The organism is Geodermatophilus sp. FMUSA9-8, assembly GCF_037034165.1.
Lineage (GTDB): Bacteria > Actinomycetota > Actinomycetes > Mycobacteriales > Geodermatophilaceae > Geodermatophilus > Geodermatophilus nigrescens.
Map to the genome: position 1 here is coordinate 1 of NZ_JBAGKE010000008.1, position 113,474 is coordinate 113,474.

A 113,474-nucleotide genomic window follows, 5' to 3' on the forward strand; every position below is an offset into this window, starting at 1 on the left:
GCCGGGCTTGACCACCAGCACGTCCCCGGGGATGAGCTCGGCGGGGTCGATCTCCTGTTCGCGGCCCCCGCGCAGCACCGTGGCGCGGGCGGGCACCAGGTCCAGCAGTGCCCGCAGTCCGCGGCGGGTGCGGGTGACCGCGTAGTCCTCCAGTGCCTCGGCCAGGGAGAAGAGGAACGCCAGCATCGCGGCCTCACCGACGGCGCCCAGCGCGATGGCGCCGAGCATCGCGACGGTCATCAGCGTGCCGACGCCGAGCCTGCCGCGCCGCAGGGCCCGCAGGGTGCCGGGCACGAAGGTGAGACCGCCGGCCAGCACCGCCCCGCCGGCGAGCACCGCGGAGGCGAGGCCGTCCCCGCTCAGCCATCCGACGAGTACCGAGGCCAGCCACAGCGCCCCGGCCAGCCCGGCCAGCTGTGCCGACCGGGACCGCCACAGCGCGGTGGGTTCGTCGCTGCCGTGGTCTGCGGGTGCGGGTGCCGAGCAGGTCGGGTCCCCGCACCCGTCCCCGCCTGGGGCGGCGGACCACGGCGATCCCACCGGAGGTGTTGCGGGAGGTGCGCAGCAGGCGCAGCCGTCGCCGCAGCCATCGCCGGTCGGCTCCGGGCCGCCGAGGGGGCGCGGGCTCAGGGGAAGGACCGGCAGGTCGGCTGTGCGGCTGTGCGCCGGCCGGGCCCGGGGGCGGTCGTCGTCGGCGCCGCAGCAGAGATCGGACATGTCAGGCCTCCTGCAGGGCGGCGGTGTCGCTCGGCGCGTCGAGGGGGGAGGTGTCCCCTGGCCCGGCGCCGGAGTCGGCGGGACCGGAGGTGCTCGGCGTGCTGAGGTCAGCCGGGCGGGCGGGCGCCAGCATGGAGAGGCCGGTGTCGGTGAGCCGGTACATGACGAGCTTGCCCTCCCGCCGGGAGGCGGCCAGCCCGGCCGTGCGCAGCACACGCACGTGGTGGGACACCAGGTTCTGGCTGGCTTCGCAGATCCAGGCCAGGTCGCAGACGCACAGCTCCCCACCGGTCAGCAGGGCGGTCGCGATCCGCAGCCGGACGGGATCGCCCAGGGCCTTGAACCGGGCGGCGGCGGCCTGCGCCGCGTCGAGCGGCGGCAACGCCGCCCGGACCTCCTCGGCGTGGGGGAGGTCGAGGCACAACAGGTCGCAGCGATCAGGGCCCACGGGTGCTCCTCCGGCGACGACGGGTGCGAGAACTACCGCCTTGACGCTACAACATCCCAACAGTCGTTGGTGCGTCGTGCTGGGAGATCCGGTCGTCCCGGACCGGCCGTCGCGGAAGCAACCCGGGATCCGCCGGCACGCCATCCGCGCGTGGTCGCGGCGGCCGACGGAGGGGATGCTCCGGTGGGCGTGGACCCGACCGGGTCGATGCGTCAGCGGAAGCCGCAGAACCCTCGGCATCGGCGGCGGGAGGGGTCCAGCGGCACGGTCCGCGCCGGCACCCGGGAGCGGGCGGTGCCGATCTCGAGGGGAACCCGCCGGTGAGGAGACGCGCAGTCGTCGAACCCGGCGCGACCGCGCGTCACCCGAGGCCCGATAGCTCACCGGACGGCGGCGCCCCGTCGCCGGTCGTTCCGGCGCGACACCGTCAGCTGCGTCCGCAGTGCCCGGGGACCGTCTCGCTGTGCTCCCCACGGCGGGTCACGGCACGCCGGCGTCGGCCGCCAGCCGGGACGCGAGCTCCTCGAGCCGTTCCGCCGACACCTCTCCGACCTGGCGGTCCACCACGCGACCGTCGGCGGCGACGGCGAGGGTGACCGGCAGCCCGGGAACGGCCAGCGCGGTCATCAGCGCCTTGTCCTCGTCGACCACCTGCGCGTAGGTCACGCCCAGGTCGGTCAGCAGCGAGACCGCGGCCGGGCGGGTGTCCTCGGTGTTGACCCCCAGGAAGCCGACCCGGTCGCCGTAGCGGTCGTGGGCCGCCTGCAGCAGCGGCAGCTCCTCCCGGCAGGGCCCGCACCAGCTCGCCCACAGGTTGACCAGGGCCGGCCGGCCGCCGAGATCGGCCAGCGCCACGTCCCCGCCGCCGGTCAGGCACGGCAGACGCAGGGCCGGCAGGCCGTCCGCGCCGCCGGTCGTGACGCCGTCGGCGGCGAAGGCCTCGCAGCCGGCCACGGCGTCGGGCACCGCGACCACAGGAGCGCCGGCATCCCGGGCCGGGGCCGGCGGCTCGCTTCCGCAGGCGCTCAGCGCGACGGCGACCAGGAGCGCCGCGACCGCCCGGCGGATCCGGGGCCGGCGGGCGGTCACCGGAGCCGGCCGTGCGACCCGGGCCGGACCGGTGCGTGGGGACAGGTGGAAGGGCACGGCTCAGGCGTCGCCGGCGCGTCCGGGCCGGCTGTTGCCGAGCAGGCCGGTGAACAGTGCGCCGAACCGTTCGTGGTGCCCGCCGCTGCCGCCCCGGGCGAGGCCCGCCAGCGACACCGTCGCCGACCGGCCGTCGCCGGGGTCGGCCGCCGGCGCCTGGGTGATGCGGGCGAAGACGCGTTCCCGGCGCACCAGCAGGGTGACCATGAGCCCGAGCAGCATGGTGATGGCGCTGATGAGGACCCCGACCTGGCCGGGGTCGTGCGAGACCTGCAGGGCCGCGAACTCCCGGTACCCGTCGAAGCGCACGACCGTGCCGTCGTCGAACGTCGCGCTCTGCCCGACGCCCAGGTTGGCCTCGCCGACCCGGTTGAGTGCTCCGACGTCGATCTGGCGCTGGTCGAGCGTGAACACCGACTGGGGATTGCCGCTGTCCAGTCCTAGGTAGCCGCGGTAGCCGATGACGGCGACCTGCGGGTTGAGCGGGCGGGCGTCCAGTGACGTGAGGACGCCGTTCCGGACCAGGCCGGTCGGGGCGAAGAAGCCCTCGAGGGCGAAGCCGTCCCCGGACCCGTCGCCGAGGTCGGGCACCTTCACCGCGCCCTCACTGGCGAAGGTGGTGCTGTCCCGGGGCAGGAACGGCGCCGACAGCTGCTCGAAGACCTGACCGTCGGGAAGGGTCACGGTGAACAGCGGCGTGAAGCCGTGGCCGGTGACGTACAGGCGGTCGCCGTCGGAGCGGAAGGGGTCGTTGACCCCGATCGTCGTCGACCTGGCGGGCGCCCCGGGCGCGTCCTGGACGCCGATGTCGGCGGTGAACGACGCCGGCGTGCCGTTGGGCTCGTACGTGGCGCGGAAGTCCTGCAGGTCGAAGCACAGGGGCGTGAGGGTGTCCTGGTCGACCAGCGGTCCTGCGACGTAGCGGTCGTACTGCTGGAAGGAGTTGCAGAACCCGTCGCCCTCGGTGACCAGGATGCTGCCCTCGTAGCCCCACAGCTTCCCGCCGGCGAGTGCGGCCAGCAGCGCCAGCAGCGAGAGGTGGAAGACGAGGTTGCCGGTCTCCTTCACCCGGCCCCGCTCGGCCGAGAGCTCCACGCCGGCGGCGGTGTCGCGGCGGGACACCCGGAACCGCGCCGACCGCAGGTCGGCCTCGATCCGGGCGGCCAGGGGGTCCGCGGCCAGCGGCGCCTCGGCGGTGGTGTGGACCGGGAGCCGGTGCAGATGGCGCGGAACGGGAGGCGGATCGGAGCGCAGGGCCCGGAGGTGCTCGACGCAGCGGGGTACCAGGCAGCCGATCAGGGAGAGGAACAGCAAGAGGTAGACGGCCGAGAACCACGGGCTGGCGAAGACGTCGAACATCCCCAGCCGGTCGAGGACGGGGGCGAGCTCCGGGTTCTCCTGGAAGTACCGCGTCACCGCGCTGGGGGTCAGCGACCGCTGCGGGAACAGCGATCCGGGCACGGCCGCCACGGCCAGCAGGAAGAGCAGCACCACCGCCGTCCGCATGCTCGTCAGCCACCGCCAGCGGCGCAGCAGCCACCGTCCTGCCCGGTGCGGCAGCGGATCCTGCGACGGTCTGACCGGCGGCGCGGTCGGGCGCTCCTGCACGTCGGTCACGACGCGCCCCGCACGTCCTCGGTCCGGGCAGGTGCCGCCGGGCGCGACCGGACCGTCGAGGTCGTGTTCACGGCGACTCCTTCGCGCTGACCTGCTGCGCCGGTGGCCACCTGAGGAGAGTACGAGGCGCTGTAGTAGAGGCCTGCCCCGGGGTGTCGTCCGGCGGGTCGTGCAGGCCCCGGCGTCGCCGTCGGCGCACTGCCGGCCGGCGTGGGGGCCGGATGGGCGCACGGCGCTCCGCGGGTGCCCTGGTGTCCAGGGCGCCACCGTCCAGCGCCGGAGGGATCCATGCCCGGTCGGTGCCGACCGCGGCCGCTCGGCGCCTCGGCCCCTGTTCTGGCAGCCCCCTCCCCAGTGGCCGGCTCGGTGCGGCCACCCGCCAGGGTTCGGCGGGGATGGCACTATGGCCCTTAGTAGGGCGGTTCTCCCCGCCCGAGCGACATCCGCCCGCACCGCCGAGGAGATCCGTGACCGACGACCCCCGGACCGACGACGCCCGCGGAGCCCGTCGGCGGTCGAGCCAGGCTTCCGCGACCAAGGGGGGACCGCGGCCGGCCGCGACCCGGGGTGGCGTGGGAGGTCGGCGCACCCGGCCGCCGACGCAGGTCGTCACCAGGCAGCGGCCGTGGGGGCTCATCGCGGCCGCCGTCGCGGTGGTCGTCTTCGCGACCGCCGCCATCGGATACGCCGTCGTCCAGGTCAACAAGGCGGATGCGGACCGGGTCACCGCGGTGGAACAGATCGCGGGAGCCCGGGTCTACGACTATGCGAACGGTCAGGGGCACGTCGCCACCCCGGTCACCTACCAGGAGTCGCCGCCGGTGGGTGGCGAGCACGACGCCGAGTGGGCCGACTGCACCGGCACGGTCTACTCCGTCGACATCCGCAACGAGAACGCCGTCCACTCGCTCGAGCACGGCGGGGTGTGGATCACCTACGACCCGGACCGGGTGTCCGAGGAGGACGTCGCCACGCTGAGCGAACTGGTCGACGGCCGGGCCGGGCTGATGCTCTCTCCCCGACCGGGGCTGGGGGCTCCCATCAGCCTGCAGTCCTGGAACACCCAGCTGACGCTGGACTCGGCCACCGACCCCCGGCTCGGGCAGGCGGCCGACTTTCTCACCTTCAACCCGGAGAACACCCCCGAACCCGGTGCGACGTGCGAGAACCCGACATTCATCACCTCGCCCCTCGTGGTCGGCGATGCCGGCCGCGCCGGCGGGTGACGGCTGTTCTCCGGCGTCTACCGCGCCGGCCTGCGACTGCATCTCACGGCTTCTGTCCAGGCCGACAGGGCCCCGTCGGCTTCGCGCCCCGGACGGGTCGGCCGTCGTGGCGACGGCGCGCGACGTGTGCAGCGGGTGTGACCCGTTCGACCGTCGACCGCCGCAGATCATCGACCGAGGGGCTACTAGGCTTGCTAGTACGCGGGTGGTGACCCGGGACCGGCGAGTGCGAGGAACAGGATGACGACCGCCTCGGGTGAACGACGCATCCCCTTCCCTCGATACCAGGTCTGGCGGGCCCTGACGGCACCGCTGGCCTACTGCCCGGTGTGCGACGTCTCCTACGTCTTCTCCGGGACCGTGGAGGAGGACGGAGCCGAGCGCATCGGTCAGGGCACGCAGTTCGTGTGCGTCGGCGGCCGGCTCGAGGGCGCGCCGCCGCCGCCCGGCGCGGTGCGCGGCGAGGTCGTGGAGTACCGGGCCCGGCGTCGTATCGGCACGCGGCTCCAACGGCCCCAGGAGACCTGGCACACCGTCTTCGAGCTGGCCGACGGGGGGCCGGGCGCCACCGATGTCGCGGTGACCGTGACCCACGAGGCCACGGGCGGCGGCAGGATCATGCGGGCCCTGCTGCGGCGGTCGCTGGAGAAGATGATGGGGCGGACCGTCGACGCCGAGCTGGCCAAGCTGCCCGACCACGTCCGTCAGGTCAACGAGGACCCCCTGCTGTCCAGCGCGATCGACGACGAGCCGGATGGCCCGGTCCTGCATCTGCGCAGCGAGGTCACCGCCGCGGTGGTGCGACGGCTGCAGCGGGCCGGCGACCTGGCGCAGCTGGGCGTCGTCGCCGTCGATGTGACTCGGCTGACCTTCATCGACGCGACCGCCTTCCCGATGCTCAAGCGCTGGGCCCGGGCGCTCACGCGGAGCGGCCGGCCCGCGGTCGTGCGGGGAGACAACCCCTACTTCGACGAGATGCTGGGCGTGATGGCGCTGAGGGAGGAGTTCCGCCGGGAGGAGTGAGCCGCTGCCCCTCGCCGTCGGTGACGCCGCGCCGCCACCCCAGCGCCCGGGCCGGTCCGGCAATCCGGCCGGGTCGCGGGGTGCAGAGGTCCTCGAGCACGGCGACCCGCTCGAGACCACCTCCCCGCCCGACCCTGCAGCCTGCGGGTCCCGGCGAGGACGGTGGCCAGGAGGGACGCTGCGTCGTCGTCCGTGCGTCGCGTCCGGTCAACCAGTGGCGACCGGCGCGACCGCCGGAGGAGTCGGGACCTCCTCCAGCTGGGGGCGGAAACGGCGCACCGCTCCGGCCGCCCCGGCCATCAGCCCGAGCCCGCCGAGGATGAGCAGCGCGACCGAGACCCGTGCCAGCACCGTGGGCCCGCCGGTGATCACGTTGGCGCTCCACAGGACGTCCATGTCCGGGAGGCCCTGGACCAGGTGCATGAAGCCGATCAGCGCCGCCAGGATCCCGGCCAGCAGGCCGTTGCCGCGCCAGGCCGACCGCACCGCGAGCACCGTGACCGCGCCGATCACCAGCGTCGGGAGGGATGCCTGCCCGAAGGCCAGGGCGCGGTCGAGCGTCGTCAGGCCGGACTGCGGTGTCGCCACCAGGTGCCACACCGCGGCCGTCGTCGACAGCGCGAGCAGGACGGCCAGCGGCCGCGGAGTCCGGGCGCGGAAGCCGGCGAGCGCCCCGGCGAGCACGATCAGCGCGTACAGCGGCCACCACACGGTGCCCCGGGGCGGAGGGGACCACGTCAGCTCGCCGGTGACCACCACGGGGGCGCCGTCGAGGGCCAGCGGCACCGCCCACGCGAAGATCGTGTGCTCCTGCTCGGGTGCCGCCACCACCCGGGGGGGCGGGGTCGGCGACATCCAGTGCGTGCGGTGGTCGTGCCAGGAGTACTCGGGCCGGGTCGAGACCTGCTCCCAGGCGGGGACCGCGTTGGAATCGGCCCGTGCGGGGAGGTCGACGGCGCCGTCGCGGCGGATGTTGATGTAGGTGGCCGGGCTGTTGGCGTTGCGCCAGACGCCGTCGGGGCCGATGCGCAGGTACTCCTCGTCGGAGTAGCCGTAGACGGTGACCGTGGACGAGGAGCCGTTGAGCAGCTCGAGGCTGTCGCCGAACTCGGTCACGCGGACGCTCACCCCGGGCAGGGGTGCCGACGTGCCGAGCACCCGGCCGTCGTAGTCGCTGCCCGCGACGCCCCGGTCGGTGTGGGCGGACGCCGGGGTGGCGCTCATCAGCACGGCGGCGACGGCGGCCAGGAGGACCGCCGACAGGCGGCGGGCGGCCAGGAGTACCGCCGGCAGGCGGCGGGTGGCGCCGCGCCCGCTGCGTGGCGTGGGCATCCGTCCACGGTAGGTCACCCGCCGTGGCTGAGCGGGAGCCTCACCGCAGTACCCGAGCGGTGTCCCGGCACGGTCCTCGCCCGCGGGCGGGCCCCGAGTGGGGCAGGCCGGGCGCAGCATCGACCGCCCATCTTCTAGTCTGGGTAGTAGTGAGGGTGGCGAACGTCTCGGGTCGCCGCCGTGGGGACCGGCGGATGCGATGCTCGTCGTCGCGGGACCGCGTATCGGCCGGCGAGAAGGGTGGGTCCATGCGACCGTTCGGGGAGCTCGAGGCGGCCATCATGCGCGAGCTGTGGAGTCGCGGTGAGCCGGCGACGGTGCGGGACGTCCTCGCGTCGCTGAGTACGTCGAGGAAGCTGGCCTACACCACCGTGATGACGGTGATGGACAACCTCCACCGCAAGGGCCAGCTGGACCGGGAGATGAGCGGGCGCGCCTGGCTCTACCGGCCCGTGCGGAGCAGGGCCGAACACACGGCCGCGCTGCTGCAGGACGTCCTCGCCGAGGCCGGCGACCGTCAGGAGGTGCTCATGCACTTCGTCGCCGACCTGGACTCCACCAGCGTGGCCCAGTTGAGGTCCGCGGTGGAGGCGGCGCGGCGCCGGAGCGACTCCCCGTCGGGCGATGCCGGATGATCGCCAGCCTCGCCCTGCTGGCCATCGGGGTGGTCCTGCTCGTGCTCGGTCCGCGGCTGGCCGCCGCCCGGTGGACGCGCCAGGCGCCGCGCCTGGCCATCCTCACCTGGCAGGCCCTCACCGTGGCCGCGGTGGCCGCGGTGGTGCTGGCGGGCGTCACCTCCCTCATCCCCATCACGGCACTCGCCGATGATCTCGGCGCGATCGTGCACGCCTGCGCGGTCAGCATCGCGACGGCCTACGCCACGCCGGAGTTCCTGCCCGGCCGGCTGCTGGGCACAGTCCTGGCCGGGGTCATCCCGGTGTGGCTTCTGGTCTGCGCCGCGCGCGTGCTGGTCGGTGGCTGGCGCAGCCGGCGCGACCTCCACCGCTCCCTGGACCTCGTCGCCGACGCGGGTGCGTCCCCGGGCGGGCTGGTGGTCCTCGAGGCCGCGGCGCCGGCTGCCTTCTGCGTGCCCGGCCGCACCAGCCACATCGTGATCTCCCGGGGGGCCCTGGACTGCCTGTCGCGACGGGAGCTCGACGGGGTCCTGGCCCATGAGGCGGCGCATCTGCACGGGCGGCACAACCTCGCCGTGGCGCTGTCGGAGATCCTCTCGCAGGCGTTTCCGCGGGTCCCGCTGTTCGCGGTGGCCGCGGTGCAGACCCGCGAGCTGATCGAGCTGCTCGCCGACGACGCCGCCCTCGAGGCGGTCGACCGGGTCAGCCTCGCCTCGGCGATCGTCAGCCTGGCCGAGATGCGGGCACCGGCTGCCGCGCTCGCCATGGCGCAGAGCGCAGCGGCGCTGCGGGTCACCCGCCTGCTGGCGCCGGAACCGCCGATGACCGCCTGGCGTCACCGGCTCGGCGCGGGCGCGGCACTGGCGATCGTGGCGGCGCCGCTGTTGCTCGCCGGCTATCCGGCGCTGAGCGCCGCGCTCAGCGACCTGTGCAGCATCTGAGGCGGGCGGGCGTGCCCACCGCTCGTCCCGTCGGGGTTCCCGGCGAGGGTGCCGGCGTCTCGCGGCGCGCCGTGCTGCTCGGCGGCCTGGCCGGCCTCGGGGCGGTGGCGCTGTCGGCGTGCGGCGGAGACTCCGACACCCAGGCGGGCTCGTCCGCGGCGGACTCGGCCGGCACGGTCACCACGGGCGCGGACGGCGTCCAGGAGGTCACGCTGCTGGTGCGGGACGACTACGTCTTCATCCCGGACGCGTTCGAGGTCGGGGCGGGACGGGTCCGGCTGACCCTGACCAGCGAGGCCGAGTCCCTGACCCACAACATCCGGTTCACCCCGGGGGCCGGCCCCGCGCCGATCGAGGAGGAGATCCCGATCCTCGGCCCCGCGGCCAGTGAGACCATCGAGTTCGCCGTCGACCGGCCCGGTGACTACCAGTACGAGTGCTCCTTCCACGTCGCGCTCGGTCAGATCGGCACGATGACCGTTCGGCAGTCCTGACCCGACCCGCGGCCGGTGCCGTGCACCGGGGCGGAGGCGGACCGGGAACGCGGCCGGCGCCTGCGCAGCCGCCGTTGCGGCCGGCCGGGAGTGCGACTGCGGCCCCGGACGTCGGCGGTGCTAGTCGTGCGCGGTCACTTCGTGGGAGGTGTGCGCGGGACTCTCCAGCTGGAAGGTCGAGTGCTCCACGCTCACGGTGAAGTGCTCGGCCAGGCACGCCTGCAGCTGGTCGAGGACCTGGGGCGCGTGCCCGTCGAAGAAGCACGAGTCCTCGACGACCACGTGCGCCGACAGCACGGGCAGCTCGCTGGTGATCTGCGAGGCGTGCAGGTCGTGCACCTCCTGGACGTGCGGCAGGGCGAGCAGGTGCCGGCGGACGTCGTCGAGGTCGAGTCCCGGAGGAGTGCTCTCGAGGAGGACCGAGACCGTCTCACGCAGCAGCTTCAGGGTGCGCGGCACGATGAGGACCGCGATGAACAGCGACGCCAGCGCGTCGGCCTGCTGCCAGCCGGTGAGGGCGATGACCGCGGCCGCGACGAGGACGGCGACGGAGCCGAGGGTGTCGTTGAGCACCTCGAGGAAGGCCGCGCGCATGTTGACGTTGCTGCTCCGCCCGCCCCGCACCAGGATCAGGATCCCGATGACGTTCGCGATCAGGCCCACGACGCCGAAGACGAGGACGGCCGTCGACGCGATCTCCGGCGGTTCGAACAGCCGGCGGATGCCCTCGACGAGGATGTAGATCCCGACGGCCAGCAGTGCGGCCGCCTGCAGGGTCGCGCCGAGGACCTCCGCTCGCCGGTAACCCCAGGTGCGCCGGTCGGTCGCCGGCCGCATCGCCAGTGTCGCCGCGACGAGGGCGATCGCCAGCCCGGCGGAGTCGGTGAGCATGTGCCCCGCGTCGGCCAGCAGCGCCAGGCTGCCGGTGACGAGGGCCCCGATCACCTCGATGACCAGGACGGTCGAGGTGAGGGCCAGCACGATGGCGAGCCGGCGTCGGCGCTGTGCCGGATCCGCCGCGGACGGCCCGTGTCCGTGGGTGTGGTCCCCGCTCACGGCGCCGTCACCGAGCCCGCGTTGCGCGACCGGCCGACGCCGGGGAGGAACCGTCCGGTCGATGAGGCGTAGTCGGCGTAGGCCGGGCCGTGTGTCTGCAGCAAGTAGGGCTCCTCAATGAGGCGGACCTGTAGCTCCACGGCGGCGATGAGGCACAGCAGCGCCGTCACCGACAGCCAGGTGGGGACCACCAGCGTCATCCCGGCCTGGGCGGTGACCATGGCCGTGAAGATGGGGTTGCGGACGAGGGCGAAGACGCCGCCCGTCACCAGCGCGGTGCGCTCGGACTCGTCGACGCCGATCCGCCACGAGCTGCCCATCGCGGCCTGCGCCGCCAGGACACCGGCGAAACCGAGGACGGCGACCGCCGCTCCAGCCACGGCGAGGATGGAGGCGCCGCCGCCTGCGGGAGGCGGCACGGCGCCGACGGCGGCCAGCACCAGGGCGGCCGCGCCGAGGACCAGTGCGAGGACGAACAGGACGCCGGCCGTCCACCGCAGCGATCCCGGCCGCCCGGAGATGCCGTGGAAGCCCGAGCTGCCCGTCCGCCGGATCTGCAGCCAGGTGCGCAGGCCGAAGATGACGGCGAGGCCGACCAGGTAGAGGGTCGCAGCGACGACGGTCATGACGCGGCGCTCCCGGTCGCGCGGCGCGTGCGGCCCGCGGGGGGCGACCCCGCGGCGGTCGTGGGCGAGCAGGCGCCGGGGTCCACGGCCAGCACGACGCCCAGCAGGTCCTCCAAGGCGTGCGCCAGCCGCGGGTCGGCCAGCTCGTAGCGCGACCGGCGTCCCTCGGGCACCGCGACGACCAGGCCGCAGCCACGCAGGCAGGACAGGTGGTTGGAGAGGTTCTGCCGGGTGACGCCCAGCAGTTCGGCGAGCTCGCCGGGATAGCCGGGACCCCGGAGGAGGGCCAGCAGCAGCCGGGTGCGGGTGGGATCGGACAGGGCGTGGCCGAAGCGGGCCAGGACCTCGGCGTGGACGACGGGCATCACGCCCTCTTTGTACAGCCGAAGCTGAATTCAGCGCAAGCTGTACAAGCGTCGTGGCGCCGGGCTCCCACTGAGTGGGTCGCCGCCGGACGGCCGCTGCGCTCACCGGCGGTCCGGCGCCTGGGCCCGGGTGGCCAGCTGCTCGAGGCGGGCGTTGTAGGCGTCGCGTTCGGCGTCCGCGCGGGCGTCGGCGGCATCGGTCTGCCGCCGGTTGGCGCCGACCCACTGGGCGAAGATGACCACGGCGGCGGCGATGGTCGGCACCTCCCCGAAGCCCCACACGATGTTGCCGGCCGCCAGCTGGTCGGTCATGACGTCGACGCCCCAGCTCTGCGGCGGGTGCGTGAACGTCTGCACCAGGGGTCGGTTGGCCATCATCACCGCGACGGCGAAGAAGGCGTGCAGCGGCCCGGGGACCATCAGTTCGATCAGCCGGACGGGGGGAGAGGCCCGGTGGGGCCATGGGCCGATGGCGAACGCCCCGCCGAAGGCCAGCAGGCCGGTGCCCAGGAAGAGCGTCAGCATCGCCACGTTGCCGGTGGCGCTGCGCATGAGCACGTCGAACAGAGGGGTGAAGTAGATGCCGTAGAGGCTGCCGATGAAGACCGCCGTCGTCACGGCCGGATGGGCCAGCACCCGGGTGGCGCGGCTGCGCAGCAGGCCCAGCAGCAGCCGCCGGCATCCGGCGCCGATCCCGCGGCGCGGCAGGGTCCGGATGGCCAGGCTGACCGGGGCGCCCAGCATGATCAGCATCGCGGACAGGACGCTGAGGACCAGCTTCTGCAGCATGTGCACCGAGAAGAGGGTCATCCCGTACCCCATCACCTGGGTGCCGGTCACCAGGAGCACGGTCCCGATGCCGGCCGTGAAGCTCGCCGTCCGGTACCAGGGCCACCCTCGGCGCCGGACGTGCAGGGCCCGGACGCCGGCCAGGTAGGCCACCAGGCCCAATAGCGCGACGGCGGGGAAGACCGACGTCGCGTCCAGCTGAGGAGTCAGCAGGCGGAGCAGGGTCGGTGGCTGTTCCGGCATCCACATCATGTCGTCGCCTCGGTGCTCGATCGCGGGGCGGGTCCGGGTGCCGGTCAGGACCGGGCGACCACCTGCAGGTCCTCGGCGATCTCCTGTGCGGTGTCCCCGGCCGAGAACATCACCCGTGCGGTGTCGTCGGCCCCGTAGAGCAGCAGGCTGGTGGCGTGCATGGTCCCCTCGCCCTCGGCGAGCGGGACCTCCGCCGCGGCCTGCGCCGCCTCCACGTCGGCCTGGCTGCCGGTGAGCCCGACGAAACGGGTGGGCAGGTCCCCGTCGAAGCGCGCCAGGTACTCACCGAGGAACTCGGGGGTGTCGCGCGCCGGGTCGGTGGTGACGAAGACGACGCGGGTGCGGGCGGCGACGTCCTCGGGCACCGACCGCAGCGCGATGGCCACGTCGGCCATCGTCGTCGGGCAGACGTCGGGACAGTTGGCGTAGCCGAAGAAGAGCAGCGTCGGCTGCCCGCCGGTCTCCGCGGCGAAGTCGAACGCGGCTCCGTCCTGGGAGGTCAGGGCGAACTCCGGCCGCGGCCGGGGCTCGGGCAGTTCCCGGCCGGCGAACGGTCCCCCGTCGGCGGAGGGAGAGACCTCGGCGGCGGCGGAGCCGGAGGAGCCTGTCGCGTGGCCCTCGTGCCCGCTGCCGTCCGCGCCGGCGCAGCCCGCCAGTGACGTGGCGATCACCAGGACTGCGAGCGCGGAGAGCCGCCGCCCGAACATGTTTCGACTAAGCACGTTAGTAGTCTAGGCCGCGTGCGCCGGCCACCGGAGGGCGGTCCGCATCCGTGCACGGTCGAGGAGAGGGCGACGGAATGAGTGCGAACGCCGATCAGGCGCCAGGCCCGGCGGAGGCGCCGGCGGCGCTGTGGTCCCGGCTCCTGCGACCGGGCTACCTGCTCATGCACCTGGTCGTCGTCCTGCTGTTCCTCATCACGCTCCGACTGGGGTGGTGGCAGTGGGAGCGGGCGCGGCTGAACGACTGGTCGCCGCTGAACCTGTCCTACGCGCTCCAGTGGCCCGTCTTCGGCCTCATGGGCGTCTGGTACTACGTCCGGATGATGCAGGTCGAGGTCACGCGGGATCCGGACGCCGACGAGCCGGGTACTGCGGTGCTGCTCTACCAGCGGCCGCGGATCGACACCTCCGGGGATCCCGAGCTCGCCGCGTACAACGCCCACCTGGCCGAGCTCAACGAGAGGGTGCTGCGACAGCGGGACTCCTGACGGCCGTGTCCGACGGTCGTGCCGGGGCGGTGTCGTTCAGATGTCCACGCCGCGCTCCCGCAGCCAGCCGGCGGGATCCACCCGGCGGCCGTCGAGGCCGCCCCGGAAGACCTCGAAGTGCAGGTGCGGGCCGGTCGACTGACCCCGGTTGCCGAGCAGTGCGATGGTGTCCCCGGCGCGGACCTGCTGACCGGCCTCGACGGTGATCTCCTCCATGTGGCCGTACACGGTCACGTCGCCGTTGTCGTGCAGGATGTAGACCGCCAGTCCGAAGCCGCTCGCGGCGCCGGCGCGCAGCACCACACCGTCGGCTGCGGCGTACTCGGGGGTGAGCATCGGCGCGGCGATGTCCAGGCCGTAGTGCGTGGTGCCCCACCGGGCGCCGTACCCGCTGGTGACGCGCCCGTCCACCGGCATCACCGCGTCCGGCCGCGCCGCCTCCTCCCGGGCCGCCCGGGAGGCGGCGAGCTCGCCGAGGCGGGCCGCGATCTCGGCATCCGCGATCTGGGGGCGTGCATCCGGCTCGGCCAGGACGTCCTGCGTACCGTAGCCGGTGTACACCGCCTGGGAGGCCGGCTCGTGGGCGTGGGCGATCGGTGACCCCATGCCCAGGCTGCCCTCCCACAGGCTGCTGGCCACCGCGCCCACCACCACGGCGCTGAGGAGCAGCCGCGGCCGCTGGCGGAGCAGGGGAGGCCTGCTGATCCGGAGCCTCGCCGGGCGGTCCTGCCGTGGGGTCACTGCCGTCCTCACCGTCACGCCGGATGTGCCCCCTCATGACAGCACACCGTGACCACCCCGATACCTAAGGTGCTTAGTAGTTGGCGTGTCGACCGAGTCACACGACCGAGGAGCCGAGCCCCGTGCTGGCCAACCAGGCGCGCAGCCAGAGCATCACCATCTCCCACCAGCCGGTCACCAGCAGCACCCCGAGGACGATCAGGAGGACGCCGCCGGCCCGCATCACCGTGCGGGCGTGCCGCCGGGCGAGGGCGGAGAAGGTCAGCGCCCGCCGTGCACCCAGCGCCACCAAGAGGAACGGGACGCCGAGCCCCAGGCAGTAGGCCAGCCCCAGCACGGCACCGCGAGCCGCCGACGCCTCGGAGTAGGCGAGGGTGTTCACCGCGGACAGCGTCGGTCCCAGGCAGGGCGTCCAGCCCAGGCCGAAGACCACACCCAGCAGCGGAGCGCCGGCCAGGCCGGCCGGCGGGCGCCGGGTGATCCGGCGCTCCCGCTGCAGCCAGTGCAGGCCGCCCAGGAAGGTCAGACCCATGAGGATCGTGACGATCCCCATCAGGCGGGTGAGCAGGGGTGCCCACTCGAGCATCAGGCGCCCCAGGCCGCCGAAGAGCGCCCCGAAGGACACGAAGACGGCGGTGAAGCCCAGCACGAACAGCAGCGCTCCGGCGACCACCCGGCGCCGCTGGGGAGCCGTGGCGACCGCTGTCGCGGTCCGGCCGCCCGGCCCGGTGCCCGCTGCGGCGCCGCCCTCGGGCGCCGTGCCCTCGGGCGCCGTGCCCTCGGGCGCCGGGCCGGTGGGCACCGTGGCCTGCGCTCCGGTCAGCCCGGCGACGTAGGCGAGATAGCCGGGGACCAGTGGCAGCACACAGGGCGAGGCGAAGCTGATCAAGCCCACCAGGGCGGCGACACCCCCGGCGAGCAGGAGCGAGCCGTCGCTCACGACGGCGGCGAAGGACTCCCCGAGGCCGCTCACCGGGGGGCGTCCTCGGGGGTCTCGGCCAGCAGCTGGTCCAGCGCGCGGCGCAGGTCGGCCTCGGGGACGACGGCGACGTAGACGGCGGCGACCCGGCCGGCGCGGTCGAGCAGGATCGTGCTGGGGACCACGTTGGCCGGGAATCCCCGGAAGGCCAGCGCCACCTCGCCGCGGGGATCGAACAGCGAGGGATACCCCACGCCGTTGGCGTCGACGAAGGCCTGGGCCAGCTGCCGCTGGTCCTTCACGTCGACGCCCAGGAAGCGGACCCCGAGGTCGGCCACGTCGGCGTGGACGGACTGGAACTCCGGGGTCTCGACGCGGCAGGGGGCGCACCACGAGCCCCAGAAGTTCAGCACGGTGATGTCCCCGGCCAGGGAGGCGGACTCGAACGCCGTGCCGTCGAGGAGCTCGCCGCCGAACGCGGGCGCGGTCTGGCGTCGCTCGACGGGCACGAGCTCTCCCAGTGGGGTGTTGCCGGCGAAGTCGAAGGTCGCGGCGTCCGACGTGCTGCCGCTGCCGCTGCGCTCACCGCCTGACGAGCAGCCCAGCAGGAGCAGCGCGACGGCGATCGCGCAGAGCATCGAGGTCGAACGGCGCGCGAGGTCAGGCAACGAGGGTGCTCCAGTACAGCCAGAACCGCTCGGCGATGGCGGCGGTGATGAGCAGGAACCAGGCGGTCAGCGCGATCCCGTGACCGGCGCGCACCGCGGCCGCGGTCCGGCGCAGCCCTGGCGGCAGCCGGTGCTGCACCGCCGCCAGGTTGCGCAGGGTCACGTACCAGAAGAGGGGGATCGTCACCGCCCAGACCACCATGCAGTACGGGCACAGGGCACCGATGCGGTAGAGGCTGCTGACGATCAGCCAGTGCACGAGCGCGACGGCCGCGGTGACGCCGACCTGCAGGCCCGCCCAGAACCAGCCCGGCAGTCGCGTCCCGGCCAGCAGCAGCGCGCCGGTCACGACGACGACCGGGAAGCTGGCGACGCCCAGCAGCGGATTGGGGAAGCCGAACAGCTCGGCCTGCGGGCTGCTCATCACCGAGCCGCAGCTGAGCACCGGGTTGAGGCTGCAGGTGGGCACGTAGGCCGGGTCGGCGAGCAGCGCGTACTTCTCGACAGCCAGCACGAAGGACGCCGCGAGCCCGAGCAGCCCGCCGGCCAGCAGCAGCCACCCCGTCGCGCGATCGGCCGGGACCGGCCGTTCGCGGACGTCCCGGCGTGCGGGGAGCGCCCGGTCCCTCCGCGGCCCGGGGGCGACCCCGGTGTCAGCCGGCGAGGGCGGCATCGATGCGCTCGATGAACTCGTCGGTCGAGCTGACGTCGAGCTTCTCGCCGTTGAGGAAGAACGTCGGGGTCCCCTCGACGCCCAGGGCCAGTCCGTCCTCCCGGTCGCGCAGCACGCGCTCGAGCGTGGCCGGGTCGGCGACCGCGGCGTCGTAGGCGGCCAGGTCCAGGCCGAGGTCCGCAGCGAACGTCCGGAACAGCGCGGCCTGCGAGTCCTGGCCCTCGCCCCACTCGGGCTGGGTCTCGTACATCCGGTGGTACATGTCCTCGAAGCGGCCCTGCTGGGCCGCTGCCTCGACGGCCACGGCGGCGTTCTCGGCGTTGGCGTGGCCGGGCATCGGGAAGTAGCGGGCGACGAAGGTGACCCGCCCGTCGTAGTCCTCCCGCAGCTGCTCGATGAAGGGATAGGCCGCCCGGCAGCTCTCGCACTCGAAGTCGAGGAACTCCACGAGGGTGACGCGCCCGTCCGTGGCGGTCGAGAGCCGGTGGCTGTCCTCGCGGACCACGGTGGCACCGGACGCGGTGCTGGACTCCGCCCCTCCGCCGCTGTTCACGCCGAGCAGCACGGCGATGCCCACGACGAACGTCGCCACGAGGGCGGCCGAGATCTTGAGGTTGGTGCTCACGCGCTTCTCCCTGGTGGGTCGGCCGGCCGGCGGCCGGCGGACGCCAAGGCGGCGGGTCACACCGCCCTCCGGCGCAGGGGCCACCGGTGGCTACGACACGGCTTAGGAGAAGGCTACAAGACGGTCGCGGGAACGCGTCCGACCGCGCGCAGGTGCGAGCCGTGCGACCGGAGTGTCGCGGCCCCGCGCCGGCACGGCTCGCTCGGTGGCCGGTCGGTTCCGGAGGGTGGATCCGCGGCCTCTACGATTGACCGTAGGAGTGGGTGGTCGGCGACGGCCGCGGGTGACGGGGAGCGTGGCCGTGGACATCAGCGGGGTCGGGGTCGCTGCTCGTCCGCGCCCCCTGGGCAGGGCGACCGCCGGCCCGGGCCGCCGTCCGCTGCACGCCTGATGGTCACCGCAGCGCACCGTCCCGCCACCGCGGGGCCGCCCCCCTCGTCCGCGCCGTACCGCGCAGACGGGTCCTCCACCGCGGCGGGAGGACCCTGGCCGGTCGCCGTCCTGGTGAGCGTCGCCGGCGGGCTGGGTCTGTGGCTGGCCTTCCCGCCCTACGGCGTGTGGGGCCTGGCCGTCGGCGGCCCCCTGGCACTCGGGATCGTCGTCCGTGGCCGCAGCGCAGGTCGGGGAGCGGTGCTGGGACTGCTCCTGGGCCTGGCGTTCATGGTCCCGCTGCTGAAGTGGACCGGCACCTTCGTCGGGGACTTCCCGTGGCTGGCGCTGTCGGTCCTGCAGGCGGGGTTCTTCGCGGCCCTCGGCGCGGCGACGGCCCTGACCAGCAGCCTGCGCTGGTGGCCACTGTGGTCCGCGGCGCTCTGGGTCGCGATGGAGGCTGCTCGCTCCCGGGTGCCCTTCGGCGGCTTCCCGTGGGGTCGCATCGCGTTCAGCCAGGCCGACGGCCCGTTCGCCTCGCTGGCCGCCTACGGCGGAGCCGCGTCGGTGTCGTTCGCCGTCGCCCTCACCGGCACGCTCCTCGCCGCCGGGCTCGCCCGGGCGGTGCTCGGGAAGGTCCGGAACCGGGGGGCAGGGCTGCGGGCCTGTGCCCCGCCCGTCGCAGCGGCGCTGCTCGTGCCCGCCGTCGGGGTCGCCCTCTGGCTGCCCCTGCCCGGGGACAGCCTGACGACAGGTGGGCGGCCGGCCACGTTCGCGGTCATCCAGGGGGACGTCCCCGCGGCAGGCCTCGGGTTCAACGAGCGGCGCCGGGCGGTGCTCGACAACCACGTGCAGCAGACGCTCGCGTTGGCCGCGCGGGTGGCCGCGGGCGCGAGTCCCCAGCCGGACCTGGTGATCTGGCCGGAGAACTCCTCCGACATCGACCCGTACCAGAACGCGGATGCCGCCGCGGCCATCGACACCGCCGCGCGGGCGATCGCCGCTCCCATCCTGGTCGGCGCCGTCCTCGACGGGCCGGGGGAGAACCTGACCAACGCGGGCATCGTGTGGGACCCGCAGAGCGGACCCGGCGCCCGGTACGCCAAGCGGCATCCGGTGCCGTTCGGGGAGTACATGCCGCTGCGGTCGTTCTTCCGGTTCTTCAGCGACCAGGTGGACCTGCTGCGCCGCGACTTCCTCGCCGGTGACCAGCCCGGTGTCCTCGACATCGGCGGTGTGCGGATCGGCGACGTCATCTGCTTCGAGGTCGCCTACGACGGGCTCGTCTCCGACGTCGTCGACGGCGGTGCGTCCGTGCTCGTGGTGCAGACCAACAACGCGACGTTCGGCTTCACGGCCGAGAGCGAGCAGCAGCTGGCCATGAGCCGGCTGCGCGCCGTCGAGCACGGCCGCACCGTCCTCGTCGCCGCGACCAGCGGGATCTCCGCCGTGGTGGCCCCCGACGGCACCGTGGTCGAGAGGTCCGAGCTGTTCACGCCGCGCGTCTTCGTCGAACCGATCGCCCAGCGCCGGGACCTCACCGTGGCCACCCGGCTCGGTGCCGTCCCGGAGTGGGTCCTGACCGGCGTCGGGATCGCGGCCGTCCTGGGGACTGTCGTCGACCGGCGCCGGGCCCTGTCCGCTGGCCCCGTCCGGCGGCCCCGTCGCCGCACCGACCCCCGTCCTCACGTGGAAGGCCGTTGATGACCCCCGACCAGCTGTCGGCGCTGTCCGACACCCTCTTCAGCGTCACGGTGGCGATCTACGCCGTCGCGGTGGTCGCGTTCGCCGCGGACCTCGCGTTCGGCCGGCGCCCGGCGCCGCGGCCCGTCGCAGTGGGGAGCGGCGCGGGCACCGCGCCGCTCCCCGGGGACGCCGTCACCGGGGACGCCGCCATCGTGGAAGGCGCTGCCGAGGCCGGGCCGCCACGCCGTCGCTGGGGACTGGTGGGCATGGTGCTGACCGCTGCCGGTGCACTCGCCCAGGCCGGTGTCCTCCTCGCCCGCAGCCTGGCGACCGGCCGGGTCCCCTGGGGGAACATGTACGAGTTCGGCACGGCCGCCGTGCTGGCCGGCGTGCTCGCCTTCCTCGTCTTCGCGGTGCGCGTGCCCGTGCTGCGGGGCCTCGGTCTGTTCGTGCTGGGCCCGGTGGTGCTGGGCCTGGTGCTCATCGGGCTCTACCTCTACGCCGAGTCCGGGCCGCTGATCGCCGCCCTGCGCTCGGACTGGCTGGCCGTGCACGTCTCGGCAGCCATCCTCTCGTTCGGCATCTTCATCGTCAGTGCCGTGGCCAGCGCGCTGTACCTCGTCGCCGTGCGGCGTGAGCGGCTCGCCGCGGGTGGGGCGGAGCGTTCCGGAGGAGCGTGGAGCCGGCTGCCGTCGGTCGAGGCGCTGGACCGGGTGGCGCACCGCACGGCCGTCTTCGGGTTCCCGATCTGGACCTTCGCCGTCATCGCCGGCGCGATCTGGGCGGAGAGCGCCTGGGGACGGTTCTGGGGATGGGATCCCAAGGAGACGTGGGCGTTCATCTCCTGGGCGCTCTACGCCGCCTACCTCCACGCCCGCACCACCGCGGGCTGGCGCGGCCGGCCGGCGGCCTGGATCAACCTGGTGGCGTTCGCGAGCCTGGTGTTCAACCTGCTGTTCGTGAACCTGGTCTCCACCGGTCTGCACTCCTACGGCGGGGTCTCCTGAGGGAGCCGTCTCCCCGGACGGGCGGACCGCGCCGCCACGCGCGCCGCCAGGACCGGCGGGGGCGCTGCGGCGTCCTGCCGAGGCCCCGCGTCACCGCGGCCGACCGCCCGATGCCGGGGGCGTCCCGGGTGTGACGAGGGGCGGCGCGGGCCGGTCTCGTCCGCGCCGGGGGCCGACCCCGGCTCGGTCGACGGGTCGACGCGACGCGCCCAGGTGGGGCGAGGCGTTATCCGACCGTGACAACTAAGCTGCTTCGTACTACAGTTCCCTGCGGTCCGGCCGAGCCGTGCTCCTCGATCCGAGGACCTCGGGCGGATCCCGCCGAACCGTCCGCGCCGACCGGCCGGATGGACCGGGAACCCACCGAACCCTCGGGGTGAGTCCTGCGTGCGCTGCTGCGTGCCAGGTAGGGCGACTTCCAGCCCGAACCCGTCAGCTAACCCGGTAGGCGGTCAGGAAGAACGGAGAGCCGCCGTCTTGGCGACCCTGTACGACCGCGCCCTTCGCACGTGCCCCGTCCCTCGATCCACCACCGGCTCGCGGCCGGTCCGGCCGCGGCGGCGCCCGGGTCGGCGGCTGCGCCGGTTCCTCGTCCCCGCCGGGCTCGTCGCGGCCCTCCTGGCCGGCGGAGCCGCCCCCGCGGCGGGTGCCGCGCCATCCCTGGCCGGGGAGGGGCAGCCGGTCTCCGGCGACCTCGCCGCCGAGGTCGAGCGCATCGACCGGGAGCTGGCCGCGGCCGAGGAGCAGCTGCAGCGGGCGACCGTCGAGGCCGAGGCCGCCGCGGACGCCTCCCGCGCCGCCGCGGCCGAGCTGACCGCCGCGCAGTCCGCGGCGGCGGCCGCGGCCGCCGAGCTGGAGGCCGCTCGTGCCGCCGTCGACGCGGCGCGCGACGACGTCGCCGCGCTCGGGCGGGAGGCCTTCATGGGCGCCGATCCCCTCGGCGGGGCGACCGTGCTCCTCGACGCGGCGGGTCCCGAGGAGGTGCTGCAGCGCGCAGCGACGATGGACCTCCTCGGTGAGGACCGCGCCGCACGGCTGGAGGCGTTCGAGGACGTCCGGCAGCGCCAGGAGCGGGCCGACCGCGCAGCCCGGGAGGCGGTCGCCGAGCGGGATGCCGCGGCGCGGGCGGCGGCCGCGGCCGACGCGGGTGCGCAGGCGCAGCTCGCGGCGTCCCAGCAGTCCTACGACGCGGCCGCGGCGCAGAAGGCCGTCCTCGAGCAGCGGCTGCGCGATGCGGAGACGCAGCTGCTGGCCGCCCGCGGCGCCGCCGATCCCGCGGCTGCCTGGGAGGAGCAGCAGCGCACCGACCTGGCGCTGACCCGCGCCGGTTCCGGCGCGCTGGTGGACGGCCAGGTGACCTCCTGCTACGGCAGTCGGTGGGGCACCAACCACAACGGCATCGACATCGCCGCGCCCATCGGCACGCCGATCCGCGCGCCCGAGGGGGGCGTGGTGCTGCAGGCCGGCCCGGCCAACGGGTTCGGCCTGGCCGTCTACCTCCAGCACCCCGACGGCACCATCACCGTGTACGGCCACATCAACCAGTACTTCGTGGCCGCCGGCCAGACGGTGACCGCGGGCCAGCAGATCGCCGAGGTGGGCAACAAGGGCCAGTCGACCGGCCCGCACCTGCACATCGAGACGCACACCGGCGGCCTCTACGCCAACCGCGTCGACCCGGCGCCCTGGCTGGCCGCTCGCGGTGTCGACCTCGGCTGCTGACCCACGACGCGCGGGTCCCGGCCCTGCGGAGCGGGGCCCGTGGTGACCGCAGGACGCCGGCGGCCGGCGCAGCTGCGGCCTGCCGGGTCCGCGGGCGGGCCGGTGGTCAGCAGCCGCTGATCTCGACGCCCCGGGCGCGCAGCCACGGCACCGGGTCAACGGCTCCGCTGTACATGGCACCGTTCGGGTGCACCTCGAAGTGCAGGTGCGGGCCGGTGGACTGGCCGCGGTTGCCGACCTCGGCGATCTGCTGACCGGCGACCACGCGCTCGCCGGCCTCGACGAAGTACCGGTTGATGTGGCCGTAGACGGTGATGGCGCCGTCGTCGCCGAGGATGTAGACGGCCAGCCCGAAGCCGGTCGCCGAGCCGGCGCGCCGGACCACGCCCGAGGTGGCCGCATAGATCGGTGTGCCGATGGGGGCGGCGATGTCCACGCCGTAGGTGAACGTCCCCCAGCGGGGACCGAAGCAGCTGGTGACCCGGCCCGACGTCGGCTTGACGTAGCCGGACGACCCCGCCGCGCCGCCACCGGAAGGCGGGCCTGAGCCTCCGCCGGAGGGCGATCCCGAGCTGCTGCCGCCGCGGCCGCTGGTGGCCGCGGCGCGGGCGGCCGCTGCGGCGGCGGCTGCCTCCTGTGCCGCGCGGGCGGCCGCCGCGGCGGCCGCCGCCTCCTCGGCGGCCTTCTGCTGCTGCCACTGGCGGAAGGCGTCGCGGGCGCCCTGCAGCTCCAGGAGCCGGATCTGCGCGGCCTGCAGTTGCTGCTGGTAGCCCGCCTTCTCCGCGGAGACCTGTGCGTAGGTGGTCTGCTGGGTGGCGAGCTGAGCGTCGGCGGCGGCCCGGGTGGCGGCCGCCTCGGCCTCGGCGGCGGCCATCGCGTCGCGGGCGGCGCGCGCCTCGGAGTCCGCGTTGGCCTGGCGCACGCGGGCGATCCGGAGCTCGGCGAGGACGTCGACCTGCAGGTCCCCGACGTAGTCCAGCGTCGCCGCTCGCTGGAGGAGCTCCCCGGGGCCGGCCGAGTCCAGCAGCGCGGAGGCCGTGGTGAGCGTGCTGCCGGTCATGTAGCTGCGGCGGGCGAACGTGCCCAGCCGGGAGGTCGCTGCGTCGATTGCCTCCGTCGCCGCCTGCAGCTGAGCGGCGGTCTGTGCAGCGATGTCCTGGGCCGCCTGGAGGGCCTCCTCGGCGGCGAGATAGGCGGCGCCCGCGGCCTCCGCCTGCACGGTGGCCCGCTCGAGCTCTCCCTCCGCGGTGGCCACCAGGGCGGCGATCCGGCCGACCTCGGCGGCGGCCGCGTCCTGGGCGGACCGGGCGGCTCCGATCTCGGCGTCGCTCGGGTTCGGCGGAGGCGGAGGGGCGGCCGTCGTCGGCGCCGGAGCGCCGAGCAGGAGAGCGCCGGCGAGGACACCGACCACCGTGCTCCGCCATCCCCGACGCCGTCGGCTCGCGGGCGCGGTGGGTGGGGCGGCGACCTCGCAATTACGGGGCGGCGAGGTCGCGCGGCGTGCGCCGGGACGGCTGGGCATGCGGACTCCCTGGGGAGAGGGCTGTCGTCGAGAGCGGAGGCAGCGTCGCACCGCGCCGATCAGCACCACCGGCAACACACGCCACAACTATTGCCATTCGTAGAGCCGTCTTTGTGGGGCGACTGCTCCGCTCCCTCGCGCCGAGGCCGGGTGGCCGTGCCGGGGCCGCGTCGCCGGAGGCGTGGTGTGGTCGAGGACGGTCGCGGCGGACCGGGCGCGGCCCCGTGGCCAGGTCCCGGGGATGCGCCCGCTCCAGGTGCGAGGCCCACCGGGCGCCCGGGTCAGAGCGGGAGTGGCGGGCCGCGACCGCCAGTCCCGATGGCCGTCGCCCGGCCGGCCCGTGCGATCCGCCACTGCGCACCGTAATCGATTCGTGACAACTATGCCGTTTCGTACTAGCCTCTGGTCTCGGCTCGGCCGGCCTGGTCCTCCAATCCAGGCCTCGCGCCGACCCTCCGGACCATCCCGAGTCTGCTGGTGGGAGAGGGCCGGGGACCCGTGAACGTCGAGGTGGGACATGCGCGCGTCCGCGCGTGCCCGGCCGGGTGCCTCCAGCTGGCCCGTCCGCTGCCTCGCTCGGCCCAGGAAGAACGGAGCCGCCGTCTTGGCGACCCTGCAGCACCCCCTCGGTGTCCTGCGCCGAGGCGGTCTCCGCGTCGGCGCCCCTGCGGTGACCGGCGGCACCCGCCCGGCTTGGCGCAGCGGGCGCGGACGCCCTCGCCGCGCCCTTCTCGTCCTCGCGCTGGCGGCCGCCGTCCTGGGCGCCGGCCTCCCGTCGGCGGCGGCGGCGCCCGGGGACGACGGCGGGACAGCGACAGCGCAGTCCACCTTCGACGCGCTGGCCGCCGAGGTCGAGCGCATCACCGGTCTCGTCGAGGCGGCCGAGCAAGAGCTGCAGCGGCTGACCGTGGAGGCCGAGGCCGCCGCCGATTCGGCTCGCGCCGCCCAGGACGGGCTCGCCGCGGCGCAGGCCGCGGCGGCCGCCGCGGCGGCCGACCTGGAGGTGGCCCGGTCGGCGGTCGCCCAGGCGCAGGGCGCGGTGACCGCTCTGGCCCGCGAGGCGTTCATGGGCTCGGCCGGTCTCGGGGACGCCGCGGCCCTGCTCGACTCGGCGGGCCCTGACCAATTCCTGCAGCGCGCAGCCACCATGGACCTGCTGGGCGACGACCGTGCCGCACGCCTCGCCGCGTTCGAGGCCCTGCGGGCCCAGCAGCAGGCCGCCGACCGCGCCGCCCGCGCCGCCGTGGCCACCCAGGAGCAGGCGGCGGCGGCCGCCGCGCAGGCCGATGCCGCCGCGCGGGCGCAGATGGCCGCCGCACAGCAGTCCTACGACACGGTGGCCGAGCAGCAGGCGACCCTGCGGGCCCAGTTGCGGGACGCCGAGATCCAGCTGCTCGCGGCCCAGGGGGTGCAGCAGGCCGCTGCGACCTACGACCAGCAGCAGCGCGCCGAGATCGCCCAGGAGCGCGCGGCCACCGCCGCGCTTGTGGCCGGCAGGGTGACGTCCTGCTACGGCAGCAGGAGCGGCACCCAGCACAACGGCATCGACATCGCCGCCACGCTGGGGACCCCCATCTACGTCCCGGCCGACGGCGTCGTCGTGCAGGCCGGCCCGGCCAACGGCTTCGGCCTCGCCGTCTACATCCAGCACGCCGACGGCACGATCACCCTGTACGGCCACATCAACCGGTTCTTCGTCAGCGCGGGACAGCGGGTGACCGCCGGCCAGCAGATCGCCGAGGTCGGCAACCGCGGCCAGTCCACCGGACCGCACCTGCACATCGAGACCCACACCGGCGGCCTCTACGTCAACCGCGTCGACCCGGCGCCCTGGCTCGCCGCCCGGGGCATCACGCTGGGCGGCGCCTGCGGCTGACGGGAGCTCCCGCCTGCGTGACGTCGATCGCTGCAGGAACCCTCCGGGGCTCCGTGACGACCAAGAGGGCGTGACCACCTCCTGCTCGCGCCGCATCCGCCGGAACACCTCGGTCGTGGCTCTGTCCCTAGGAGCGGTGGTGCTCGCCGCCGCGTCGGCCAGTGCGCACGTCGAGGCCAATGCGGAGGGCGCACGGGCAGGCGCCGGGCCGGTGACGGTGTCCTTCCTCGCCGAGGCGGAGTCGTCGACCGCGGGCATCGTCGGCGCTAAGGTCCAGCTGCCCGAGGGGCTGGCCCCGCAGTCGGCGACGCTGGCGGCCGCGCCGGCCGGGTGGGCACTGACGCCCACCGTCGACGGATACGAGGTTGCCGGCCCGGACATCGGCGCAGGAGTCGATCTCGAGTACAGCGTGGTGATCGCCCAGCTGCCCGCGGACGCGCCCGCCGAGCTTCCGTTCAAGACCTTGCTGCGGTACTCCGACGGCGTGGAGGACGCCTGGATCGAGGTCCCCTTCGAGGCTGACCCCGAGCCCGAGAACCCCGCTCCGATGATCACGCTCGCAGCGGCGGCGGCTCCGGTGACGCCCTCGGCTCCGGCGACCACCTCGGCTCCCGCGACGCCGTCCGCCACGCCGTCCACCACGGCCGAGTCGTCGACGGGTCAGGCGGCGGAGGCGGCCGCGGCAGAGGGCGGCGGGCCCACGCTGGGCACCGTCCTCCCCCTGGCGGCAGTCGCTGTGGCGGCCCTCGCCGCAGGCCTGTGGTTCGTCCGGCGGAGGTCCGCGCGCGCTGGTCGCTGACCCCAGGGGGCAGGGGGCTTGCTGCTCCCGAGGGGTGCGGCGGGGGTCTGCATCGTGCGGCGTCTGCATCCGAGCTGCTCGGCGCGCCCCTCATCAGCGCCATCGGCTACGGCGGGACGGCGATCCCCGGCCTCCCCTTTGATCCGGTGACCGGCGCGGTGCCCAACGAGGCGGGTCGGATCGACGGCGTCCCCGGGGCGTATGCCGTCGGCTGTGCAAGCGGGGCTCCGCCGGAGGCATCGGCCACAACCGCAGCGACGCCGCGGAACCGGTCCGTACTCTCGTTCGACGACGCGATCGCCGGACGGCTGCCGAGCCCGGCCGGCAGCGCCCGCGCCTTCCGCCGAGCCGTCCGCCGGTCCCATCCCGACGTCGTCGGAGCCGCCGGCCTGGTCCGCATCCTGCGCGCCGAACGAGCCCGCGGTCAGGCCTCCGGCCGGCCGGCGGTGAAGGTCGCCACCGTCTCCGACCTGGTCCGGGCCAGCCGCCGCCGCTGACGGTGAGCGCCAGCGTGGACGCGGGCTGACCGCCCGTCACCGTCCTATGGCGGGTAGTAGCCTGGTCCTGGTGCGGCAGGGAGTGCAGCGGACATCCCAGAACGAGGGCCACCGTGGCTGAGGACCGGCAGGTGGAGCACCCCTCCCGGGCAGGCGCCGAGCCGGGCCTGTCGCGGCGGCGGCTGCTGGGGTGGTCGGGGCTCGGCGTGGCCGGCGTCCTCGCGGCCGGAACGGTCGGGGGAGCAGTCGGCCGGGCGACAGCGGACGCGACCGCGCCGGCGACTGTGCCGGCCCCGACGTCGGCCCCGACGTCGGACCCCACGGCGGCCATCGAGTTCTCCGGCGTCCATCAGGCGGGCATCGTGACCCCGGCTCAGGACCGGTTGCACTTTGTCGCCTTCGACGTGGTCACGGACCGCCGGGATGAGCTCGTCGGGATGCTCAAGGCCTGGACGGCCGCCGCGCGCCGGCTGACCGCCGGAGAGTCGACGGGGCCGGATGACACCGGCGAGGCCGACGGCCTGCCCGCGTCCGGGCTCACCCTCACGGTCGGCTTCGGGCCGACGTTGTTCACGACGACCGACGGCCGGGACCGCTTCGGGCTGGCCGCACGCCGGCCAGGTCCCCTGGCCGACCTGCCGGCGTTCCCCGGCGATCGGATCGACCCCGCCATTAGCGGGGGCGACCTCGGCATCCAGGCGTGCGCCAACGACCCGCAGGTGCTGGTGCACGCCGTCCGCAACCTCGTCCGCCTCGGCTCCGGCGTCGTGCGGGTGCGGTGGACGCAGCAGGGCTTCGGGCGGACCTCGTCGACGAGTTCGGCGCAGGCGACGCCGCGCAACCTCCTCGGCTTCAAGGACGGCACCGCGAACCTCAAGGCGGAGAACGGGCAGGCCCTCGAGCGCTTCGTCTGGGTCGGCCAGAACGACGCCGACTGGCTGGTGGGCGGGTCCTATCTCGTCGTCCGCCGGATCCGGATGCTGCTCGAGGAGTGGGACGGCGTCCCGAGGGCGGAGCAGGAGGCCGTCATCGGACGGACCAAGGACACGGGAGCCCCGCTCGGTCAGCGCGCCGAGTTCGACCCCACGGACTTCACCGCGGTCCGGAACGGCCGGCCGGCCATCGCACGCGACTCGCACGTTTTCCTCTCACACCCGAGCAACACCGGCACGGCCATGCTGCGGCGCGGCTACAGCTTCGTGGACGGGGCGGACCGCGACGGTCGCCTGGCGGCCGGCCTGTTCTTCATCGCCTTCCAGCGGAATCCGGAGACCGGGTTCACCCAGGTGCAGCGCAACCTGGCGAGCGACGCGCTCAACCGGTTCACCGAGCACACCTCGTCGGCGGTCTTCGCCTGCCCGCCCGGGGTCGTGGACGACGAGGACTGGTGGGGACGCACGCTCTTCGATCCGGCGCCCTGAGTGCGACGGACCGCGACCTGGCAAGCGGCAGGGCGCGGACATCGGCACGGTGTTCCTGCGGCGCTCGGCTGCAGTCGATTCGCTTGGCGTGGCTGCGGGTCGGCGCCGCGCTCACCGCCACGGCGCTGGCAGGCGTCGCTGCCAGCGGTGCGCCGGTCGCGCCGTTGACCGGAACCGCCGCGGACCATGTCCCCCGGCTCGGGTTGGCGCCGGCCGGTGGCACTGCCCGGGCCGATGTCTGACCGAGCGCGGCGACCGCCGCGGTGGCAGTGTGCTCGCCCGTCCGCGGTGCGGGGAACGGTCCGCCGCATCCCGGGGCGAGCCTTCGAGGTCGCCGCGACGGGACCCGCGCCATTGCTTCCGTTCGTCGCGGCCGTTCTCGCCCAGCCGATCAGTGCGGTGGTGGACGGATGTGCTCCCCTTCCTCGGCCCGTCCGCCACACCGACGGGTCGGCTGCCGCCTTCCGTCCGGTCTGCCTGCGGACGACGACGCACGGACGAGGGGCCGTGAGGGTGCTCATGGCCCGGCACACCGGGACCACTACGACGTGCCGTAGTACTGTCTGGTCCGGTCCGACGAGCCGGATTCCTGGTCCCGAGCTCCCATCGGGTTGCGCCGGGTCGGTGCGCTGCGGCGCGTGCCGGTCCCGCGTAGCTGCAGCGCCCTCGAGTCCGCCAGGTGGCCCGGCCGATGGCAGGGAGAACGGAGCCCGTCGTTTGGCGATCCCGCACGAGAGTGCCATTCATCCATCAGGCTCGGCGGCGTCCGCGAATCGGCCGATGGCGGAAGCCAGGGGCGGCGCCTGCCTGTCACCCTTCTCGCCGGAGGCGGTCATGACGGCGGGCGTGCACCGAGCCGCGCGGTGCGGGAGTCGACGGTGACCGGGCGATCGCCTCGCGGAGGTCGGGGCGCCGGCCCGGTGGCGCGCTGTGTCGCGGTGCCGGGCGCGCTGCGGCGCAGCCGGACGTTGATCGGCGCCGTGGTGGTGGCATCGGGGATTGCCTCCTGTTCCGGTGCGCCGGGCGCGGGGTCCGCCGCCGCACCTCCCGTGGAGGCGGACCCCGGGATGCAGCACCTGCACGGACTGGAGGTGGATCCGGCCGACGGCGTCCTGTACGCGGCGACACACTCCGGCCTGTGGCGGATCCCGGAGTCCGGGGAGCCGTCGCGCGTCGCGGACGGGCATCAGGACCTCGTGGGGTTCGCGGTCACCGGGCCGGGCGCGTTCCTCGCCTCCGGACATCCAGATCTCCGGCACGATCCCGAGCTGCCCACGTGGCTGGGCCTGGTCCGCAGCACCGACGCCGGGGGCACCTGGCGGAGTGTCTCCCTGTCGGGTGAGGCCGATCTGCACGTCCTGCGCGCCGCTCACGGCCGGATCTACGGCTGGGACGCCGGCTCCGGCCGGCTGCTGGTCTCGGCCGATGAGGGGCTGTCGTGGGAGGAGCGCGGCACCGTGCCGCTGCGCGACCTCGTGGTGAGTCCGGCGGACCCCGCGGCGCTGCTGGCCACCAGCGAGCAGGAGCTGATGCGCAGCGCGGACGGCGGGCGGACGTGGGCCCCGATGCCGGGGTCCCCTTCTCTCACGGTGACCGCCTGGCCGACCACCGGCTCGTTGTACGGAGTGACCCCCGATGGCACCGTGCTGCACTCGGCTGATGCCGGGGCGACCTGGCAGCCCCGCGGCCAGGTCGCCGGCGAGGTGGAGGCGCTCAGCGTCCAGGCGGTGGACGGCACCGAGGTCGTCTACGTCGGGCTCGCAGGCGGAGGCATCCTGGTCAGCGGTGACGGGGCCTCCACCTTCGCCGTGCGGTACGCGGCGTGACCGGGATCCGAACGGCCGCCGTGGCTGCCGCGGTGGCCGCCCTTATCGGCCTGGGCGCGTGCGCGACCGGAGCGGAGCCCGGGCCGGCCGCCGACGTGGTCGGCGCCGGAGACGACGACGGGTTCGCCGGCACGCTGCTGGCCGATCCGCCGGTGCCCCGCCCGGCGCTCGTGCTGCCGGCGACCGACGGGCGCGCCTACGACCTCACCGCGGACAGCGACGGCGTCACGGCACTGTTCTTCGGCTACACCCGCTGCCCGGACATCTGCCCGACGACGATGGCGGACGTGGCCGCTGCCCGACGAGAGCTACCCCGGTCCGCGCAGGACCGGGTGACCGTCGTCTTCGTCACCGAGGACCCGGCCAACGACACGCCTCCTGTCCTGCGTGCGTGGCTGGATCGCTTCGACGAGGACTTCGTCGGACTGGTCGGCGGTGACGCACGGACCCGTGACGTCCTCACCGACCTCCACCTAACCGCGACCGAGGGGCACGTCGACCCGCCGACATCGGCGCCGCACGGGGACGGCGGATTCGAGCACAGCGGCGTGGTGTACATCTTCGGGCCGGACGACGAGCGGACCGTGGTGCACACCGGCGGCACCACTGTCGCCCAGTACGCCTCGGATCTCCGGGAACTCCTCGGCCCGGCGTGAGGGGGGGGCTCAGGGCGCTGCGCGGCCCACCCTGCTGCGCCACCACCGGGCCGCGACGGCCGCCGTTGCGACTCCGACGACGAGCGCGACGACGGTCGCCGAGGCGCGGGCCACGGCGACGCGTCGCCCTGGCCACGGGCCGCCTGGCACAGCGCTGCGGGCCCGCGCCAGGCGCGTTTCCCGGCGCGAGTCACCGCATGCTCCCTCCGGCCGACCGCATACCCCGTCCGACGTGTTGGGGCCTGCGTGGCTCCGCCCCGCGCGCGGCGCGTCATCGTCCGACTATGCGCCGTAGTAGCCACCTGGTGTCCTCAGGTGACCACGCAACCCATCACGGTGAGGAAGAGCCACCCGGTGGTGGCCGGCAGGGCGAGGGCGGCGATGGCGACCCCGAGGCACCCGGCCAGACGCACGATCCGACGGCGGCGCGGATCGCTGATCGTCAGGCGCCGCAACCGGTCCTCGGTCAGCCGGCCGGCCATGCCCAGCCCCCCTAGGGGACGGGGCTGTCCGGTGAGTCGGCTCAGGGCCTCACGCACGGCCGCCGGGCCGCAGCGGCGGGCGGCCTCCGCGTCGGCGGCCAGCTCCACCAGGTCCTTGACCGCGGCGGGGGCCGAGCGCAGCAGGGGGCAGACGGGCAGTGTCGTGGCGAGCACCTCGACGAGGGCCAGCAGCATGTGGTGACGCCCGCGCAGGTGCGCCCGCTCGTGCTCGATGGTCGCCGCGACGGCGGCCGGCGGCAGGACGTCCCGCAGGGTGTCGCTCACCAGGATGAGGCCGGGCCGGCCGCCGATGGAGACGGCCAGCGGCCGGTCGTCGCGGACCCAGAGCGGCTCGTCCCCCGCAGACTCGCCCGCCAGGAGGCGCAACTGCCGCAGATGGGGCGCCCGGATGCGACGGACGCGCCGGCGGTCGCGGAGCACCCAGCCGAGGCGCAGGGCGATCGCCGTCGTCGTCAGCAGGCTGACGGCGGCGACCGCCTCCCGCCATCCGGGCACCGATCCGGCCGAGAGCGCCGTCCAGCACCCACCGGCCAGCCGGAGCAGGCCCGTGGACGGGTGCTCATCGGCCGGCAGGGCCTGCAGGGCTGTCATGGTGACCGCCGAGACCACTAGCCCCACCACGGAGAGCACCCAGCCGGTCAGCAGGACCGTCGGGTCCACACGACGGTCGGCCAGCCACATCAGGGCGCGATGGCCGAGACAGCCGACGACGATGCTCCCCGCCAGCAGGGTGAGGACTCCGGTCACCGCTGCCCTTGGCGGCGTGACAACGCGTCGCGCAGGACTGAGGTCTCCTCGTCCGAGGCGGTCTCGGCGAAGTGCAGGAGGACCGCCCGCGGGTCGTCCGAGGCGTCGAGGACCTCCCGCAGGGAGGCGGCCGCCGCCTCCTGTCGGCTCGCCATCGGCCGGTAGCGGTAGGCGCGGCCGACGACCTCACGCTCGACCATGGCCTTGCCGTGCAGATGGCTCAGCACGGTCATGACGGTGGTGTAGGCCAGGTTGCGCTGGCCCGGCAGTCGCTCGAGCACCTCACGGACCGTGAGCGGCCCCTCGGTCGACCACAGCACGTCCATCACGGCCGACTCGAGTGTCCCCAGGCGTGGCATGGCGGCCCCCTCCGTGTCCGACAGTCCGCGAGTGTGCCGCACCTGCAGGCGGTGGCCGGCGGATCCGCCGGAACCGGCGCGCGGCAGTCTACGTCAACCCTGAAGGGCTGGACCGCGTCGCGCCGACGGTATGTGCCCGGTGGCGGCGGAGTCGGGAGCGAGCGGTGGCGTAGGCGAAGGGGTGCCCCCGGACTCCCTGGCGCACAGCCGATCGGACGAGGTGGCTGACGTAGCGTGACGGGGTGACCGAGGGAGCCGGACACGCTCATCCTGTCGATCCTCAACGCGTCCACCGCGCCCGCTCGCGCCTGCCCGGGCGGGAGGACGCGGCACGGCTGACGAGCGTGCTGAGTCTGCTCGCCGACCCGACGCGGGCGCGCGTCCTGTACGCCCTCGACGTCGTCGAGGAGCTGTGCGTCGGGGATCTGGCCTTGGCCTTGGAGGCCAGCGAGGACGCCGTGAGCTACGCCCTCCGACTGCTCCGGACGGCCGGCTTCGTCACTGCGCGCCGGGAAGGGCGGATCGTCTTCTACCGGCTGGCCGACGGCTTCCCCCAGCCCCTTCGTGAGCACTGCCTGCGCCAGTTGGTCGACCTCTCGCGCCGCAGCCCCGAGGGGAGTTGACCCGCGCCGGTGACAAGGCGGCGGATCCGGTCGTACTACGGATCGTAGTACGGTGGTGCCCGCGGAGGGAGGTGACCGTGCGGCGTCTGCTGTGGGTTTTGCTCGTGTTGGGCGGCGTCTTCCTCATGCACGGGGTCGCCTTCCTGATCGGGCAGCAGCATCCCCCGGGCGGCGCCCCGGCCGCGCATGCCGCCCCGGGTGAGGCGAGGCCCGTGACGGCGCTCGATCCGGTGACGATCCCGTCGATGGCGGGCGCACCGGGCACCGTCGTCGATGATGCGCTGCCCGGACCGGGGGAGGCCCCGGACCACGACGCCGCCGGTCACCTGTGGTCCCTCTGTCTCGCCGTCCTCGCCACCGTGCTCGTGTGCGTGGTCCTCGGTCGCGACCCGGCCCCGACCGCCTCCCGCGACGGGCCACAACGGCCGCGCGGGCGCCTGGGTGGGCCGGCCCTCCGGCGACCTCCTGACCTCTCCGTCCTCTGCCTGTTGCGGATCTAGGCCGAACGTCCGGCCGGCCCGAGCCGGCCCGCGTTCCCGCACGCCCGGACCCCCGTACAGACAGATCGACTGGAGACCTGCCATGACCCGCACCACCGCGCGCCTGACCCGCCTCGCCGGCGGGCTGATCGCCGGCGCCGTCGTCCTCACGGGCTGCTCGACCGGCAGCGACACACCCGACGCCGGCGCCAGCAGCTCGGCTGAGCAGTCGGCCGAGTTCAACGACGCCGACGTCACCTTCGCCCAGCAGATGATCGTCCACCACGAGGGCGCGATCGAGATGGCGCAGCTCGCCGACGGCCGCGCTCAGGACCCGCGGGTCCTGGACCTCGCGTCCCGCATCGAGGCCGCCCAGCAGCCGGAGATCGAGACCCTGACCGGCTGGCTGGAGGACTGGGGCCAGCCGACGGAGGCCGAGGACTCGATGGGCGGCATGGGCCACGGGTCCATGGACACGGGCGGCATGGAGATGTCCGAGGAGGACATGTCCGCCCTCGAGGCCGCGTCCGGCGCCGAGTTCGACCGCATGTGGCTGGAGATGATGACCGAGCACCACAACGGTGCGGTGGACATGGCGCAGACCGAGCTCTCCGACGGGCAGAACGCCGATGCCCAGGACCTCGCCCAGCAGATCATCGACTCGCAGAGCGCCGAGATCGACGAGATGGAGGAGATCCTCGCCGAGATCGGCGGCTGAGCCGACGGGTGGCGCCGCGGCCCGCCGCGGCGCCACCCGCCCCACGCCGCGCCGGCGCGGGGACCGCATCCGATCCCTTTCCTCGGCTCCCGGAGGCCCTCATGCACACCCCCGTCCGGCACCGGGCGTCCTCCTCCCGCCTCCACCGCGCCGCCGGGACCACGGTGGTGGTCCTGCTCACCGCCGGCATCGCCGGGTGTTCCGCCGGCGACGGCGACGCCGCCGACGACGATTTCCGGTTCGACGGCGCCACCGCGGCAGGTCAGGTGATCAGCACGCCGGCGCGGGAGTCCGCGCCGGCCTTCGGCGGGGAGCTGCTGGACGGCACCGCCTTCGACTCCGCGGAGCTGGCCGGCGATGTCGCCGTCCTCAACTTCTGGGGGTCGTGGTGCACGCCGTGCCGGGTGGAGACCCCCGACTTCCAGGCGGTGTACTCCGAGCTCCGGGGCGAGGGCGTGCAGTTCCTGGGCGTCGACGTCAAGGACCAGCGGCAGCTCGGCCAGGCCTTCGTCGACTCCGTCGGCGTCGAGTACCCCTCGCTGTTCGACCCCAGCGGTGAGGTCGCCCTGGCCTTCCGCGGCTTTCCGGCCAACGTCGTCCCGTCGACCATCGTGCTCGACCGGGAGGGCAGGGTCGCGGCGGTCTACACCGGAGCAGTCGCCCGCGAGGACCTGCTGGCCGCGGTGACCACCCTGCTGCAGGAGCCCGAGGCGTGAGCGGCCTGGGGGAGACCTTCGCCGGCATCGTCACCGACGGGTCGCTGCTGCTGGCGGTCGCCGTGGCCGCCCTCGTGGGACTGATCAGCTTCGCCTCGCCGTGCTGCCTGCCGCTGGTGCCCGGCTACCTGGGCTACATCGCCGGCCTGGCCGGCTCGGAGACCGATCGGGCCGCCGAGGGGCGACCGGGCGGCGGCGACGCCACGGCTCCGGCCTCCTCGCCGGGTGGGGCCCCGGCCGGTGGCCGCACGGCGGGGGTCGCGGTGCAGAGACCCCCGGTGGCGGCCGGCGCGGCGCGACGCCGCGTGCTGCTCGGCGCGCTGCTGTTCATCGCCGGGTTCAGTGCCGTGTTCGTGTCCTTCGGCGCCCTCTTCGGTGGCCTGGGACGGCTGCTGCTGGAGTGGGCGCCGGTGCTGACCCGCGTCGCCGGTGTGGTGACCATCGCCATGGGCCTGGCCTTCCTCGGCCTGCTGCCCTGGCTGCAGCGGACCCGCCGGCTGTCGCACCGGCCCACCGGCGGCCTGGCCGGGGCGCCGGTGCTCGGGATCGTCTTCGGTCTGGGCTGGACCCCTTGCCTGGGGCCCACGCTGGCCGCGGTCACCTCGCTGGCCTACACCGAGGCGTCGGCGCTGCGCGGTGCCGTCCTCGGGCTGGCCTACTGTCTGGGGCTGGGCATCCCGTTCCTGGCGGTGGCGCTCGGTGCCCGCCGGGCCCTGGCCATGTCGGGCTGGGCCCGCCGACGCGCTCGTGCGGTGACCGTCACCGGTGGCGTCCTGCTGGTCGTGCTGGGGCTGCTCCTGGTCACCGGGCTGTGGGACGGGCTGATGTTCTGGCTGCGGGCCTGGCTCGCCGCGAAGGGCTGGGGGAGTTCGGTCCTGTGATGACCCAGACAGCCGCCGGCCGGACGGCGGGGTGGCACGGCCGTCTCCGGCAGGTGAGCGTCGGCGCAGTCGCCGCGGTCCTCCTGGCCGCCTGTGGCACCTCCGGGGCGCAGACCGCCGCGGAGGCCACGGACGTGCCGGCGGGGACGCTGCCGCTGGCGCATGTGCACGGGGTCGACGTCGACCCGGCGGACGGCAGTCTCCTGCTCGCCACCCACGACGGGCTCTTCCGGGTCGGCGAGGACGGCACCAGCTCCCGCGTGGGTCCGGTGATCGACCTGATGGGGTTCACCGTCGCCGGGCCGGGCCGCTTCCTGGCCTCCGGACACCCGGGGCCCGGCGTGGATCTGCCGCAGCCGGTCGGGCTGATCGAGTCCACTGACGGCGGGCGCAGCTGGCAGCCGCTGTCCCGCCAGGGGGAGTCGGACTTCCACGCACTGACCTCCAGCGCGACCGGCGTGATCGGCTATGACGGTTCCCTGCTGCGCAGCCCGGACGGCCGCGCGTGGGAGGAGACCTACCTCCGCCTGCCGCCGGCGTCGCTGGCCACCTCGCCCGACGGTGGTGTCGTCCTCGCCACGACGGTGGAGGGGCTGATGCAGTCGGCCGACGGGGGCGCCTCCTGGTCGCTGGTCGAGGGTGCCCCGCTGCTGCAGGTGGTGGACTGGGGCAGCGACGCGACGACGGTCGCCGGCGTGGACCCCGCTGGCACGGTTTGGACCAGCACCGACGCGGGCCGTACCTGGACGGAGGGGCCCGAGCTGGGCGCGCCACCACAAGCCGTCAGTGCCAACGGTTCCGGTGCTGAGGCGCGCATCGCCGTGGCCACGACTGCCGCGCTCCTGCAGTCACGCAACGGCGGCCGAGACTTCGCCGTGGTGCTCGACAGCTGACACCTGCCGTGGCTGCGGAGGCGCTGCGCCGGGGGTGACTGGCCGGATCTCGGGGTCGTTCCGACCAGGCACCCGTCCTCGCGCGGTGGCCGCGGTCGACGGCGCTCTCACCGCGCACGTGGCGCGGTCAGTCGCGGCCGGTCAGCCAGGTGCGGAAGTCCACCACCTGCATCTCCTGCGTCATGGCACCCGAGGAGGCGGCCACGCGCAGCTCGGGGTGCACGGCACGCGACTGGGGCTCGAGGAACTCGAGGATGCCGGTCTGGTGATGCGGAATGATCATCGTGACGAACGCCTCGTCGAACTCGTCGCCCGCGGGGACCTGGCGCAGTTCGTCGAGCATCTGCTGCGTTTCCTCCTCCAGGACGGCCATCTCCTGGCGCGCCTCCTCGGGAGCCTGGGCCGTGGCCTCCTCGGGCGTCAGCCCGTACCACTCCTCCAGCCAGCGGGTGAATCGCTCGATCTGGTGCTGCTGGTTGGCGATGATGTTCTCCGCGTGGGTGCGGATGTCCGGGCTGGTGCCGCGTTCGAGCTCGAGTTCGGCCATCTCGATGGCGGCCCGGTGGTGCGGGATGATCTCGGCTAGGGAGGTGGTCTCCAGCTGCTCGCCGTGGAGCTTGGCGAGGGTCTCCCCGAAGAGGTATCCGGTGGGCGACGTGGGGCGCGGCTGCTGGTCCTCCGACGACGGCGCCGCCGCGGGTGCGTGGGCGCGGCGCGGAACCCGGTGCTGCGGCGGGGGGCCCGACGCCGACGAGGGTGACCGCAGCCGCTGCGGCGATCGCGGTGCGGGTGACGGTGTGACGCTTCAAGGCGACTCCAGGAGCGGGATCGGCGGAGGTGTCCCCCCATCGGGTGGCGGCCGTCGGCTACCTGCCAGCCGTACCGGTATGCGGCCTGCTTAGTACTAAGTCTGATAGGAACGACCGCCGGAGCCGGCGCAGGACTCGGCCGCCCCGAGCGTCCGAAGCACAGCCCGCTGATACCGCGGGACTGGGCTACCCCCGCGTTGAGTGTCGACCGTGTACGGAAGGACGTCGGTGCAGGGAGTCGCAGCCTGGATGGTCTCTGGCCTCGGGGTCATCGTCATCGCAGCCGTGCTCCGCGACCTCTTCCACACCTTGTTCCACCCCGGGGGGCAGGGCGCGCTGAGCCGGCGCGTCCTCGTCTTCATGTGGCGGTCGGCGCGCAGGGTGGGAGGGCCCAGGCGGCTGGGAGAACTCGCGGGGCCGCTCGGCTTGGTCGGTGTCATCGGCGTCTGGGGGCTGCTGGTGGTCGTCGGCGGCGCGCTGGTCTACTGGCCACACATCTCGGAGGACTTCTCCTACGGTGCCGGGCTCGATCCCGACGGGCGGTCGGACGTCCTCGACGCTGTCTACGTGTCTCTGGTCACCACGTCCACGCTGGGCTTCGGCGACGTCGTGCCGACCGCAGGCTGGCTGCGCGTCGTCACACCGCTGCAGGCCCTCATCGGGTTCGCGCTCCTGACGGTGGCGGTCTCCTGGGTGTTGCAGGTCTATCCGGCCCTCAGCCGTCGGCGGCTGCTGGCGAGCCGCCTGACGTCACTGCAGCGGGCGGCGATGCACGAGGCCATCCGGCAGGCCGATTCATCCCTGCCCGCGGCCGTCCTCGAGGACCTCGCGCGCCAGGTGGCCGGGGTGTCGGTCGATCTCAGCCAGTACGCGGAGACCCATTACTTCCGCGACCGGGAGACCAGATTCGCGTTAGCGGCCTGCCTGCCCTATGCCGAGGACCTGGCGGCGATCGGCCGGGTGTCGTCGCGGGCGGACCTGCGTCTGGCGGCCACCGACCTCGTGCACGCGCTCGCCGACCTCGCCGAGTCACTTCGCCCGCACGTCTCCACGACGGAGCGGACGCCGACTGCGGTGTTCCGGGCCTACGCCGAGGACCACGGCGAGACGGATGTCCTCCGGTCACCTTCCGCCGCGGCGCCCTCCGATGGCGACCTGCGGTAGCCGGCGCGGGGCCAGTACGGGGGAGGGGGCGACGCCGTCCCGGTAGCTGCGCGGCTGTTCCGTCGTCCCCCGCCGGCGATGAGCCGGACCGTCGCGCGGTCGCTGTCGCCGTCGACCCCGTGACGCAGGGTCCGGTAGGCAGGGTCCGTTACGCAGGGTCGTGTCGGGCGGAGGGGCGCGCGGACCGGCCCCGGCCCCGCAGGGTGGTGTTGCGTTGCCGGCGTGCGGGCACCATGCACGGCCGGGCGCTCGACGTGTGAGGCGACTCGACTGCCCATCAAGCGCCCGGCCCGATGTCTCACCCCAAGGAGGCGATCAGGTCGCGGCAGGCCGCCTCGCATCGCCGGCAGGACTCGGCGCACACGGCACAGTGCTGGTGCATCTCGGCGTGGGCGGCGCACTCGTCCCCACAGGCCTTGCAGGCAGCGGCGCAGGCCTCGAGCACTGCGCGGGTGAGGTTCGCGTCGTAGCCGGTGTGCCGGGAGAGCGCGCGCCCGGTCGTGTCGCAGACGTCGGCGCAGTCTAGGTTCGTCCGGATGCACGTGGTGAGCTCGGCGACCATGTCCTCGCTGAGGCAGGCGTCAGCGCAGGCCGTGCACGCCTGGGCGCACTCGAAGCAGGCCTCGATGCACTCCTGCAGCTTCTGGCGGTCCACTCCGCCGAGGTCCTTCGGGTAGGTCTCCAGCATCTGTCCGGCGACACTCATCGGTGCTCCTCTCGATACCGACGTGATGGCGGTGTGGCCACTCGGGGCCGTCGGTGGACCGGCCGTACCCGTGCACCCGTACGGATAGACGGCATCACCGCCTGGGAAGGAGCTGCGACAGTGCGTGCTCCTGTTGTGCATGCGGAGGGGCGTGCTGGCCGTCGCGGCCGGCGGACGCCGGTCCGGTGGTGCCTGCGACCGCCGCCGAAGCACCGCGTCGGCCACCGAGAACCCCGCCGCGGCGGGCGGCTCGCTTGGCAGGAGGTGACTCTTCCAGCGACTCGGCGGCCGACGGCTCGCCGACCTGCGCGGTGGTCGCTCCGCACGTCGGCCTGATCGTGCCGCGGCACTCGATGCTGCCCGCTTCATGGACTTCGTGTGCTGTCTTCTCGGGTTGGTCTCCAACGGCAACGGATGCTGGGTGGCCGTGCCGGAGGTACCCGCGTCCTGTATGCCCACGGACTCCGATCGTCGACGACTAGGTGTTCCGAGGTGCCGACCCGGGAAGAGGGGGAGCGGAGCGCAGGTCGACCATCGCCGGCGAGGGTGTCGGCTGGCGGGTGTCGGGCCGCGGCGGCCAGTTCCTTGACCGGGTGGCACGAGCAGGCGACACCCTCGCTGCTCACCCGTTCGACTTCCGCCCCGGCACGCGGGCCAGGCGTGTCGGTGCAAGTCCATGGGCGGTTGTCACGGCGCGTCGATCAGCGGGACGTCGCGGGTCCGGTGGGGTGCTGGGCCTGCCGCCCAGGACGGTTGACGGCGGGCGCGTCACTTGCCGGACTGCGTTCCCGCACCGGGTTGCTGCGGGATCCATCGCTGTTCGACCCGTCCGAAGCGCCACACCGCAGCCGCCGCCGCCCAGGTCGCGAGGAACAGGCCGACCAGTGCGAAACCGACGTGGTCGACATCCAGGTCCGCGATCCACAGCAGGGGGCCGCTCCGCACGTGCAGCCGCTCGACGAGGAGCCCGACGAGCAGAATGCTGCCGATGCCGAGCGCGACCGTGACGGACAAGACGGTGACGGTCAGGTTGTAGAACACCTTGCGGACGGGCTTGAGGAAGGCCCATCCGTAGGCGCGCGACATGAACACGCCGTCCGCGGTGTCGAACAAGGTCATCCCGGCGGCGAAGAGGACCGGCAGGACCAGGATCGCGTACCAGGGGAGCACGAAGGCGGCCGAGCCCGCCGCGAGCACCAGCAGAGCGACCTGTGTCGCGGTGTCGAAGCCCAGCCCCATGAGCAGTCCGACCGGGTACAGGTGCCACGGCCTGCTCACGCGCCTGGTCACCCGCCCGAGCACGCGGGCGAGGAGCCCCCGGTTGTTCAGCTGTCGCTCGAGCTCGGCCTCGTCGTAGGCGCCGGCCCGCAGTCGGCGGAAGACCCGGGCGATACCGACGACGGACACGAGGTTGAGCAACCCGATCAACAGCAGAAAGGTCCCCGCGACCAGCGTGCCCACCAGCCCCAGCAGCTCTCCCGTCGTGGACCCCTCGTCCTGGACGACGCCGGCCACGGAGCGGATCCCGACCGCCAGCAACGCGCTCGCGGCGAAGACCACCGACGAATGGCCCAGGGAGAACCAGAAGCCCGTGCTGACCGACGGACGTCCCTCGCCGACGAGCTTGCGGGTGGTGTTGTCGATCGAGGCAATGTGGTCCGCGTCGAAGGCGTGGCGGACGCCCAGCAGGTAGGCCGTCAAGCCGACCCCGACGCCCAGCACGCCGGTGTCGCCGAGCTGGTAGCCCTGCGGGGCGACGACGAGGACCAGCACGCCCCAGCCGACGACGTGCAGCAGGAGCACCACCGCGGTCATCGCGCCGACCGAGCGCCACTCCTCCGCCGTGAACGCCGACCGGAGGCGCCGGGTCCCGGACCGGGCCGGCGCGAGCGGGGTGTCGGACCGCATGGGACCTCGCAACAGTGATCGGGACGAACAGGGGCGTCGCCGCAGCTCCTCCGCAGGATGCCACGGCTTGTTGCAACCTATTCGCAGCAACCGCCCCGCAGGTCTCGGGGCCGCCCGCTGGCCGGAGGACCGGTCCTCGCCCGCGGTCGGACACGCGCAGGCCGGCCGCGGCCCGGTGGTCGCCTCGCCGTCCCCATCCCCGCCCCGACTGTGGCGGACGGCATCGGAGGCCGGCGACCCGTCCGTTGCAAAGTACCGTACCCGGGTATACCTTCCGTGGTGGGGCAGGCGGCGGCCGGGGACCGGACCAGGACGGGTCGCCACCAGGAGGAGGACTCGATGGACACCGCCGAACACGCCGGGCCGCACGGCTACATCCACCGCAAGGACGACTACCTCAAGCGGCTGCGCCGCATCGAGGGTCAGGCCCGGGGACTGCAGCGGATGGTCGAGGACGAGAAGTACTGCATCGACATCCTGACCCAGGTCTCGGCCATGACGAAGGCGCTGCAGTCGGTTGCGCTGGGGCTGCTCGAGGAGCACATGAGCCACTGCGTCGTGCAGGCCGCCGCCGCCGGCGGGCCCGAGGCCGACGAGAAGGTGCGCGAGGCCTCCGAGGCCATCGCCCGGCTCGTCCGCTCCTGAGCACCCGGGCCGCACCCGCGGCCCGGGCGGCCCGCCCCAGACCGGCACCACCGGACATCCACAACCAGATCCGAGAGGACCCACACCGACATGAGCACCGCCACCTACACCGTCGTCGGCATGACCTGCGGGCACTGCGTCGCCTCCGTCACCGAGGAGGTCGGCCAGGTCGCCGGCGTCGAGGACGTCCAGGTCGACCTGGCCAGCGGCAGCCTGACCGTGCGCAGCAGCGCCGACCAGGTCGACGCCGGCGCCGTCAAGACGGCCGTCGAGGAGGCCGGCTACGAGCTGGCCCAGCCCGTCACCCTCCCGATGGCGCAGGAGGGCACGTCCGGCGGCTGCGGCTGCGGCTGCAGCTGACCGACCGCCCGGGCACGGCCCGGCCACCCGGCCGACAGGAGGACCCGAGATGAACACCCCGACCAAGGTCGGCGCCTACCTGGCCGGCCTCGCCGTCGTGTTCGCCGCTGCGCTGGGCCTCGGCAACGCCGTCGGGCCGCTCGAGCCCGCGGGCGAGCAGGACCGGCCGGTGCAGACCGACACCGGCCACGGCGGCATGGACACCGACGAGCACACCGGCGGCTGACGCCACCGATCCCGGGGGTGCGCACCCCTGACCGCGGTGCGCACCCCCGGACCGCAACCCCCGCAGCACCGATGGCCCCTCGAGGAGGACCAGTGAGCTCCGCGACCAACCGGACGACGTCCCCGGCCCCGACCCCCGGCGACCAGGTCGAACTCACGATCGGCGGCATGACCTGCGCGTCCTGCGCCATGCGCATCGAGAAGCGCCTCAACAAGCTCGACGGTGTCACCGCCTCGGTCAACTACGCCACCGAGAAGGCCAAGGTGACCTACGCGCCGACCGTGAGCCCCGACGACCTGGTCGCGGCGGTGGAGAAGGCCGGCTACACCGCACGCCTGCCCGAGCCGCCGCGCCCCGAGCGGACCGACGAGGCGGGCGAGGACGAGCGCGACCCCGTGCGCCTGCTGCGGCAGCGTCTGCTCGTGTCGGCGGCGCTGACCGTGCCGGTCATCGCGATGGCTATGGTGCCCGCGCTGCAGTTCACCTACTGGCAGTGGCTGTCGCTGACCCTCGCCGCACCGGTGGTCGTCTGGGGAGCCGCGCCGTTCCACCGCGCCGCCTGGACCAACCTCCGCCACGGCACCTCCACCATGGACACCCTGGTGTCGATGGGCACGCTGGCGGCCTTCGGCTGGTCGCTGTACGCGCTGTTCCTCGGCACGGCCGGCGTGCCGGGGATGGTCCACCCCTTCGAGCTGACCATCGGCGCGACCGACGGCGCCGCGAACATCTACCTGGAGGTCGCGGCCGGCGTCACCACCGCGATCCTGGCCGGTCGCTACTTCGAGGCGCGCTCCAAGCGCCGCGCCGGCGCCGCCCTCCGGGCGCTGCTCGAGCTCGGCGCCAAGGAGGTCTCGGTCCTGCGTGACGGCCGGGAGGAGCGCATCAGCGTCGACCGGCTCACCGTCGGCGACCACTTCGTCGTCCGGCCGGGGGAGAAGATCGCCACCGACGGAGTGATCACCGAGGGCTCCTCGGCCGTGGACGCCTCGATGCTCACCGGGGAGTCCGTCCCCGTCGAGGTCGGTCCGGGGGACAGCGTCGTCGGCGCGACCGTCAACGCCGGAGGTCGCCTCGTCGTCCGGGCCACCCGGATCGGCGCGGACACCCAGCTGGCGCAGATGGCCCGCCTGGTCGAGGACGCCCAGAACGGCAAGGCCGAGGTGCAGCGCCTGGCCGACCGGGTGTCGGCGGTCTTCGTCCCGATCGTCATCGCCCTGGCCGTCGCGACCCTCGGCTTCTGGATCGGCACCGGCGGCGGCATCGCCGCCGCCGTCACCGCCACGGTCGCCGTGCTCATCATCGCCTGCCCGTGCGCCCTGGGGCTGGCCACGCCCACCGCCCTCATGGTCGGCACCGGGCGGGGCGCCCAGCTCGGCATCCTCATCAAGGGCCCCGAGGTGCTGGAGTCCACGCGCAAGGTCGACACCGTCGTCCTGGACAAGACCGGGACGGTCACCACGGGCCGCATGACGCTGCTCGAGGTCGTCCCGGCTCCGGGCGAGGACGCCGGGGAGGTGCTGCGGCTGGCCGGCGCGCTGGAGGACGCCTCGGAGCACCCGATCGCCCAGGCGATCGCCCGCGGAGCGGCCGAGCGCCTCGGGTCGCTCCCGCCGGTGGAGGGGTTCACCAACCTCGAGGGGCTCGGCGTGCAGGGCGTCGTCGACGGGCACGCGGTGCTCGTGGGACGCGCCCGGCTGCTCGCCGAGTGGTCCCAGACCCTGCCGGCCGCCCTCGAGCAGGCCAAGGCCGCGGCCGAGGCCGACGGGAGGACGGCGGTCGCCGTCGGCTGGGACGGCGCCGCCCGCGGCGTGCTCGTCGTGGCCGACGCGGTCAAGGACACCTCGGCCGAGGCCATCGGCCAGCTGCGCGACCTCGGACTCACCCCGGTGCTGCTGACCGGTGACAACGAGACGGTCGCCCGCTCGGTCGCGGCCCAGGTCGGCATCGACGAGGTGATCGCCGAGGTCCTGCCGCAGGAGAAGGTCGCGGTCGTGAAGCGGCTGCAGGACCAGGGCAAGGTCGTCGCCATGGTCGGTGACGGGGTCAACGACGCCGCGGCCCTGGCCCAGGCGGACCTCGGGCTGGCGATGGGGACCGGCACCGACGTCGCGATCGAGGCCAGCGACCTCACCCTCGTGTGGGGCGACCTGCGGGCCGCCGCCGACGCCATCCGGCTGTCCCGCAAGACGCTGGGCACCATCAAGGGCAACCTGTTCTGGGCCTTCGCCTACAACGTCGCCGCCCTGCCGCTGGCGGCGTCCGGCCTGCTCAATCCGCTGCTGGCAGGGGCGGCGATGGCCTTCTCGTCGGTGTTCGTCGTGTCCAACAGCCTGCGGCTGCGCCGCTTCAGGCCGCTGGCGTCGACACAGGCGGACGGGGGCTCCGGCGCCGCACGCCGCGCCGTCGTCGACGGCCCGAGCGCGGCCGCGCGGATCGGCTGACGGTCGCGCCGCCGGCAGGTCCGCCCGCCGGCGGCGCGGCGGGGTCTCCGTACCGGACCGGTGCGCGGGGAGGCGGGTGTCGATGGCAATCGGGCACCCGCGATCAGCAGGCACAACTCAGGGACCGGACCTAGAGTCGGCTCATCCGCACGATCATGCGGATGTCCTCGTGGGAGAGCGTGGCCAGCAGCGGGCCACGGGTCGTGACGTTCTCGCCGGAGGTGAGGTCGACCGTGAACGCCGTCCTGGCCCTGCTGGGCCTAGCCGCAGTCCTTGTCGTCGTGGCCTACAACGTCTCCGTTGTGTTCGCCCCCGTCCGGGAGCCTGCCGCGGTGCTGCCCTACGAGTCCGGGCTCCTTCCACAGCAGCACGCCTTCTCCCGCTACCACGTCCGCTGGTACGCCGTGACCATCCTCTTCCTCGCGTTCGACATGGAGATGATCTTCATGTACCCGTGGGCGGTCGTCGTCGCCGACATGGGCACGACCGCAGTGGTGGAGATGTTCGGCTTCCTCCTCGTCCTGCTCGTCGGCGCGACATACGTGTGGCGCGAAGGTGCACTGCGATGGAGCTGATCGGCCGGATCCGAGCCTGGGCGTATGCCCGGCCCCACGTGCTGCTCGTGGACTCCCCCGGAACGGACTCCCTGCGCTGGTCGATCGAGGGCGAACTGGACCGCCGGAGGTGGCCGCTCGTCCTCACTCCGGCAGACGCCGACGTCCTGCTCGTGCTGGGCGCCCCGGGTGCGCAGCTGGAGGCGGCCATCGGGGTGCTGTGGAGTCAGGTCCCGGCACCTCGCATCCGGCTCGGGATCCGGCAGGAGCACGAGATCGTGCCCACGCTCGACGCAGGAGCCGCATCGCTCGTCGGGTCGGCAGCCACCCGGTCCGACGACGGTCGTCCCTCGCCGGCCTCGCTGCTCGCCGGCGACAAGGCTCCTCACGCCGGTCACGAGGGCATGGACCACGGCGGTGGTCACGAGGGCATGGACCACGGCGGTGGTCACGAGGGCATGGACCACGGCGGTGGTCACGAGGGCATGGACCACGGCGGTGGTCACGAGGGCATCGACCACGGCGGTGGTCACGAGGGCATGGACCACGGCGGTGGTCACGAGGGCATGGACCACGGCGGTGGTCACGAGGGCATGGACCACGGCGGTCTCCACATGCACCACGGGGGTGAGGTCGCAGGACTGCCCGTGGCCAGTACCGCGCAGGACAGGGACGGTCTCGACCTCGACGTCCTGAGCGTCTCGCTCGGACCGGTCCTGCCGGGCTGGCCCACGGGTCTCGTGCTGCACGCAGACCTGCAGGGGGACGTCCTCGTGCGCGCCCGTCTGTCCTGGTTGGACACCGGTCCCATCGCCGGCACCCGACCGGATCCCGACGACCGGCGGAGTGCCCTGGACCATCTCGCACGCTTCCTGGACGTCGCGGGCTGGGCGACGGCCGCAGGGGATGCCCGTCGCGCGAGGGACGGGCTCGGTGCTGTCGACCCCGCGGTACGTCGTGCCGCCCAGCGGTTGGCGGAGCGGACCGCGCGGCTGATCCGCAGGTCGCGGGTCCTTGCATGGACGGTGGGAGACGTCGGGCGGACGTCCGCGGACGGCTCGTCCGGCGCCGCGGTCCTCGACCGTGTCCGGCGCTGGTGCGATGTCGTGTCGGGTCGCCAGGACCCCGTCGTCCCGGCCGCTTCCTTGGACGACGTTGCGGCGCTGCTGGTCGGAGCCGAGCTCGGGACCGCGCGCCTGATCGTGGCCAGCTTCGACCTGCGGCCGGTCGGCGCTGCTGCGCGATCGGAGGCGGTCGGTGTCTGACGCCCGGACCCTTCCCGAGGTCTGGGGGCTGGCCCCGTCGGTCCTGACCGTCGCGGCGGTGGGCCTGGCACTCGGCCTGCTGGTGGCGGCCGCGGACGCGGCAGCGCTCGCGCGGGGGCGAGGGGGAGCGCTCGTCGAGCCGCTCCGTGCAGGTGTCCGCCTGCTCGGTCAGCAGCGGCGCACGACCCTGGCGCCGGACCGGCTGCTGTGGCGCCTGGGCTGCGTCGCGATCCCGATCCTGGCGCTGCTGTCCCTGGCAGTGGTCCCCGTCGGGGGCCGCACCCTGTGGTCGACCAGCGGCGACCTCGTGTGGTTCAACGCGATGGAGGCGCTGCTGTGGGCCGCGGTGTGGCTCGTCGGCTGGGGGCCCAACGCCGTCCACGCGCTCACCGGTGGCTACCGGTTCCTGGCCCAGGGGCTGACCTACGAGCTGCCGCTGATGTTCGCGCTGGTCACCGTCGGTGTCGCGGCCGGCTCTCTGGGGGTCGGCGACATCCTCACCGCGCAGACCGGCCTGTGGTTCGTGGTGACGATGCCGGTGGCCTTCGTCGTCTTCGTCGCCAGCGCCGCGGCCTTCGCCTTCTGGGGTCCCTTCGCCGCCCCGGCCGCGGCCGACATCGCCGGCGGGGTCACCTCCGAGCTCTCGGGCGTGGACCGGCTGCTGGTGCAGGTCGGGCGGGCGGTCTTCCTGGGCGCCGCCGCCGCCATGGCCGCGGCGCTGTTCCTCGGCGGCGATGCCGGCCCGTGGCTGCCCGGCCCGGTGTGGCACCTGCTCAAGACCCTGGCCGTCGTCGCCGGCCTGGTGTGGGCGGGCCGCCGGCTGCCGGTGCTGCGGCCCGACCGCACCGTCGAGGTCGGGTGGATGGTGCTCGTCCCGCTGACCCTGCTGCAGGCGCTGGTCGTCGCCGTGCTCGTGCTCACCGGCTTCTACTCATGAGGAGGGACGCGTCATGGTGATCTCGGGATGGGCGGTGGCCGTCGTCACGGGCCTCGGCGTCGTGGCCGTGGCGGCGGGCATCGCGGTGTTCGTCGTGGACTCCATGGCCCGGGCGACGTTCGCGCTGCTCGCCTCGTTCCTCGCCGTCGCCGGGCTGCTCCTGGTCCTGGACCTGGTCTACCTGGCCGTGGTGACGGCGCTGATGATGACCATCGAGATGGCGATCATGGCCGTCTTCATGATCATGTTCATGATGAACCCGGCCGGTCTCATGCCGATGACCATGGTGCACAACGCGCGGGGCTCGGCCGTGCTCGGCGCCGGCGTCTTCGCCGTCCTGGTGGCCGGCATCTGGACGGTGGACTGGCCGACCCGGCAGGGGACGCCGCCGGCGGACAGCACCCGCCAGCTGGGCGAGGCGATCATGGGCAGCCACATGCTGGTCATGCTGGTGATCGGCGTCGCCCTGTTCGCCACCATCATCGCCGGCACCGTGCTGGCCACCGGCCGGGGCCGCTACGACCGCTTCGGCCCCGACCTGGCCGCCCGGCGCCCGGCCGATCCGGTGCGCGGAGGGCTGCCCCGGTGAGCGCGGAGCTGGTCCTGCAGATCCTGCTCACCGTCGCCGCGGGCCTCGTCGGGGTCGGCGTCTTCGGCGCGCTGTCCCAGCAGTCGATCGTGATGGTCATGATGGGCCTCGAGCTGGTCCTCAACGGGGTGCTCATCGGCGGGGGAGCGGCGTGGTTCTTCCTCGCCCCGCAGCTGCCGGACGCGCAGCTGGTCGTCGTGGTCGCGCTGGTGGTCATGGCCGTGGAGATGGCCATGGGGTTCGCGGTCACCATCGCCATCTACCGGGCGCGGCAGGTGGACATGGTCGACATGGCCGCGGACCTGCGCGGATGACCGGCGGGGCGGCCGCGGGCGGGGCCGGGTGGCTGGCCGGGCTGGTGCTGCTGCCGGCGCTGGTGGGCGCGGTGCTGCTGATCGGCGGGCGGCGTGCCGACCGCGCGGCCGGGCCGGTGGCGCTGGGCGTCACCGCGGCCGCGGTCGTCCTGGCCGGGATCACCGTCGCCGTCCGACCGCGGTGGTCGGTGCCCTTCCTCGGCGTCCTCGACGGCGGCGACCTGCGCTTCACCGTCGACGGGCTGTCCGCCGTCCTCGTGGCGCTGGTCGCCGGAATCGCCCTGCTGGTGACGGTCTTCGCCGTCGCCGACCTGCCCGGCGGTGCGCCGCGGGCCCGCTTCTTCGGCTACCTGCTGGTGTTCATCGCGGCCATGCTCGCCACCGTCACCGCGGCCACCCTCCCGGCGCTGCTGATGGCCTGGGAGGTCATGGGCGCGACGTCCTACGCGCTCGTCGGGTTCCGCTGGGACCGGCGGGGCAAGCTCGCCGCCGGTACCCGGGCCTTCGTCGCCACCCGCGCCGGCGACCTCGGTCTCTACGTCGCCGCCGGCGCGGCGCTGGCCGGCAGCGGGAGCCTCGTCCTCGCCGACGCCGCCGCAGCCACCGGCGGATGGGTCGACCTGGCCGCGGCCGGCGTGCTCCTCGCGGCCCTGGGCAAGTCCGCGCAGCTGCCGTTCTCGGCGTGGCTGTCGGCGGCGATGCAGGGCCCCAGCGCGGTCAGCGCGCTGCTGCACTCGGCGACCATGGTGGCCGCCGGCGGCTACCTGCTGCTGCGGATGCAGCCGCTGCTGGCGGCCGCGGGCTGGGCGGCGACGGCTGCCGCCTGGGCGGGCGCGTTGACCGCGCTGGTGCTCGGGGCGGTGGCCGTCGCGCAGACCGACCTCAAGCAGCTGCTCGCGGCGAGTACCGCCGCCCAGATCGGTTTCGTCGTGCTCGCCGCCGGCGTGGGCACGACGACCGGCGGCACGGCCCAGCTCGTCGCGCACGCCGCGGTCAAGGCCGGCCTGTTCATCGCGGCGGGGGCGTGGCTGAGCGCCCTGGGCACCAAGCAGCTGGCGGGCCTGCGCGGCGCCGCCCGCCGGTATCCCGGGATGGGGGCGGCGGCCACCGTCGCCGCCCTGGCCCTGGCCGGCGTGCCGCCGCTGTCGCTGTGGGCGACCAAGGACGAGGTGCTCGCCGGCGTCGGCGGAGCGGCCCTCGGTGCCGTCGGACTCGCCGCGGCCGTGGTCTCCGCGGTCTACGCCGGGCGGATCCTGGCCGTCGTGCTCGCCCGCCCGGCCGGTGACGAGCTGCTCGACGACGAGCTGCTCGATGACGAGGAGCCGGGCACCCGCCGCGTGCCGGTGGCCAGTACGACCACCGCCGGTGTGCTGGCCGCCGCCGCCGCGGGACTGGGCGTCCTCGCCCTGCCGCCGGTCGCCGAGGCGCTGCGGACCTCGCTCGGCGCTGAGGGCGACCCGGTGCCCGGGCTCGGTGACCTGCTGCTCTCCGGCGGGCTCGCGGTGGCCGCCCTGGGGCTCACCGTCGCCCTCGTCCGGACCCGGCCGTCCGTCATCCGGGCACTCGACCGGAGCCCGCTGGGCTCCTGGGCGGGGCTGCGCGGCCTGCTCTCGCCCCGGCCGGCGCTCGCGGTGGCGCGGGCGCTGGCGGCCGTCGACGACCGGGTGATCGACGGCGCGGTGCGCGGCGTGGCCACCGGTGCCCGGCGGATCGCCGCCGGCGCGGCCCGCGCGGACGCGAGCGTGGTGGACGGCGCCGTCCGGGCGACCGCCCGCACCTTCGCCCGGGCGGGCGAGGCCGCCCGCCGGCCCCAGACCGGGCTGCTGCACCAGTACTACGTGCAGGCCGTCGTCGGGCTCGGCGTCCTGCTGGCCCTCCTGCTGGTCGTGAGGTGACCGTGCTGCTGACCGTCGTGATCTTCCTGCCGCTGGTGGCGGCGGGCCTCCTGCTGTCCGTCCGCACCCTCGACGGCCGGGCGGCCATCGTCGTGTGGATCGCCACCTCGGTCGTGGAGTTGGCCCTGATCGGCTGGATGTGGTGGCGCTTCGACCCCGGCAGCGGTCCCCGGGGAGTCGTCGACGGCCTGGCCTACGAGGTCGACCTGCGCTGGATCCCGACCGTCGACGCCGGGTACCACGTCGGCGTCGACGGGCTGTCCCTGCCGCTGCTGGCGCTCACGGCGGTGGTGTTCCTCGCCTGCGCCGTCCACTCACTGCGCGAACCGCAGCGGCCCCGCAGCTTCGCCGCGCTGTTCCTGTTCCTGCAGACGGCGTCGCTGGGCACCTTCGCCGCCCTGGACCTGATCCTGTTCTTCGTCTTCTTCGACCTGACCATCGTCGGGATGTACTTCGTGATCGCCGGCTGGGGGCACGGCAACGCGCGCCGCAGCGCGCTGAAGTTCTTCCTCTACACCTTCCTCGGGTCCTTGGCGCTGCTCGTCGGGTTCATCGGGCTGTTCCTGGGCGGTGAGGAGCGCACCTTCGACATGGTCGCGCTGGCCGCCGACCCGCCCCTGGAGGACGCTCCCCTCGCGGCCGGTCTCGTGCTGCTGGCGATCGGGCTGGGGCTGGCGGTCAAGACGCCGCTGTTCCCGTTCCATACCTGGCTGCCCGACGCCCACACCGACGCCCCGCCGGCGGGGTCGGCGGTGCTCGCCGCGATCCTGCTCAAGCTCGGCACGTACGGCTTCGTCCGCATCGCCATGCCGATCCTCCCCGGCGCCTGGCAGCGCTGGGCCATGGTCATCGTCGTCGTCGGTGTCATCAGCGTGCTGTGGGGCGCGTTCGTGGCGCTGGCCCAGACCGACGTCAAGCGGATGATCGCCTACACCTCGGTCAACCACATGGGCTACGTGCTGCTCGGTCTCGGCGCGGCCGGTCTGCTCACGGCCGACGCCGACGCCCGCACCGTCGCGACCGTCGGCGCGATGTACCAGATGGTCAGCCACGGCCTGCTGACCGGCGCGTTGTTCCTGCTCACCGGCTGGCTGTGGTCGCGGGGCGGCACCTACGCCTTCGACCGCTGGGGTGGGCTGGCCGGGCCGGCGCCGCTGTTCGCGGCCGCCTTCGCCGTCGCCGCTTTCGGGTCGCTGGGCTTGCCGGGCCTGTCCGGCTTCGTCGCCGAGTTCCAGGTGTTCACCGGTGCGCTGGAGGCCGCGCCGGTCGCCACGGTGGTCGCCGTCCTCGGCATCCTGGTCACCGCCGGGCTGTTCCTGCTGGCCCTGCAGCGGCTGTTCGCCGGCGATCCGGTCGTCCCCAGTGCCCGGCCCGACGCCGATCCGCAGGGCCCGGCGCCGGTGGGAGCCGGGATCACCACGGCCGTGCGACCGCGCGCGGCCACCCGGGTGGGCGACCTGCGCGCGCACGAGACGGCGTCGATCGTTCCGCTGCTCGCGCTCGCCGTCGTCCTGGGCCTGCTCCCGCGCGTGCTGCTGGACGTCCTCGAGCCGGCGGCGGCCGCGGTGGTGGACCTGGTGAGCCGATGACCGGCATGTCGGGCGGGGGAGAGGCGTGGGGCGCGCTGCTCCCGGAGGCGCTGCTGCTGCTCGGTGCGATCGGGGGCCTGCTGCTCGGGCTGTGGACGCCGCAGCGCCGGCAGGCGCGGGTCCGGCTGCTGGCGACGACCGCCGCGCTGGGGAGCGCGGCCGCGGCGGTGGCCGCCCTGCCCGCGCCGGCGGAGCGGATCTTCGAGGGCACCTGGGTCGTGGACGCCACGACCGGCGTGGTGCGCATCGTGGTCGCGCTGGCCGTGGCCGTTCTGGTCTGGCTGGTGGGGCCGTCGTTGGCCGGGCATCCCCGTGAGACCGAGGCCTACGTCCTCATGCTGCTGGGAGCGGTGGGCACGGTGGCGCTGGCCGCCAGCGGCGACCTGCTGCTGCTCGTCGCGGCCTACCTGCTCGCCAGCATCCCGATGTACGCCCTCGCCGGGTTCACCAAGGACGCTGCCGGCACCGAGGCGACGATGAAGTACTACCTGATGGGCGCCTTCGCCGGTGTCCTGCTGATGCTGGGCGTCGCCGCGCTGGTCCTGGCCGGCGGGACGACCGGCTACGTGGAGCTCGCTGCCCTCCTGCCCGCCGCCCCGCCGGGTCTGCTGGCCCTCGGCGTCCTCGGCGTGGTCGCCGGCGTGGCCTTCAAGGCCGGTGCCGTGCCGGTGCACTTCTGGGTTCCCGACGTCACGGCGGGGACGACGCCGGCGCTGGCCGCCTACCTCACCACGGTCCCCAAGATCGGGGCCGTCGCCGCGGCGTTCCGCCTGCTGGCCGAGCCCTTCGCCGGCGTGCCGCTCGACGTCCCGCTGCTGGTGGCGGTGGTGGCGGCGGCCAGCATGACCCTGGGCAACCTGGCGGCGTTCAGCCAGACCGACGTCCTGCGGCTGCTGGCCTACTCGACGGTCAGCCAGGTGGGATATCTGCTCATGGTGGTCGCCGTGGCCGCCCGCACCGACCTCGCCGTCCCCGCGCTGGCGATCTACCTGGCCGGCTACGCGGTGACCAACATCGGCGTCTTCGCCGCCGTCGCCACCGCCCCCGCCGAGCGCAGCATCACCGGCTGGGCGGCCGCGGTGCGGCCGCACCGCTGGCTGGTCATCAGCCTGGTCGTCTGCCTGCTGGGCCTGGTGGGGACCCCGCCGACGGCGGTCTTCGTCGGCAAGCTCGCCGTCTTCGCCGCGACCTGGGACGGCGCGATGGTGTGGCTGGTGGTCCTCGCCGCGGTCAACACCGTCGCCAGCCTCTTCTACTACCTGCGGTTGATCGCGGCCGCGGCCGGCGTGCCGTGGGAGCGGTCCGGGCCGGTACGGGTCCAACCGCCGGGGGCCGAGGGGACGGCCACGTCGACGGCCACGGCTGCGGCCACCGCGACGGCCACCGCAACGCGGCTGGAGAGCCGGGCGTCGCTGCGGGTGTTGCACATCTGCGCCGCCGCCTCGCTGGCCCTGGGTGTGGCGGCCGCCGCGTGGCTGGCCGTCGCGCTGCCGGGCTGAGGCGCCGCCTCGGTGCGGCCTCGGCGCGAGGGGCGCGGTCCCGGCGGTGGAGGGCTGCCCGGTCGGCTCAGGCGGCGTCCGGGGTCAGCACGCGGCGGATGACCGTCGGCTGGCCGGCGGACTGGACCTTCACGACGTCGCCGGGTTGCGGTGCGGCGATCATCTGTCCGTCGCCCAGGTAGATGCCGACGTGGTCGATGCCCGGCCGGGACGGGGAGTAGTCGAAGAAGAGCAGGTCACCGGGCTGCGCCTCGGCCAACGACGCCACCGGAGTCCCGGCGGTCGCCTGCTGCGAGGAGACCCGGGGCAGGTCGATGCCCTGGCTGGCGTAGACGAGCTGGGTGAAGCCCGAGCAGTCCAGGCCGCGGCTGGGATCGGTGCCGCCCCACAGGTAAGGCACGCCGAGGTACTCACGGGCCTGCGCGATGACCGCGCTGCCGGACGCGGAGGCGGCCGCGGTTCCGGGCGTGCCCGTGACTCCCTGGACGGCCGTCGCGCCGGCCGGTGCCGCCACGGTGGGGCCGGCCGCCGATGTGAGACCCGCGGCCGCCGCAGCGGTGGCCCACGCCGTCGTGGTGGCCGTCGTGGTGGCCGTCGTGGTGGCTGCCGTCGCCGGTGGGCGCTGGAAGGCCAGGAGCCGGGTCTCGATCTCGGCGACGCGTGCGCGGACGCCGGCCAGTCCGTCCATCACCGGAGCCCGCCCGCCCGCGGACGGGTGCTGTGCGTCGTCGCTGTCATGGGGCTCCCCGCGTTCCGGGGCGGCTCGACCCGAGCCGCGCTGCGACTAGGCAAGCTAGTACTGCGCCGTCCGTACGGTGGGAGGGCGCGCGCGTGGCGGCACAGTCCGGACCTGCCACGCCGGGGCCCGCGCCTGCCGCTCGGAACGTCCGTCAGCGGGAGGCGCGCTGGGCCTGCTGACGGCGCCACCCGTAGCGGGTCACGCCCCGGGGCTTGTAGGTCGACAGCAGCAGGGCGATCAGCAGGACCACCAGGCCGCCGACCGAGTGGGGCAGCGTGCTCGGGAGGACTCGCGGGTCCGCGGCGGCGCGCGCGGCGACGGCCAGTCGGTCGATCGTCGACAGCTCCAGCAGGAGCACGCCGGTCGCGATCAGCGTGATCGCGAGCTTGGCGAGCACCCAGTAGTGGCGGACCAGGCCCCACGGCGTGCTCAGCGCCGTGACCGTGCCGATGAGCACCGAGGCCACCGCCAGCGGGGCGATGGCGTTGCGGGCCACGAGACGCATCGCCGCGTAGGAGCTCCGGACCAGGTCGGCGTCGGCGCTCACTGCAGTCGTGATGTCCAGCACGACGTAGGCGGCCACGGCACCCAGCCACCCGACGGATGTCGCGACGTGGGCGCTGACGAGCGCCTTCCGGACAGGCGGGGACGTCATCGGAAGCCCAGCGCCCCCGGAGGGGCGCCGCCGGTGCTGAGCGCAGGAAGTCCCGCACCGGAGAGGTGCCGGCCGGGGCCGTGGTCCCCCGCCAGGCCGGTGACCTGCAGGAGGACGAACAGCAGGATCAGGACGCCGACGACGATCGCCGACACCTTCACCCACCGCGGCATGCGGGGCGGATCGGTCTCGGTGCGGGGTTCGCGGTGGTCCTCGCGCATCGTCTCCTCCTTCGGTGGTGCCGGTCCGCTGCCGCGGTGGCGACCCATACTTTTGCATACACACTGTCGCACCGATTGCGATTTGTCGCCTGCCTGACAGGTCGTAGACTGCCGTCGTGCCCAAACTCTGGAGCGAGACCGTCGAAGGGCACCGCCGCACCGTGCAGGACGCGATCATCGGGGCCGCCTGGACCCTGGTCTCGGAGCGCGGGCTGCTCTCGGTGTCGATGTCCCAGGTGGCCGAGGCCGCGGGGATCGGGCGGGCCACGCTCTACAAGTACTTCCCGGACGTCGAGTCGATCCTCGTGGCCGGCCACCAGCGGCACGTCGGTGAACACCTCGAGCAGCTGTCCGGGATCGGCCGGGGGATCGGCCGACCCGGTGACCGCCTCGCGGCCGTGCTCGAGGCCTACGCGTTCATCGCCCACCACCGGCGGCACGGCGTCGGGGACGAGGTCGCGGCTCTCCTGCACCGGGGGGAGCCCGTCGGGCGTGCGGAGCAGCAGCTGGTGGAGCTCTTCCGCGATCTCCTGACCGACGTCCGGCAGGCCGGTGACCTCAGGGAGGACGTCGACGTGGAGGAGCTGGCGATCTACTGCCTGCACGCCCTCGGCGCCGCCGCGAGCCTGCCGTCGGCGGCAGCCGTCTGCCGCCTCGTGCAGGTCACGCTGGCGGCGTTGCGTTCCTCCTAGGGTGCCGGTCCCGCAGCTCGTGTGCGGTGCCGCCGCGACCCCGGTGGAGACGCCGTGGGGGCACCACCTCGGGGTCGTCCCGAGCCCTCGGCGGCGGTCGCCGCGCAGGAGTGGCCGGCCGTCCGGAGCTCGGTGTTCCCGCGGCGCGGCCTGGCGACGGCGCGACGCACGTCGGCGCCGGGCGCGTCCGACGGTTCCGGGCTGGTTGCCCCCGGGACCGCCGAGTCCAGCACGTCCGCGTACGGACGCGCCTGCCGGCCTGCGTGGGTTGGCAACAGCTGCCGACCGACTCGCTCGTCCGTGTGAGGCGGGCGGACGCGCAGCGGTTCGGTCGGTGGGACCCTGTAGACAGCAGGAGCGCACGGAGTCGCACGCACGGGCCTCCGGAGCACCGAGCTGGAGGGAGGGGAGCATGGCACCGGTCGTCATCGTCACCCGGGCGGACCTGGAGGCCCGGCGCACCGCTCTCCTGGAGGAGCTGGGCATGACCCTGCCGGAGTTCACGACCCTCGCCGCCACCAAGACCCTGAGCGGATCCGAGGTCGAGGCGCTCGAGGAGCTCGAGGAGATCGCCTTCCTGCTCGGTGAGTGAGTCCCGCGGGTGACGCGCTCGCTGCAGGAGCACTCGGTGGGCTTCGCCACCGAGGTCCAGGCCACCCTGGACGGCGTGCTCCCGGGGGAGCGGACGGTGGTCGCCACTCGACTCGAGGGGTCCGACCGGTACATCGTGGGAACCCAGGTCCGCTATGTCCCGCTGTTCGTCGGGGACGAGCACCTGGCCGACCTCTACCTGTCCTTCGGGCTCGATCTCGACCACTCGGGCACCTACCTCAAGACGGTCAGGACGGACTTCACGCTGAAGTCCGTGCTCGACCGGACCCCGCTCGCGCGGTTGGACTACCGAGCCGACATGAACGCCGCACCGGTCGCGCACTGGAACATCCACGCCGAACGCGGCGCCTTCTCCCACCTGCTGGCCCGCGCGCACGCGGTCGATCCGGAACGCGTCAAGGAGCCGCACGCGTTGTCGACACTCCACTTCCCCGTCGGCGGGGAGCGGTTCCGGCCGTGCCTGGAGGACTTCCTCCAGTTCCTCGTGGCGGAGTGCGGGATCGACCCCGTGCCCGGTTGGCGCGAGGTCATCGACCGTGGGCGACGGAGCTTCCGCCGTCGGCAGCTGCGAGCGACCGTGCGTGATGCCCAGGAGGAGGCGGCCGACGCCCTGCGGCGACTCGGGTGGTCCGTGCAGCGCAGCGACCGGGTGGACTCCGAGGAGTACCTCCCGGCGCTCGAGCGCTGGTGAGGGACGCGCTCGCTGTCCGCTGACTCCTTCGCCGACCGTGCCGTCCGCCGGATGTCCCCCTGCGTGTCACCGAGCGGGCACCGCGGTCGCGGCAGGCCGGCTCTTCAGGGCGCGGGCCCGTGAGCGGGAACGGGGGAGTGACGCGCGACCCGCGGGAGTAGGCGCAACCAGGCTCACGCACGGTACTACTACTCTCGCTAGTAGTCCCACGGAGACGGTCTCTGTGCGGAGCCAGGGGGCGAGATGACCACCGCGGCAGGATCGCGACGTGTTCCATTCACCCGGGGTGACGTGTGGCGGGCGTTGACCACGCCGGTTCCGTACTGCGCGGTGTGCGATGTCTCCTACGTGTTCACCGTCTTCCCGGGGGCAGCGCCCGCCGGGGTGCTCGGTCCGGGGAGCCGCTTCCGCTGCAGTGCGGTGACGGGCGAGGTCGTCGACTGGGCGCCGCGACGGCGCATCGGGACCCGGCTGGAGCTCGCCCAGGAGACCTGGCAGACGCTCTTCGAGCTCGCCGATGTGGGGACGGAGACGACCGATGTGACCGTGACGGTCACCTGCGAGCCCGTGGGCGGGAACCGGCTGCAGCACGCCCTCCGGTCTAAGTCGGTGGCGCGGCGGGTGACGCGCACCGTCGACTCCGAGTTGGCGAAGCTGCCCGACCACATCCGCCAGTTGTCCACCGAGCGCCCTCAGGACAGCGCCGTCGAGGACGAGCCGGACGGGCTGGTCCTGCACCTGCGAGGCCATGTCGGCCCCTCCGCCGTCGAGGTGCTCCGACACGACGATCAGCCGGAGGGTCGTGCCGTGGTGGCGGTCGACGTCAGCGAGGTCACCCACATCGACGCCGTCGCCTTCTCCCCGTTGCTGCGCTGGGCCCAGCGGGTCTCGCGGGCGGGGCGACCCGCGGTCGTCCGAGGTGACAATCCCTCCTTCGACGAGATGCTCGGCGTCATGGGCCTGGCCTCGACGTTCCGGCGGGCGCCCTGAGGTACAGGCCGCAAGGCCGCGCGGGCCGTCGCAGTCGGCTGCGCTCATCGGCTGGACTGCGGCGGTCCTGGCCGGTGAGGTCTGCTCCGTGCGGAGGCCCTGGTGAAGCCCGGGTACTACGGCGCAGGCGTCGTGCCGGCCGCCTGGTCACCGTCCGGCCAGACGGCGCCGCCGGCGTGCACCACCCGGATCGCGTCCAGCAGGGGGGCGCTGCGGCCGCGCTTGAGGAGGTAACCCGCCGCCCCGGCGGCGCGCGCGGCTGCGACGAGGTCGGGGGAGGTGTCCGCGCTGTGGACCAGGACCCGGGTCATGATCTCGTCGGCGACGAGTCGGCGCGTCGCCTCGATTCCGGAGAGGTCCGGCATGGCCACGTCCATGAGAACCACATCGGGCTGGGTGTCGATCGCCAAGCTGAACGCCTCGTGGCCGTCGGCGGCTGCGCCGACCGGGTGCATGTCCGTGGTGCCCTCGAGGATGTCGATCACGCCGGCGCGGATCAGTGCATGGTCGTCCACGACCAGGACGCGGATGGCCCGCTCTGCAGAGGTCGAACCCAGGGGCCAGTGTGGGAGCACGCGGGTGATACTACTAAGACTCCTAGTTGCCGCATCCCGCCGCTCAGCGCCCGTGCGGTTCACGAGGAACCCGGCCGGACTCGATGAAGGCTTCCAGAGCGGACCGCTGGGGACGGATATGTCGGCCGAGCTTGACGTAGTTGATGCGGCGCTCGGCGATGAGGCGTCGGGTGAAACGCTCGCCGGTTCGCAGGTAGTCACCGGCGTGGGCAGGCGTCAGCAGCTCGGCGGCTTCGTGGCGAGGGGCGCCGGGGACGCCCTCGGCCGCGTGTCGCAACGTCATGGGAGGACCATCCTCGAGCCCTCTGCCGACTTTCTCCTGCCCGTGGCGAGCAGCAGGCCGGTGACCGGTCGCCGCGCGCGAGCCGATGCGCCGGCTGAGGGTCAGACCGGTGTCGTTCCGGATGACTACTGCAGCCGAGCCAGTATGGCTCCGGCGCCGCCCCAGCCGGGGGACGGTCCTCCAGTGCCGGCTCGTCACCAGGCGGTCGTGCCGGTCCCCGACGGAGGTGCCGACGGGGCTGGAGGACGCCGCAGCGCGCAAGCGCCTTTCAGCGTCGGGAGTCAACCCCGATCGTCGCCTCGATGGCGGTCGCGAGCTGCTGGTCGGAGCTCCTCGAGCGCCACCGCGGCGCGGGTCGAGGCGACGTGGCGGCCGAGGTGGACGTCCTGGGTGAGGCTCGGGTTGGCGTGGCCGAGCTGGTCGGCGATGGCTCGGGCGGAAGGCCGGCGTGGTCGAGCCGAGGTCGGGCGCACTGGGCTAACGCACGACGCGACCAACTTACGACCAACAAACCCCCCTCTGTGTCCGACGTTGATCAACGTCGGCCGACCGCTCAAGTAGGCGGTGACCTGTGCGTTCGTCTCCCGGCAACTGCTGTCAACACCCTAGAAAGCAACTCGCAGGGTTACTGGTTCAAGTCCAGTCGGGGGAGCAGAACGAGGCCCTGACCAGCGGAGACGCCGGTCGGGGCCTTTCCTCTTCCGAGGCAAGGGCGGAGCTGGCACTCTTTAGGCACTCAATACCGAGCGCCGGAGGTGCCCCGATGGGCCGTCCACCGCTGCCGCTGGGCACCAGCGGCAAGGTCCTGTTCGCGACCATGCCCAACGGCATGGTCAAGGCCCGGGTCAAGTTCCGCGACCACGACGGCCAGATCCGGCTGGTGTCCAAGACCGCGGCGAGCCGGGCCGCAGCAGAGCGGGCGCTGAAGGTGGAGCTGACCGTCCGCCGTTCCCCGGGTGGGACGGGTGCGCTGACAGCAGGCTCTCGGATGGCGACGCTGGCCGACGCCTGGCTGGCTGCTGAGCACGGCTGGTCGACCGGCACCGAGCGCACCTACCGCTCGACGGTGCGCACCCAGGTGATCCCGGCGTTCGGGCAGCTGTGCCTGCGGGAGATCACCCCGGGCATCGTGAACCGGGCGCTGACCACGATCGCCCAACGCAGTGGCCCGGGAGCGGCGAAGACGGCTCGGGCGTGCCTGTCGGGGATGTTCGCGCTGGCGATCGCGGATGGCGCGGTGACGTCCAATCCAGTGCGTGACGCCGGCGCCCGGCTGAACACGACCGCCAAGAGGGCGCCGCGGGCGCTGTCGGTGGAGGACACCGGGCGGCTGGTCGAGCTGTTCCACTCCAGCCCGCGTGCAGCCGAGCTGGACGTCCCAGACCTGGTCGACTGGATGCTCGCCACCGGCGCCCGGATCGGCGAGGCGCTGGCGCTGCGGACGGGGAAGGCGGATGGCCGGCCGCTGCTCGACCTGGACGCCGGCACGTGGGAGGTCAACGCCACCGCGGTGCGGGTGCCGAAGCAGGGGATGGTCGTGCAGCCGCGGACGAAGACCGCCGCCGGCTGGCGGATCGTCGCGGTGCCGCAGTTCGCGGTGGCGATGGTGCGCCGGCGGCTCGCGTCACCCCCGCGGCCGGACACAGCGCTGGTGTTCCCGACGCCGGTGTCCGGCACGCTACGGGACCCGACGAACGTCTCCACCGATCTGCGCCAGCTGTTGGACGGCTTCCAGTGCGAAGCGTGCGCTGGGGCCGGCGTGCGCCCGGTGCCCGGCGGCCGACCGGTCCGGTGCGCGGACGGCCCGTGGTCGTGGGTCACTTCGCACACCTTCCGCAAGACTGTCGCCACCCGACTCGACGAAGCCGGTTTCACTCCGCGCCAGGTGGCCGACCAGCTCGGTCACGCCAACCCGTCGATGACCCTGGACGTCTACTTCGGCCGCCAGGTGGTCAGCGCCGAGGCCGCTCGGGTGCTCGGTCGATGATCCGCGTGGGCGCCGCCGCGAATCCTTGGCACGACGGCAGAGCGGCGATCACGTTCACTGCTCAGCCCGCTCGTTCTGCGCGCCCGGCTTCTGACCGCTCGAGTAGCCAGGCGGTCACGTCGGCGCGGCGATAGACGACCCGACGCCCCAGCCGGAAGCTGTGCGGGCCGGTGCCGAGGTGCCGCCAGTACCTCAAGGTGGACACCGGTGAGCGCATGATCTGGGCGACCTCGGCGGTGGTCAGCAGGTCATCGGGGCTGTCCATGGACGAACCTCTCTGGTCGTTCCTCACGCATGCCGGTCAGGCTTGGCACTGCAAGGTAGGACCAGATGTAGACATCCTGGCGGCTCAGCGAGGGGCGTCGTCCGGCATACCGCCCGGTGGGTTGCAACAACCGCCGTTCTGGAGAAGTGGTGTCGCCTGCCTTCGTTGGCGACAAGCCGTCCTAGTGCTGTCCGGAATCGTGTCTCGAAACCGAGAGCCGTCGTTGTCTCAGCTGTGCCGGGCGCCCGGTGGCTCCCTAGGTCGAGACCATCACCTTGGTCTTCCCGACCTGCGCGCGTCACAAGCTCCCACCGCCGGCGGGTTACCGCATTCCAACCCGGACTGAGATCGTTCGCCGCTCGCGTCAGTAGGGCGACTCTCGCCTTGTCGCCGGGGACTTCGACCGCCGACCACAGTCCACGGCGGTGCTGCCGCGCAACACGCCTGCTATCGAACGTCCCCGAGTCGCACGCTCGCCTGTGTCAATGTGCTGCCTACTTGATACAGACGAACTGAGGACGGCATGTACATCTCTCCGCTGCTCGTGCTCCTGCTCCTGGTCGGCTTGGTCGCCGGCGGTGCGGCGCTGCTCATGCGCCAGTTCGCCCATGGTGAAGAAAACACGGTTCGCCGAGCGCAACGGCACGCCCAGCGAACTTCGGCGACCGCAGTAGTAGTAAGCCTCCTCGCCGCGGTGGCCGCTGCCGTCGCCGTGCTGCTGCCGGCGCCGCTGGCTCCGGCGGCCGGGCGGCCCGGGGTGGCCGCGATGATGCTGCCGCTGGCCTTCGGGGTCGCGCACACCGGTGTCATCCTGGTCGGGGAGCTGACCTGGCCCCGGCCTGGCGGGATGGTCCGGCGGGCGCGGCTGGCGCATCGAGGCCTGCTGCAGGCCCTCCCGGCCTGGTTGCTGCGAACGGCCATCGGCACGCTGGTCACCGGGATCGGGGTGATCGCGGTGGGAGCGGTGACCGACAACCGCTACGACGCCAACCGCAGCATCACCGTCTACGCCGGCAGCGGCCTGGTCGAGGGGGCGGCGTCTCCCTACGTGGGCTCGTTCTACGGCATGCCGGCGCTGGTGGGCCTGGGATGCCTGCTCGCGCTGAGCACGGCAGCACTGTGGGTCGTCGCCAACCGCCCCGCAATTGTCACCGATGACCTCGACGTCGAAGACGCCCTCCGGCGGGCATCGGCCCAGCGGGTGCTCCGCGGAGCGACCACCGCAGCGATGATCCTGGTCGCTGGCCTCGTGACCGTCAGCGGGCTGGCGGTCCGCAGCGCTGCGATCACGGCAGCCCAGGCAGCCCGCCTCGAGGACCTGCCCGTCGGCGCGGCCGCTTCGGTCCTGCCGTGGGTCGGCGGCGTGTTGGCCTTCAGCGGCCTGCTCGGCGGTGTGGCCGGCGTCGGCGTCTTCTTCATCCGGACCCGCGTCCCCGTTCCCGCCGACGAACTCGTCGACGCGAAGCGCTGACAACCCGTGGACGTCACCGTCGACCTTGCTAGCCCCACCCCTCCCTATGAGCAGATCCGCGCCCAGATCGCAGCCGCCATCGACAGTGGGCAGCTCGAGGAAGGCGCCCGGCTGCCCAGCATGAGAGCTTTGGCCGCTGACCTCGGCGTTGCCATCGGCACCGTGGCCCGGGCCTACCGCGAACTCGAAGCAGCTGGCCTGGTCGCCAGCCGACGGCGACTCGGCACCGTCGTGGCCGCCCCCTCCGTACCGGCAGCCGATGCTGGCGACGTGCGGCAGGCGGCCGCTGAACTGGCCAGTCGAGCCCACCGAGCCGGAATGAGCGAGGAGACCGCCCTGTCACTGCTGCGCGCAGCACTGGTCGCACTCCGCGCCTGACCGTGGGACCTCCGGGCGACCGGGAGTGGTCGTGGGTTGACCGAGCCCGTGGCCGCGGTCGTCAGGGCAAAGAACACCCGGCCCCAGAGGGGTCGGGCGGTAGGGACACCGAGCTTGACCCTATCGACGAGGATCCGGCCGAGGACTGAGCCGACGGCGGGGCCGCCCACCGGCGGCCCCGCCCCAGCCGTCCCGGCACCCGGCCAGCAGCAGCACCGGCCGGGTGCTGGGGCTCGCGCGGGGGTCGCGCGTGCGTCCCGCCGCTGGCGCGTCGGGACATCCGTCAGCAAGCTGCCGGCGGGCCTAACGGACCGACGCGCTCACCGGCCCCGCCACCGCCAAACAGTCCAGGTGCCGGCCGCGACTGTCGTGACACTGGGCTCAGTGTCAGGCCGCGCGCAGGCGCTGGCCGTTGAAGCGCCCTTGCTGATAGAGCAGGACGAAGTGCAGACGGCCGTTGTGGAAGGCCTGAGTCTGAAATGTCGTCATGCCCCGCTTGGTCTCGATGACGAGGTCATCGTTGTCTTCCAACAGGCCCGTTGGGGCAACGCGTTCAGCGGCTGCTATAGCTGGGTGCTCGGCCAGCACCAAGGGGCGGGCGGCGAGGTCGGTGATCGATCCGAACCGTTCGCTGAACCCCGGCGATTCGGCGCACTGGTCGTTCATCATTGGCAGGTAGGGGCCGCGAGGGACCCGGCGGGTGAAGCGGCCCAGGGTCAGGAGGGCAACCCGGTGCTGGCTCGTCGCCACATATCGGCGAATGGCCGCATGGGCTGAGGTCTGGAACTCGTTGCTCAGGTGAAGCGGCACGGCCAGGCCCGGGGCGTAGCTATCGGCCATCGTGGTGAAGCGGTCCAGGCCGAAGAGGAGTTCGGCTGAGAACGCGTTGGCTTCCCACTCCATGGCGTCGCGGGTCTCAGGGCTCAAGGTGTTGTCGTCATCGGCGTAATACGCCTGCTCCTGCCACGGAAGCACCTGATGACCAAGCTCGTGGCCGTGGACAAAGCGACGGCGGGGGAGAGCCAGCTCGGCGGTGTTGAGGTAGACCCGTTTCTCTCGGTATGCCAGGCCTCCCATGACCTTCTTCATGAGCCTGGCAACGCTGTCAGCCAACCCAGGCGGGACGTCGGCCCCAGCCAGGAAGAGCTCTTCGGCAGGTAGCAGGCCCGCTGCGGCTTCGACCGCGGCCAGCGGCGTGGGTGTCTGCGCCAGCGCGTCGGCAGCGTGGAGCGCCCCCCGCGCGTACCGGCGGATGTCCTCTAGGGAAGCGGCATGAAGCGGGGGCACGTGGGCTCTTACCTACCTCGGCTCGAGGGGCGCTTGGACCGGAGGAAAGCGATGTAGTCGAGGAGTTCGCCGCGCTCACCTTCAGTGAGCTCTTCCAGGGCGTGCATGGGAAAGCCGGCAAGGATGCCTCGCTGCGCCGTGTCGTCGCTGTGCGGGACCCGGTGGCCGGCTCGGACGAGCAGGTCGCCGTAGTCCAGGTCGTAGGCCTGGGCCAGGTGATACAGCATGTTGGGCGAGGGCTGGGTGACTGTGCCGCTCTCGATCTGGCTGAGGTAGCCGTTGGTCACGGCCTTGCCGGTGCGCTCTTCAACCGCACGCAAGCTCAGCCCCAGTGCCGAACGAGCCGACTTCAAGTAGGCACCCAGGCTTTGCGATCCCGCGGACAGCGGGCTGTTGGGGGTGGCGGACACGCACGTCATCATGTCTCGTTTTGCTTAGTTGAGCAAGCGGCGCGCGCTGGGCCTTGCATCCCGGCGGGAGTGTGCTTAGCATCCTAAGCAGCGCTTGTAACGGCAGGCGCACTGATAGAACGGAGACACCATGGCCAAGGGCCACGCGCGGAGCGCGATCACCGGCCGGTACATCTCGCACGCGGCTGCCGCCCGGCACCCGCGGACGAGCGTCACCGAGTCCGGGAGCAACCGGGGTTCGGGCACGCACCACCGCTCGGCGATCACGGGTCACTTCATCTCGGGGGCGGCGGCCGCCCGGCACCCCAACACCAGCGTCACCGAGAAGAGCTGACCGCTCCAGCAAGCAGCAGGGCCCCCCGCAGTGCAAGTGCGGGGGGCCCTGCCTCGTTCAGCCCCGAAAAAGTCAGGGACAGCTGCGTGCGCTGTGCGGATACCGCCGGCGTAGGTCGATCGGGTTGGTCAAGCCTGGCCCGTGCCAGAGCTGCGGGTGCTCGACCGCCCCGCGCTCGATTGCCCGGTCACGGAGGTGCGGGAGTGCCGGTGAACAGCGTCCGATGTGACGAAGCGGCCAGTCATGGCGCTGCGGCCGCGCACTGCGCTCACCCGGAACGTGCCGGGGCTGACCTCGCGCACCGAAGTCTTCTTCGTTGACTTCACTGCTGCCTCCCTTTGCTCGCTGAGGTCACCGTAGCTGTTCTACTCGGCAACGGCAGGAAAGACGTGGCGGTCATCACTCGGCGAGGGTGGACAGCCGCCCTGCCCACTCCTCCGCCAGCTCAGTGAGCACCTGGTGCCAGGCATCCAGGTCCTGGTTCTCGAGGGGGGACGTCGCCGCTGAGCTCAGCACTGCCGTCGGAAGTGGAGGCCCGCCGGGCAAGTCCGCGACACACGGGGCAGCCACCACCGATTGCCATCGCCGGGTGCTCATTGCCTCGGAGAGATTGCGGGCCAGGATCTCCGACCGGCCCAGGCACTGCCCGGCGATCCAGGGGCTGTCATGGCCGACCGGAACCGTCCGCAGTTGCTCTGCGCCCCGGTAGAGGCGGTCGTGGGAGCTCCATCGCACGATGTGGCCGGCCCCATCGGCCAGCCACAAGGTCATGTTGGCGTCATCGCCCAGCACCGGGCGCAGGCGAGTGAGGTCGCGGGCCAGCTGGTCGGAGTGCTCCCGCTGCAGCTGCTCGAAGTCGCCCTGGATGCCGTCCCACAGGGCTCCGGCCCGCACCTTCGGCGCTAAGTAGTCCACATCGTTGAGGGCGCTCAGCTCGCGGATCGCCTGAGCGGCATCGCTGTAGTCCTGCACCAGGACCGCGGAGACCCCGATCGATGCCCACTGCGCCACCAGGGCGTCCTTGACCAGGTCGAACTGGTGCCGGGACAGTCCAAAGCTTTCTCGGGCCAAGAGGATGAAGCCCTTGTCGGGGCGGGTGGCGAGATTGAGCTCGTGCAGCCACTGTCGAATGTCGCTGTCCCGGTAGGAGGTGCCCGCCAGCAGCAGTGGTCCGCGGCTGAGGGCACTTTGCAACTCAGCGCGCTGCCAGGGCGAGGACTGGGCGCTCAGCTTGGTGAAGTCCGACAGGGTCAACACGATCTCGCCCGTGTCGACGGGATCTTGGCCCAGGTACCCATGAAGGTGGTGCACCTCGAAGGCATCCCGGGGTGCCCGGTCGTCTTCGGTGTCCCGGGCATGGACACCTGCATCGCTTCCGACCTCGTCCAGCGCATCCTGCAGCGCCCATTCGATCAGCAGGTCGAAGTTGAGCGTGAATAGGCCGACCTCGCCGACCAGACGCCCGGCGGCCAGGGACGCCACGGCAAGGTGCAGGGCAGCCGGCTCTGCCTCCCCCAGCGATGGGGGATAGAGAGCCTCGCGTACAAGCTCGAGCCAGTCATCAGCGGCCGCCTTGGCTGCTTCCGCGGCCAGGGATGGGTCCTGGCCCGCCAAGAAGGCCCGGGCGGTCTCCTCGTCATCGATCGTGCCGCTGAGCTGCAGCAGCTTGGTCGCCAGGCTGTTCCAGTCGGGTAGGCCGGCTGCGGCGGAAGCGCCGGCTCCCAGCAGGACGCTCACCTGCGCAGCGTCCGCGACCGGGCGTAGCCGCTCGAGCGTCACCAGATCGAGTTCGGCTGCGCTCACCGACTCATGCTGTCAGGGACCGCCTCGCCTCGCCGGGATGCCACCCGTCCCAGGGAGGAGATCCGGCGCTGGGTGGTCTGGCCGCTCCCGTGCTGCTCAGACTCAGGCCATGCCCTACCCGCCCCGTCCTCAGCTGCGGCCGCGTCCGGAGTTCGTCGGCACGCGGGACAGCGCGCACCCGCTCTTGCAGCGACAGCTGGAGAACTTCATCGTCACCGCCTATCGGGAGGGGCGGTCGCTGCGCGAGGTCGCCGAGCTGATCGACCGGTCCCAGACCGCCGTCCGGCGTGCGCTGGACAAGCACCAGGTGCCTCGCCGGCCGACGGGTGCCCCGCCGCTCGCGGACGGGTAACGGTCTCCCCGTAGGTGCAGGCCACGGCCAGCTGCGCTGGCTCCCTGGGCCACAACGATCCTGGCGCAGCCGCCCGGTGGCGCTGGGGACGTCGCGCCACTATGACCGCGGCGTAGTAACCGTCCCTGGCACTGTCACTGTTCGCCGCCGAGCGGCACGCCGCTCACCGCGGGTGCGCCCGCTGTCGGCGACGGTCAGCCGGATGAACTCAGCCAAGGCCTCGTCGAAGCGCTGGCCTGCCCGAGCGTGTAGTTGAGCTTGCTCGCGGCGTCCGGACTGCCACCAGGTCCGAGCAGGATGCTCCAGGAGACCAGCCATCGCCATGACCGCGTCATCAGCCGCCGCGGCCACCGCGGCCGGGGCAAGGCCCCGTACCGACAGCCAGGCGTCCATCACCTCGGCCATGTCGGTCAGGCGTGATCCAGCGTCCTGACCATGGCCGGATAGGCGATCAGCCCGGTCACCGCTTTGCCGGGGGGCAGGTGGCTGCGGTGGAGGGCTTGGAGAAGGCCCGCCCCAAGCTGGGCCTGGGCAAGCTTGACCTGCAGGACCTGGTAGGTGCTTCGACGAGCTGCTCGACCAGGACGCCGCCCGATCTTCGTCTTCAGCCCCGACACGGCCTCGCGGGCGCCGGCCTGCAGCATGGACTGCATCACGGTGCTAACGGCCAGCTCGACGCCGATCACGAGCAGGTCCTGTGGTCGATCAACACCTGTCCATCCTCAGCGCTTCGACGTCCAAGGCTCTCCGGCGGCGACGGCGTAGGTGGTGGCTCGAAGCAGTCGACCTGCTCCGCAGCTGAACGACCCAGCAGGCGTCGTAGTAGAGAAGCACCCCACGGACATGACCTGGTCGGCGGGAGGAGCTCTAGGACGCGAGGTATGCCCGCGCCCGATCATCCGGACACGGTTGTGTCCGAGGCCGCCGGCTGGCGGGGACCATGTAGGTGAGTCCCCGCCAGCCGGCTCCAGCTCACGGGTGCGCTACTCGGAGCGCTCCAGCAGCAAGGCCGCTGCCAGGACGCCGAGTAGGGACGGGTCCACCTGTGACACCGCCAGCCCGACGGTCAACGCCAGCAGCAGACGTGCCCGGAGATCCACCGCCCGGGGCATCCGGTGCGGGCGAAGGGGCCGGCTGGGTTGATACGGCTCTACGCTCATGAGGTCTCCATCTCGGGTGCCACCTGGGGCGAGGCGATCTGACGGCCCTCCGCTGCAACGGGGGGCCGTCGTCGTGTCCGCCTCGTCGTGCTTCGGACGGACACCACTCTGACCGCTCTCAGGTACTTGGGCGAGTAGTGTCGGCGGAAGAGCGCGGTTGTCTTGTTCCCCCCGCGTCGCCATGTGCCGCAGAGAGACTCAGAGTGTCGCGGGGGGAACAACACGTCCTATTAGTGACGTCCAAATTGACATGAAGTCAACGACGCAGAAGGCCAAGCTGACGGCACGGCGCATCATCGTCCTGGGCGGGATGCTGGGCCAGGGCACCGACCGCGACCTAGATGCGGATGCCCGTACATGGCTTCGGCAGCTGGCCACTGCGGGTGGTCTGGCCAGTGTTCGGGTGCGGTCGGGCTTCGTGCGGGCCGACGAGGCACTCACCGATGCGTCGGACAAGAAGCGTCCGGCTGTGCGAGATGGCTGGCCGCCGGTGAGCATCCTGTCCTCGATACCCAACGGGGTTGCCCTGCGGACGGCGATCACGGCTCTGTTCCTCGCCCAGACCAGGAACAGGACGATCTTCCGGCGTGGGGCCATCCAGCTTCCACTGCGTGCAATCTCCGCCAACGAGCCGGGCTGGACAGATGTCATGGTCGTCCCGGCCGTCTTCCGCTCCAGGCAAGCGGGATCAGGCGCGACGCAGCACACCCTCAGGGACAATCGAGTCCGTCAGGTCCGGGACGCCCTCGACCGTCTGGACATCGAACCAAAGGTCCGTCGTCGAACCAAGACCCCGATGGCACGAGTGGGGCTGTTCGGATCTCCACCGCAGGCTGGAACGGCTCGGCGGTCGCCCACTCCGGTCATGCTGTACGCAGAGACCGGCCTCCGGGTGGGGGAGCCGATCGACTGGGTGCTGCCCCAGCGTGAGTACTTCGAGGTCCCGATCTCGTTCTGGACCAACGGCTGGGTGCATGCATTGACGCCTTCCGAGATCGCCAACTTCTTCATGTACCTGCACCTGGACACCACCGAGCCCTTGAGTGCGGACGCTGCTGGGCATGCTGTCAACGGGTACACCCGCGGCGCCCTCTACGGTCTGACCCCCGACGCGTGGGACACCCACCAGACACTCTCGCGCTTCGGCCTCCTCGACGTCACGCCCGACCCCGAACGCAGGGACGACGGTCAGATCTCCGGTGGTGCCACCCAACATGGGCACCTGCACCGCATTCGGGCCACTCTCGCCGGCCTCGAACAACCAGCCGTCGAAACCGTCCTCACCGCCCTACGGGCGATGGAAGACGAATGATCGAGTGCAGGTCCGGGGACGCTTACCTGACTGCGCCAGCCCGCGTGCCGGTCAACTTCAAGAGTCCGATGCTGGTCCGATGACATCGAGCGAGGACCATGGCGGTGCCGCAGAGACTGCCGTCCGAGACGTCGCCGCTGCTCTGGGCCTACCTGACTTCGTCTACACCGTGCCTCGGGTCCGCAAGGGCAAGGCCGACCGCGAGGTGGGTGACGCCCTACTCATCGCCAACGGCGCTGGCGCCGTCGTCCAGGTCAAGGCTCGGCGGCCTGACGCCATGGACGACGGAAGCGCATGGTTGACCAAGCACGGGACGAAGGCGAACAACCAGGCCCGGGGCAGTCGGCGGACCATCGAGGAGCACCAGCGCTCGGGCAAGCCCCTGACCGCCTTTCCCGTGCGCGTTAGCGACCTCGATGAGGCGGAGCGCCAGCAAGCCGGCCTCCTTCTCGACCACGACGTGAGCAGTTGGCCCACCGTCATCGTGGTCGATCACCCCGGTGTCACCGGGCAGCCGGTTCCTGACCCAAGCGCCTTCTGGATTACGCTGGATGACTGGCGCCAGCTGATGCTCGGCCTCCGCAGCGTGACCGCCCTCCTGGAGTACGTCCGGCGAGTGCTCGCGGCTGAGCCGCCCCTCCACGTCCTCTTGGGGCAGGAGGAGCAACGCTTCCTCGCGGTGATCGAGGCCGATGCCCGAGCTGGCGGTACGGCTGGCTGGTTGACCAGCGACGTCTACACGGACCCGGTAGGAGCCCAGCTCTACAGAGAGCTCGTGGAGCGTGTCTGGCCCAACGACCAGTCCCTGCCGGCGGTAGCGCTCTCGAACTACCGCCGAGTCGTGGACTTCCTCGACGCCACGCCCCCCGGCGCCATGCCGCGCCTGGGGCGATGGCTGCTCGCCAAGCGAGCTCAGCAAGCTGAACATAACGGACACGCGAGCGGCCTCGTGATCCTGGACCAGGCGCGGGTTCTCATCTTCGCTGCAGCTACCTGGACCGAACCATCGGACGAGCACATCTTCGACGCTGTGCTGGCAGCTCTGGCGATCGTGCGTTCGGCCGAGATCTCGACGTCCCAGGGCTACCCCGTTTCGGTTCTCGCCGTCGGACATCTCGTCGCCGAGAACCGGCACATCGACTACCGCTACGTCCTGCCGGAGGGACCTGTGGAGCCCACGCAGCGCGAGCGGTCGCTGGTGCTGCACAACTTCGGCCTCTTCGATGGGACCCAGCGCACGGTGGTGCCCTTGATCGCTGGTCCTCAGGAGCGGTGCCCGTGCGGGAGTGGACTGCTCTACGAGGAGTGCGAGCAGAGCGTGCCCTCATGGTGATCTTGACGTAGCGAGTACTGGACGCGGCCCCGTCAATGCCCCCCCGACTCGACGGCTGGCTCGCCCAGTACGGAAACGGGCGATTCAAGGAGGGTCCAAGCGACCGCCGTCTCTACCTACTGACGGCGGAGTGCTTGGGCGAGGGAGTAGGCGGGGGAGCGGTCGAGGTTGTGCCGGGTGCGGTCGTAGCGGCGGGTGGTGCGGGGGTCGCGGTGACCCAGGGCGTCCTGGACGTCCTGGAGGGGGATGCCGATGGCGAGTGCTTCCGTGGCGAATCCGTGTCGCAGGCTGTGCGGCTTGATGAGGTCGGCCGAAGCGATGCCGGCGGTCTTGTCCAGCCGCTTGATGAGGTCGTAGGCGGTCTTGTAGGCCAGCGGCCCACCGGTGCGGGACAGGAACATCGGCCCGCTGGTGCGCTCACCGATCAGGTCGTCGAGTGCCCGGACGGTGGCCGGGGGGAGGGCGACGGAGGCGCGCTTGCCGCCCTTGCGGCGGATGCGCAGCACGCGGTGTCCGCGGTCGTGGCGGTAGTCGGTGAGGTCAGCACCCAGGGCTTGGGAGATCCGGCAGCCGGTGAACACGAGTACGGCGATCAGTGCGGCGGCGCGGCGGGAGTGGGCGTTTGCGGCGTCGAGCAGGGAGACGAGCTCGGCGGCGGTGAGCCCGGCGGTCGAGGACTCGTCAGACACCTGCGGGCGCTCGACCTGGTCCAGAGGGGACCGCTCGAGGACGCCGAGGTCCTGGGCGTAGGCGTAGAACTTCGACAGTGCGGAGAGCCGGCGGGCGATGCTGGCCGGCGACAGCGGCCGGCCCGTGCGGGCGCTGGGGGTGCGGGCGAGGTGGTCGACCCAGGCTTCGACGTGCGGGCGGGTGGCCAGCAGCGGGTGCACCCGGTACTCCGTCGGTGCGTCGACCAGGCACCAGATGCGCCAGGCGGTGAGGTCGGCGGCGTAGGCGGTCTTGGTGTGGGCCCGCTTGCGCCCGGTGAGGAAGGCGACCACGAGCCGGTCGAAGGGGTCCAGCGCGGTGCCGGGCACCCGGGCTAGGGCCATGACGTTGCTGTGTGGGAGCTGCTCAAGGACGGCGACTACGGCGGGCACGGCGTCGTCGGCAGGCTGGATGACGGTCACTGCTCACCCTCGTGCTCGCGCTGCCACCGGACCTGTGCCTGCTCCACTTCCGCGTCCAGTTCGGCAAGGTGGCGCATGGACTCCTTCTCCGCTTCGGCGGCGTCTCGGTCCAACTGGGGGCCGTCAAAGACGGCCACCCGCTGGACTCGGCGCGGGCCGGCGAGGCTCTGCAGCGCCGTCCGGATGGCCTCGAGCTCCTTGGTGGCGTGGTGCACGGTCTTCTCCGTGGTCCACATGCGGTGCCGGAAGACGCCCCAGTCCAGCACCGACGGGGTGGTGTGGGAGACGTCGAGGGAGTCGCGATAGGTGACGGTGACGTCGTAGCGGTCGGGGAGGTCGTAGATGTCCCTGGCGCGCTCGGTGCCGACGTCCCAGAAGGTGCGCCACTCCTGCCCGGGCGCCATGAACGGGATGGTCTCGGGGAGTTGGACTTCCTGGGCGCCACCGTGCTGGTCGGTGCGCACGAGGGGTGGGGAGCAGGAGATGGTCACGTCGCGTGCCCCGGTGGTCCCCAGGTTCTGGATCACTACCTCGCTCACGTGCGGGCTCACCCGGTTGGTGACCGCGGAGACCACCACGTAGGGCTGAGCCTGCTCGCGGCGCAGCGTGCGCGCCTCTTCCAGCTGCTCCCCGGCCACGTCCAGCTGCTTACGCAGCCCGTCCACCTGCCCCTTGGCGTAGCGCGCGGCGACGATCGCCACCACCACGGTGGCCAGCGCGGCGAACGCGGCGACGCCGGCGCCGACCGCCGAGACCACGTCGGTCCACGCCGTCGGGTCCCCGGCCGGCTCGGCGGCCGCGTTGGTGCTCGCTGTCCCCATGCCTCCGGACGCTAGAGGAGGGGTCCGACAGGAATCCGCCAATAACGTCCAATATCTGCCGGTTGGTGGAGGCGCAGGGAACGACGTTATCGGGAGGCTGACCCCCTGGGACAGAGCGGGGCCGTCCCATGGACTCCAGCCACGCCGGCGGGCCGCCGATGCTCGACGGGTGAGGACATCGACACTGCTTGCGGGCTTGGTTGGCGTGGCGATCGGGGTGGCCGTTGGTCGGTCCCCGGAGCCCGTCCCCAAGCCACCCGTCCCCAAGCCACCCATCGTCATGCCACCGGTCGCGTCGCCACCGGTCCCCTCACGCACGTGGGCGCAGCGTCACGGCCGGGTCCTGCGGCTGGTGATTCTTGCGGTTGCGTTCGCGGTCGTCTTCGCTGTCCCGCTGGTCGGGTTGTCGGTCGTGGGTCTCCGGCGGGCCGACGTGATCCTCGGATCGTTCTTCCTGGCCCCCACCGCATTCGTGACGGTATTGCTGGCGGTGCCCACACCGAGCAACGGGACGCCGTTCAACTGACAGCGTCTGGATGAGTCGTCGGTCCCCCCGGGATGCGGGTATCGCCGCTCTCGGTGGACGAGCACTTCCCAGCGGGCCGTCGCATCAGCCTGGCGTCGGTGCGACGGCCCGCTGATGAGCTCAACGGATGGGGGAGCTGAAGGACGAGCTGGGGTGCGGCTGGAAGACCGCGAGGGGAGGTTCACCTCCCGCGGTGGTCTGCGAGCCGGCCGGGAGGTACCAAAAGCCGTCTCCGCTGGCGTTGCTGACGATGCGGCAGCCGTCGAGGAGAACGTGATCGCGCACCAGATGCTCGGCCTCCTCGAAGAGGCCGGGCACGCACTGCAGCCGGACTCGGTAGGACTCGGCTGCAGGAGTGGTTGAGCTGGGCGAAGTCTCGGGAAGAGTCATCATGTCCGCGATGGTGGACCCGATGGATCGCTAGTGTCGCCTCCTTGGGAGGGGGCAGGCGGCCCCTCTCTATCTGAGGGCGCTCAGTGTGCCGCTCGCGGCCGCCCCGTGCGTCTGTAGCGAGGCCGTTGGTGCGGGCTCTTGTTCGGGTGTCATGGCAGGCGAGCTCGGTTGAACTGCTGCTGCAGCTGACAAGCCGGTCAGTGTGACCGCCAAGCCAATTGGCCAGGGAGACCCGTCAACATGCGCGGCGTCCGTTCAGCGGTAGTCCCATCAGCCAAGGCTCATGGACGCCGCCGGGGAAGTCGAGGAAAGCGAACCCATTGCGCTCGAAGAACCGGACCCGCTCCTCGCGTCCTTCCTCATCTTCGTCGGGCCACGCCACGACCACGGGAGACCCTGCTGATCTCGCCTGGGCGACGAATGCGCGAAGGAGCGCAGCGCCGATGCCATGTGAACGCAGTGCTGGTTCCACGAACATGGCGGTGACGTAGGACCCCTCATCGTCGTCGGTGAGGTGTTGGTAACGCTCGAGCAGGGACCAGTTGCCGAAGTCGTGGGTTCCCGTCAGCACGCCGACTGGTTGTTCTGCAAGCCGAGCGACCCAGTGGACCATCCGGTCCGAACGGACGAAGGCGTGCGTGTCTGTCTTCCACCGGGTGAGCAAATCGAGAACGACGGCGGTGTCGTCGGTCTGCTCGACCTTCACGACGGGCATGAGCAGAAGCTTGTCATCCCCGCCAAACCGGTGGCAGCTAGCGGTAGTGACTGTCCCGCAATGGACTCACCGTGAGCATGCAGCGCCCAGAGATGCACGGCGCATCGAGGCGGTGCGGGGAAGAGCGGCGCTGCGCACTCAGGACAGCGACTCATGCCGGAGCCCCTGGCTCGTCCAGAGGTGCCCCAGCCTGCAGAGCCACGACATGCTCATCGACGAGGCAGCCACACGGCTGAGCGAGCGGAACAACGACAGGACGCCGCACGCCATGGACGACGGCGTACTGCTTCTCCAGCCCTGTGGTCGGGCGGGTGAGCCGCATCCATCCCGCCCAGGCGGTAGATGACGGCTGTATCCGAGCATGCCTCCTGTCCCGCAGCGCCGGCTGCCCCACGCGTGTCCAAGGACGTCGGTGCGGGCTCTTGTACGGGATGTTATGGCAGGTGGGCTCGGTCGAACTCCTGCTGCAGGCGTGGCCTGCGGCGGTGGGTGAGGCGGAGCTCGGCGATGAGCCGGTCGACGTGGTCGATGTGTTCCTGGTCGCCAGTGCCGGCGGCGAGGGTGCGCATCCCGGCCAGGCGCCGGGCGGCGTCGCGGTAGTGCCGGGCGTCTGCGTGGGTGAGGTCGCGCTCGACGATCCGGGCGTGGATGGGGAGTGTGGCAGGCGGGTCGATGGCCTCGTATGCGGTGGCCAGCGTTCCCCAGGTGTGGGTGTCGTCGGGGTCCAGGTCGAGGTCGTGGGCGAGCTGCCAGGCACGTCGCGGGTCGCGCAGGGTGTCCAGCGCGAAGCAGACGGCGTTCCGCGGTTGCTGCGCGAGCCGGATCATGACGTGCTCGTCGATGTCGGCCCAGGCCCGGCCGGCTGCAGTGACGGCGTTGTGCAGTCGGGCTGCGGTGGAGTCGGTCGGCCATCGGTCGAACACCGAGCGGCGGGCGGCGAGGACGTCGTCCGCGTCGTACCGGGGTTGCTGGTGGAGCAGGGACACCCACAGGTCGGCGCACTCCTGAGCCTGGTGGAATGGCCCGATCTCGGCGCCCTGCCGGGCCCAGTCGGTTGCGAGGTCGACCCGGTCGATCTCGACGAGGGCGACCGCGGTGTCGTAGAACCAGCGGGCGATGCGTCGGTCGCGTGCGTGGGTGCGGATGACGGCGTCGGCGTCGCGGTCGAGGACGGCGAGCCGTTGCTCGTTCCAGGACAGCACCCAGTGCTCGTGCCGGTGGCTCGATGCCAGGCGGTCGTCGGGCGGGTGCCCCACCCGCTCCTGGATCTCGTTCAGGCGGTGGCGGTAGGCGGTGATGCCATCGGCCCCTAGGGCTGGGGCGTAGGCAACGGGGTCGAGCTCGAAGTAGTCGACGTCGCCGTCGAACTGGAACGCGATCATCCAGTCGACCAGCCGGCCCGGTGGAGTCGACGCGGCGGCCGCTGTTCTCGGGTGCAGGGCGAGCAGCCGGCGGCACGCGTCACCGATGATCCCGCTGGAGTCGTCGGCTCGTGCGATCACCTTGATGGCGCTGGTCAGCGCCTTGTGGGTCACCGCGTGCACCTCGACCGGTTCTTCGGTCGGCAAGGCCTGCTCGAGCAGGTCGACCGCTTCGTGAATCACCATGCCGTGCTGGTTCGCCGAACTCCATCGGTGCAGGTCGGCACGAGTCCGGATCAGCGGCAGCACCGCGGCGGCGAGAGGTCCCACCGGCTCATCGTCCAGGGCTCGTGGAAACTCGCCAACCCCGCCAACTGGGGCACGGCCGGCGCCTGCAGGGCGCTGCCGCACCATGCAACCCGAGATGTGGAAGTGGATCCACCGTCCACAGGACCGCCGCAGAAGCGTTCCGTCGTCATTACGTCGGTGCAGCTTTACGTTATGAACGAGCCCACGGAAACGGAACGGCGCATCTGTCGCTTTCCCGGCTGCCGGCGGCCGGCGGCGGCATCGCATGCCGGGGCCGGCCGCCCGCCGGAGTACTGCGACGACAGCGCGCACAACCGGACCGCCGCCTGGCATGCACGCCGCCGACTGCGAGCGGGGCAGCCCGGGCACGCGCCCGGGGTCGAGTCGCGGCCGGTGGACGCTGCGCGGCAGCGGGCCGGTGAGTTGCACGGTCAGGTCGCCGGCATGGTCGAGCACCTGGGTCAGCAGCTGCAGGGGCTGCTCGAGGAGCTACGAACCGTGGCCGATCCGGAAGCGGCCGAGCTGCAGATCGAGGCCGCGGCGAGTCAGGCGGCCGAGCAGGTGGCGACCGCCGAGGCGCGCGCCAGCCGGGCTGAGCAAGCGCAACGGCGCGCCGAGGCCGAGCGCGCCGAGGCCGACGGCGCCGCGGAGGAGGCCTCTGCGCTGAGCGAGCAGCTCGGTACCGGGCTCGAAGAGGCTCGCCAGCGGCTGGCGGAGGTCCAGGCCGAACGAGACGGGGCGCTCGCCGAGCTGGCCGACGCCCACGCGGCCGCGGAGGGGGAGCGGCAGAAGTTCGCCGCGAAGCTGACCGATGTCGCACAGCGGCTGACCGTCACCGAGGCGCGGCTGGTCGAGGCGCACGACGGCCGGGACGCCGCGACGCAACGAGCCGAGGCCGCCCTGGTCGCGCAGTCCGCGGCAGAGGACCGCTTTCGCAACGCCGTCGAGCGGATCGAGGCCGAGTCGAAGCGCGCCGCCCGGGCCGAGGAGGCAGTGGAGGCGCTACGCCGCAATCTGGCGCTGGCCGAACGGCGGACGACGGACCTTCATGAGGAGGGAGGCGATCTGCGCGGGAAGCTGGCGACGATGACCGCCCAGCGTGACGCCGCCGTTCGCGGCGCCGAACGCGAGAAGGCCCACGGTGAGCAGCGGGTCGACGACCTGCGTGCCGGTCACGAGGAGGAACACCGCCGACTCCAGGCGGAGTTCGGCGAGCTGCGCAGTGAACTCAACGCCGCACGCGAGGAACTCACCGTGCAGCGCAGCAGAGCCGATCGGGCCGAAGCCCAACTCGACAGCACCCCCGTCGCACGTGAGACCCGGCGTCCCCCGTCGCCCGCCGGGCGTGCAAGGCGTCGAGGCGAGAGCACGAGCCCGGGAGTCGACGAGACCGGTGGCTGATGTCCAGGAGGCTTGGCCGGGCCCACCGAACTGGCTCATGGGAGCGGCGCCCTGCCGGTGTGCCGTAGATCCTGCTCCCGAAGATCGACCGCCAGTCTCCCGATCGTGTCAGGCAGCGGCCGCGAGCAAGAAGCCCACCGCGAGAGCAGGGCCGCAGGGGATCGTGCTTCGGAGGTCCCCACCACGCATCACGGTCACGACGGCCTGCGTCACGGAGATCAAGGTGAACGCGGCGAAGGCCAACAAGAGACCGCGATGTGTGGCATGACCGAGGCCCAGCCCGCCGAGCGTCGCCAGGCGGACGTCACCGAAACCCGCTCCCGCGAACCGCCAGCACAAGAGCAACGTCAGCCCCGACGCCAGCGCCGCGACGCCGCTGAGCGCCAGTCCCGGCCAGTCGCCGTGCACGGCCAGTGCCACCGTCAGCAGAGCGCAGGTCAGGACGCCGGCCTGCCGAACGAGGGCGGTCGGGACGCGCTGGGTGACCGCGTCGCAGCACGCCGCCGCGACGAGCGCACATCCCCAGAGCAGCAGGACGGGCGCGAGCTCCCAGATCCCCGTGCGTTGTGCCACCGCAACCGCCGCCGTCCCGGCCGCGGTCCCGCCGAGAGCCCCCGCCAGACCCAGACCCCTGCCCGTGGCGTCCCGTCGCGCCAGCTGCGCGAGCCCGCGTGCCAGCAGCACGGGTGTGGCCGCCGCCCCGGTGACAACGGCTGCAATCACTACACCCAGCCACACAGCGTCCATGCGCGCCAGGTGCCTCCCCGCCGGTCCGCGAACGACTGCTCCCATGCGCTGGCACCTCGTCTGCCGAGGCACGGGGGGAGCGGGCTGCGAGTGTGCGGCGCGGAAACCTGACAGGGCCTCGCGATACACCCATCTGGGGGACGACCGGCAGAGCCATCGTGACTCTGGGTCACCCGAACGGGTGTCATGGTGCTCGACGTCACACCGAGTTCACGGGGGAGAGGAAGTCTCCATGCACGAGCAGGCAGACCGGAAGCGGAGCGGAGGACGCGTGCAGGTGACGCGGACGGCGGTCATGGCAGCGGTGGTTGCCGTGCTCACGATCTCGGGCTGCTCGTCGTCCGGCGGCGGGGCCTCGACTGCACCGACCAAGACGACGACCCCGGGGGCGTCGTCGAGCGCCGCACCATCCGCGACCGATCCGGCCGACGAAGCACGAGTACAGGCCGCCGAGTTCGTCCCCACCTACGTCCAGACGATCGACGACCTCTACCTGGACCCAACGCGACCCCTCGACGACCTCTACGAGGTGGCCGTCGCGCCGGAGGCCACCAATCAGGCCGTTGCCATCGGAACCTTTCGTTCGCAGGGCTACCGGCAGGTCGGGCGATCCCAGCTGGTGACGGCGACCGCCGACAGCGTCGACCTCACGACCGATTCGGCGGCGTCGCCGTCATCAGCGGCCCCGACCGTCGTGGTCACCGCATGTGTCGACGTGGAGGAGGTGCAGGCGACCGATGCGTCCGGGACCTCGGTCGTCCCGGCCGACCGCCCGAGATACCTCGTCGCACGGCTGACGGTGGTCAACCCGGACTATCCGGACGCCTCCGGATGGCGGGTCAGCGAAGCTCCGAACAGGCAGGCGCAGTCATGCGACGGGTGACCGTCGCGCTGTCCGGGGCGCTGCTCGGCCTCTGCGCCCAAGGCGTGTACTCGGGCACGGCCATGGCTGATCCGGTCGCCTGCCAGCAGTACAACTCGCTCGGCATCTGCGTGGTGGAGGCCGAATCCGCCCAGCAGCCGGGAAGTCGGCCGGTCGCAGTGGACTCCGGTAGCGGTGGTGGGAGTCAGGAGGCTCCTTGCACCCTGGACACCACCGGCGCTCCCATCCCCTGCCAGGACGGCCCGTCGTGGTGGGTCCAGAGCTTGCAGTGCTACGCGCAGCCGATGCTCGAGCCACCGCCCAAGGACTCGCCGGTCTGGGGCGGCCGCACCGACGGCGCCATCTACCTGTGCAGCTTCTACAGCGACGGTGGCGCCTTTCCCGGCACGAACGGGTTCACGTTCTGGTCGGCCACCGCTCCGGCCGGCCCCGCAGCCGTCGACCCCGCGGCGCTCGCCGAGCAGGCGCTGCGCACCCTGACCATCCCCGAGCCGACGACCGGTCGCTACCCGGCTGGGACCCTGCGGGACGGCCGGCCATACACCGTTGTCAACGCTTACACGTGGTTCTGGACCGACCCCGCATCGTTCCGAGCGCTGACCGCGCGGGCGGACGCGGGCGGTGTCTGGGCCGAGGTGACGGTGACGCCGGCCGCCTTGAGCTTCACACCCGGCGACGGGGCCGACGCTGTCTCGTGCCCCGGCCCCGGGGTGGCCTGGCAGCGCGGCGGCGGTGTCTGGGCGCCGTCCCCGACGGGCTGCCAGTACCGGTATCCGCATTCGTCGATCCACCAGCCCGATGAGCAGGTGACGGCGACCTACGGCATCAGTTGGTCGGTCGCCTGGACGTCGTCGACGGGAGCGAGCGGCACTCTGCCGGACCTGACGACGACGTCGAACGCGACGTTCGCGGTTGCGGAGGTGCAGGCGGTGGTGACCGGATGACAACACGAGTAGAGGCGACGACGACATCGGCCGGGCGTTCCGCGGCTCCGGTACGTGAGGCGGCACCGCCACCGGTTCCCACGCTGCGGAGCGCGGCGGCGAGGCGGCAGACCAGCCGGAAGTCACTGGTCCTCAGCGTGCTCGTCGTCCTGCTCGGTGGCCTGCTCGCCTTTGCCGCCGGCCGGATGCTGACCGCCCAGACCGAGGTGCTCGCGGTCGCCCGGGACGTGCAGGTGGGCTCGACGATCACCGCCGACGACCTGACGATCGCGAACGTCACCTCGGACCCCAACCTGTCACCCATCCCTGCGGCCCAGCAGTCCGAGGTCGTCGGGATGGTGGCGCAGGTTCCGCTGACCCGAGGCGAGCTGCTGACCCGCGCCCAGGTCGGCACGGGCACCGGACTCGCGGTCGGGGAGATGCTGGTCGCCCTGCCGTTGAAGGAAGGTCAGTTTCCCGCCCGAGGGGTGACGCCGGGGCAGCAGGTGCTGATCGTTCAGACACCCGGTGTCGCGGGCTCCACCAGCGGGACCGACGGCATGGGCGGGACGTCCGATCGTCCGACCGAGGCGACCGTCGCCGAGGTGGGACCGGTGAACCCCACCACCCAGGTGACGGTCGTCGACGTGCGGGTCCGTGAGGCCGAGGGGCCGGCGGTTGCCCAGCTCGCCTCCACCGGCGACCTGGCATTGATCCTGCTGCCGACGGGCCGGTGACCGGGTGCTGACCGTCGTGGCCTCCGGCAAGGCAGCCCCCGGCGTGTCCACGTCCGCGTGGGCGCTGGCCCTGTCCTGGCCCCGACCGCTGCTGCTCGCCGACTGCGATCAGGCCGGCGGCGATCTGGCACCGGGGCTGCTGGCCGGACGGGTCAGCGCCGACCGGGGCCTGCTGTCCTGGTCGGCTGCCGCTCGTCGAGGGTTGCCGGCGACGGCGGCCGCCAGACTGTTCGCCGAGCACGCGACGCAGATCCCCGAGCATCCGCAGGTGGCGCTGATCCCCGGCTTCACGACGGGCATGCAGGGGGCGTCGTTCACCTCCGAGACGTGGGAGCGGCTCGCGCTGGCACTGGCAGCGTCCACGATCGCCATCGGCCGGGACGTCGTGGTGGACGCCGGACGACTGGTCACCGACCGGGGATGTTGGCCGGTCCTGCGGGCCGCTGACCAGGTGCTCCTGGCCGTGCGGCCCAGCGTGCGGTCGGTGCACGCGGCACAGGACGCCGTTCAGCGGGTGCGTCGAGAGCTCGGTGATCTGGCGAACGTGGCCGCGCTGGTGGTCGGGACCGGGCCGTACTCGGCGAGTGAGGTGGTCACGGCGCTGCAACTGCCGCTCGCCGGCGTGCTGCCCTACGACCCCAGCGCGGCCGCTGCCCTCTCCGACGGGGCGGTCTCGAGCATGAAGACGCTGCGGCGGTCCGCGCTGATGCGGGCGGCGTCGTCCTTGGCTGGCGAACTGGCTGACTCCGCCGAGGCATCCTCGATCGCTGAGGCGGCAGCCCGATGAGCCGCAAGGACACTCGGTCGCCATCCTCGACAGCACCGGAGCTCCCGCAGATTCCGACGCGCCCGCTGCTGCCCAGCCTTGGAGCTGACGTCCCAGGAGACGTGCACCGGGCCGAGGCCACGCCGTTCGATGCCGTGGACCTCACCGAGGCCGAGTACCGCGTCGTGGGGGAGCTGCGCGACCGGGTGTCGACGCGGTTGACGGCGGAGGACAAGAACTACGCGGCCGGTCCGCGTCGGGAACTGACCAAGAAACTGATCCGCGACGAATACGACCAGTGGCTGCTGCACGAGGCCAACCGCGGCCGGGCCGTCCCCGCGGTGACCACCGAGGACGGGATCTTCGCCGCGGTGCTGGCCGAACTCGACGGACTGGGGCGGCTGGCGCCGCTGCTGACTCGGGACGACGTGGAGGACATCCACTTCGAGGGCTGCGACCCGACCGTGCTGCGCACGGTGGACGGCCAGCTGGTGGCCGGACCGCCGATCGCCTCCACCGACGAGGAACTTGAGCAGCTGCTGCGGTCGATCGGATCACGCTCGGACGGCGGGCAGACCAGCCGCGAGTTCTCCTCGGCCAGCCCCATCCTCAACGTGCGTCTGAAGGGCGTCACCCAGCTGGGAGCTCGCCTGCAGGCCGCGATGGACGTGCTGCCCCGCCCGGCCGGAGTGATCCGGGTGCACCGCTTCTCCGACCCGAGCCTGGACGACCTGCAGCGGCTCAACATGGTCGACTCACCGATCCGGGCCTTCCTGCGCGCGGTGATCGAGGCCGGCGTATCGCCGCTCGTGACCGGGGCGCCGGGCGTCGGCAAGACCACCCTGCTGCGCGCGCTCGGCAACGCGATCCCGTGGAACAACGTGGTCATCACCGTGGAGGACGAGCGTGAGCTAGGCCTGCACCTGCCGCGGTGGGATCCCGACCAGCAGCGACTGGTCAAGCGGCACGCCGTCTGCCGCCCCTTCGAGTCGCGGCTGCCCAACGCCGAGGGCAGGGGCGGATTCGACATGGGGGACGCCCTGCACCTGGCGCTCCGGGCCTCGCCAACCTGGGTGCTGGTCGGCGAGGTCCGCGGCGCCTACGTCACCTCCTTGCTGGAGGCCGCGACCAGCGGCATCGCCTCGGTGATGTGCACGATCCACTCCCCGTCGGCTGACGGCGTCTTCGACAAGGTCCTGATCAACGCGCTCAAGGCACACCCGACGCCGTCACCGGAGCTGGTCCTGCGCTCGCTGGCCGCCCTCGGTCTGGTCGTGCACGTGCAGCGCGACCACGGCTACGCCCGGTTCGTGTCAGGCATTTACGAACTGGGTGCGATCGGCGACTCCGGTCGCCCCGACCTCAAGCCGATCTTCGCGCCGCGACCCGACGACGGCCGCGCTCAGGCCACCGGGCCGGGGATGCTCAGCGACTCGCTGGCCGAACGTCTGACCGCGGTCGGCTTCGACCTGAACTGGCTGTACCCGGAGGCCTCCGACTGGCCCACCGACCTCCGCCGGCAGGAGTGGGCGTCGTGACCGCCGGGATGCTGCTGCTCGTCCTCGCCGGGCTGCTGGTCTCCGGCGGTCTGGTCGCCGCGGTCGCAGCGGTCCGTGGGGTCGACACGTCCACTGGTTCGCTGTCCGTACGCCGTCCCCGCCGACGGCGGATCACGCCACAGCACCTCGGCGCCGTGGCAACCGGGGTGCTCGCGCTGCTGATCACCGGCTGGCCGGTCGCCGCGCTGGCCACCGCCGGCGGCGTCGTGTTCATCCCCAAGGTGCTCGGCGGCGGCAAGGCCGCCAAGCGGATGATCGCCACCTCTGAGGCGCTGGCGGACTGGACACGGCGGCTGGCGGACCTGATCAGCTCGGGCGCTGCCGGTTCGACCCGGGATGCGCTGCGCCGCTCGCTGAGCTCGGCGCCGGAGGCGATCGCGCCGGCGGTCACCAACCTGGTGACCCGGATGGGGCCTCAGGGCGTGGAGTCCGCGCTGCGGCAGTTCGCCCGGGAGGTCGACGACCCGGCCGCCGACAAGATCGCCATGGTGCTCATCCTGCGGGAGCGGAACGGCGGGCCAGGTCTGGCCGAGGTGCTCACCGCGCTGGCCGCAGACCTCGACGACCGCTCGCGGATGGTTCGCGAGGTGGAGGCCGAGCGCGCCAAGCCACGGGCGAACATGCGCACCATCGTGGTGGTCACCCTGGTCCTGGTCGTCGCGATGACCCTGTTCGCCCGTACCTTCCTGTCGGGCTACTCCACGCCTCTCGGGCAGGTGGCGTTGCTCCTGGACGTCGTGCTCTTCGGTACGGCGCTGCGGTGGATGCGCCGCCTGTCCGACCCGCCCCGGCCGCCGCGTGTGCTCGTCGACCCCGATCTGGTCACGGTGGACCGGTGACCGGGCTGCAGACGGCCACCCTGGCCGGCATGGTGGTGGCGCTCGGTCTCGTCCTCGCGGCCCGGGCGCTGCGTCCCGCGCCGCCGTCGCTGATCGCGGCGCTCGAGCAGCTCTCGGCCAGCCCGACCGCGGGAACCCTGCCCCCGCCGGGAACGACGTCGAACTCGGCGGGGCACCGGTGGACCTGGTTGCCGTCGGCCATGGTTCGCGTGGTCGAGGGACGCCTCGGCGTCCCCGATGCCGACCTGGCCATCCTCGGCCAGACCCGCAGTGAGCTTGCCGCGCGCAAGCTGACCCTTGCCCTCGCCGGGTTGCTCGCCCCCGCGGTGCTCGGCCTCGTTGCCGTGCTGGTCGACATGCCGGTGCCGTTCGTCGTGCCCGGCGCCGCCGGGCTGGGGTTGGCTGCGGTCGGGTGGCTGCTCCCGTCGGCCGAGGCCCGGGAGGCGGCGGAGAAGGCACGGGCGGAGTTCCGCAGCAACCTGGAGTCCTTTCTCACCTTGGTGGCCGGCGAACGCCGTGCGCGAGGCTCGGTCGAGCAGGCCCTCGAGGAGGCCGCGGAGATTTCGGGAAGCCTGCCGTTCGTCCGCATGCGGCGCGCGATCCGGCGCGCCGCGCTGTCCGGCCGCAAGCCCTGGAGCGACCTGCGCGACCTCGGTGACGAGCTCGCGGTTCCCGAACTGCGCAGCCTCGCCGACATCGCCGCAGTGGCCGCCGACGGGGCATCGGTCTACAACACCTTGCTGGCCAGCGCCCGCACCCTCCGGCATGCCGAACTGTCCGATGCCCGCAGCCAGGCCAACGAGGTCAGCGAGCGGATGTCCCGCCCGCTGGCGCTGCTCGTCACCGGACTGACTCTGTTCGTCCTGGTCCCGTTCCTGCTCCGCATGTTCGCCGTCAGCACCTGACTCCACCACCAACGGGAGGTCCCATGTTCCAGCTCACAACCCGTCGCCATGGCCTTCGCGCAGTCCTGGCCCTCCAGGCGGCGCTGCACGCGGCGGTCCTGACAGCGTTCGCGTGGCTGCGCGCCGAGCACGTGAGCGACGAGCGCGGCTCGGACTCCTCCGAGAAGGCCTTCATGGTCATCTTGGCCATCGCGCTCGGTGGCGCGGTCACCGTCGCCGCGGTGGCATTCGTGGCCAGCAAGACGGCGCTGTTCCAGTAGCGAGACGCACCAGCAGCGCCATGCCTGGATTCCGTGCCCGGAGACGCACCGCGGTACCGCCGTGCGGTGTGGTCGTGCGCCCAGGCGTCCCGAGCCGCAATGGCGGGCGAGATCGGGGTTCGTCGAGCGTCGAGTTCGCAATCCTGTTCCCGATCATCGTCACGCTGTTGCTCGCCGGACCGCAGCTGGCGCTGTGGTACTTCGCCCGCGAAGCCGCCGACGCTGCCGCGCACGCCGGGGCGCGGGCAGCCAGCGTCAGCGGCGCGGCCGGGGGAGCGGGACAGGAAGCGGCCGACCAGTATCTGGCCCGACTCGGCACCGGCACCATCACTGGCTACGCGGTGGAGGAACAGGACACCGCCACCACGGTCACCGTCCACGTCACCGCCGAGGTGCCCAACGTGATCCCGCTGCCCGGCTACGCCCCGACCGTCGACGTCACGGTGACGCGCGGCAGGGAGCGCTTCACCACGCCGGATTCGCCATGAACCGTCGCCTGCAGCCGGGCACCGCTCCGACCGGCCCGCTGCGGAGAGATGACCGCGGCTCCGAGTCCGTCGAGCTCGCCATCCTGCTGCCGGTCGGCATCCTGATCCTCGCGATGCTGGTGATCGGAGCCCGGATCGCACTGGCCGGCGACCGGATCAGCGGCGTAGCCGGCATCGCCGCCCGCGACGCCTCGCTCGCCCGCTCAGCCAGCGCCGCTCAGCAGATCGCCACGGCCAGCGCCACCGACGCGCTGACCGACCGGAACCTGCACTGTGCCGACGTCCAGGTGCGGGTCGACACCACCGGGTTCAACAGCGCCCCGGGCGTTCCGGCGTCGGTCACCGTGACCGTGGCATGCACCGTCGACCTGTCCGACATCGGGGTGGCCGGACTGCCCGGCTCGCGCACCCTGCGTGACACCGCCACCAGCCCTCTCGACCCCGCCCGGGACCTGTCGTGACCTGCCCGGGGCGTACCGACGCCCGAGTCCGCGACGACGAGCGCGGGTCCGTGGCGGTCCTCTTCTGCTTCATCGTGCTGATCGCCGGGGTCCTGGTGACCGGCCTCGTGGACGCCGGCACGGCGATCCAAGCGGCCAATCGCGCCGACACGTACTCCGCCGAGGCGGCGCGGGCGGCCAGCATCGCCGTCGGACCGGTCCCCACGGGAGGCAGCGCGGACGCGGCGTTGGCCGTGACCGCCGCCCGCGGCTACCTCGATCAGGCCGGCGCGGTCGGCACGGTGAACGTCCTCGGCCCCGGGGTGGTCGAGGTCAGCGTGACCGTCACCGCCTCGACACCCCTGCTCGGAATCGCGGTCAGCCAGACCCGCGCCCACACCGCGCAACTGCTGGTCGGCGTCACCCAAGGCGAGGGGTTGTCGTGACCGCGCGCGCCGTCCGCCTCATCAAGGCCGTGGGTGCGCTGGTCGTGCTCATCGCGGTCGTCGTCGGCGTACCGCTGCTCCTCGCGGCCCTGCAGTTGGTGCCGCACGGCCTGCCGTCCCTCGGCGAGGTCGTGACCTCGCTGAAGGCGCGAGACGACGGACGACTTGTTCAGATCGTCCTCGCTACGGGCGTGTGGGTATGTTGGGCGCTGTTCACTCTGTCGACAGCGGCGGAGCTGCTGGGGCTGGTCCGCGACCGGCCGGCTTCACCGCTACCGGGGCTGCGGATCTTCCAACGGCCGGCGGCCGCGCTGGTGACCGCGGTCGCCGTCGGTCTGACCGTCGCCCCTGCATTCGCTAGTGCGTCCCCATCCGGGACCGCATCTGCCCGGCCGCCGCTGCCAGTCGTGACCGTGTCCACTGGCCTGTCCGCGTCGGCGCAGCCGGACATCGGCGTCCGGGTCATCCAACCGGCATCCGCGCACTCGGCTCCGGAAGACCTGGCGCCCCCAGCCTCGACGCGCACGACCTATCAGGTCCAGCGCCGAGACACCCTGTGGGCGTTGGCCGAGCGTTACCTGGGTGACCCGCTGCGCTATCCGGAGATCGTCGAACTCAACGCCACCGCCGTCGGTCCGGACAACGAGATCATCCCAGGCACGGTGCTGATCCTGCCTTTGGACGCTTCCGGCCTGCCGCCGGCCGGGGGCGGTCCGGAGCCCACCGGCGCGACCGTTACCGAGGAGGTCACCGTTGAGCCGGGGGACACCCTGTGGGACCTCGCGGAGGAGATCACCGGGAGCGGTGAGGACTGGCGACAAGCCTGGGAGTTGAACCGCGGACGCATCCAGCCGGGCGGAGCGACCTTCACCGATCCATCGTTGATCCGGCCGGGATGGACGCTCAGCATCCCAACGCCGGTGGACAGCCCCGAGCCCGAGCCCAGCCCACCGATGCCGCCCGCACCTGCGCCTCTCCCGACGACGGAGCCGCCCCCGCCGTCCGGTGACGCCCCGACGACGTCCGTGCCGGCGCCGGACACCCCGCCCTCGACTCCGTCGGGAGCGGCCGCGCCGGACGCCGAGTCGTCACCAACCCAGCAGAGCGAGTCCCCGACAGAGGACGGCGCATCCGAGTTGCCGATGGTCGCCTTCGCGGGTGGTGGGCTACTCCTGGCCGGTACCTCACTCGCTGCTCTGCTGCGCTATCGGCGACGCCAGTTCCGCCACCGCCGTCCCGGCCGGGTCATCAGCAGCACCCCGCCCGAACTTCTCGACGCCGAGCGGGCTCTGCTGATGGCGGGAAGCGCCGGCAGCGCTGACGTGAGCTGGCTGGACCAAGCGCTGCGCAGCCTGGTGCAGGCTCGAGTCGACGCCGAGAGCGCCCGGCTGCCCGACGTCGTCGCGGCGTGCACGACCGACGACGTCCTGACCCTGGTACTCACGAGCCCCTCGCCGCAGGCACCGGAGCCATGGACCGTGGACTGCACGGGAACCCGCTGGTCGATCCGACGCGGCGACCCACTGACGTACGACGAACACCGGCGGACACGGTTCTTCGCCCCGTTCCCGACGCTCGCGTCCGTGGGTCACAGCGCTGCGGGGGAGCACTGGCTCGTCGACCTCGAACGTGTCGCGGCCATCTCCCTGTCCGGCAACTCCGAGCGTTGCATGGATCTGGCGCGGTTCCTCGCCGCCGAGCTGGCGCACAACAGCTGGTCGGAGATGCTGCAGGTGACCATGGTCGGCTTCGGCGAAGAGCTGGCCGAGATCAATCCTGACCGGTTGACCTACTCCGAAGACGTCGAGAAGGCGATCGCGGCGCTCACCGGGCGGCTGGAGTCGGTCACCGACGCCATGCGGGTTGCCGGCACCGACGTGCTCGGGGGCCGGCTGCACGACGTCGCGGCCGACGCCTGGGCTCCGCACGTGCTGTTGATCGCCTCGGACGCGGCCGAGGACGGCGACGATCTGGCCGAGCTGGTGACTGCGATTCGGCAGCAGCCGGCCCGAAGCGCGGTCGCGGTGGTGCTCGTTCACGACACTGATCTCGCCGACGACGTCCGCTGGCGGTTGACCATCGACGACGACGGGGTTCTCCACATCCCGGCACTGGACCTCGAGTTGATCGCCCAACAGGTCCCGGCCCACGAGGCCGCCCAGTTGGCTCAGGTGCTCGCCCTGGCGTCTGTCACCGAGGACCAGCCCGTGCCGCCGAGCCATGGAAACGAGCCGTGGGATGCGCACGCCGACGCCTGCGGCGGCCTACGCGTCGACCCGGCCGGCACATCGCGGCGGGAGCGACCAGACTCTGTCGCGGCTGACGGCCCGGCGCCGGGCCAGATAAGGAAGCCGCTATCGACGGCAAGCTCTGTGCTGCCGTTGCCCATGCAGACCTACCTGGACCAGGCGGCGACGACCGAGCAGGACCTGCAGGAGCTGGCCCCGGCCACCGATGAGGGCATCCGGCGCCAGGTGGAGAGCGCCGATCCTGGCCTGGACGAAGACCTGGCCGACTGGGCCGATCCGTCCTGCGCGCGACCCAAGTTGACGCTGCTCGGCCCCGTCGAGGTGCGCGCTCAGGGCTCGCTACCGGAGCGCAATCCGCGGCGGCAGTTTTACACCGAGATCGTCGCCTACCTGGCGACCCGCCCGGGCGGTGTGACCAGCGAGCGCTACGCCACCGCCATCTGGCCCAACGAGCCCGACGTCGTCGGCAAGACGAAGGTGCGCCAGTCCATCTCCGTCGTGCGAGCCTGGCTCGGCACCGATCCGGATACCGGCGCCGACTACCTGCCCTCCGGGCTCACCGCCGCAGCGGCGGGCCGGTACCGGATCGACGGCATCCTCATCGACGCGGAACTGTTCCGCCGACTGCGCGTTCGTGGGCAAGCCCGAGGAGCCGACGGGATCGCCGACCTGTGCGCGGCGCTGGGCCTGGTCACCGGACGCCCCTTCGACGTGCCCGCGCCGCGGACCGGCGCCGCCGGGGGCTACAGCTGGTTGGTGGACGACAACGCTCGACTGGATCACGAGTACGCCGCGATGATCGTGGACGTAGCCCACACCGTCGCCACCCACTACCTGGCCGTCGCCCAACCCGAACTCGCCGAGGCCGCCGCCGAGATGGCCCTGAAAGCCGGGAGCTACGAAGACGTGCCGCTGCTCGACCTGGTTGCCGCCTGCGACGCGCAGGGCAAGAGAGCCGAGGCCGACGCCTACGTCGCCCGCATTCTGGCCAACCACGACGCCGAGGTCGAAGAGGACCTGCCACCTCGAACCGCCGAGATCCTCTTCCGGCGCCAGTGGGCTGGTCGAGCCAGCTGACTGCCGCCTGTGTCGGGACGACGGAGCGGCGTTCTTTCCCGTCTCGGACTACCTTCCCACCATGGCCGCTCCGCCTCTCGATGGCTTCTACGTCTGGTGGCACGAGGACACCCCTGATCGCATCCGCCTCGCGTCGAACAACCCCGACATCGTGGGCGACGACGGCGAGAAACCTGGCCTGCAGATCGTCTTCAGCAGCAACCCGAGGTCGGCGGACTACCACCCGGCCAACTTCAACCGTCTCGCTCGTTGGCTGGAGCTCTCCGGGGAACCGCATCCGGATCCCGCGGTTGTCGCCGACCGGCAGCTGGATCGTCGACCGCGGTAACCCCTTGCGAGGGTTCGGTCGATCGCTTGCCAGCGGTGGTTGGGTAGCTGTCCGGCTTGGAGGGCATCCGTCAGCTGCATCGAGGAGTCGGACCGCCACGTCCGGTGCAACCCGACACGAGAGCGCGGGCTGAGCCGTCGCGGGTGCTTGTATGGCGACCATGTCTTCCGACGAGGACGTCGCGAAACTCGCGGTGCAGTGCGAGCACTTGCTCGGCCCGACCGACAGTTGGACGCCCCCGGAGGGATACCCGGACGGACTGGGGCTCTGCATCATGGATGCCGTCTGGTCCATGGGAGTGCGCTACGGCGGGGTCCGGCGAGTCGTCCGGCGGTATCGCGCCCTGCGCGCCGAGGAAGGAGCCGACCCGGACGTCGATGGCGCCCGCGACCTGGTCGTCGCAATCGAGGGAACCGGCGGCCCGGTCGCCTTCGCCGACGTGATGGACAACCGGCACCGAACCTCGACGCGGAGTGGAATCCTCAAAGCTGAAGCGGTGCTGCTGTGCGCTCGGGCGCTGGTCGCGACTGGCGTGGAGTCGGCAGCCGACCTTCGCGGCGCCGTCGAGCCCATGACCTCGGCTGCCGAGCACGCTTGGCGCGCCGTGCCAGGTCAAGGTTCGGGCATTTCGTGGCGGTACGTCCGGCTGCTCGCCGGCGTGCAACAGGTCAAACCCGACCGGATGATCACTCGCTTTGTCTCGCGTGCCATCGGGCGCACCCCGACGCCGAACGAGGCCGCGGATCTGGTCACGGCCGTCGCTACCGGGTTGAACGTCGATCTCCGTGGCTTGGACCACCGGATCTGGCGGTTCCAGAGCGGCCGCGGCTAATCGGCGCTGGACACCTTCTCCAAGTCGATGCGGTTGAACCACCCGCGTGTGCCATCCGCAAACTCCACCAGGAACGATGGGAAGAGCTTCGTGGCGTACCCGCGCGACGGGTCTGTCGATATGTCAAGGATCGTCGCGCTGCCATGGGCCAAGGGGTTGGACACGTTCACCGAGTTGCCGACTCGAAGACCGCCTATCCGCTTGCCGAACAGGCCACCCCGGACGTGCGGGCGCGGCTGGAGACGTGCCGGGTATGGATCTCCAGGCCGCCACTCGGGAGGAGACGAGTGGAATCTCGATGCGTCGCGGTAAGACGGGTCCGGTACCCCACAGTTGGGGCAGGTCGTCGCCTCCGTGGACACCTCGTGGGTGCACTCGCGGCACAGCGTCAACGCCATGAGTGTCAGCCTGCCTCCCGATCGGCGATTTCCGATGAGCGGCGAGGTGGACACGCCGCGCCGGCCTCGACTGCCTCCATGGCTCACCAACCGCTCCGAGACGCACAGATCGCCGTCGTCTTCCGTCCGCAAGGAATCGTCCTCTGAGACGCCCGAAGTGCGCCGCTAACGCTTCGGCTCGCGGTACGGCCTGCCGGTGGGCGGTCGTCATTGGTACGGCTTGCCGCAAGGTCGGGCCAGGATGAGCAGTGTTCCGCGCGGGTCTGGGCGACAGGCGCACAGCACCAGCGCATGCTGCGTCCCATCCCATCGCCGATCCCAGTCACATGACCGCGAGACACCCGGAGCAGTTCACGTCGCTCTCGTTCGAGGTCCAGACGTCGCCGCTGCGCTTCCCGCACGCAGCTCGTGCCCCCGAGCTGCCCACGTCGTAATGGATCAGGGCGGTGTCCGGGTCAGGCCACTGCCAGCAGTTGGGGGACGTGAGCGGGGAGCAGTACACCGGGTCGTGGCGTTCCGCGTAGTTGTCCTGCTCAGCAGTGGGACGCCCGCAGGTTGGACAGTCATTGGTGGCCATATTGACTCCCTTGAGTATCAAGAAGAAGTGACGGTTCCCCCGTGCACCGTCGGAGGGTAAGTGCCGATAGCCGATCGTCGTTCGGGACGACTCACGGTCGCGTCGACGACTCCTCGGCGGGAGGCCGAGCGGTCAGCCAGGGAGACGGAGCCGACCGCCGCGCATCGATAGCGCTCTGCTGCTGGCCCGTCTGCGCTGGTGGGCCTCGTCGGCGAGCTGTCGCGCAGCGACGATGGTCGCGGAGGGTGGGACGCCCGCGTCGGCCGGCACGTTGGGCAGGTCTCGGTCATTGGCCGAGCGGTTCTGGTTTTGCGGTCGTTCACCCATGCTGGATCGAGTCGATGCCCCAGCGTGCCTCGGCCACCGACATTGTGAAAACAGTTCCGCCCAGCGCTGCGGTCGCTTCCTCGGCGCCTGCGCCCGAGGCGGTGGCCGTCGCGGATGCGCTGGTCGTCTCTTCTCCGTCGATGTCGGTGACCTGCACATCGGCGAGGGAGGTTCTCGCGTCGTCGGAGAGCGGCTCGGCGATCGCGGACACCGCGTCCAGGCAGTTGCCGGGTACCCCGCTTCGTTCCATCACCTGCTCCTGAGCGGCCCTCGACATGAGGGAGCACGCGCGGGGTCCGTCCCCTTCGCCGATCGCCTTCCCGTAGACGCGGATCACCGCGGTGATGCCCTCGGCGCCGGGCTGGTGGCCTGGGTCGAAGTCCTCGCCCGGGCCGCCGCAACCGGCCAGAGCTGTGCCGGCGAGGAGCGCGAGGGGGAGCAGGGCGGTGAGGGGGCGCGGACGCACGGGAGCTCCTTGGTGGTTGGGGAGGGCACGGTGGTGGTCAGTCGGCGATCAGCTGGGGGCGGGCGGTGGCGCGCAACGCCGGCAGAGTCAGAGCGGTGGCTAGCAGAGGAAGGAGGGTGGCGCCGGCGGCGACGAGGGCGATGGCCGGCCAGGGCAGCCGGCTGATGCCGCCGTCGCCGTCAAGGGCCAGGTAGACCGTCGCGGTGGCCAGCCCCAGGGCGAGGCTGAGCGCGACAACGGGCAGGATCACCAGGGCGCTCTGTAGCAGCGTCGCCGTGCGCACGGCGGCTCGGGGCATCCCGGTCATCCACAGCGCGACCAGCGCCCGGCGGTGCTCGCGGACCTGCTGCAGCAGGGTCGAGGTGAGCGTCAGCAAGCCGACGAGAGCGGCGCAGCCGAGCGCGGTCAGGGTGATGTTCCGATAGGTCTCGGTGGTGCGCTCGAACTCGGCGACCTGCTCGTCGACGGTCAGCACGGTGACCGCGTTGGTCGCTTGAGTCAGCAGGGTGCGGACCCGTTCCAGTTCGGCCGTTCCTGCGCTGCCCTCGGCGGGCCGGACCAGAAGAGTTCCGCCGGTGTCGGTGGGCTGCGCTGCGGCCGGCAGGGCCTGGATGTCAATCAGGCCGAGGCCCCCGCCGGTCACCGGGACGAGGGACTCCAGCAGCTGCGAGGTGCGCGGAGGGCCGGTCAGCGCGAGCGGGCCCAGGTCGACGGTGTCCAGCCTGCTGCCGTCGGCGGACTCGACCATGGTGACGGCCTGCAGCGGGCCGCTGGTCAGGATGGGTGCGGACTTGGGGTCCAGTTCGGCCGGTGCCAGCAGCAGCCCGCCGGGGAGGCAGTCACGCAGGGTCGGGATGACGTCGGTGAGCTCGGTGCAGTCGACGGCGTCGGCCATCGGACCACCCGCCCCGCTGCCGTCGCTGACCTGGACCGGGGTCAACCGGGCGACGGCGGCGACAGCCGGGTCGGTACGGAGCCTTTCCAGCGCCGCGGGATCGACCAGCCGGACGTCGGCGACGAGGAGGTCGCCACCGACGGTGGTGCGCAGGGCCCGCTCGTCCTCTGCGTTGCCGACTTCCAACAGCGGCAGGAAGGAGAGCAGCAGGCCGCTGATGAACACCAGCAGCGCGGAGCCGGTGACCAGCCGGGCGGCGCTGGTGGCGTCCCGAGTGACGCGGGCAGCGGCGAGCTGGATGGGGATGCCGGGCAGCACCCGGCCGAGGGCGGTGGCGGTGAGCCGGCAGAGCAGTGGCGCGGCCGTGACTATGCCGACGAGCAGTGCCACGACGGCCAGCAGGAGGAACACGCCGGCAATGGTGACGTCGTCGGCCCGGTAGCTGGCCGCCGCCGAGCCGGCCAGGGCCAGGGCGCCGATGCCCAACGGAAGGAGTCGCCAGCGGCGCAGCTCCCGGTCAGTCGATCCGCGGACCACACCCAGCGGGCTGACCTGCACCCGCCGCAGCGCCCACCAGGTCGCCATGGTTCCCAGCAGCGGCAGCACGACGAGCAGGGCTCCCGCGACCACCGGGCTGAAGCGCACCTGGTCCGGCCACACCCCACCGGCCACCGGCAGGTGCGGAGCCAGCGCAGGTGCCCCTAGCCGGAACGCCAGTGCGCCCAGCACGACACCGGGGAGGACGACCAGCGTCGACTCCAGGGCGGCGATCAGGCGGCAGTGCCGGGCGCTGAACCCGAGCAGGCGCAAGGCGGCAAGCCGTCGTTCCCGGGCCGCGGTCCCGGTGGTGGCCACGGTGAGGAACAGGGCGATCAGCGGGAGCAGGAAGCCGATGACCAGCAGTGGCACGGCCAGTCGTAGCTCCGAGGGCACGTCGGCGATGTCGGCCACGCCGGCCCCGCCGAACCCGGTCACCACGCGCGTCCCGGGCATCTGGTCCTGGTTGACCCCGACCCAGACCACCAGGTCCTGCGGCCCGATCAGGCCGGCCCGCTGCACCGTGCCGACGTCCCGGCCGGGGTACCGCTCGGCCAGGGTGGTGGTCGGATCGGACCACAGCTCGCGCATTGCGGGGGACAGCGCGACCTCACCCGGGGCCGGCACCCGGTCCAGCCCCGGCGGGACGACGGTCCCGTCGCTGGTGTCGAAGACCAGCGACGCGGAGATCGGTTGGCCCCGGTAGAAGCCGCGGGTGGAGGCCTCGAGCAGTCCTGGCTCGCCGTCGTCGGCGAACTGGCCGGCGATCATGGCCTTGCCGGCGATGCCGCGGTCCTGCGCCGTCGGGTACAGGGTCAGGCCGGCGAAGAGCACCAGCACGCCCAGCGCGACGACCAGCGCCCCGACCACGGCCGGCAGCGGGGACCGGCGGATCGCCGTCACCGCCAAGCGGATAACCAGAACGGCAGCGCCGCGGTGGCTCAGCCGGGGATTCACGCGAACACCGATGTGCTCGACAGGCGGCCATCGCGCAGCACCACAGACCGGTCGGCGTAGGCCGCCACCCGGTTCTCGTGGGTCACCAGCACCACCGAGGAGCCCTGCTCTCGGGCCGCGGCGGTGAACTCCTCCATCACCAGGTCGCCATTGAGGCTGTCCAGCGCACCGGTCGGCTCGTCGGCGAACACCACCCGCGGGCCGCCGATCAGCGCGCGGGCCACGGCCACCCGTTGGCCCTGGCCGCCGGACATCTGCCCGGGGCGCTTGTCCGCCACCTCGGTGACACCTAGCCGATCGAGCCAGTCCCGCGCCTGCTCCTCGGCCGCGCGCCGACGGGTGCCGGTCAGCTGCAGCGGCAGCGCCACGTTCGCAACCGCCGTCAGCTCGGGCACCAGGGAGCCGAACTGGAAGACGAACCCGAAGTCGTTGCGGCGCAGCTGGCTGCGGGCTTCATCGCTGCGGTCATCCAGTCGGGCACCGCGGTAGCGGACCTCTCCGCGGTCGGGAGTCAGGATTCCGGCCAGGCAGTGCAGCAGCGTGGACTTACCCGAGCCCGAGGGCCCGAGCAGGGCCAGCACCTCCCCCGGGGCGACGTGCACGGAGGCGCCGGCCAGTGCCGGAGTCGGCCCAAAAGACAGGTGCAGGTCCTCGGCGATGAGCAGAGGGTCGGTCACGAGAGCTCCACGGCGAGTCGGTTGAGGCGGGCGGCGGTGTGCTCGAGCCAGCGCAGGTCGGCTTCGAGGTGGAAGAGGGTGAAGTCGCAGGCCAACACCTCCGACAGCGCGGCGCCGCGCTTCCGGGCGGTCAGCTCGCGCATCACGGCCAGGTGCGACTCCCGCTGGGCGTCGAGGATCTGCTCGGCGGGACGACCCGACCGCAGCGCCAGCACGACCTTCACGTAAACGACCGACTGCACGTACGGCGTGGCGTCCTCCGGCTCGGCCAGCCAGCGCTCCAGATGTGTCACGCCCTCGGCGCTGAGCGCGTACGACGTGCGGTCCGGCCCGTCGACCCGCTCGGTGCCGACCACGGTGATCTCCCCGTCGCGCAGCAGGCGGCTCAGCGTCGAATAGACCTGCGCGGACTTCACCGGGCGTTGCGCACCGAAGTGGGCGTCGTACTCGCGCTTAAGGTCGTAGCCGTGCCGTGGTGTCGGCTCGAGGAGCCCGAGCAGCGTCTGAGGAAGAGTCACAAAGCGCACTAGACACCGAGTTGCTAGTGCGGTCAACGCGCCACGCCCTGCGGGCACAGGCTCCGTGTTTCGCCGACAGTGTTAGGCACCAGGCGTGGTCTTCTACGACTGGTCCCTGGTTCGATCACCGAGCTTCTACCTAGAGACGCCGCGCCTGCCGTACACCGCCCATGCGCCCCGTATGTCCAAGGGCTACCGAGAACGCCGCTGCTGAACGAGGCGCTCGTGCGAGCTTGTCCCGGTAGACCCGTCCGGTTGCCGTTCCCGCTGAGGCACGTCATGCGGGCCCGGGTCTTGCAGAGCAGCGGACAGTTCGTACCCGCGAGCAGCACCGCGCACGTCACCCCCGCGAGTCGCTCCATCACCCCTTCGCCGGCACCAGGACCCGGGCGGTGCCGAGGCATGGGCGCGCTGCGGCGCTGGTGACCTGGCGCTGAGCCGTGCTCGTCCCGATGTCACCCCCGTCGGGGGTGACGGTTCCTCGAACGTCTCTTCGGAGCGTCGACGGCATCGCACTGATGCCGGAGGACCCGCAGATGTTTCACAACCCCACCATCGTCGGCAGTTGGCCGGCGCTGGCCGCACGACTGGACGCCGACGCCGTCCTGCCCCGCTGGGCAGCGGCCGAGCCGGATCTGGCCGAACTCACCACCGTCGCCGAGCTGCTCGCTGTCTGGTCCAGGGACGCCGAGTCCGACCGCACCGACGTCGTCCTTGCCGCGCTGATTCGGTTGGCCGCCGTCGATGGCGGCCGAGACGACGACGCCCTGCTGCTGATCCTGCACCTGCTCAGTGGCCTGGTGTGGAGGATGGCCGCGCAACTGAGGGATCTCAGTCCCGACATCGTCGCCGTGGTGGTCGGCGAGCTCGCCTGCCAGGTCCGGCGTTACCCCTGGCAACGGCGTCCGCGTGCGGTCGCTGCGAACCTGGGAGCCGAGACGCGGCGGATGGTGCTCAGCGAGCTGCGACCCCGGAGCCGACGTCACCCCGAGTGGGGGGAGCTCCTCACCGTCGACGGCGACGTCACTCGGCTGGTTCCAGCCACCGCCTACGACGAGCGGGAGGACCTCGACGTCGCCGACCTGCTGCAGTGGGCGGTGCGGTCCGGAGTCGACGCAGGTGACCTGACGCTGCTGGTCGCCACCGAGTGCGCCCGAGCCCTACGTGAGCGCGATGCCGACCAGCGGGTGGCCGCCGCGCACGGCATCACGACCCGCACCCTGTACCGCCGGCGGCGCCGGACGCTGACCGCCCTGCGCGACGTGGCTCCGCAGTACCTGGGGGCCGTCGCGTGACCGCGCTCCTGCCCACCGTCGGCACGACCGATGGCGGCCATCACGACTCCGGCGACCCCCGGGGCGACGGCCGCCTTCTGTCCGTCGCTGAGATCCAGCAGGTCCTGCGGGAGCTGCAGTCCCGAGGGCCGCGACCCGACAGAGCAGGGATCTCCGCACCGTCGCAGCGCCCGAGCAACGGCAGCTCCCAGCGGCCCGCCTCGACGAGCGAGTCGGTCCCGGCCGCGCGACGTCGGAGAAGAGCGGGGGCGAGCTCACCGGTTGGAGGCCGGGGGAAGTTCGAAGGGGAGGTGCTTGTCCGCGGGGATGACCGTGCCCCCGGGACCAGGCACCCCGGGGCTCACCGCGGTGAGCTGGAGGCCAGTTGGATTGGGGTCGTGGCGGCCCACGCCGGCGCCGGTGCCTCCACGGTGGCGTTGGTGATCAGCGATGCCGCGGCAGCGGACGGCCAGCGGGTGCACCTCGTGGACACTGCCCATCCGTTCCGGTCCGGGCTGGTCGCCGCGGCCTCGGAGGAGCTGGGTACCGACGTCACCGGAGCATGGCGCCGCGGGCTGCGCGCCGGCGTCACCATCGACCGCCGCGCCACCGACACTGCAGTCGATGACTGGCCGGTCGCTCCGGTCGCCGACGGCCCGCCGCTGACCGTCATCGACCTCGGTCTCGCCGCTCCGCAGAACCTGACCCGGCTGGCCGGCCGCAGCCGCGCCGTCGTCGTCTGCCGGCCCACCGTGCCCGGGGTGCGGCTGACCGAGCAGCTGCTGGAGCAGTTGGGAGGACGACCGGTTGTGGTTGCCGCCGTGGGTCCACGCCGGTGGTCCGGCGAGGTCACCGGCAGCCTGGGTCCTCGCCTGCTCGCCCTCCGGGCAGCTGGTCGCGTCGTGTCCGTGCCGATGGATCGGCGCCTCCAGGTCACGGGACCCACCCCCTCTCGGCTCCCCCCGCCTCTCCGCGGGGCCGGCCGGGCGCTGCACGAGCTGCTCGACGACGGCCTTCACGGAGCCGCGACCAGGGCGTCAGACGCCGCCATCGATCCCGCACTGACTCCGGAGGACACTCGTCGATGAGAACCCTGCTCGCCGACACACTCACGGCGGCCGCTGTCTGTCCGGCCGCACCGCCCGGGGTGCAGGTCTACGCCGACCAGATCCAGTCCTGGGTGAAGTGGGGCGTCCTGGCCATCCTGGGCATCTGCTTCTTCGCCAGCGTCGGGATGTTGGTCTGGGGCCGGGTCACGCACCATCCCCGCGGTGCCCGGCTCGGTATGGACGGCATTCTTATCTGCCTGGTCGGCGCGATCCTCTACGTCGTCGGATACGTGATCGTCCTGTCGATCGTCGGGACCGGCTGCTGATGGCGCCCCGCCGAGGCGGCCAAGAGCCGCGCAGCACGCAATGGTCGCGACGGAAGTTGCTCGCCCTGCTGGTCATGGCAGCGTTGACGGTCGCGGTTCTGATGGCAGGCCTGGTGCTGGCCCTGGTCCACGCGGTCGCCCCGACCGGAGACGGCGACGACGCCAGCGCCTCGGTCGGGAACGCGACGGGCCCGGCGACGGAAGCCGATTCGACCGGCACGCTGCCCGCCGCCGAGGCTCGTGATGCGCTCGCCGCCAGGCGGATGCGTGCGGTGCCGGAGTCCGCCTCTCGTCCCGCGCCCCTCTCCAACCGTGACCCAGGCCCGCCGATCGTGCTGCCGCGCGCGACCCACACTGGCCCGGCGGGCGTGCCGACCGGCTTCCCGCACACGCCCGAAGGAGCGATGGCGCAGCTGGCGGCCATCGACCAGGTCGCACTGGAGTCCGGTTCGCTGGCCGGCGCGCGCGACGTGATCGCCGCCTGGGCGATGCCCGGTGGCCCGACGACCACGAGCTGGTCCGGCGTCCGAGCGATGGGCACGCTCCTGAGTGCCGCCGGCCTGTCCGGCGGAGGATCGCAGCAGCTCGCCGTCGTCCTCACGCCCCGCATGGGCCAACTCAAGGGCAGCGTCGGGCCCGACTTCGTCGTGCCCTGCGTGAACTTCGAGCTCGACGTGACCCTGATGCAGACCGCTCGCGGCGCGACCGCCGACTGCCAACGGATGGTCTGGCAGGGCGACCGCTGGATGATCGGACCGGGCGACGAACCCGCGCAGCCGCCATCGGTGTGGTCCGGAACCGACCTGGCGATCGACGTCGGCTACCGGGAGCTGCGCCATGGCTGACGTTCTCCTGGCCGGCGACGCGGAGGCTGTGAGCACCAGCGTGCTGGCGATCGACCTGAACCCGATCAGCTGGCTCGGGGACGCCGCTTCCGCGGCCGTCGCTGATGTCTGGAAGGCCGCCATGATCGCCCTCTGGTCCGCCGGGCTCTGGCTGCTCACTCTGGCCTTCCAGGTCATCGACGCGTTCACCACCCCGGACCTCTCGGCGGGAGGACCGATGGGGGCGGTGCTCCCGACGACGCTGTGGATCGGTGCGTCGGTCGCGGTGATCATGATGTTCGTCCAGCTGACCGTGGCACTGATCCGTCGCGACGGACAGTCCCTGGGCCGGGTGCTGCTGGGTGTGGCGCAGTTCGGACTGGTCTGGGTCGGCTACCTCGGAGTGGCCGGCGCCCTGGTCACCGCCGCGGCCGGGCTGTCCCGCGGAATCCTTCAGGCGATGCTGGACATCGACAGCCTGTCGGCCTTCGACCCCAGCAGCTCCTGGCCCCGCGAGGTGGTCGACGCGACGGTGGCCACCGTCCTGGGCATCTCCTCCCTGCTGCTTCTCATCCCCGCCTCGTTCTTCTACCTGGTGATCATGTTCGTCCGGGAGGCGGCGCTGATCATCCTGGCCGCCACGGCTCCGATCTCCGCCGGCGGACTGCTCAGCGACAGCACCAAAGCGTGGTTCTGGAAGAGCCTGCGCTGGTTCTTCTCCTGCCTGCTCATCGCGCCGGTGGCGTCACTCGTCCTCGGCATCGGCGTCCAGCTCTCCGCCGGGGTGGTCGCGGGGAACGGTGACTCGACCGCCCAGGCCGCGGGAACGGCCATCGTCGGCGCGGTCATGATCGCGATTGGTGCGGTCTGCCCGCTGGTGCTGTTCCGGCTGCTGGCGTTCGTGGACCCAGGAACCGCATCCGGTGCGGCGCTGCGCCAGTCGTGGACCGACGCGGGCGGCCTGTCGGGCGTGCTCTCCGGCGGTGGTGGCGAGTCCGTGGGCAGTGGCGCCGCGGCGCGCAGCGGCGGTGACGGCCGGTCCGGTGGGGAGGCCGCAGCGGAGGCCCAGTCCTCGGGGCGGCTGGCCGCGATGTTCGGTGGGGTCGGCGCCGCGGTGGGTGTCGGCACCTCGCTGGCTCACCGTGCGGTCGCTGTCGGTGCGGACGTGCTGGGCTCGGCCGGCGTCGGCCATCCCGCCTACGGCCTGCCGCCCAGCGACGCGGGCAGCCGCCGGCGGGGCGTAGGCCGGTCGTCGAGCGACACGGGCGGAGGTCCCGACGGCGGTTCCGGTGACGGCGGCTCGGCCGGTGGACCGGCAGCCGACGGTGGCGGTCCATCGACTCCGCCGCCGGGGCCGCCGCCCTTCGATGGGGGACCCCCTGCCGGGACTCCCCGGACTCCCCGTGGGGGCCTGGCGGGCTGGGCGCAGGAGGGGACGGCGGGCGGTGGTTCCGGCGGCGCCGCGGCTGCCAAGACGGCTGCGACGGTGGCGCTGTGACGGCCCCGGCACGGCCGGTCCGGTACGGGTCGTGGTCGAAGGACAGGCAGGGTTGGTTCCTGGGTCTCGGCGGCGGGTCGTGGGTGGTGATCGTTGTGGGCGGCCTGCCGCTGTTGCTGGCCGCGGGCTCGGCCAAGTGGTTGCTGGCGCTGGGATGGGCGCCGGTGTGGGCGGTACTGATCGTGCTGGTCGCCGTCCCGGTGCGGGGCCGCTCGGCGTTCCAGTGGGCCGTCGAGTGTCTGCGTCGCTGGTCGGGAGCCGTCCTGGGCTGGACGGACTGGCAGTCCAAGGCCGCCGCCGGAACTGCCGACGACCTCGACGAGGCCGACCTGCCCGGCGTGCTCTCGGGTATCCGAACCTACGACGGCCCGCCGTTCGGCCCGCTGCTCGTCCGCCCGGCCGTCGTGGCCGACCACCGGAAGCGCACCTGGGCCGCCGTCGCCAGGATCACCCACCCCGGGATCGGGCTCTCCGAGGCAGCCGCCCGCGCGCGATTAGGAGCGGGCCTGGCTGAGCTGCTCGAGGGCGCGGCCACGGCGGAGCTGGTGTCGGTGGTCGCCCTGCAGATCCGCACGCTGCCCGAAGACGGTGCCGAACGGGAGGCGTGGCAGCGCACCCATCTGCGCCGGAGCGCTCCGGGGCTGGCGCTGGCGGCAAACGCCGAACTAGCCGCGGTGATGACGTCCGCCGGAGTGCGCCACGAGGCATTCGTGACCGTCGTCGTCCCGGAGCGGCGGATCGCCCGCGCGGCCAAGGAAGCCGGCGGCGGCGTCGACGGCCGCGCGCGCGTCCTGTACGGGGTGATGGGCGAGATCGAGGCCCGGCTGGTCGGTCCGGTCGGCTGCACGAGCGTCACCTGGCTGGACTCGCCCGGCCTGGCTACTGCGATCCGCACCGGCTTCGCGCCCGGGGACCGGGCCGGGCTCGCGGCGGCCGAGTTCGCCGCGGACTCCGATCCGCGGGTCGCCGCGGCGCTGCCGATGGCCGCAGCCGGACCGACCGTCGCGCCGAACCCCGAGCGTCGCCACTACGCCCACGACGCCTGGCACTCGGCCATCTGCACCGTCCTGCTGCCCGACAAGGGAGCCGTCATGGGTGCCCTGGCACCGGTGCTGACCCCGACGACGGCGGGGGAGCGGCGGTGCGCCACGGTGTTCTTCGAGCCGATCAGCATGGCGAAGGCCGACCGCCTCGTGGGCAACGAGTCGATGAGCTCGGAGCTGGCGACCGAGATCCGGCGTCGCGGTGGGTTCCAGGTCCGCGCGTCCCACCGCCGCGACGCCGCCCGCGTCGAGGGCCAGGACGTCCGGCTCGCCGAGGGAAACGCGCTCGTCCGCGTCGGCATCGCCGCATCAGTGACGGTGCCCGGGACGTGGTCGATCACCGACTACGGCCGCCGGCTGGAGGCGAGCATCACCGGAAGCGGATTCAAGCCGCTGCGGCTGGACCTGGCTCAGGACTCTGGCTTCGCCGCGGCCTGCATCCCGCTCGGCATCGGCCTGCCTCGACGTCGGGGCACGAAGTGATCGGCCGACGCGCCGCTCGCGTGCGGGGGAGGGGGGTGGCGAAGCTCGTCTCGGACTTCGGCCACCAACTGCCGCCGCTCGCCCCACGTCCGGCTCGGTCGGACGACCGCGACCCTCTCTCCTTCCTGGTCGGCCAGCACGGACGGACCGGTCGGGCCACGGGCTGGTGCCCGGTGCCCGCGCCGCTGGCGGTCTACCGGATGACGTCGGAGCAGGCCGGCGGGGTGTGGCCGCTGATCGCCGGCAACGGACTGCCTCCCACGGGCGCGCTGCTGGGCATCGACTACCTCTCCGGCGGCGCCTTCTCCGTCGATCCGATCGGCTGGACGCTGCAAGCGGTCGCCGGCGTCACCAACCCGAACATGATCTTCTTCGGAGCGCCGGGCCGCGGGAAGTCCGGCACCGTCAAGATGTTCGCCCTGCGGCAGATGGCCTACGGCTACCGCACGCTGGTCCTCGGCGACGTCAAGGACGAGTACGAGCCGCTCTGCCGGGCGCTGGAGGTGCAGCCCCACGCGGTGGGCCATGGCCTGCCCGCGCGGATCAATCCGCTGGACTTCGGTCCGCTGGGCAACGACTGGACCCGGCTGCCGCGCGCGGAGGCGCAACGCCGCGCGGCGATGGTGTTCTCCCGCTGGCTGTTGCTTCTCCGCGGTCTGGTCGGGTCCCAGCACGTGCCGTTCGGGCCGACGGCCGAGACCGCGGTCGGCCAGGTGATCCGGGATTTGACCGGCTACACCACCGGCGCCGACCGGATGCGCGAGATCACCATCCCGCAGGTGTGGGAGGCACTGCGCGCCCCCAGTGCCGAGCTGGTCGACGCCTGCCGCTACGCGACGAACCAACAGTTTCTGGACGACACCCGACCGGTGCGCGACGCGCTCGGCGCGCTGGTCACCGGGCACCTGGCGGGCTTGTTCGACGCGCCGACCACGATCTCGGTGGACTGGCGCGCCCCCATCCAGTCGCTGTCGCTGTCCCGGCTGGACCCGCTCGGCGACGAGGCCGTCGGCGTGGCCCTGACATGCCTGAACTCCTGGGGCCGGGCGATGACCCAGCTCGCCGAACCTGGCGACCTGCGGATCGTCATCCGCGACGAGTGCTGGAAGCAGATGCGCCTGGGCGCCGACGCCGTCCGGTCGCTGGATGCGGACCTGCGGCTGTCCCGCAACGACGGCTGCATCCAGGTCGTCGTCGCGCACAAGCCGTCGGACATGCTCACCGTCGGCGATGCCGGCAGCCAGGCCGTGGCGATCGCCAAGGACCTCCTGCACCTGTGCGCCACCAAGGTGTTGCTGGGCCAGGACGACCAGATCGGCGACGAGCTCTCCGGCCTGCTCGGACTCAGCCCCATGGCCGAGCGCATCGTCACCGACTGGGCCGCCGCCGCCCGGGGGAGGGCGCTGTGGCTGGTCGGCAGCCACAGCGCGAAGGTGCAGACGGTTCGTACCTCGATCGACGTGGCCCTGACCGACACCAACGACGCCATCACGACCTCCACGTCCGGCGACGCGGAGGCAGCTTCGGTGGCCGCCCGCCGGGCGGGGGTGGCGTAGCCCATGGCCGGAACGGACGCCGGCCGGACGGCGCTGGCGGCGGGTGCCGCAGTCATCGTCCTGCCCCTGCTGGCCATGTCCACCGTGCTGCTCCTCCTCGGCGGGGCAGCGTCGAGCGAGACCCCCAACACCTCATGTGGGGCCGGTGGCACCGGGGCCACAGTCGCCGGCATCGCGCTGGACGCCGTCCAGATGGGTCACGCGTGGACCATCGTTGACGTCGCCGCCGCGCGCGGCCTGCCCGCGCACGCCGCGACGGTGGCGCTGGCCACCGCCTGGCAGGAGTCGCGGCTGCGCATGCTGGCCAACGACGGCAGCAGCCTCGAGCTCACCGCCGAGCAGGCCGCGGTGACCGCCGCCAGCCTGAGCTATCCGCACGACGGGCTCGGGTCCGACCACGACAGCGTCAACACCTTCCAGCAGCGCTGGATCGCCGGCTGGGGCACCGTCGCCGAGCTGATGGATCCCGTCTACGCGGCCGAGGCGTTCTACACCCGCCTCGTCGACGTGCCTGACTGGGAGACAGTCCCGCTGACCCAGGCCGCGCAGGCGGTGCAGATCTCGGCCGCCGGCGGCGCTTACGCCCGCTGGGAGCCGCTCGCCCAGCAACTCACTGCGATGCTGTGGCCGGGTTCCCAGACGGTGGATGCGGACACGGTCGGGGCGGTGGACGGCGTCTGCCCGGGCCTGTCGGTGCCCGACGGGGCGTGGGCCCGCCCCAGCGCCGGCGTCCTCACCTCAGGCTTCGGGCCGCGATGGGGCAGCCAGCACGCCGGCGTCGACCTGGCCGGGCCGCGCGGCAGCCCGGTGTACGCCGCCGCGGCCGGCACCGTGCTCACCGCCGCGTGCACCAGTGCTTTCTGCGACCGCGACGGCAGCCTCGGTCTGGCGGGCTACGGCAACCTCGTCGAACTCGACCACGGCGACGAGGTGACCACCCGCTACGCCCACCTCTCGGGCTACACCGTCACTCCCGGGCAGCAGGTTCCGGCCGGTGGGCTGCTCGGCTTCCAGGGCTCCACCGGCAACAGCACCGGCGTCCACCTGCACTTCGAGGTCCGCCTCGACGGCGCACCCGTCGACCCGGCGCCCTGGCTCGCTGAACGCGGAGTCGACCTTTCCCTCCACGCGGGGGCCGGCGCGTGACCACACCGCCCCGGCGTCGCGATCCCCAACCGATCGGTCGAGGATGGGAACTGGCCGTCGTGGCAGCCGGGGGCACCCTGATCGCCGTCGCGCTGGCCGCCCTGGCCGGACTCGGGATCGCCTCGGCGTTGTGGGGCGGAGGCTGGGTGTGGCCGCACGGCACCGACACGGTCGTGCGAGTCCTCGGTGGGCTGCTGCACGGCCAGCCCGGCCGCGGTCTGCCGCCCGACCAGCTGCGCCAGGTCGCCGGGCCCCTCCCGGCGTACGCCTGTATCGCCGCAGCCGAGCTCGTCCTGCTGAGCGGGGCGCTCACGACCGCTGTCCTGGCTGTTCGCTACCGGCGTCCCGGCGACGCCCGCGGCGGCATGGCCACGCGCCGGGAGGCCGAGCAAGCACTGGGGCTGCGCCAACTCCGCGCCGGGCGAGCGGTCATCCGCCCGGACCGCTACCCGTCTCGAGGCGGCCGAGGCCGCCTCCGCCGGCTGCTGTCCACAGGCGGCGATGCAGTTCGCCGTCGTGCCCACAGATCCGGCGCGAGCCCCGACTCGGGGTCGACCGCGCCACGACCGTCGACGTCGACATCTCGTCCAACCGTTCGTTCCGAGAAGGAGTCATATCGATGAGCTCGACCGACAACGGCCACCGGCCGGACCTGCTGACCGCCCGGGCCGAGGCTGCGGCGCTGTTCGCCGCCGCCGCCCGCAACGAGAAGGCCGGGCCGACAGCCCAGCTGCACTGCTTCACCGCGGCCACCACTCTGGCACCCCCCGGCCCGGTGCCCGCGACGCCCGACGGCACCGACCCCGACCGGCTGATCGAGCAGGCGCTGCGCATCCTCGGCAACCTGCCCGCGCAGGACTTCGCGCACCCCGACGTCCTCGCCGCCGCCCAGCACGGTCACCGCGCGCTCCGGGCACCGCGCTGATGGCCACCTCACTCGGGCAGCTCCTCGACGCCCTCGTCGACAGCGCCCATTCGGTCGACGACGGCCCGGCCGCCCGTGCCGACGCCGCCACCGCGCTCGGCCACGTCGGCCGAGCGCTGGCGCACCTGCGTCGCGACGGCGTGTCCCCGATCGCCGGTGACCAGCGCGAACAACGCGTGGCCGCCCTGGCTACCGCCTGCACCGAGCTGGCCGCTCGCGCTCCGGCGACCGAGTCGACGCTGACCCGGATATCGGCCGCCGCAGCCGACACCGTCGGGGTCCTCCACTCCCAGACCACGGTCGCCAGCCGGTGGGCCGCCGCCACTGCCGTCGCCGAGACCGTGACGCCACTGGCCGAGGTGATCGCCCGTGGCCTGCCCGCCGGCCCAGCGGCAGAGTGGCTGGCCGAGGTCAGGCACCAGGCGGTCTTGGTGCAACAGACCGCCGCGCTCCAACCGCCGACACGCACCGACGCTGCCATCCTCGACCGCCCCGTCCCGGGCCCCGCAGCCGATCGGTCCGTCGATCCCGCGACCGTGGTGCCCGACGCCGTCGGCGTCCTGCTGCGCGCCACCGCCCGGGGCAGTGATCCACCCTCGGTCGCCGAGGTCTCGGCCTACACGATCGCCGCCCAGACACTCAGCTCCGCTGCCGAACGCTTAGGCGCGGCCGGCGCGACAGCTGCTGGACAGAGCAGGGCGTCGGACGCCTGGCGTGCGGTACGTGTTGCGCTACGTCCGTACGAGGACGGCAGCCGGCGTCCCCACGCGCACGCGCCGTCCGGCGTGACTGCGGCCGGACGGCTCCATGCCATCCTGAGCGAGGCTGGAGTCGACCCGGCCACCTGGACGGCGTCGCTGCGCGCGTCGGTCGTGGCCGGTGCTCAGCACCTGCCTACCTTCGCGAACCAGTTGCTGTACCGCACCGTCCGGCACTGGGCCGATGCCGGGACTCTGATCGGCTACGCCCGGGACATGCCGCCGCGCGATGAGCGCGTGGCGGCGTACCTGCGCGGTTATCAGCTCGGTGGGCTCGTCCGCGCCGACGCGGTCGACCTGCAGCCCGTCGCCGGTGCCCTGCACAACGCCCGGCTGCTCTCCCTCGCCGTCGCCGATCACGCCGCCGGCCCAGGTGTACGCGCGACGGCCGGCTTCCCGCAGCGGGCCTGGTCAGCGAATCGGGCGCTGCTCGACGACCCGCAGACGCCGGTGGCGCTGAGCGAGGCCCGCCAGCAGGCCCACCAACAACTGCAGGCGACCCGTGCCCGCCCCGGTCCGAGCCGGGCGCGCTGACGCGATGCGCAGACACGCGTTCAACCCGACCGACGTGGGCTGGCGGCTGGGCCGGTCCCGGGCTCCGCACGGGGTGGAGCTGTGGTGCCGGTACGACCGCACCACCGGCGTCTACGGCGAGCAGGGGTCCGGCAAGACCCTCGACCTGCTCGCCCCCGCCCTGCTGGCCCACCGCGGCGCGGGGCTGGCCACGCTGACCAAGCTCGACGATCTGCTGCTGACCGCCGGACGACGCGAGCAGCCACCGCATCCGGGGGATCCACCGCGCCCCATCGCGGTGCTCGACCCGTTCGGCGCCGCGCCCGGGCTGCCCGAGTTGGTGTGGGACCCGATCGCCGGCTGTGTGGACCCGCAGACCGCCGAGCGACGAGCCAAGGCCTTCGCCGCCGGCACCGTCACCGGAGCCGTCACCGGCGGTCGGCAGGACAACGCCGCCCGGTTCTACGCCGCGGAGACGGCCAAGGTGCTGCAGGGCTTCCTGCACGCCGCAGCGCTCACCGGCCGCACCCTCGAGCACGTTCTAGAGTGGGTCGCCAACCCGGTCGCCGCCGAGCAACCCGCCGAGATCCTGCAGCAGCACCCGCACGCCGCCCGGTTCTGGGACGGGCTGCTCGCCGGGGCACTGCACGGCAGCCCGGACACCGTCGGGAACACCGTCACCACGGTCCAGCAGGCGATGGCGTTGTTCTTCCAGCCCGAGATCCGTGCTCGTTGCGTGCCTTCGCCCGGACGGTCGGCGACCGATCTCGCCGACCTGATCGCCCGGCAGGGCACCGTGTACCTGCTCGGCCGGGAAGACCCCTACGCTTCGGCGGCGCCGCTGATGACCGCGGTCGCCGAACACGTCCTCGACACCGCTCTGCGGGCTGCGGCCACCTCGCCGCACGGGCGGCTGACCCCGTGCTTCCTGGCCTGCCTCGACGAGCTGCCCTCCACCACGCCGCTGCCCACGCTGCGGGTGCGGATGGCCAACGAACGCGCGCTCGGCCTCTCCTTCATCTACGCCGCCCAGACGTGGAAGCAGATGGTCGTCTCCTACGGCGAGGACGAGGCCCGCTCGCTGTTCGGGCTCACCAACAACCTCGTCGTCTTCGGCGGCGGCAAGGACATCCACTTCTACCGGGAGCTGTCCGACCTGCTCGACGACGTACGAATCAGCCGCCAGACCATCACCGACGGGCCCGGCGGCGTCGGCACCTCGCGCTCCGGTGAGGACGTGCGGGTCCTGCGGCCCGGCGACATCCGCCGCATACAGCAGCGCCACGCCTTGGTGGTCGCCGGCAACGCGCCACCGATCATCGCGCGGTTGCAGCGTTGCTTCGACGGCAAGGACGGCGAGCGACTGAGGCGGGAGCTGGACGCTGCACGAGCGGACGTCAACCGCGCCCGTACCGATTCCTTGGATGTTCGTGAGCGCACCGCTGCTGCCCTCGCCTATGCCCGGGACCACCGGCTCGGCCCGAGGCAGGACGAGCACACCGAGCGGCCGTTCGGATCGCTGCCCGGGCCGTGGTCGTCGTGATCGTGCTGCCGTTCCCACCGCCACCGCTCGCGGTCCTGCACGCTCTCGAGCTGCTGGAGGACGCTCGGCGACGTGACCGCGGGGGAGCGGCCCGCACAGGTGCCGTGGCGGACCTGGAACGCCCCTGGGAGCCGGCCAGCTGCAGCGCCGAGCTCGGCGCTGCGGTCTGGAGCTGGTGCGACGACGTCGTCACGTGGATCAACCACGAGTACGCGTGGCGCCCCGCGCAGATGGTTCCGGCCTGCTGGGCGCGTCATCCCCACATCGCCCGCGAGCTGCCCGTCCTGGCGGTTCTGCGTTGGACGGCGGAGAACGCTGCTGGGCCCGAGCCGGTGGAGGAGTGGAACCGCTACGCCTTCCCGATGTTCAGCGACCGCATGACCGGACGCCTCGGAGAGAGCACCTGTCGCACCGGCAGACACCAGGACTGGCCCGCCGAGAGCCGCTACATCGCGTCCCTCGACGCTCCGTCGTGGTGACCAGGGCGAAGGGCTGCAGCGGGGCACGGGGACGTAGTAGCTGCCGGAAAAGACGTAGCCCCGGCGACATGGCCAGAGGCCAGCGGTCCACCGGGGCTTTCGCGATGAGAGTACGCGAAGATTGGGCGTCATGACAACGCCGACGCCCCCGACCTTCCCACCGGCCGGGTCCTGGGTGGAAGCTTGGCTGAGTGCGCCGCGGTTCGCGGTCTATCTGACCGCCACCGGCGGGGATCGGGCTCGGGCGCTGGCCCTGTACGAGTGGAACGCCCAGCTCAGTGCTGCACTTCTGCACGACCTGGCGCACCTGGAGGTCGGGCTGCGCAACGCCTACGACGTGGCGCTGTCGACTCGCTGGCCCGGGCCACCGCACTGGACTCTCCCCGGGGGCACCGTTTTCGCGCCGCTGTACCGGCGAAGAGGCCGACGCCGCGTCGACGTCAACGACAGGCCCCGGGAGAGCCTGCGCCACGCGGTCGCCAACGCCGGCGGACCGACCGCCCCGCCGGGCAAGATCGTCGCGGAGCTGATGTTCGGCTTCTGGCGCTACCTCAGCTCCGCCGCGCACGAGAAGACGCTGTGGGTGCCCGCCCTGCATCGCGCCTTTCCACCGGGTACCGACCGCGCCGCCCACGTGGACGGACCCGTCGGTCGGCTGCACGACCTGCGCAACCGGGTGGCCCACCACGAACCCCTGCTGAACACCGACATCGCCGCGCGCCTGACCGACCTGCTCGGCCTGGCCAAGCGCTTGGATCCGCAGCTCGGACAGCACGTGCAAGCCACCAGCACGGTTGCCAGCCTGCTGGCCGCTCGGCCGTAATGCTCGACTCTCGCGCAGACGCTACCGCGGCCATGTACACCGAGACGACTGTCGGGCTGGTCCAAGATCGTCTGGTGTTGCCGGGCGTACCGGATGTCGCCCCGCTGTGAGAACGCATCACCGGGCGAGTCTTGCGGGACGCCCCGGTACGGGCGCCGACGCTGGCCCGCTGTTCCCGCTGGGGGTTCCCTGTGCGGTTGACGGCGGACCTGTCCCTAAGGGCGGCTTTAGTGACACTCTGAGCAACCGTTGGGTCGCCTGGGATCAGTAGCGGCGAATCCGAACCCGCGCTTACACGGATCACCTTGAGTTGCTCCATGTTCTAAGTGCGACGCTGGCCCCGCCCTGCAGAGCGTCGGGCGCGGTGGCAGCGTGGGGCGGGTGACGACGACATTGATCACTGGGGCGAACAAGGGCATCGGCTACGAGACCGCGCGACGGCTCGTGGGTGCCGGCCACGACGTCTGGGTCGGTGCCCGGGACGCGGAGCGTGGCCGAGCGGCAGCCGATCGGATCGGCGCCCGGGCCGTTCAGCTCGACGTCACCGACGACACGTCGGTGAGCGCGGCGCTCGAGGCGATCGCCGACCAGGCGGGACGACTCGACGTCCTGGTCAACAACGCCGGCATCCCCGACAACACGGTGGGAGTCGAGGGCATCTCCGGTGCGACGGCGCTCGCCGTCCTGAACACGAACGTCGCCGGCGTCGTCCGCGTTACCCAGGCCGCCCTGCCGCTCCTCCGATCGTCCGACCGCGGTTCGATCGTCAACGTCTCCAGCGGCCTAGGGTCCTTCGGGGCGAACACCGACCCCGCCCGGCCTGAGTCGCAGACGCCGCTGATCGTTTATGCCGCCAGCAAGGCAGCCGTCGCCATGCTGACGCTCAAGTACGCCCAGGCGCTTCCTGGGCTGCGGGTTAACGCCGCCTGCCCGGGCCTGACCGCCACTGACTTCGCCGCAGGCTTCCCGGGCGCTCAGCCGGTGGAGGATGCCGTCGGGGTGATCGTCGACCTGGCATGTGCTGGACTCGACGGCCGCACCGGGACCGTGCTCGAGGCCGAAGGCCCCCTTGCTTGGTAGGCGCCACCACCGCCGACCTGCAGCGCCCGTCAGGCAGCAGGCTTGGAGTTGACACGCTTCGGTGGGCACCCTGAGCTTGGGCATCTCGCCCGAGGAAGGGGTCCTGATGGGCCTACCAAGCAAGTTCTCACCGGGTTCCGGGAGCAGGCCGTGGAGCTCGTTCGAGCGACCGGGAAGAGGGTCGCCGAGGTAGCTCGTGACCTGCAGATCAACGACACGACGCTGGGCAACTGGGTCAAGGCCGACCGAGCCGAGCGGGGTGAGCCCGACTCCAGCGGGCTGCTGCCGCTGACCGCGGAGGAACGGGCCGAGCGGCCTCGCCTCACCTGGCCCGTAGGCCGCCCTCAGGGACAGGTCCGGGGCCTCGGGCCCCCGTCACCGTAGAGAGATCCCGTCGTGTCGGTCGAACGACGGATCTGTACCGAGTGCGACAGGCAGAGATGACGTCGTCCGGGCTCCGACTTCCCGGCAGCTGACGGCGCCGCTTGGTCGCCCTGTGGAAGCTCCCTACCTTCCTCGCTAGCACCGCGGGCGGGACCCAAGCCGAACTGCAGGCTGAGAATGAGGTGCCGCGGATGCGGCGAGCTCAGCTGTCCGCGTGCTGGCCGTGAGAGTCTGCCGCCCGGTCACTGGTGGAGATGACTCAGTTGCGCAGCCGGGGATTCGGACGTTGGCGTCTTCGTCCTGTGCCGGAAGCGCTGCTCTCGCCCGTCGGTCAACCTCGCTGCGTGCCTGCGCGGCGTCGAAAAGCTCGGACAGCGCGATGTCAGGCGCGATGCCGGTGCGGGCCACCAGTTCGGTGAGGTGCGCTGGCCAAGTGATGGCCGGGAGCGCGGCGATGACCTCGGCGGCGCGACGCGTGGCGTGGACCTGGCCCTCGACGGTGTCCAGGCGGTCGGCGTAGACGGCAACGCGGGCGTCGATGAGCGTGCTGGCCAGGCTGGGGGAGGAAGCGAGGGCCTGGCGCAGCGCGGTGGCGCCGGCCGTCTGCAGCATCTCGGCGGGGTCCTTGCCGGTCGCGACGGCGAGGTGACGTGGGTCGTCACCGCGGGCGGTGAGCTGCCAGAAGATGCGTTGCGCTGCCATTTGGCCGGCAGGGTCGGCGTCGGTGGCGACGATGACCCCCGGTCGTGCTTCGCCAATGAAGCGGAGCAGTCGGTCGGCCTGTTCATCGGTGAACGCGGTACCCAAGGGTGCGATGCCGACGTACCTGCCGTCGCCAGCCAAGGTGACTGCCAGCGCGTCGAGGGGGCCCTCGACGATAACCGGGGCGGCGCCGGCCGCCAGGGCTGTGGCGCCCTCGGTCAGGCCGTACAGCTCGCGCCCCTTGATGAACAGGTCGGTCTCGGCGGTGTTCAGGTACTTGGGTACGACTCGACCGGCTTCGTCGCCGTCGTGCGCGGGGTTGCG

Annotated in this window: 116 protein-coding genes, 1 pseudogene and 1 riboswitch (1 of these 118 running past the window's edge); of the genes and pseudogenes, 75 read left to right on the top strand and 42 right to left on the bottom strand. The window is 72.7% G+C overall.

Going from position 1 to position 113,474, the window contains the following annotated elements; all coding sequences use genetic code 11:
- The 4 genes and pseudogenes from WA616_RS16460 to resB all read right to left on the bottom strand — a co-directional run.
- Positions 1-540: pseudogene (locus WA616_RS16460) on the bottom strand (cadmium-transporting ATPase); the annotation flags it as partial.
- Positions 541-718: 178 nt separating this feature from the next.
- Complete coding sequence (locus WA616_RS16465; RefSeq protein ID WP_336031487.1) at positions 719-1,165, bottom strand: ArsR/SmtB family transcription factor; 447 nt, start codon at positions 1,163-1,165, stop codon at positions 719-721.
- 480 nt (positions 1,166-1,645) lie between these two features.
- Positions 1,646-2,254, bottom strand: coding sequence for a TlpA family protein disulfide reductase (locus WA616_RS16470; RefSeq protein ID WP_336031490.1), 609 nt, complete (start codon positions 2,252-2,254; stop codon positions 1,646-1,648).
- A gap of 60 nt (positions 2,255-2,314) precedes the next feature.
- Positions 2,315-3,928, bottom strand: coding sequence for a cytochrome c biogenesis protein ResB (gene resB / locus WA616_RS16475; protein WP_336031491.1), 1,614 nt, complete (start codon positions 3,926-3,928; stop codon positions 2,315-2,317).
- A gap of 572 nt (positions 3,929-4,500) precedes the next feature.
- On the opposite strand from resB, the gene WA616_RS16480 reads away from it, so the two are divergent.
- Both WA616_RS16480 and WA616_RS16485 read left to right on the top strand, forming a co-directional pair.
- On the top strand, positions 4,501-5,154 hold the full coding sequence (locus tag WA616_RS16480; RefSeq protein ID WP_336031493.1) for a DUF3105 domain-containing protein: 654 nt from the start codon (positions 4,501-4,503) through the stop codon (positions 5,152-5,154).
- Positions 5,155-5,394: 240 nt separating this feature from the next.
- Positions 5,395-6,177, top strand: coding sequence for an STAS domain-containing protein (locus WA616_RS16485; protein ID WP_336031494.1), 783 nt, complete (start codon positions 5,395-5,397; stop codon positions 6,175-6,177).
- A 207-nt stretch (positions 6,178-6,384) separates the two neighbouring features.
- Here the strand turns inward: WA616_RS16485 and WA616_RS16490 are convergent, their stop codons facing one another.
- Positions 6,385-7,509: a hypothetical protein gene (locus WA616_RS16490; RefSeq protein WP_336031496.1), complete on the bottom strand. Its 1,125-nt coding sequence runs from the start codon at positions 7,507-7,509 to the stop codon at positions 6,385-6,387.
- Between the two features lie 248 nt (positions 7,510-7,757).
- Between WA616_RS16490 and WA616_RS16495 the strand changes: the two genes are divergently transcribed.
- From WA616_RS16495 to WA616_RS16505, 3 genes are read left to right on the top strand one after another with little or no spacing between them, the layout of a single operon-like run.
- Positions 7,758-8,144 carry a BlaI/MecI/CopY family transcriptional regulator gene (locus WA616_RS16495; RefSeq protein WP_336031497.1) on the top strand — a complete coding sequence of 129 codons (387 nt, stop codon included), beginning with the start codon at positions 7,758-7,760 and terminating at the stop codon, positions 8,142-8,144.
- Positions 8,141-9,085, top strand: coding sequence for a M56 family metallopeptidase (locus tag WA616_RS16500; RefSeq protein ID WP_336031498.1), 945 nt, complete (start codon positions 8,141-8,143; stop codon positions 9,083-9,085). Before WA616_RS16495 ends, WA616_RS16500 begins: the two co-directional genes overlap by 4 nt.
- 11 nt (positions 9,086-9,096) lie before the next feature.
- Positions 9,097-9,579, top strand: coding sequence for a plastocyanin/azurin family copper-binding protein (locus tag WA616_RS16505; RefSeq protein ID WP_336031499.1), 483 nt, complete (start codon positions 9,097-9,099; stop codon positions 9,577-9,579).
- A gap of 120 nt (positions 9,580-9,699) precedes the next feature.
- On the opposite strand, the gene WA616_RS16510 is transcribed toward WA616_RS16505, so the two are convergent.
- The 5 genes from WA616_RS16510 to WA616_RS16530 form a co-directional block, all read right to left on the bottom strand.
- A complete protein-coding gene (locus tag WA616_RS16510; protein ID WP_336031501.1) occupies positions 9,700-10,635 on the bottom strand; it encodes a cation diffusion facilitator family transporter in 936 nt (311 codons plus the stop codon).
- The gene (locus WA616_RS16515) at positions 10,632-11,261 is read right to left on the bottom strand and encodes a methyltransferase family protein (protein WP_336031504.1); all 630 of its coding nucleotides are present in this window, start codon (positions 11,259-11,261) and stop codon (positions 10,632-10,634) included. The genes WA616_RS16510 and WA616_RS16515 overlap by 4 nt, the downstream gene beginning before the upstream one ends.
- Complete coding sequence (locus WA616_RS16520) at positions 11,258-11,626, bottom strand: ArsR/SmtB family transcription factor (protein ID WP_336031912.1); 369 nt, start codon at positions 11,624-11,626, stop codon at positions 11,258-11,260. Before WA616_RS16520 ends, WA616_RS16515 begins: the two co-directional genes overlap by 4 nt.
- A gap of 102 nt (positions 11,627-11,728) precedes the next feature.
- On the bottom strand, positions 11,729-12,667 hold the full coding sequence (locus WA616_RS16525; protein ID WP_336031506.1) for a cytochrome c oxidase assembly protein: 939 nt from the start codon (positions 12,665-12,667) through the stop codon (positions 11,729-11,731).
- Positions 12,668-12,711: 44 nt separating this feature from the next.
- Positions 12,712-13,389 (bottom strand): SCO family protein, encoded by a 678-nt coding sequence (locus WA616_RS16530; RefSeq protein WP_336031507.1) that lies wholly within the window; start codon positions 13,387-13,389, stop codon positions 12,712-12,714.
- A gap of 77 nt (positions 13,390-13,466) precedes the next feature.
- Here WA616_RS16530 and WA616_RS16535 point away from each other — a divergent pair, with 77 nt between their 5' ends.
- A complete protein-coding gene (locus WA616_RS16535; protein ID WP_336031509.1) occupies positions 13,467-13,877 on the top strand; it encodes a metalloprotease in 411 nt (136 codons plus the stop codon).
- A 36-nt stretch (positions 13,878-13,913) separates the two neighbouring features.
- Here the strand turns inward: WA616_RS16535 and WA616_RS16540 are convergent, their stop codons facing one another.
- The 5 genes from WA616_RS16540 to WA616_RS16560 all read right to left on the bottom strand — a co-directional run bounded on the left by WA616_RS16540 (position 13,914) and on the right by WA616_RS16560 (position 17,503).
- Positions 13,914-14,516, bottom strand: coding sequence for a M23 family metallopeptidase (locus WA616_RS16540; protein WP_336031511.1), 603 nt, complete (start codon positions 14,514-14,516; stop codon positions 13,914-13,916).
- 199 nt (positions 14,517-14,715) lie between these two features.
- On the bottom strand, positions 14,716-15,591 hold the full coding sequence (locus tag WA616_RS16545; protein ID WP_336031513.1) for a cytochrome c biogenesis CcdA family protein: 876 nt from the start codon (positions 15,589-15,591) through the stop codon (positions 14,716-14,718).
- Positions 15,588-16,205, bottom strand: a complete 618-nt coding sequence (locus WA616_RS16550; protein ID WP_336031515.1) for a TlpA family protein disulfide reductase — start codon at positions 16,203-16,205, stop codon at positions 15,588-15,590. Before WA616_RS16550 ends, WA616_RS16545 begins: the two co-directional genes overlap by 4 nt.
- Positions 16,198-16,878, bottom strand: coding sequence for a vitamin K epoxide reductase family protein (locus WA616_RS16555; RefSeq protein WP_336031518.1), 681 nt, complete (start codon positions 16,876-16,878; stop codon positions 16,198-16,200). Before WA616_RS16555 ends, WA616_RS16550 begins: the two co-directional genes overlap by 8 nt.
- Positions 16,859-17,503 carry a DsbA family protein gene (locus WA616_RS16560; protein ID WP_336031521.1) on the bottom strand — a complete coding sequence of 215 codons (645 nt, stop codon included), beginning with the start codon at positions 17,501-17,503 and terminating at the stop codon, positions 16,859-16,861. The genes WA616_RS16555 and WA616_RS16560 overlap by 20 nt, the downstream gene beginning before the upstream one ends.
- A 504-nt stretch (positions 17,504-18,007) precedes the next feature.
- Here WA616_RS16560 and lnt point away from each other — a divergent pair.
- The 3 genes from lnt (at position 18,008) to WA616_RS16575 (ending at position 22,287) form a co-directional block, all read left to right on the top strand.
- Positions 18,008-19,576, top strand: coding sequence for an apolipoprotein N-acyltransferase (lnt, locus tag WA616_RS16565; RefSeq protein WP_336031523.1), 1,569 nt, complete (start codon positions 18,008-18,010; stop codon positions 19,574-19,576).
- On the top strand, positions 19,576-20,565 hold the full coding sequence (gene ccsB / locus WA616_RS16570; protein WP_336031525.1) for a c-type cytochrome biogenesis protein CcsB: 990 nt from the start codon (positions 19,576-19,578) through the stop codon (positions 20,563-20,565). Before lnt ends, ccsB begins: the two co-directional genes overlap by 1 nt.
- A gap of 323 nt (positions 20,566-20,888) precedes the next feature.
- Positions 20,889-21,031, top strand: a riboswitch (cyclic di-AMP (ydaO/yuaA leader).
- 11 nt (positions 21,032-21,042) lie between these two features.
- On the top strand, positions 21,043-22,287 hold the full coding sequence (locus WA616_RS16575) for a M23 family metallopeptidase (RefSeq protein WP_336031527.1): 1,245 nt from the start codon (positions 21,043-21,045) through the stop codon (positions 22,285-22,287).
- Positions 22,288-22,393: 106 nt separating this feature from the next.
- Here WA616_RS16575 and WA616_RS16580 read toward each other — a convergent pair whose 3' ends face one another.
- Positions 22,394-23,698 carry a M23 family metallopeptidase gene (locus tag WA616_RS16580; protein ID WP_336031530.1) on the bottom strand — a complete coding sequence of 435 codons (1,305 nt, stop codon included), beginning with the start codon at positions 23,696-23,698 and terminating at the stop codon, positions 22,394-22,396.
- A gap of 715 nt (positions 23,699-24,413) precedes the next feature.
- On the opposite strand from WA616_RS16580, the gene WA616_RS16585 reads away from it, so the two are divergent.
- The 5 genes from WA616_RS16585 (at position 24,414) to WA616_RS16605 (ending at position 30,884) form a co-directional block, all read left to right on the top strand.
- Positions 24,414-25,685: a M23 family metallopeptidase gene (locus WA616_RS16585; protein WP_336031531.1), complete on the top strand. Its 1,272-nt coding sequence runs from the start codon at positions 24,414-24,416 to the stop codon at positions 25,683-25,685.
- A gap of 139 nt (positions 25,686-25,824) precedes the next feature.
- A complete protein-coding gene (locus WA616_RS16590; RefSeq protein ID WP_336031532.1) occupies positions 25,825-26,484 on the top strand; it encodes a DUF1775 domain-containing protein in 660 nt (219 codons plus the stop codon).
- 610 nt (positions 26,485-27,094) lie between these two features.
- On the top strand, positions 27,095-28,402 hold the full coding sequence (gene efeB / locus WA616_RS16595) for an iron uptake transporter deferrochelatase/peroxidase subunit (protein ID WP_336031533.1): 1,308 nt from the start codon (positions 27,095-27,097) through the stop codon (positions 28,400-28,402).
- A 1,067-nt stretch (positions 28,403-29,469) separates the two neighbouring features.
- A complete protein-coding gene (locus WA616_RS16600) occupies positions 29,470-30,228 on the top strand; it encodes a F510_1955 family glycosylhydrolase (protein ID WP_336031535.1) in 759 nt (252 codons plus the stop codon).
- A complete protein-coding gene (locus tag WA616_RS16605; protein WP_336031536.1) occupies positions 30,225-30,884 on the top strand; it encodes an SCO family protein in 660 nt (219 codons plus the stop codon). The genes WA616_RS16600 and WA616_RS16605 overlap by 4 nt, the downstream gene beginning before the upstream one ends.
- Positions 30,885-31,195: 311 nt before the next feature.
- Here WA616_RS16605 and WA616_RS16610 read toward each other — a convergent pair whose 3' ends face one another.
- Both WA616_RS16610 and WA616_RS16615 read right to left on the bottom strand, forming a co-directional pair.
- Positions 31,196-32,134, bottom strand: a complete 939-nt coding sequence (locus tag WA616_RS16610) for a M56 family metallopeptidase (RefSeq protein WP_336031537.1) — start codon at positions 32,132-32,134, stop codon at positions 31,196-31,198.
- Positions 32,131-32,493 (bottom strand): BlaI/MecI/CopY family transcriptional regulator, encoded by a 363-nt coding sequence (locus WA616_RS16615; protein WP_336031538.1) that lies wholly within the window; start codon positions 32,491-32,493, stop codon positions 32,131-32,133. Before WA616_RS16615 ends, WA616_RS16610 begins: the two co-directional genes overlap by 4 nt.
- 344 nt (positions 32,494-32,837) lie before the next feature.
- Here WA616_RS16615 and WA616_RS16620 point away from each other — a divergent pair, with 344 nt between their 5' ends.
- The 6 genes from WA616_RS16620 to WA616_RS16645 all read left to right on the top strand — a co-directional run bounded on the left by WA616_RS16620 (position 32,838) and on the right by WA616_RS16645 (position 36,803).
- The gene (locus WA616_RS16620; protein ID WP_336031539.1) at positions 32,838-33,116 is read left to right on the top strand and encodes an ArsR/SmtB family transcription factor; all 279 of its coding nucleotides are present in this window, start codon (positions 32,838-32,840) and stop codon (positions 33,114-33,116) included.
- 77 nt (positions 33,117-33,193) lie between these two features.
- Positions 33,194-33,616, top strand: coding sequence for a DUF6153 family protein (locus tag WA616_RS16625; protein ID WP_336031541.1), 423 nt, complete (start codon positions 33,194-33,196; stop codon positions 33,614-33,616).
- An 82-nt stretch (positions 33,617-33,698) separates the two neighbouring features.
- Positions 33,699-34,313: a DUF305 domain-containing protein gene (locus WA616_RS16630; protein ID WP_336031543.1), complete on the top strand. Its 615-nt coding sequence runs from the start codon at positions 33,699-33,701 to the stop codon at positions 34,311-34,313.
- A 101-nt stretch (positions 34,314-34,414) separates the two neighbouring features.
- Positions 34,415-35,029 (top strand): TlpA family protein disulfide reductase, encoded by a 615-nt coding sequence (locus tag WA616_RS16635; protein ID WP_336031545.1) that lies wholly within the window; start codon positions 34,415-34,417, stop codon positions 35,027-35,029.
- A complete protein-coding gene (locus WA616_RS16640) occupies positions 35,026-35,910 on the top strand; it encodes a cytochrome c biogenesis CcdA family protein (RefSeq protein WP_336031547.1) in 885 nt (294 codons plus the stop codon). The genes WA616_RS16635 and WA616_RS16640 overlap by 4 nt, the downstream gene beginning before the upstream one ends.
- A gap of 53 nt (positions 35,911-35,963) precedes the next feature.
- Positions 35,964-36,803 carry a F510_1955 family glycosylhydrolase gene (locus tag WA616_RS16645; RefSeq protein ID WP_336031548.1) on the top strand — a complete coding sequence of 280 codons (840 nt, stop codon included), beginning with the start codon at positions 35,964-35,966 and terminating at the stop codon, positions 36,801-36,803.
- Between the two features lie 127 nt (positions 36,804-36,930).
- On the opposite strand, the gene WA616_RS16650 is transcribed toward WA616_RS16645, so the two are convergent.
- Positions 36,931-37,569 carry a DUF305 domain-containing protein gene (locus tag WA616_RS16650; RefSeq protein ID WP_336031914.1) on the bottom strand — a complete coding sequence of 213 codons (639 nt, stop codon included), beginning with the start codon at positions 37,567-37,569 and terminating at the stop codon, positions 36,931-36,933.
- A 244-nt stretch (positions 37,570-37,813) separates the two neighbouring features.
- Between WA616_RS16650 and WA616_RS16655 the strand changes: the two genes are divergently transcribed.
- Complete coding sequence (locus WA616_RS16655) at positions 37,814-38,776, top strand: potassium channel family protein (RefSeq protein ID WP_336031549.1); 963 nt, start codon at positions 37,814-37,816, stop codon at positions 38,774-38,776.
- 298 nt (positions 38,777-39,074) lie between these two features.
- On the opposite strand, the gene WA616_RS16660 is transcribed toward WA616_RS16655, so the two are convergent.
- The gene (locus WA616_RS16660; RefSeq protein WP_336031551.1) at positions 39,075-39,482 is read right to left on the bottom strand and encodes a four-helix bundle copper-binding protein; all 408 of its coding nucleotides are present in this window, start codon (positions 39,480-39,482) and stop codon (positions 39,075-39,077) included.
- A gap of 768 nt (positions 39,483-40,250) precedes the next feature.
- A complete protein-coding gene (locus tag WA616_RS16665; RefSeq protein WP_336031553.1) occupies positions 40,251-41,297 on the bottom strand; it encodes a HoxN/HupN/NixA family nickel/cobalt transporter in 1,047 nt (348 codons plus the stop codon).
- 432 nt (positions 41,298-41,729) lie between these two features.
- Between WA616_RS16665 and WA616_RS16670 the strand changes: the two genes are divergently transcribed.
- From WA616_RS16670 to WA616_RS16725, 12 genes are all read left to right on the top strand, one after another.
- Entirely contained in the window at positions 41,730-42,035 is a 306-nt protein-coding gene (locus tag WA616_RS16670; protein WP_336031556.1) for a metal-sensitive transcriptional regulator, read from the top strand.
- 90 nt (positions 42,036-42,125) lie between these two features.
- Positions 42,126-42,395 carry a heavy-metal-associated domain-containing protein gene (locus WA616_RS16675; protein ID WP_336031557.1) on the top strand — a complete coding sequence of 90 codons (270 nt, stop codon included), beginning with the start codon at positions 42,126-42,128 and terminating at the stop codon, positions 42,393-42,395.
- Between the two features lie 49 nt (positions 42,396-42,444).
- Positions 42,445-42,621, top strand: a complete 177-nt coding sequence (locus WA616_RS16680) for a hypothetical protein (protein WP_336031559.1) — start codon at positions 42,445-42,447, stop codon at positions 42,619-42,621.
- A 92-nt stretch (positions 42,622-42,713) separates the two neighbouring features.
- Entirely contained in the window at positions 42,714-45,065 is a 2,352-nt protein-coding gene (locus WA616_RS16685) for a heavy metal translocating P-type ATPase (protein ID WP_336031560.1), read from the top strand.
- A 161-nt stretch (positions 45,066-45,226) separates the two neighbouring features.
- Entirely contained in the window at positions 45,227-45,640 is a 414-nt protein-coding gene (locus tag WA616_RS16690) for an NADH-quinone oxidoreductase subunit A (protein WP_336031562.1), read from the top strand.
- Positions 45,641-46,077: 437 nt separating this feature from the next.
- The gene (locus tag WA616_RS16695) at positions 46,078-46,884 is read left to right on the top strand and encodes a hypothetical protein (RefSeq protein ID WP_336031564.1); all 807 of its coding nucleotides are present in this window, start codon (positions 46,078-46,080) and stop codon (positions 46,882-46,884) included.
- On the top strand, positions 46,877-47,821 hold the full coding sequence (locus tag WA616_RS16700; RefSeq protein ID WP_336031566.1) for an NADH-quinone oxidoreductase subunit H: 945 nt from the start codon (positions 46,877-46,879) through the stop codon (positions 47,819-47,821). The genes WA616_RS16695 and WA616_RS16700 overlap by 8 nt, the downstream gene beginning before the upstream one ends.
- Before the next feature lie 13 nt (positions 47,822-47,834).
- Positions 47,835-48,410: an NADH-quinone oxidoreductase subunit J gene (locus WA616_RS16705; protein WP_336031568.1), complete on the top strand. Its 576-nt coding sequence runs from the start codon at positions 47,835-47,837 to the stop codon at positions 48,408-48,410.
- Positions 48,407-48,724, top strand: coding sequence for an NADH-quinone oxidoreductase subunit NuoK (locus WA616_RS16710; protein ID WP_336031570.1), 318 nt, complete (start codon positions 48,407-48,409; stop codon positions 48,722-48,724). Before WA616_RS16705 ends, WA616_RS16710 begins: the two co-directional genes overlap by 4 nt.
- On the top strand, positions 48,721-50,619 hold the full coding sequence (locus tag WA616_RS16715) for a proton-conducting transporter transmembrane domain-containing protein (RefSeq protein ID WP_336031572.1): 1,899 nt from the start codon (positions 48,721-48,723) through the stop codon (positions 50,617-50,619). Before WA616_RS16710 ends, WA616_RS16715 begins: the two co-directional genes overlap by 4 nt.
- Positions 50,616-52,208 (top strand): complex I subunit 4 family protein, encoded by a 1,593-nt coding sequence (locus WA616_RS16720; RefSeq protein WP_336031574.1) that lies wholly within the window; start codon positions 50,616-50,618, stop codon positions 52,206-52,208. The genes WA616_RS16715 and WA616_RS16720 overlap by 4 nt, the downstream gene beginning before the upstream one ends.
- The gene (locus WA616_RS16725; protein WP_336031576.1) at positions 52,205-53,707 is read left to right on the top strand and encodes an NADH-quinone oxidoreductase subunit N; all 1,503 of its coding nucleotides are present in this window, start codon (positions 52,205-52,207) and stop codon (positions 53,705-53,707) included. Before WA616_RS16720 ends, WA616_RS16725 begins: the two co-directional genes overlap by 4 nt.
- A gap of 67 nt (positions 53,708-53,774) precedes the next feature.
- Here the strand turns inward: WA616_RS16725 and WA616_RS16730 are convergent, their stop codons facing one another.
- The 3 genes from WA616_RS16730 to WA616_RS16740 all read right to left on the bottom strand — a co-directional run bounded on the left by WA616_RS16730 (position 53,775) and on the right by WA616_RS16740 (position 55,322).
- A complete protein-coding gene (locus WA616_RS16730) occupies positions 53,775-54,395 on the bottom strand; it encodes a C40 family peptidase (RefSeq protein WP_336031577.1) in 621 nt (206 codons plus the stop codon).
- 202 nt (positions 54,396-54,597) lie between these two features.
- Positions 54,598-55,029 (bottom strand): hypothetical protein, encoded by a 432-nt coding sequence (locus tag WA616_RS16735; RefSeq protein WP_336031579.1) that lies wholly within the window; start codon positions 55,027-55,029, stop codon positions 54,598-54,600.
- A gap of 68 nt (positions 55,030-55,097) precedes the next feature.
- Positions 55,098-55,322, bottom strand: coding sequence for a hypothetical protein (locus WA616_RS16740; protein WP_336031581.1), 225 nt, complete (start codon positions 55,320-55,322; stop codon positions 55,098-55,100).
- Between the two features lie 116 nt (positions 55,323-55,438).
- Between WA616_RS16740 and WA616_RS16745 the strand changes: the two genes are divergently transcribed.
- The 4 genes from WA616_RS16745 to WA616_RS16760 all read left to right on the top strand — a co-directional run bounded on the left by WA616_RS16745 (position 55,439) and on the right by WA616_RS16760 (position 58,307).
- The gene (locus tag WA616_RS16745) at positions 55,439-56,014 is read left to right on the top strand and encodes a TetR/AcrR family transcriptional regulator (protein ID WP_336031583.1); all 576 of its coding nucleotides are present in this window, start codon (positions 55,439-55,441) and stop codon (positions 56,012-56,014) included.
- A gap of 412 nt (positions 56,015-56,426) precedes the next feature.
- Positions 56,427-56,606, top strand: coding sequence for a hypothetical protein (locus tag WA616_RS16750; RefSeq protein ID WP_336031584.1), 180 nt, complete (start codon positions 56,427-56,429; stop codon positions 56,604-56,606).
- Positions 56,607-56,615: 9 nt separating this feature from the next.
- Positions 56,616-57,317, top strand: coding sequence for a hypothetical protein (locus tag WA616_RS16755; protein WP_336031586.1), 702 nt, complete (start codon positions 56,616-56,618; stop codon positions 57,315-57,317).
- A 330-nt stretch (positions 57,318-57,647) separates the two neighbouring features.
- Positions 57,648-58,307: an STAS domain-containing protein gene (locus WA616_RS16760; protein WP_336031588.1), complete on the top strand. Its 660-nt coding sequence runs from the start codon at positions 57,648-57,650 to the stop codon at positions 58,305-58,307.
- 116 nt (positions 58,308-58,423) lie between these two features.
- Here the strand turns inward: WA616_RS16760 and WA616_RS16765 are convergent, their stop codons facing one another.
- Positions 58,424-58,822, bottom strand: a complete 399-nt coding sequence (locus WA616_RS16765) for a response regulator (protein WP_336031590.1) — start codon at positions 58,820-58,822, stop codon at positions 58,424-58,426.
- 103 nt (positions 58,823-58,925) lie between these two features.
- Entirely contained in the window at positions 58,926-59,165 is a 240-nt protein-coding gene (locus tag WA616_RS16770) for a helix-turn-helix domain-containing protein (RefSeq protein ID WP_336031592.1), read from the bottom strand.
- A 763-nt stretch (positions 59,166-59,928) separates the two neighbouring features.
- On the opposite strand from WA616_RS16770, the gene WA616_RS16775 reads away from it, so the two are divergent.
- Positions 59,929-61,152, top strand: a complete 1,224-nt coding sequence (locus tag WA616_RS16775; RefSeq protein ID WP_336031594.1) for a site-specific integrase — start codon at positions 59,929-59,931, stop codon at positions 61,150-61,152.
- Between the two features lie 61 nt (positions 61,153-61,213).
- Here the strand turns inward: WA616_RS16775 and WA616_RS16780 are convergent, their stop codons facing one another.
- Positions 61,214-61,417 (bottom strand): helix-turn-helix transcriptional regulator, encoded by a 204-nt coding sequence (locus WA616_RS16780; protein WP_217991693.1) that lies wholly within the window; start codon positions 61,415-61,417, stop codon positions 61,214-61,216.
- Between the two features lie 523 nt (positions 61,418-61,940).
- Here WA616_RS16780 and WA616_RS16785 point away from each other — a divergent pair.
- Both WA616_RS16785 and WA616_RS16790 read left to right on the top strand, forming a co-directional pair.
- Positions 61,941-62,888, top strand: a complete 948-nt coding sequence (locus WA616_RS16785) for a hypothetical protein (RefSeq protein ID WP_336031597.1) — start codon at positions 61,941-61,943, stop codon at positions 62,886-62,888.
- Between the two features lie 6 nt (positions 62,889-62,894).
- The gene (locus WA616_RS16790) at positions 62,895-63,266 is read left to right on the top strand and encodes a GntR family transcriptional regulator (RefSeq protein WP_135144849.1); all 372 of its coding nucleotides are present in this window, start codon (positions 62,895-62,897) and stop codon (positions 63,264-63,266) included.
- A 387-nt stretch (positions 63,267-63,653) separates the two neighbouring features.
- Here WA616_RS16790 and WA616_RS16795 read toward each other — a convergent pair whose 3' ends face one another.
- Positions 63,654-64,355, bottom strand: coding sequence for an ImmA/IrrE family metallo-endopeptidase (locus WA616_RS16795; protein WP_135144848.1), 702 nt, complete (start codon positions 64,353-64,355; stop codon positions 63,654-63,656).
- A 206-nt stretch (positions 64,356-64,561) separates the two neighbouring features.
- On the bottom strand, positions 64,562-64,963 hold the full coding sequence (locus WA616_RS16800; protein WP_167759109.1) for a helix-turn-helix domain-containing protein: 402 nt from the start codon (positions 64,961-64,963) through the stop codon (positions 64,562-64,564).
- 130 nt (positions 64,964-65,093) lie between these two features.
- Between WA616_RS16800 and WA616_RS16805 the strand changes: the two genes are divergently transcribed.
- The gene (locus WA616_RS16805; protein WP_135144844.1) at positions 65,094-65,297 is read left to right on the top strand and encodes a hypothetical protein; all 204 of its coding nucleotides are present in this window, start codon (positions 65,094-65,096) and stop codon (positions 65,295-65,297) included.
- A gap of 399 nt (positions 65,298-65,696) precedes the next feature.
- Here the strand turns inward: WA616_RS16805 and WA616_RS16810 are convergent, their stop codons facing one another.
- Positions 65,697-67,100, bottom strand: a complete 1,404-nt coding sequence (locus WA616_RS16810; RefSeq protein WP_135144843.1) for an SIR2 family protein — start codon at positions 67,098-67,100, stop codon at positions 65,697-65,699.
- A 109-nt stretch (positions 67,101-67,209) separates the two neighbouring features.
- On the opposite strand from WA616_RS16810, the gene WA616_RS16815 reads away from it, so the two are divergent.
- Positions 67,210-67,452: a helix-turn-helix domain-containing protein gene (locus WA616_RS16815; protein ID WP_135144841.1), complete on the top strand. Its 243-nt coding sequence runs from the start codon at positions 67,210-67,212 to the stop codon at positions 67,450-67,452.
- Positions 67,453-67,862: 410 nt separating this feature from the next.
- Here the strand turns inward: WA616_RS16815 and WA616_RS16820 are convergent, their stop codons facing one another.
- A complete protein-coding gene (locus WA616_RS16820; RefSeq protein WP_336031605.1) occupies positions 67,863-68,138 on the bottom strand; it encodes a hypothetical protein in 276 nt (91 codons plus the stop codon).
- A gap of 724 nt (positions 68,139-68,862) precedes the next feature.
- Here WA616_RS16820 and WA616_RS16825 point away from each other — a divergent pair.
- Both WA616_RS16825 and WA616_RS16830 read left to right on the top strand, forming a co-directional pair.
- A complete protein-coding gene (locus WA616_RS16825; RefSeq protein WP_336031607.1) occupies positions 68,863-69,924 on the top strand; it encodes a hypothetical protein in 1,062 nt (353 codons plus the stop codon).
- A 79-nt stretch (positions 69,925-70,003) separates the two neighbouring features.
- Complete coding sequence (locus WA616_RS16830; RefSeq protein ID WP_336031610.1) at positions 70,004-71,257, top strand: hypothetical protein; 1,254 nt, start codon at positions 70,004-70,006, stop codon at positions 71,255-71,257.
- Between the two features lie 116 nt (positions 71,258-71,373).
- On the opposite strand, the gene WA616_RS16835 is transcribed toward WA616_RS16830, so the two are convergent.
- Positions 71,374-72,387, bottom strand: coding sequence for a tyrosine-type recombinase/integrase (locus tag WA616_RS16835; RefSeq protein WP_336031612.1), 1,014 nt, complete (start codon positions 72,385-72,387; stop codon positions 71,374-71,376).
- The gene (locus tag WA616_RS16840) at positions 72,384-73,208 is read right to left on the bottom strand and encodes a hypothetical protein (protein ID WP_135144832.1); all 825 of its coding nucleotides are present in this window, start codon (positions 73,206-73,208) and stop codon (positions 72,384-72,386) included. Before WA616_RS16840 ends, WA616_RS16835 begins: the two co-directional genes overlap by 4 nt.
- A gap of 205 nt (positions 73,209-73,413) precedes the next feature.
- Between WA616_RS16840 and WA616_RS16845 the strand changes: the two genes are divergently transcribed.
- Positions 73,414-73,734 carry a hypothetical protein gene (locus WA616_RS16845; RefSeq protein WP_336031615.1) on the top strand — a complete coding sequence of 107 codons (321 nt, stop codon included), beginning with the start codon at positions 73,414-73,416 and terminating at the stop codon, positions 73,732-73,734.
- Positions 73,735-73,854: 120 nt separating this feature from the next.
- Here the strand turns inward: WA616_RS16845 and WA616_RS16850 are convergent, their stop codons facing one another.
- The 3 genes from WA616_RS16850 to WA616_RS16860 form a co-directional block, all read right to left on the bottom strand.
- Entirely contained in the window at positions 73,855-74,052 is a 198-nt protein-coding gene (locus WA616_RS16850) for a hypothetical protein (RefSeq protein WP_336031618.1), read from the bottom strand.
- Positions 74,053-74,362: 310 nt separating this feature from the next.
- Positions 74,363-74,842 (bottom strand): GNAT family N-acetyltransferase, encoded by a 480-nt coding sequence (locus WA616_RS16855; RefSeq protein ID WP_336031620.1) that lies wholly within the window; start codon positions 74,840-74,842, stop codon positions 74,363-74,365.
- Positions 74,843-75,276: 434 nt separating this feature from the next.
- A complete protein-coding gene (locus WA616_RS16860) occupies positions 75,277-76,449 on the bottom strand; it encodes a DUF6880 family protein (protein ID WP_336031915.1) in 1,173 nt (390 codons plus the stop codon).
- Here WA616_RS16860 and WA616_RS16865 point away from each other — a divergent pair.
- On the top strand, positions 76,381-77,913 hold the full coding sequence (locus WA616_RS16865) for a hypothetical protein (protein ID WP_336031923.1): 1,533 nt from the start codon (positions 76,381-76,383) through the stop codon (positions 77,911-77,913). The two genes, WA616_RS16860 and WA616_RS16865, sit on opposite strands and share 69 nt — an antisense overlap.
- A 108-nt stretch (positions 77,914-78,021) precedes the next feature.
- On the opposite strand, the gene WA616_RS16870 is transcribed toward WA616_RS16865, so the two are convergent.
- Positions 78,022-78,660, bottom strand: coding sequence for a peptidase (locus tag WA616_RS16870; RefSeq protein ID WP_336031622.1), 639 nt, complete (start codon positions 78,658-78,660; stop codon positions 78,022-78,024).
- A 232-nt stretch (positions 78,661-78,892) separates the two neighbouring features.
- Between WA616_RS16870 and WA616_RS16875 the strand changes: the two genes are divergently transcribed.
- The 14 genes from WA616_RS16875 (at position 78,893) to WA616_RS16940 (ending at position 91,392) form a co-directional block, all read left to right on the top strand.
- Entirely contained in the window at positions 78,893-79,543 is a 651-nt protein-coding gene (locus WA616_RS16875; RefSeq protein ID WP_336031624.1) for a hypothetical protein, read from the top strand.
- Complete coding sequence (locus WA616_RS16880; RefSeq protein ID WP_336031626.1) at positions 79,531-80,487, top strand: hypothetical protein; 957 nt, start codon at positions 79,531-79,533, stop codon at positions 80,485-80,487. Before WA616_RS16875 ends, WA616_RS16880 begins: the two co-directional genes overlap by 13 nt.
- A gap of 137 nt (positions 80,488-80,624) precedes the next feature.
- A complete protein-coding gene (locus WA616_RS16885) occupies positions 80,625-81,203 on the top strand; it encodes an SAF domain-containing protein (protein WP_336031629.1) in 579 nt (192 codons plus the stop codon).
- 4 nt (positions 81,204-81,207) lie between these two features.
- Positions 81,208-81,990 carry a hypothetical protein gene (locus WA616_RS16890; protein ID WP_336031631.1) on the top strand — a complete coding sequence of 261 codons (783 nt, stop codon included), beginning with the start codon at positions 81,208-81,210 and terminating at the stop codon, positions 81,988-81,990.
- Positions 81,991-82,091: 101 nt separating this feature from the next.
- Complete coding sequence (locus WA616_RS16895) at positions 82,092-83,507, top strand: CpaF family protein (RefSeq protein WP_336031634.1); 1,416 nt, start codon at positions 82,092-82,094, stop codon at positions 83,505-83,507.
- Complete coding sequence (locus WA616_RS16900) at positions 83,504-84,367, top strand: type II secretion system F family protein (RefSeq protein ID WP_336031636.1); 864 nt, start codon at positions 83,504-83,506, stop codon at positions 84,365-84,367. The genes WA616_RS16895 and WA616_RS16900 overlap by 4 nt, the downstream gene beginning before the upstream one ends.
- Positions 84,364-85,272, top strand: coding sequence for a type II secretion system F family protein (locus WA616_RS16905; RefSeq protein ID WP_336031638.1), 909 nt, complete (start codon positions 84,364-84,366; stop codon positions 85,270-85,272). Before WA616_RS16900 ends, WA616_RS16905 begins: the two co-directional genes overlap by 4 nt.
- A 23-nt stretch (positions 85,273-85,295) precedes the next feature.
- The gene (locus tag WA616_RS16910) at positions 85,296-85,532 is read left to right on the top strand and encodes a hypothetical protein (RefSeq protein WP_336031640.1); all 237 of its coding nucleotides are present in this window, start codon (positions 85,296-85,298) and stop codon (positions 85,530-85,532) included.
- Positions 85,533-85,606: 74 nt separating this feature from the next.
- Positions 85,607-86,020, top strand: a complete 414-nt coding sequence (locus WA616_RS16915; RefSeq protein WP_336031641.1) for a TadE family protein — start codon at positions 85,607-85,609, stop codon at positions 86,018-86,020.
- Complete coding sequence (locus WA616_RS16920; RefSeq protein ID WP_336031642.1) at positions 86,017-86,481, top strand: TadE/TadG family type IV pilus assembly protein; 465 nt, start codon at positions 86,017-86,019, stop codon at positions 86,479-86,481. The genes WA616_RS16915 and WA616_RS16920 overlap by 4 nt, the downstream gene beginning before the upstream one ends.
- A 50-nt stretch (positions 86,482-86,531) precedes the next feature.
- Positions 86,532-86,906 carry a hypothetical protein gene (locus WA616_RS16925; RefSeq protein WP_336031643.1) on the top strand — a complete coding sequence of 125 codons (375 nt, stop codon included), beginning with the start codon at positions 86,532-86,534 and terminating at the stop codon, positions 86,904-86,906.
- Positions 86,903-90,232, top strand: a complete 3,330-nt coding sequence (locus WA616_RS16930; RefSeq protein ID WP_336031644.1) for a LysM peptidoglycan-binding domain-containing protein — start codon at positions 86,903-86,905, stop codon at positions 90,230-90,232. The genes WA616_RS16925 and WA616_RS16930 overlap by 4 nt, the downstream gene beginning before the upstream one ends.
- A gap of 61 nt (positions 90,233-90,293) precedes the next feature.
- Positions 90,294-90,560 carry a hypothetical protein gene (locus tag WA616_RS16935; RefSeq protein ID WP_336031646.1) on the top strand — a complete coding sequence of 89 codons (267 nt, stop codon included), beginning with the start codon at positions 90,294-90,296 and terminating at the stop codon, positions 90,558-90,560.
- Between the two features lie 160 nt (positions 90,561-90,720).
- Positions 90,721-91,392 carry a hypothetical protein gene (locus tag WA616_RS16940; RefSeq protein WP_336031648.1) on the top strand — a complete coding sequence of 224 codons (672 nt, stop codon included), beginning with the start codon at positions 90,721-90,723 and terminating at the stop codon, positions 91,390-91,392.
- Positions 91,393-92,686: 1,294 nt separating this feature from the next.
- Here WA616_RS16940 and WA616_RS16945 read toward each other — a convergent pair.
- The 4 genes from WA616_RS16945 to WA616_RS16960 are packed head-to-tail and all read right to left on the bottom strand — an operon-like array spanning position 92,687 to position 96,744.
- On the bottom strand, positions 92,687-93,160 hold the full coding sequence (locus tag WA616_RS16945; RefSeq protein WP_336031651.1) for a hypothetical protein: 474 nt from the start codon (positions 93,158-93,160) through the stop codon (positions 92,687-92,689).
- A gap of 37 nt (positions 93,161-93,197) precedes the next feature.
- Complete coding sequence (locus WA616_RS16950) at positions 93,198-95,495, bottom strand: ABC transporter permease (RefSeq protein ID WP_336031653.1); 2,298 nt, start codon at positions 95,493-95,495, stop codon at positions 93,198-93,200.
- Positions 95,496-95,545: 50 nt separating this feature from the next.
- A complete protein-coding gene (locus WA616_RS16955) occupies positions 95,546-96,226 on the bottom strand; it encodes an ABC transporter ATP-binding protein (protein WP_336031654.1) in 681 nt (226 codons plus the stop codon).
- Entirely contained in the window at positions 96,223-96,744 is a 522-nt protein-coding gene (locus WA616_RS16960; protein WP_336031655.1) for a PadR family transcriptional regulator, read from the bottom strand. The genes WA616_RS16955 and WA616_RS16960 overlap by 4 nt, the downstream gene beginning before the upstream one ends.
- 518 nt (positions 96,745-97,262) lie before the next feature.
- Here WA616_RS16960 and WA616_RS16965 point away from each other — a divergent pair.
- From WA616_RS16965 to WA616_RS24525, 15 genes are all read left to right on the top strand, one after another.
- Positions 97,263-98,039, top strand: a complete 777-nt coding sequence (locus tag WA616_RS16965; RefSeq protein ID WP_336031657.1) for a hypothetical protein — start codon at positions 97,263-97,265, stop codon at positions 98,037-98,039.
- A gap of 377 nt (positions 98,040-98,416) precedes the next feature.
- The gene (locus tag WA616_RS16970; RefSeq protein ID WP_336031659.1) at positions 98,417-99,106 is read left to right on the top strand and encodes a hypothetical protein; all 690 of its coding nucleotides are present in this window, start codon (positions 98,417-98,419) and stop codon (positions 99,104-99,106) included.
- Positions 99,103-99,393 carry a hypothetical protein gene (locus WA616_RS16975; RefSeq protein WP_336031661.1) on the top strand — a complete coding sequence of 97 codons (291 nt, stop codon included), beginning with the start codon at positions 99,103-99,105 and terminating at the stop codon, positions 99,391-99,393. The genes WA616_RS16970 and WA616_RS16975 overlap by 4 nt, the downstream gene beginning before the upstream one ends.
- A gap of 56 nt (positions 99,394-99,449) precedes the next feature.
- Positions 99,450-100,238, top strand: a complete 789-nt coding sequence (locus WA616_RS16980; protein WP_336031663.1) for a hypothetical protein — start codon at positions 99,450-99,452, stop codon at positions 100,236-100,238.
- Between the two features lie 28 nt (positions 100,239-100,266).
- Positions 100,267-101,715: a type IV secretion system protein gene (locus WA616_RS16985; RefSeq protein ID WP_336031664.1), complete on the top strand. Its 1,449-nt coding sequence runs from the start codon at positions 100,267-100,269 to the stop codon at positions 101,713-101,715.
- Positions 101,712-103,241, top strand: a complete 1,530-nt coding sequence (locus WA616_RS16990) for an SCO6880 family protein (RefSeq protein ID WP_336031666.1) — start codon at positions 101,712-101,714, stop codon at positions 103,239-103,241. The genes WA616_RS16985 and WA616_RS16990 overlap by 4 nt, the downstream gene beginning before the upstream one ends.
- A gap of 173 nt (positions 103,242-103,414) precedes the next feature.
- Entirely contained in the window at positions 103,415-104,797 is a 1,383-nt protein-coding gene (locus WA616_RS16995; RefSeq protein ID WP_336031668.1) for an ATP-binding protein, read from the top strand.
- Between the two features lie 3 nt (positions 104,798-104,800).
- Entirely contained in the window at positions 104,801-105,943 is a 1,143-nt protein-coding gene (locus WA616_RS17000) for a M23 family metallopeptidase (protein ID WP_336031671.1), read from the top strand.
- Positions 105,944-106,562: 619 nt separating this feature from the next.
- Positions 106,563-106,868: a hypothetical protein gene (locus WA616_RS17005; RefSeq protein WP_336031672.1), complete on the top strand. Its 306-nt coding sequence runs from the start codon at positions 106,563-106,565 to the stop codon at positions 106,866-106,868.
- On the top strand, positions 106,868-108,160 hold the full coding sequence (locus tag WA616_RS17010) for a hypothetical protein (RefSeq protein WP_336031673.1): 1,293 nt from the start codon (positions 106,868-106,870) through the stop codon (positions 108,158-108,160). Before WA616_RS17005 ends, WA616_RS17010 begins: the two co-directional genes overlap by 1 nt.
- Positions 108,161-108,164: 4 nt before the next feature.
- Positions 108,165-109,682 carry a type IV secretory system conjugative DNA transfer family protein gene (locus WA616_RS17015; RefSeq protein WP_336031674.1) on the top strand — a complete coding sequence of 506 codons (1,518 nt, stop codon included), beginning with the start codon at positions 108,165-108,167 and terminating at the stop codon, positions 109,680-109,682.
- A complete protein-coding gene (locus tag WA616_RS17020) occupies positions 109,670-110,161 on the top strand; it encodes a hypothetical protein (protein WP_336031676.1) in 492 nt (163 codons plus the stop codon). Before WA616_RS17015 ends, WA616_RS17020 begins: the two co-directional genes overlap by 13 nt.
- A 175-nt stretch (positions 110,162-110,336) precedes the next feature.
- Positions 110,337-110,984 carry a hypothetical protein gene (locus WA616_RS17025; RefSeq protein WP_336031677.1) on the top strand — a complete coding sequence of 216 codons (648 nt, stop codon included), beginning with the start codon at positions 110,337-110,339 and terminating at the stop codon, positions 110,982-110,984.
- Positions 110,985-111,365: 381 nt separating this feature from the next.
- Complete coding sequence (locus WA616_RS17030; RefSeq protein ID WP_336031679.1) at positions 111,366-112,064, top strand: SDR family NAD(P)-dependent oxidoreductase; 699 nt, start codon at positions 111,366-111,368, stop codon at positions 112,062-112,064.
- Positions 112,065-112,112: 48 nt separating this feature from the next.
- Entirely contained in the window at positions 112,113-112,448 is a 336-nt protein-coding gene (locus WA616_RS24525; RefSeq protein ID WP_442902009.1) for a transposase, read from the top strand.
- Between the two features lie 135 nt (positions 112,449-112,583).
- Here the strand turns inward: WA616_RS24525 and mobF are convergent, their stop codons facing one another.
- Positions 112,584-113,474 carry the 3' portion of a MobF family relaxase gene (mobF, locus tag WA616_RS17035; RefSeq protein WP_336031917.1) on the bottom strand. The gene runs 4,680 nt beyond the window's last position, so 891 of the gene's 5,571 nt are visible here — the last part of the coding sequence; its start codon lies off the right edge, out of view — the gene reads right to left on this strand; it ends in the stop codon at positions 112,584-112,586.

What these genes read in the sequence shown, in the direction of transcription:
- WA616_RS16940 (WP_336031648.1), top strand. Translation starts at nt 90,721, where the DNA reads ATGTCTTCCGACGAGGACGTCGCGAAACTCGCGGTGCAGTGCGAGCAC.
- WA616_RS16935 (WP_336031646.1), top strand. Translation starts at nt 90,294, where the DNA reads ATGGCCGCTCCGCCTCTCGATGGCTTCTACGTCTGGTGGCACGAGGAC.
- WA616_RS16635 (WP_336031545.1), top strand. Translation starts at nt 34,415, where the DNA reads ATGCACACCCCCGTCCGGCACCGGGCGTCCTCCTCCCGCCTCCACCGC.
- WA616_RS16485 (WP_336031494.1), top strand. Translation starts at nt 5,395, where the DNA reads ATGACGACCGCCTCGGGTGAACGACGCATCCCCTTCCCTCGATACCAG.
- ccsB (WP_336031525.1), top strand. Translation starts at nt 19,576, where the DNA reads ATGACCCCCGACCAGCTGTCGGCGCTGTCCGACACCCTCTTCAGCGTC.
- WA616_RS16870 (WP_336031622.1), bottom strand. Translation starts at nt 78,660, where the DNA reads ATGGACGCTGTGTGGCTGGGTGTAGTGATTGCAGCCGTTGTCACCGGG.
- WA616_RS16740 (WP_336031581.1), bottom strand. Translation starts at nt 55,322, where the DNA reads ATGCGCGAGGACCACCGCGAACCCCGCACCGAGACCGATCCGCCCCGC.
- WA616_RS16770 (WP_336031592.1), bottom strand. Translation starts at nt 59,165, where the DNA reads ATGACGTTGCGACACGCGGCCGAGGGCGTCCCCGGCGCCCCTCGCCAC.
- WA616_RS16675 (WP_336031557.1), top strand. Translation starts at nt 42,126, where the DNA reads ATGAGCACCGCCACCTACACCGTCGTCGGCATGACCTGCGGGCACTGC.
- WA616_RS16705 (WP_336031568.1), top strand. Translation starts at nt 47,835, where the DNA reads ATGGTGATCTCGGGATGGGCGGTGGCCGTCGTCACGGGCCTCGGCGTC.
- WA616_RS16690 (WP_336031562.1), top strand. Translation starts at nt 45,227, where the DNA reads ATGTCCTCGTGGGAGAGCGTGGCCAGCAGCGGGCCACGGGTCGTGACG.
- WA616_RS16670 (WP_336031556.1), top strand. Translation starts at nt 41,730, where the DNA reads ATGGACACCGCCGAACACGCCGGGCCGCACGGCTACATCCACCGCAAG.
- WA616_RS16910 (WP_336031640.1), top strand. Translation starts at nt 85,296, where the DNA reads ATGTTCCAGCTCACAACCCGTCGCCATGGCCTTCGCGCAGTCCTGGCC.
- WA616_RS16555 (WP_336031518.1), bottom strand. Translation starts at nt 16,878, where the DNA reads ATGCCGCCCTCGCCGGCTGACACCGGGGTCGCCCCCGGGCCGCGGAGG.
- WA616_RS16665 (WP_336031553.1), bottom strand. Translation starts at nt 41,297, where the DNA reads ATGACCGCGGTGGTGCTCCTGCTGCACGTCGTCGGCTGGGGCGTGCTG.
- WA616_RS16660 (WP_336031551.1), bottom strand. Translation starts at nt 39,482, where the DNA reads ATGAGTGTCGCCGGACAGATGCTGGAGACCTACCCGAAGGACCTCGGC.
- WA616_RS16695 (WP_336031564.1), top strand. Translation starts at nt 46,078, where the DNA reads ATGGACCACGGCGGTGGTCACGAGGGCATGGACCACGGCGGTGGTCAC.
- WA616_RS16775 (WP_336031594.1), top strand. Translation starts at nt 59,929, where the DNA reads ATGGGCCGTCCACCGCTGCCGCTGGGCACCAGCGGCAAGGTCCTGTTC.
- WA616_RS16805 (WP_135144844.1), top strand. Translation starts at nt 65,094, where the DNA reads ATGGCCAAGGGCCACGCGCGGAGCGCGATCACCGGCCGGTACATCTCG.
- WA616_RS16975 (WP_336031661.1), top strand. Translation starts at nt 99,103, where the DNA reads ATGAGAACCCTGCTCGCCGACACACTCACGGCGGCCGCTGTCTGTCCG.
- WA616_RS16500 (WP_336031498.1), top strand. Translation starts at nt 8,141, where the DNA reads ATGATCGCCAGCCTCGCCCTGCTGGCCATCGGGGTGGTCCTGCTCGTG.
- WA616_RS17015 (WP_336031674.1), top strand. Translation starts at nt 108,165, where the DNA reads ATGCGCAGACACGCGTTCAACCCGACCGACGTGGGCTGGCGGCTGGGC.
- WA616_RS16830 (WP_336031610.1), top strand. Translation starts at nt 70,004, where the DNA reads ATGACATCGAGCGAGGACCATGGCGGTGCCGCAGAGACTGCCGTCCGA.
- WA616_RS16490 (WP_336031496.1), bottom strand. Translation starts at nt 7,509, where the DNA reads ATGCCCACGCCACGCAGCGGGCGCGGCGCCACCCGCCGCCTGCCGGCG.
- WA616_RS16630 (WP_336031543.1), top strand. Translation starts at nt 33,699, where the DNA reads ATGACCCGCACCACCGCGCGCCTGACCCGCCTCGCCGGCGGGCTGATC.
- WA616_RS16875 (WP_336031624.1), top strand. Translation starts at nt 78,893, where the DNA reads ATGCACGAGCAGGCAGACCGGAAGCGGAGCGGAGGACGCGTGCAGGTG.
- WA616_RS16520 (WP_336031912.1), bottom strand. Translation starts at nt 11,626, where the DNA reads ATGCCCGTCGTCCACGCCGAGGTCCTGGCCCGCTTCGGCCACGCCCTG.
- WA616_RS16715 (WP_336031572.1), top strand. Translation starts at nt 48,721, where the DNA reads ATGACCGGCGGGGCGGCCGCGGGCGGGGCCGGGTGGCTGGCCGGGCTG.
- WA616_RS16525 (WP_336031506.1), bottom strand. Translation starts at nt 12,667, where the DNA reads ATGATGTGGATGCCGGAACAGCCACCGACCCTGCTCCGCCTGCTGACT.
- WA616_RS16730 (WP_336031577.1), bottom strand. Translation starts at nt 54,395, where the DNA reads ATGGACGGACTGGCCGGCGTCCGCGCACGCGTCGCCGAGATCGAGACC.
- WA616_RS16920 (WP_336031642.1), top strand. Translation starts at nt 86,017, where the DNA reads ATGAACCGTCGCCTGCAGCCGGGCACCGCTCCGACCGGCCCGCTGCGG.
- WA616_RS16815 (WP_135144841.1), top strand. Translation starts at nt 67,210, where the DNA reads ATGCCCTACCCGCCCCGTCCTCAGCTGCGGCCGCGTCCGGAGTTCGTC.
- WA616_RS16515 (WP_336031504.1), bottom strand. Translation starts at nt 11,261, where the DNA reads ATGACCGTCGTCGCTGCGACCCTCTACCTGGTCGGCCTCGCCGTCATC.
- WA616_RS17005 (WP_336031672.1), top strand. Translation starts at nt 106,563, where the DNA reads ATGAGCTCGACCGACAACGGCCACCGGCCGGACCTGCTGACCGCCCGG.
- WA616_RS17010 (WP_336031673.1), top strand. Translation starts at nt 106,868, where the DNA reads ATGGCCACCTCACTCGGGCAGCTCCTCGACGCCCTCGTCGACAGCGCC.
- WA616_RS16855 (WP_336031620.1), bottom strand. Translation starts at nt 74,842, where the DNA reads ATGCCCGTCGTGAAGGTCGAGCAGACCGACGACACCGCCGTCGTTCTC.
- WA616_RS16785 (WP_336031597.1), top strand. Translation starts at nt 61,941, where the DNA reads ATGTACATCTCTCCGCTGCTCGTGCTCCTGCTCCTGGTCGGCTTGGTC.
- WA616_RS16880 (WP_336031626.1), top strand. Translation starts at nt 79,531, where the DNA reads ATGCGACGGGTGACCGTCGCGCTGTCCGGGGCGCTGCTCGGCCTCTGC.
- WA616_RS16860 (WP_336031915.1), bottom strand. Translation starts at nt 76,449, where the DNA reads ATGGTGATTCACGAAGCGGTCGACCTGCTCGAGCAGGCCTTGCCGACC.
- WA616_RS16725 (WP_336031576.1), top strand. Translation starts at nt 52,205, where the DNA reads ATGACCGGCATGTCGGGCGGGGGAGAGGCGTGGGGCGCGCTGCTCCCG.
- WA616_RS16535 (WP_336031509.1), top strand. Translation starts at nt 13,467, where the DNA reads ATGAGTGCGAACGCCGATCAGGCGCCAGGCCCGGCGGAGGCGCCGGCG.
- WA616_RS16840 (WP_135144832.1), bottom strand. Translation starts at nt 73,208, where the DNA reads ATGGGGACAGCGAGCACCAACGCGGCCGCCGAGCCGGCCGGGGACCCG.
- WA616_RS16965 (WP_336031657.1), top strand. Translation starts at nt 97,263, where the DNA reads ATGCCGGAGGACCCGCAGATGTTTCACAACCCCACCATCGTCGGCAGT.
- WA616_RS16495 (WP_336031497.1), top strand. Translation starts at nt 7,758, where the DNA reads ATGCGACCGTTCGGGGAGCTCGAGGCGGCCATCATGCGCGAGCTGTGG.
- WA616_RS16780 (WP_217991693.1), bottom strand. Translation starts at nt 61,417, where the DNA reads ATGGACAGCCCCGATGACCTGCTGACCACCGCCGAGGTCGCCCAGATC.
- WA616_RS16825 (WP_336031607.1), top strand. Translation starts at nt 68,863, where the DNA reads ATGAAGTCAACGACGCAGAAGGCCAAGCTGACGGCACGGCGCATCATC.
- WA616_RS16600 (WP_336031535.1), top strand. Translation starts at nt 29,470, where the DNA reads ATGCAGCACCTGCACGGACTGGAGGTGGATCCGGCCGACGGCGTCCTG.
- WA616_RS16750 (WP_336031584.1), top strand. Translation starts at nt 56,427, where the DNA reads ATGGCACCGGTCGTCATCGTCACCCGGGCGGACCTGGAGGCCCGGCGC.
- WA616_RS17000 (WP_336031671.1), top strand. Translation starts at nt 104,801, where the DNA reads ATGGCCGGAACGGACGCCGGCCGGACGGCGCTGGCGGCGGGTGCCGCA.
- WA616_RS16615 (WP_336031538.1), bottom strand. Translation starts at nt 32,493, where the DNA reads ATGCCACGCCTGGGGACACTCGAGTCGGCCGTGATGGACGTGCTGTGG.
- WA616_RS16680 (WP_336031559.1), top strand. Translation starts at nt 42,445, where the DNA reads ATGAACACCCCGACCAAGGTCGGCGCCTACCTGGCCGGCCTCGCCGTC.
- WA616_RS16795 (WP_135144848.1), bottom strand. Translation starts at nt 64,355, where the DNA reads ATGAAGAAGGTCATGGGAGGCCTGGCATACCGAGAGAAACGGGTCTAC.